At 62.7% G+C, this 92,720-nt stretch carries 95 protein-coding genes (1 of these 95 cut by a window edge); 51 read left to right on the top strand and 44 right to left on the bottom strand.

The genetic code is table 11. The annotated features are described in order from the left end of the window. Window positions 1-44 precede the first annotated feature (44 nt). Genes NKI63_RS18730 through NKI63_RS18720 form a run of 3 tightly spaced genes read right to left on the bottom strand, consistent with a single transcriptional unit; the run spans window position 45 to window position 3,828 of the window. Entirely contained in the window at window positions 45-2,366 is a 2,322-nt protein-coding gene (locus tag NKI63_RS18730) for a xanthine dehydrogenase family protein molybdopterin-binding subunit (RefSeq protein ID WP_352822757.1), read from the bottom strand. Beyond that, complete coding sequence (locus NKI63_RS18725; RefSeq protein WP_352822754.1) at window positions 2,363-3,346, bottom strand: FAD binding domain-containing protein; 984 nt, start codon at window positions 3,344-3,346, stop codon at window positions 2,363-2,365. Before NKI63_RS18725 ends, NKI63_RS18730 begins: the two co-directional genes overlap by 4 nt. Further along, on the bottom strand, window positions 3,343-3,828 hold the full coding sequence (locus NKI63_RS18720) for a (2Fe-2S)-binding protein (RefSeq protein WP_352472181.1): 486 nt from the start codon (window positions 3,826-3,828) through the stop codon (window positions 3,343-3,345). Before NKI63_RS18720 ends, NKI63_RS18725 begins: the two co-directional genes overlap by 4 nt. A gap of 720 nt (window positions 3,829-4,548) precedes the next feature. Between NKI63_RS18720 and NKI63_RS18715 the strand changes: the two genes are divergently transcribed. Beyond that, complete coding sequence (locus NKI63_RS18715) at window positions 4,549-5,181, top strand: TetR/AcrR family transcriptional regulator (protein ID WP_352822752.1); 633 nt, start codon at window positions 4,549-4,551, stop codon at window positions 5,179-5,181. 18 nt (window positions 5,182-5,199) lie between these two features. Here the strand turns inward: NKI63_RS18715 and NKI63_RS18710 are convergent, their stop codons facing one another. Further along, window positions 5,200-5,640 (bottom strand): lipid-binding SYLF domain-containing protein, encoded by a 441-nt coding sequence (locus tag NKI63_RS18710; RefSeq protein ID WP_352475599.1) that lies wholly within the window; start codon window positions 5,638-5,640, stop codon window positions 5,200-5,202. A gap of 265 nt (window positions 5,641-5,905) precedes the next feature. Between NKI63_RS18710 and NKI63_RS18705 the strand changes: the two genes are divergently transcribed. Further along, complete coding sequence (locus tag NKI63_RS18705; RefSeq protein WP_352475600.1) at window positions 5,906-6,841, top strand: hypothetical protein; 936 nt, start codon at window positions 5,906-5,908, stop codon at window positions 6,839-6,841. A 29-nt stretch (window positions 6,842-6,870) separates the two neighbouring features. On the opposite strand, the gene NKI63_RS18700 is transcribed toward NKI63_RS18705, so the two are convergent. Together NKI63_RS18700 and NKI63_RS18695 are read right to left on the bottom strand one after the other, a co-directional pair. Beyond that, window positions 6,871-8,394, bottom strand: coding sequence for a serine hydrolase (locus NKI63_RS18700; RefSeq protein ID WP_502900484.1), 1,524 nt, complete (start codon window positions 8,392-8,394; stop codon window positions 6,871-6,873). 171 nt (window positions 8,395-8,565) lie between these two features. Beyond that, the gene (locus tag NKI63_RS18695) at window positions 8,566-9,999 is read right to left on the bottom strand and encodes a coiled-coil domain-containing protein (protein ID WP_502900487.1); all 1,434 of its coding nucleotides are present in this window, start codon (window positions 9,997-9,999) and stop codon (window positions 8,566-8,568) included. A 452-nt stretch (window positions 10,000-10,451) separates the two neighbouring features. Here NKI63_RS18695 and NKI63_RS18690 point away from each other — a divergent pair, with 452 nt between their 5' ends. The 6 genes from NKI63_RS18690 (at window position 10,452) to NKI63_RS18665 (ending at window position 16,214) form a co-directional block, all read left to right on the top strand. Further along, entirely contained in the window at window positions 10,452-11,192 is a 741-nt protein-coding gene (locus NKI63_RS18690) for an ATP-binding cassette domain-containing protein (protein WP_254819718.1), read from the top strand. A 55-nt stretch (window positions 11,193-11,247) separates the two neighbouring features. Continuing rightward, complete coding sequence (locus NKI63_RS18685) at window positions 11,248-12,309, top strand: ABC transporter permease (protein WP_352507165.1); 1,062 nt, start codon at window positions 11,248-11,250, stop codon at window positions 12,307-12,309. Between the two features lie 53 nt (window positions 12,310-12,362). Continuing rightward, window positions 12,363-13,367 (top strand): sugar-binding protein, encoded by a 1,005-nt coding sequence (locus NKI63_RS18680; protein WP_352822743.1) that lies wholly within the window; start codon window positions 12,363-12,365, stop codon window positions 13,365-13,367. 48 nt (window positions 13,368-13,415) lie between these two features. Beyond that, window positions 13,416-14,165, top strand: a complete 750-nt coding sequence (locus tag NKI63_RS18675; RefSeq protein ID WP_352822741.1) for a glucose 1-dehydrogenase — start codon at window positions 13,416-13,418, stop codon at window positions 14,163-14,165. A gap of 184 nt (window positions 14,166-14,349) precedes the next feature. Next, entirely contained in the window at window positions 14,350-15,261 is a 912-nt protein-coding gene (locus tag NKI63_RS18670; RefSeq protein ID WP_352507162.1) for a DUF930 domain-containing protein, read from the top strand. 152 nt (window positions 15,262-15,413) lie between these two features. Then, window positions 15,414-16,214: a class I SAM-dependent methyltransferase gene (locus NKI63_RS18665; protein ID WP_352507161.1), complete on the top strand. Its 801-nt coding sequence runs from the start codon at window positions 15,414-15,416 to the stop codon at window positions 16,212-16,214. A gap of 122 nt (window positions 16,215-16,336) precedes the next feature. Here NKI63_RS18665 and NKI63_RS18660 read toward each other — a convergent pair whose 3' ends face one another. From NKI63_RS18660 to NKI63_RS18645, 4 genes are all read right to left on the bottom strand, one after another. After that, entirely contained in the window at window positions 16,337-16,912 is a 576-nt protein-coding gene (locus NKI63_RS18660; RefSeq protein WP_352507160.1) for a dihydrofolate reductase family protein, read from the bottom strand. A 93-nt stretch (window positions 16,913-17,005) separates the two neighbouring features. Then, window positions 17,006-17,539 carry an SRPBCC family protein gene (locus NKI63_RS18655; RefSeq protein ID WP_352507159.1) on the bottom strand — a complete coding sequence of 178 codons (534 nt, stop codon included), beginning with the start codon at window positions 17,537-17,539 and terminating at the stop codon, window positions 17,006-17,008. Then, window positions 17,536-17,925: an ArsR/SmtB family transcription factor gene (locus tag NKI63_RS18650; protein ID WP_254819404.1), complete on the bottom strand. Its 390-nt coding sequence runs from the start codon at window positions 17,923-17,925 to the stop codon at window positions 17,536-17,538. Before NKI63_RS18650 ends, NKI63_RS18655 begins: the two co-directional genes overlap by 4 nt. A gap of 143 nt (window positions 17,926-18,068) precedes the next feature. Then, window positions 18,069-18,704 carry an ankyrin repeat domain-containing protein gene (locus NKI63_RS18645; RefSeq protein ID WP_352475611.1) on the bottom strand — a complete coding sequence of 212 codons (636 nt, stop codon included), beginning with the start codon at window positions 18,702-18,704 and terminating at the stop codon, window positions 18,069-18,071. A 230-nt stretch (window positions 18,705-18,934) separates the two neighbouring features. Here NKI63_RS18645 and NKI63_RS18640 point away from each other — a divergent pair, with 230 nt between their 5' ends. Continuing rightward, window positions 18,935-19,789 (top strand): aldo/keto reductase, encoded by an 855-nt coding sequence (locus NKI63_RS18640; protein WP_352507158.1) that lies wholly within the window; start codon window positions 18,935-18,937, stop codon window positions 19,787-19,789. A gap of 536 nt (window positions 19,790-20,325) precedes the next feature. Here the strand turns inward: NKI63_RS18640 and NKI63_RS18635 are convergent. After that, window positions 20,326-20,631 carry a hypothetical protein gene (locus NKI63_RS18635; protein ID WP_352507157.1) on the bottom strand — a complete coding sequence of 102 codons (306 nt, stop codon included), beginning with the start codon at window positions 20,629-20,631 and terminating at the stop codon, window positions 20,326-20,328. Between the two features lie 165 nt (window positions 20,632-20,796). Between NKI63_RS18635 and NKI63_RS18630 the strand changes: the two genes are divergently transcribed. The 11 genes from NKI63_RS18630 to NKI63_RS18580 all read left to right on the top strand — a co-directional run bounded on the left by NKI63_RS18630 (window position 20,797) and on the right by NKI63_RS18580 (window position 31,618). Then, the gene (locus tag NKI63_RS18630; protein ID WP_352822733.1) at window positions 20,797-22,188 is read left to right on the top strand and encodes an Nramp family divalent metal transporter; all 1,392 of its coding nucleotides are present in this window, start codon (window positions 20,797-20,799) and stop codon (window positions 22,186-22,188) included. Window positions 22,189-22,736: 548 nt separating this feature from the next. Continuing rightward, window positions 22,737-23,294 (top strand): FMN reductase, encoded by a 558-nt coding sequence (gene msuE, locus NKI63_RS18625; protein WP_352799224.1) that lies wholly within the window; start codon window positions 22,737-22,739, stop codon window positions 23,292-23,294. Window positions 23,295-23,345: 51 nt separating this feature from the next. Further along, window positions 23,346-24,710 (top strand): LLM class flavin-dependent oxidoreductase, encoded by a 1,365-nt coding sequence (locus tag NKI63_RS18620; protein ID WP_352822730.1) that lies wholly within the window; start codon window positions 23,346-23,348, stop codon window positions 24,708-24,710. A gap of 40 nt (window positions 24,711-24,750) precedes the next feature. After that, the gene (locus NKI63_RS18615) at window positions 24,751-25,599 is read left to right on the top strand and encodes an ABC transporter permease (protein WP_352822728.1); all 849 of its coding nucleotides are present in this window, start codon (window positions 24,751-24,753) and stop codon (window positions 25,597-25,599) included. Between the two features lie 58 nt (window positions 25,600-25,657). Then, complete coding sequence (locus NKI63_RS18610; protein WP_352822725.1) at window positions 25,658-26,656, top strand: ABC transporter substrate-binding protein; 999 nt, start codon at window positions 25,658-25,660, stop codon at window positions 26,654-26,656. Window positions 26,657-26,688: 32 nt separating this feature from the next. Then, complete coding sequence (locus tag NKI63_RS18605; RefSeq protein ID WP_502900483.1) at window positions 26,689-27,459, top strand: ABC transporter ATP-binding protein; 771 nt, start codon at window positions 26,689-26,691, stop codon at window positions 27,457-27,459. A gap of 178 nt (window positions 27,460-27,637) precedes the next feature. Next, window positions 27,638-28,267, top strand: a complete 630-nt coding sequence (locus NKI63_RS18600; RefSeq protein WP_352705663.1) for a BA14K family protein — start codon at window positions 27,638-27,640, stop codon at window positions 28,265-28,267. 112 nt (window positions 28,268-28,379) lie between these two features. Continuing rightward, window positions 28,380-28,703 (top strand): DUF2934 domain-containing protein, encoded by a 324-nt coding sequence (locus NKI63_RS18595; protein WP_352705666.1) that lies wholly within the window; start codon window positions 28,380-28,382, stop codon window positions 28,701-28,703. Window positions 28,704-28,717: 14 nt separating this feature from the next. Further along, entirely contained in the window at window positions 28,718-28,867 is a 150-nt protein-coding gene (locus tag NKI63_RS18590) for a hypothetical protein (RefSeq protein ID WP_023677295.1), read from the top strand. A 161-nt stretch (window positions 28,868-29,028) separates the two neighbouring features. Next, on the top strand, window positions 29,029-29,235 hold the full coding sequence (locus NKI63_RS30760) for a BA14K family protein (protein ID WP_502899839.1): 207 nt from the start codon (window positions 29,029-29,031) through the stop codon (window positions 29,233-29,235). 181 nt (window positions 29,236-29,416) lie between these two features. Next, window positions 29,417-31,618 (top strand): KAP family P-loop NTPase fold protein, encoded by a 2,202-nt coding sequence (locus NKI63_RS18580; protein ID WP_352705668.1) that lies wholly within the window; start codon window positions 29,417-29,419, stop codon window positions 31,616-31,618. Between the two features lie 56 nt (window positions 31,619-31,674). Here NKI63_RS18580 and NKI63_RS18575 read toward each other — a convergent pair whose 3' ends face one another. After that, entirely contained in the window at window positions 31,675-31,851 is a 177-nt protein-coding gene (locus tag NKI63_RS18575; RefSeq protein ID WP_352705670.1) for a hypothetical protein, read from the bottom strand. Between the two features lie 135 nt (window positions 31,852-31,986). Here NKI63_RS18575 and NKI63_RS18570 point away from each other — a divergent pair, with 135 nt between their 5' ends. Beyond that, window positions 31,987-32,247, top strand: coding sequence for a hypothetical protein (locus NKI63_RS18570; RefSeq protein WP_254819421.1), 261 nt, complete (start codon window positions 31,987-31,989; stop codon window positions 32,245-32,247). Between the two features lie 3 nt (window positions 32,248-32,250). Then, on the top strand, window positions 32,251-32,511 hold the full coding sequence (locus NKI63_RS18565; protein WP_023677293.1) for a hypothetical protein: 261 nt from the start codon (window positions 32,251-32,253) through the stop codon (window positions 32,509-32,511). Here the strand turns inward: NKI63_RS18565 and NKI63_RS18560 are convergent. Together NKI63_RS18560 and NKI63_RS18555 are read right to left on the bottom strand one after the other, a co-directional pair. Continuing rightward, window positions 32,508-33,212, bottom strand: a complete 705-nt coding sequence (locus NKI63_RS18560) for an SOS response-associated peptidase (protein ID WP_352822716.1) — start codon at window positions 33,210-33,212, stop codon at window positions 32,508-32,510. The genes NKI63_RS18565 and NKI63_RS18560 overlap by 4 nt on opposite strands. A gap of 112 nt (window positions 33,213-33,324) precedes the next feature. Then, the gene (locus NKI63_RS18555; protein WP_352822714.1) at window positions 33,325-33,543 is read right to left on the bottom strand and encodes a hypothetical protein; all 219 of its coding nucleotides are present in this window, start codon (window positions 33,541-33,543) and stop codon (window positions 33,325-33,327) included. Window positions 33,544-33,874: 331 nt separating this feature from the next. Here NKI63_RS18555 and NKI63_RS18550 point away from each other — a divergent pair, with 331 nt between their 5' ends. After that, window positions 33,875-36,043, top strand: coding sequence for a diguanylate cyclase (locus NKI63_RS18550; protein WP_352822711.1), 2,169 nt, complete (start codon window positions 33,875-33,877; stop codon window positions 36,041-36,043). A gap of 850 nt (window positions 36,044-36,893) precedes the next feature. Here the strand turns inward: NKI63_RS18550 and NKI63_RS18545 are convergent. The 5 genes from NKI63_RS18545 to NKI63_RS18525 form a co-directional block, all read right to left on the bottom strand. Further along, complete coding sequence (locus NKI63_RS18545) at window positions 36,894-38,681, bottom strand: ABC transporter ATP-binding protein (RefSeq protein WP_502896217.1); 1,788 nt, start codon at window positions 38,679-38,681, stop codon at window positions 36,894-36,896. Window positions 38,682-38,690: 9 nt separating this feature from the next. Then, on the bottom strand, window positions 38,691-39,662 hold the full coding sequence (locus NKI63_RS18540; protein ID WP_352649671.1) for a glycosyltransferase family 2 protein: 972 nt from the start codon (window positions 39,660-39,662) through the stop codon (window positions 38,691-38,693). A gap of 63 nt (window positions 39,663-39,725) precedes the next feature. Next, on the bottom strand, window positions 39,726-40,829 hold the full coding sequence (locus NKI63_RS18535; protein ID WP_352507141.1) for a glycosyltransferase family 2 protein: 1,104 nt from the start codon (window positions 40,827-40,829) through the stop codon (window positions 39,726-39,728). Between the two features lie 2 nt (window positions 40,830-40,831). Continuing rightward, a complete protein-coding gene (locus NKI63_RS18530; protein ID WP_352507140.1) occupies window positions 40,832-42,025 on the bottom strand; it encodes an acyltransferase family protein in 1,194 nt (397 codons plus the stop codon). Then, entirely contained in the window at window positions 42,025-42,303 is a 279-nt protein-coding gene (locus tag NKI63_RS18525; protein ID WP_352507139.1) for a hypothetical protein, read from the bottom strand. The genes NKI63_RS18530 and NKI63_RS18525 overlap by 1 nt, the downstream gene beginning before the upstream one ends. On the opposite strand from NKI63_RS18525, the gene NKI63_RS18520 reads away from it, so the two are divergent. After that, window positions 42,302-42,460, top strand: coding sequence for a hypothetical protein (locus NKI63_RS18520; protein WP_352507138.1), 159 nt, complete (start codon window positions 42,302-42,304; stop codon window positions 42,458-42,460). The genes NKI63_RS18525 and NKI63_RS18520 overlap by 2 nt on opposite strands. Window positions 42,461-42,585: 125 nt before the next feature. Here NKI63_RS18520 and NKI63_RS18515 read toward each other — a convergent pair whose 3' ends face one another. Beyond that, window positions 42,586-43,992: a DHA2 family efflux MFS transporter permease subunit gene (locus NKI63_RS18515; protein WP_352507137.1), complete on the bottom strand. Its 1,407-nt coding sequence runs from the start codon at window positions 43,990-43,992 to the stop codon at window positions 42,586-42,588. A 204-nt stretch (window positions 43,993-44,196) separates the two neighbouring features. Here NKI63_RS18515 and NKI63_RS18510 point away from each other — a divergent pair, with 204 nt between their 5' ends. Then, window positions 44,197-45,099, top strand: coding sequence for a sigma-70 family RNA polymerase sigma factor (locus tag NKI63_RS18510; protein ID WP_352507136.1), 903 nt, complete (start codon window positions 44,197-44,199; stop codon window positions 45,097-45,099). 121 nt (window positions 45,100-45,220) lie between these two features. Here NKI63_RS18510 and NKI63_RS18505 read toward each other — a convergent pair whose 3' ends face one another. Next, window positions 45,221-46,423, bottom strand: a complete 1,203-nt coding sequence (locus NKI63_RS18505; RefSeq protein ID WP_352507135.1) for an MFS transporter — start codon at window positions 46,421-46,423, stop codon at window positions 45,221-45,223. Between the two features lie 217 nt (window positions 46,424-46,640). Here NKI63_RS18505 and NKI63_RS18500 point away from each other — a divergent pair, with 217 nt between their 5' ends. Further along, complete coding sequence (locus NKI63_RS18500) at window positions 46,641-47,060, top strand: VOC family protein (RefSeq protein WP_254819430.1); 420 nt, start codon at window positions 46,641-46,643, stop codon at window positions 47,058-47,060. Window positions 47,061-47,140: 80 nt separating this feature from the next. Here NKI63_RS18500 and NKI63_RS18495 read toward each other — a convergent pair whose 3' ends face one another. Continuing rightward, window positions 47,141-48,025: a LysR family transcriptional regulator gene (locus NKI63_RS18495; RefSeq protein ID WP_502900486.1), complete on the bottom strand. Its 885-nt coding sequence runs from the start codon at window positions 48,023-48,025 to the stop codon at window positions 47,141-47,143. 104 nt (window positions 48,026-48,129) lie between these two features. On the opposite strand from NKI63_RS18495, the gene NKI63_RS18490 reads away from it, so the two are divergent. Both NKI63_RS18490 and NKI63_RS18485 read left to right on the top strand, forming a co-directional pair. After that, the gene (locus NKI63_RS18490) at window positions 48,130-48,879 is read left to right on the top strand and encodes an SDR family NAD(P)-dependent oxidoreductase (protein WP_352507134.1); all 750 of its coding nucleotides are present in this window, start codon (window positions 48,130-48,132) and stop codon (window positions 48,877-48,879) included. A gap of 161 nt (window positions 48,880-49,040) precedes the next feature. Further along, window positions 49,041-49,424 (top strand): YybH family protein, encoded by a 384-nt coding sequence (locus NKI63_RS18485; protein ID WP_352507133.1) that lies wholly within the window; start codon window positions 49,041-49,043, stop codon window positions 49,422-49,424. 119 nt (window positions 49,425-49,543) lie between these two features. On the opposite strand, the gene NKI63_RS18480 is transcribed toward NKI63_RS18485, so the two are convergent. Next, the gene (locus tag NKI63_RS18480) at window positions 49,544-50,005 is read right to left on the bottom strand and encodes an Lrp/AsnC family transcriptional regulator (RefSeq protein WP_352690359.1); all 462 of its coding nucleotides are present in this window, start codon (window positions 50,003-50,005) and stop codon (window positions 49,544-49,546) included. A 160-nt stretch (window positions 50,006-50,165) separates the two neighbouring features. On the opposite strand from NKI63_RS18480, the gene NKI63_RS18475 reads away from it, so the two are divergent. Then, window positions 50,166-51,173 (top strand): ornithine cyclodeaminase family protein, encoded by a 1,008-nt coding sequence (locus NKI63_RS18475; RefSeq protein ID WP_352507132.1) that lies wholly within the window; start codon window positions 50,166-50,168, stop codon window positions 51,171-51,173. A 12-nt stretch (window positions 51,174-51,185) separates the two neighbouring features. Here the strand turns inward: NKI63_RS18475 and NKI63_RS18470 are convergent, their stop codons facing one another. Then, window positions 51,186-52,118, bottom strand: coding sequence for a dimethylarginine dimethylaminohydrolase family protein (locus tag NKI63_RS18470; RefSeq protein WP_352507131.1), 933 nt, complete (start codon window positions 52,116-52,118; stop codon window positions 51,186-51,188). Window positions 52,119-52,151: 33 nt separating this feature from the next. Continuing rightward, entirely contained in the window at window positions 52,152-53,744 is a 1,593-nt protein-coding gene (locus NKI63_RS18465) for a zinc-binding metallopeptidase family protein (RefSeq protein WP_352507178.1), read from the bottom strand. 75 nt (window positions 53,745-53,819) lie between these two features. Here NKI63_RS18465 and NKI63_RS18460 point away from each other — a divergent pair, with 75 nt between their 5' ends. The 6 genes from NKI63_RS18460 (at window position 53,820) to NKI63_RS18435 (ending at window position 59,281) form a co-directional block, all read left to right on the top strand. After that, entirely contained in the window at window positions 53,820-54,707 is an 888-nt protein-coding gene (locus NKI63_RS18460) for a LysR substrate-binding domain-containing protein (RefSeq protein WP_254819437.1), read from the top strand. A 251-nt stretch (window positions 54,708-54,958) separates the two neighbouring features. Continuing rightward, window positions 54,959-56,053, top strand: a complete 1,095-nt coding sequence (locus NKI63_RS18455; RefSeq protein WP_352507130.1) for an ABC transporter ATP-binding protein — start codon at window positions 54,959-54,961, stop codon at window positions 56,051-56,053. 67 nt (window positions 56,054-56,120) lie between these two features. Further along, window positions 56,121-57,236, top strand: a complete 1,116-nt coding sequence (locus NKI63_RS18450; protein ID WP_352507129.1) for an ABC transporter substrate-binding protein — start codon at window positions 56,121-56,123, stop codon at window positions 57,234-57,236. 24 nt (window positions 57,237-57,260) lie between these two features. Next, entirely contained in the window at window positions 57,261-58,094 is an 834-nt protein-coding gene (locus tag NKI63_RS18445; protein ID WP_352507128.1) for an ABC transporter permease, read from the top strand. A gap of 4 nt (window positions 58,095-58,098) precedes the next feature. Further along, complete coding sequence (locus NKI63_RS18440; RefSeq protein WP_352822698.1) at window positions 58,099-58,905, top strand: ABC transporter permease; 807 nt, start codon at window positions 58,099-58,101, stop codon at window positions 58,903-58,905. 88 nt (window positions 58,906-58,993) lie between these two features. Beyond that, a complete protein-coding gene (locus tag NKI63_RS18435) occupies window positions 58,994-59,281 on the top strand; it encodes a DUF982 domain-containing protein (protein WP_352475640.1) in 288 nt (95 codons plus the stop codon). Between the two features lie 43 nt (window positions 59,282-59,324). Here NKI63_RS18435 and NKI63_RS18430 read toward each other — a convergent pair whose 3' ends face one another. The 4 genes from NKI63_RS18430 to NKI63_RS18415 all read right to left on the bottom strand — a co-directional run bounded on the left by NKI63_RS18430 (window position 59,325) and on the right by NKI63_RS18415 (window position 62,960). Beyond that, entirely contained in the window at window positions 59,325-59,633 is a 309-nt protein-coding gene (locus NKI63_RS18430; RefSeq protein WP_352507126.1) for a HigA family addiction module antitoxin, read from the bottom strand. 26 nt (window positions 59,634-59,659) lie between these two features. After that, window positions 59,660-59,938, bottom strand: coding sequence for a type II toxin-antitoxin system RelE/ParE family toxin (locus tag NKI63_RS18425; RefSeq protein WP_352507177.1), 279 nt, complete (start codon window positions 59,936-59,938; stop codon window positions 59,660-59,662). Between the two features lie 152 nt (window positions 59,939-60,090). After that, window positions 60,091-61,158 (bottom strand): glycosyltransferase family 2 protein, encoded by a 1,068-nt coding sequence (locus NKI63_RS18420; RefSeq protein WP_352507125.1) that lies wholly within the window; start codon window positions 61,156-61,158, stop codon window positions 60,091-60,093. A gap of 470 nt (window positions 61,159-61,628) precedes the next feature. Continuing rightward, complete coding sequence (locus tag NKI63_RS18415; RefSeq protein ID WP_254819444.1) at window positions 61,629-62,960, bottom strand: dicarboxylate/amino acid:cation symporter; 1,332 nt, start codon at window positions 62,958-62,960, stop codon at window positions 61,629-61,631. A gap of 236 nt (window positions 62,961-63,196) precedes the next feature. On the opposite strand from NKI63_RS18415, the gene NKI63_RS18410 reads away from it, so the two are divergent. Both NKI63_RS18410 and NKI63_RS18405 read left to right on the top strand, forming a co-directional pair. Further along, window positions 63,197-65,056 (top strand): sensor histidine kinase, encoded by a 1,860-nt coding sequence (locus NKI63_RS18410; protein WP_352507124.1) that lies wholly within the window; start codon window positions 63,197-63,199, stop codon window positions 65,054-65,056. Window positions 65,057-65,062: 6 nt separating this feature from the next. Continuing rightward, window positions 65,063-66,418, top strand: a complete 1,356-nt coding sequence (locus NKI63_RS18405; RefSeq protein WP_352690371.1) for a sigma-54-dependent transcriptional regulator — start codon at window positions 65,063-65,065, stop codon at window positions 66,416-66,418. Between the two features lie 28 nt (window positions 66,419-66,446). On the opposite strand, the gene NKI63_RS18400 is transcribed toward NKI63_RS18405, so the two are convergent. Further along, a complete protein-coding gene (locus NKI63_RS18400) occupies window positions 66,447-67,190 on the bottom strand; it encodes a 2OG-Fe(II) oxygenase (protein ID WP_352507122.1) in 744 nt (247 codons plus the stop codon). Between the two features lie 162 nt (window positions 67,191-67,352). On the opposite strand from NKI63_RS18400, the gene NKI63_RS18395 reads away from it, so the two are divergent. The 10 genes from NKI63_RS18395 to NKI63_RS18350 all read left to right on the top strand — a co-directional run bounded on the left by NKI63_RS18395 (window position 67,353) and on the right by NKI63_RS18350 (window position 75,892). Next, window positions 67,353-68,078 carry a 3-keto-5-aminohexanoate cleavage protein gene (locus tag NKI63_RS18395; RefSeq protein ID WP_352822693.1) on the top strand — a complete coding sequence of 242 codons (726 nt, stop codon included), beginning with the start codon at window positions 67,353-67,355 and terminating at the stop codon, window positions 68,076-68,078. Between the two features lie 216 nt (window positions 68,079-68,294). Beyond that, window positions 68,295-69,338 carry an acyltransferase family protein gene (locus NKI63_RS18390; protein WP_352822691.1) on the top strand — a complete coding sequence of 348 codons (1,044 nt, stop codon included), beginning with the start codon at window positions 68,295-68,297 and terminating at the stop codon, window positions 69,336-69,338. Between the two features lie 296 nt (window positions 69,339-69,634). Beyond that, window positions 69,635-70,138, top strand: coding sequence for an Lrp/AsnC family transcriptional regulator (locus NKI63_RS18385; RefSeq protein ID WP_023677254.1), 504 nt, complete (start codon window positions 69,635-69,637; stop codon window positions 70,136-70,138). Beyond that, entirely contained in the window at window positions 70,135-71,298 is a 1,164-nt protein-coding gene (locus NKI63_RS18380) for a saccharopine dehydrogenase family protein (protein ID WP_352737365.1), read from the top strand. Before NKI63_RS18385 ends, NKI63_RS18380 begins: the two co-directional genes overlap by 4 nt. Window positions 71,299-71,407: 109 nt before the next feature. After that, window positions 71,408-72,196, top strand: a complete 789-nt coding sequence (locus NKI63_RS18375) for an ABC transporter substrate-binding protein (RefSeq protein WP_023677252.1) — start codon at window positions 71,408-71,410, stop codon at window positions 72,194-72,196. 124 nt (window positions 72,197-72,320) lie between these two features. After that, window positions 72,321-72,992, top strand: coding sequence for an amino acid ABC transporter permease (locus tag NKI63_RS18370; RefSeq protein ID WP_352822766.1), 672 nt, complete (start codon window positions 72,321-72,323; stop codon window positions 72,990-72,992). Further along, window positions 72,989-73,663, top strand: a complete 675-nt coding sequence (locus NKI63_RS18365; RefSeq protein WP_352822688.1) for an amino acid ABC transporter permease — start codon at window positions 72,989-72,991, stop codon at window positions 73,661-73,663. Before NKI63_RS18370 ends, NKI63_RS18365 begins: the two co-directional genes overlap by 4 nt. Window positions 73,664-73,692: 29 nt before the next feature. Beyond that, entirely contained in the window at window positions 73,693-74,421 is a 729-nt protein-coding gene (locus NKI63_RS18360; protein WP_352737364.1) for an amino acid ABC transporter ATP-binding protein, read from the top strand. 144 nt (window positions 74,422-74,565) lie between these two features. Then, on the top strand, window positions 74,566-75,216 hold the full coding sequence (locus NKI63_RS18355; protein ID WP_254819455.1) for a TrmH family RNA methyltransferase: 651 nt from the start codon (window positions 74,566-74,568) through the stop codon (window positions 75,214-75,216). 100 nt (window positions 75,217-75,316) lie between these two features. Beyond that, window positions 75,317-75,892: a hypothetical protein gene (locus NKI63_RS18350; RefSeq protein ID WP_352822685.1), complete on the top strand. Its 576-nt coding sequence runs from the start codon at window positions 75,317-75,319 to the stop codon at window positions 75,890-75,892. 210 nt (window positions 75,893-76,102) lie between these two features. Here the strand turns inward: NKI63_RS18350 and NKI63_RS18345 are convergent, their stop codons facing one another. The 4 genes from NKI63_RS18345 to NKI63_RS18330 all read right to left on the bottom strand — a co-directional run bounded on the left by NKI63_RS18345 (window position 76,103) and on the right by NKI63_RS18330 (window position 81,248). After that, complete coding sequence (locus NKI63_RS18345) at window positions 76,103-77,161, bottom strand: Gfo/Idh/MocA family protein (protein ID WP_352822682.1); 1,059 nt, start codon at window positions 77,159-77,161, stop codon at window positions 76,103-76,105. A gap of 55 nt (window positions 77,162-77,216) precedes the next feature. Then, entirely contained in the window at window positions 77,217-78,002 is a 786-nt protein-coding gene (locus NKI63_RS18340) for a ThuA domain-containing protein (protein ID WP_352822680.1), read from the bottom strand. 349 nt (window positions 78,003-78,351) lie between these two features. Continuing rightward, window positions 78,352-78,729, bottom strand: coding sequence for a DUF2778 domain-containing protein (locus tag NKI63_RS30755; RefSeq protein WP_502900485.1), 378 nt, complete (start codon window positions 78,727-78,729; stop codon window positions 78,352-78,354). 1,706 nt (window positions 78,730-80,435) lie between these two features. Then, a complete protein-coding gene (locus NKI63_RS18330; protein WP_352822677.1) occupies window positions 80,436-81,248 on the bottom strand; it encodes a class I SAM-dependent methyltransferase in 813 nt (270 codons plus the stop codon). Between the two features lie 192 nt (window positions 81,249-81,440). Between NKI63_RS18330 and NKI63_RS18325 the strand changes: the two genes are divergently transcribed. After that, complete coding sequence (locus NKI63_RS18325; RefSeq protein ID WP_352822675.1) at window positions 81,441-81,863, top strand: hypothetical protein; 423 nt, start codon at window positions 81,441-81,443, stop codon at window positions 81,861-81,863. Between the two features lie 285 nt (window positions 81,864-82,148). Here NKI63_RS18325 and NKI63_RS18320 read toward each other — a convergent pair whose 3' ends face one another. From NKI63_RS18320 to NKI63_RS18305, 4 genes are all read right to left on the bottom strand, one after another. Further along, entirely contained in the window at window positions 82,149-82,745 is a 597-nt protein-coding gene (locus NKI63_RS18320) for a cation efflux transmembrane domain-containing protein (protein WP_352645553.1), read from the bottom strand. Window positions 82,746-82,924: 179 nt separating this feature from the next. Beyond that, window positions 82,925-84,145, bottom strand: coding sequence for an NAD(P)/FAD-dependent oxidoreductase (locus NKI63_RS18315; protein ID WP_352752730.1), 1,221 nt, complete (start codon window positions 84,143-84,145; stop codon window positions 82,925-82,927). Further along, entirely contained in the window at window positions 84,142-84,855 is a 714-nt protein-coding gene (locus NKI63_RS18310) for a methyltransferase domain-containing protein (protein WP_352752732.1), read from the bottom strand. Before NKI63_RS18310 ends, NKI63_RS18315 begins: the two co-directional genes overlap by 4 nt. After that, on the bottom strand, window positions 84,852-85,919 hold the full coding sequence (locus NKI63_RS18305; RefSeq protein ID WP_352507106.1) for a type III polyketide synthase: 1,068 nt from the start codon (window positions 85,917-85,919) through the stop codon (window positions 84,852-84,854). The genes NKI63_RS18310 and NKI63_RS18305 overlap by 4 nt, the downstream gene beginning before the upstream one ends. Window positions 85,920-86,173: 254 nt before the next feature. Between NKI63_RS18305 and cueR the strand changes: the two genes are divergently transcribed. Further along, window positions 86,174-86,572 carry a Cu(I)-responsive transcriptional regulator gene (gene cueR / locus NKI63_RS18300; RefSeq protein WP_352452335.1) on the top strand — a complete coding sequence of 133 codons (399 nt, stop codon included), beginning with the start codon at window positions 86,174-86,176 and terminating at the stop codon, window positions 86,570-86,572. A gap of 42 nt (window positions 86,573-86,614) precedes the next feature. Here the strand turns inward: cueR and NKI63_RS18295 are convergent, their stop codons facing one another. Further along, window positions 86,615-87,097, bottom strand: a complete 483-nt coding sequence (locus NKI63_RS18295) for a DUF2127 domain-containing protein (RefSeq protein ID WP_352822670.1) — start codon at window positions 87,095-87,097, stop codon at window positions 86,615-86,617. Between the two features lie 41 nt (window positions 87,098-87,138). Here NKI63_RS18295 and NKI63_RS18290 point away from each other — a divergent pair, with 41 nt between their 5' ends. Next, window positions 87,139-87,681 (top strand): phosphatase PAP2 family protein, encoded by a 543-nt coding sequence (locus tag NKI63_RS18290; RefSeq protein WP_352507104.1) that lies wholly within the window; start codon window positions 87,139-87,141, stop codon window positions 87,679-87,681. Window positions 87,682-87,698: 17 nt separating this feature from the next. Beyond that, entirely contained in the window at window positions 87,699-88,256 is a 558-nt protein-coding gene (locus NKI63_RS18285; protein ID WP_352507103.1) for a cytochrome c, read from the top strand. 5 nt (window positions 88,257-88,261) lie between these two features. Here the strand turns inward: NKI63_RS18285 and atzF are convergent, their stop codons facing one another. The 5 genes in view from atzF to biuH are tightly spaced (at most 52 nt apart) and all read right to left on the bottom strand, a layout consistent with a single transcriptional unit that may run on beyond the window. Continuing rightward, window positions 88,262-90,070: an allophanate hydrolase gene (gene atzF / locus NKI63_RS18280; RefSeq protein ID WP_352507102.1), complete on the bottom strand. Its 1,809-nt coding sequence runs from the start codon at window positions 90,068-90,070 to the stop codon at window positions 88,262-88,264. After that, window positions 90,067-90,417, bottom strand: coding sequence for a cupin domain-containing protein (locus NKI63_RS18275; protein ID WP_352475666.1), 351 nt, complete (start codon window positions 90,415-90,417; stop codon window positions 90,067-90,069). Before NKI63_RS18275 ends, atzF begins: the two co-directional genes overlap by 4 nt. After that, a complete protein-coding gene (locus NKI63_RS18270; RefSeq protein ID WP_352507101.1) occupies window positions 90,410-91,078 on the bottom strand; it encodes a cysteine hydrolase family protein in 669 nt (222 codons plus the stop codon). The genes NKI63_RS18275 and NKI63_RS18270 overlap by 8 nt, the downstream gene beginning before the upstream one ends. Then, window positions 91,078-92,562 (bottom strand): ABC transporter ATP-binding protein, encoded by a 1,485-nt coding sequence (locus NKI63_RS18265; protein ID WP_352689630.1) that lies wholly within the window; start codon window positions 92,560-92,562, stop codon window positions 91,078-91,080. The genes NKI63_RS18270 and NKI63_RS18265 overlap by 1 nt, the downstream gene beginning before the upstream one ends. A 52-nt stretch (window positions 92,563-92,614) precedes the next feature. Further along, window positions 92,615-92,720 carry the end of a biuret amidohydrolase gene (gene biuH, locus NKI63_RS18260; RefSeq protein ID WP_254819471.1) on the bottom strand. Its footprint extends 596 nt past the window's final position, so 106 of the gene's 702 nt are visible here — the last part of the coding sequence; its start codon lies beyond the right edge, outside the window — the gene reads right to left on this strand; its stop codon occupies window positions 92,615-92,617.

Here is a 92,720-nt window from a genome sequence, read left to right as displayed (position 1 = left end):
ATCTCCCCCACAAGGGGGGAGATTGGCAGCTTCGCTGTCTGCTCTTAAATCAGCTTCTCCAGCGTGATCGGCAGGTCCCGCACCCTTTTCCCGGTGGCGTGGAACACCGCGTTGGCGATCGCCGGCGCCACGCCAACAATGCCCAGTTCGCCGACCCCCTTGCCGCCAAGCACCGAGGAGTGCGGATCGGGAATACCGACCGAGATCACCTCGATATCGGGAATGTCGGCATTCGTGGCGATGAGATAGTCGGCGAGATTGTTGTTGACGATGCGCCCATGCCGGCGGTCGACGATGCCTTCCTCGAGCAGCGCCTGGCCGATGCCCATGATGATACCGCCCTTCCACTGGCTTTCGGCGAGCTTGGGGTTGTAGAGCCGGCCCGAATCCAGCGCCGACACCACGCGGGAGACGCGAACCGTGCCAAAGTCCTCGTCGACGCGGACTTCGATGAAATGCGCGCACCAGCTGTGGCGGGAATAGTCGCCCTCGGTGTGCGGCAGCGCCATGGCTATGGTGGTGTAGTTCTTGTAGCGGTCCTCGACCGTTGAATTGGCCGGCATGGTGTCGCCCTTCGCCTCGATATGCTCGCGCCCGACGCTGCTGAGCAGTTCGGCGATGGAAACTTCAGGGCCGTTGCCGCGCGGTGAAGCGATGCGGCCATTGGCGACGACGAGCGTGTTGGCCTGCAGCGCATGGAACGGCGAAGCCGGATCGCTGATGGCGAGCCCGATCAGTTGGTCGAGCGCGGCACTCGCCGCCTTGTGGACGGCGCCGGTCATCACCCCGGCCAGCCGCGAACCGCCGGTGACGCCGGCACGGGCATAGCGGGAATCGCCAAGCTTGACGACGACGTTTTCCGCCGGCACGCCCACCACCTCGGCGGCGGTCTGCGCCAGGATCGTGTAGGTGCCCTGCCCCATGTCGATCGATGAGCTTTCGACCTCGACCGAGCCGTCGGCGAGAATGCGCACGACCGCCTCGCCATAGGCGCGCCGCACCGGGTAGGTGCCTGCCGCGACACCCCAGCCGATCAGCTGGTTGCCGTCGCGCATCGAACGCGGCCGGGGGTTCCGCTTCGACCAGCCAAAGGCTTCGGCGCCGGCCGCGAAGGCCTCACGCAGCTGCCGTGTCGACCACGGCTTCTTCGCATGCGGATCCTGCTCGGCATAGTTCCTGAGCCGGATTTCCAGCGGATCGATACCGACCTCATAGGCGAGTTCGTCGATGGCGCTTTCGATGCCGAAGGCGCTCGGGTTCTCGCCCGGCGCGCGCAATGCCCCCGGCACCACCGTGTTGACCCGCACGACGTTCTGCCGCGACGAGAAATTCGGCGTCGCGTACATGACCGAGGTGACCGAGCCGAGCGGCTCGACCCACATGCCGTCGACCGAGGTCTCGTTGACGCCGCGATGCACGATCGACTGGATCTGGCCCTCCGCGTTGGCGCCGAGCGCCACGGTCTGGCGCGTTGCCGCCCGTCCGCCATAGGCGGTGAAGGTCTGCGGCCTGGTGACCGCCAGCTTCACCGGCCGTCCCAGCATTTTCGCGGCGACTGCCGCTACAGCGCCGTAGCCATAGGCAAACGCCTTGGAGCCGAAGCCGCCACCAATATAGGGCGAGATCAGTCGTACATTCTCGAACGGCACGCCGAACCATTCGGCATAGGTCCGCGCCATGCCGTCGAGCCATTGGCTCGGCTCCCAGACCGTCAGCTGGTCGCCCTGCCACTTTGCGATCAGGCCATGCGGCTCCATCGGCGCCTGGTATTCGCGCGGCGTGTTGTAGGCGTTGCAGATCCTGACCGGAGCCGAGGCGAACGCTGTCTCCGCCTCGCCCCATTCCTTGGTCATCGCATCGACCGGGATGCCGTCGCCGGCCTTTGGATCGCTGAGGTCGACGATCGCCGGCGCCTCGTCATAGGCAATCTTGACCAGCGCTGCGGCCGCGACCGCCTGCTCGAAACTCTCGGCCACCACCGCCGCGACATGCTGGCCGCTGAAGGTGATGTCGCGCGCCAGCGGGCAATAGGCGACGTCCGGCGGCGGCGTACCCAGCCAGTCCGTTGCGGTTCTCAGCGGCAGGATATTGTCGGGCGTCAGCACCACCAGCACGCCGGGCGACGCCTTGGCCGCGCCCGTGTCGATCGAACGCACCCGGCCGGCGGCAATGGTGCTCTCGACCAGCACCGCATGGGTAAGCCCCTCGAGCTGCTGCTCGACGGCGTATTTGGCGGCACCGGTGATCTTGGCCGGGCCGTCGACGCGCGACAGCCGGCCGCCGACCTGATCGGCGAGGACGGTACCGTCCGAAGCGTCGCCGCGTTTGGCATCGCCGGGTCTTGTTCTCAACTCGTGAACGGTCATGCCGTTTCTCCCATCTTGAGGATGGCGCGGGCGACGACGCGCGGCGCCAGTTCGATCTTGTAGTGGTTGGCGCCATGGTCGACGGCGCCCTCGACGGCGAGCAGGCTGGCTTGCCTGACGACCTCCGGCTCGAGCATTTTGCCTTTCAGCGCCTCTTCGACGGCAAGGGCGCGCCATGGCTTGGTGGCGACGCCGCCAAGCGCGACGCGCAGATCGCGAATTGTCCTTCCGTCGGCCTCGAATTCAATGCCGACCGCAGCACTTGCCGCGGCGAATTCATAGGACTGGCGGTCGCGGACCTTGAGATAGGTCGAGCGGCGGGCGGCGGCCGAAGCGCGAATGCTGATCGCGGTGATCATCTCGCCGGGCTCGATCGCATGTTCCCTTTCGGGCGTGCTGCCCGGCAACAGGAAAAAATCATCGACGGCGACCTGACGGTCGCCGAGATGGACGATCGCGTCGAAGGCGACGAGTGCAACCGCCAGGTCGCCGGGATAGGTGGCGATGCAGGCCTCGCTGGTGCCGAGCACGGCATGGCCGCGGGTGACGCCGCCGATCGCCGAGCAGCCGCTGCCGGGCGAGCGCTTGTTGCAAGCGGGGAAATTCGCCGGATCGCGGAAATAGGGGCAGCGCGTACGCTGCATCAGATTGCCGCCGATCGTCGCCATGTTGCGCAGCTGAGCCGACGCCGCCTGCCACAATGCTTCCGAGACTGCGGGGAACCGACTCTTGATATCGGCATGGTCGGCGACGCGGCTCATCCTGGCCAGCGCGCCGATCGTGGCGCCCCGGTCATCAACGGCAATCGTGTCCAGTCCCTTGAGATGGGTGATGTCGACCACGGTCTCGGGTTCGGCAACGCCGCATTTCGCGAGATCGACAAGCGTCGTGCCGCCGGCCAAAAGCATGGCGCCGGGAAGTGCTGCTGCCTCACGGGCTGCATCGACGGAGCCGGCGCGGAGATACGAAAAGTCTCTCATGACGCGGCCTCCATGGCCGCCTGGCGCACGGCGGCGACGATATGCGGATAGGCGCCGCAGCGGCAGAGATTGCCGGCCATGTATTCGCGGATCTCCTCATTCGAGCCGGCATGGCCTTCGCGAATGCAGGCGACCGCCGACATGATCTGGCCCGGCGTGCAATAGCCGCACTGGAAGGCATCCTGTTCGAGGAAGGCGGCCTGCACCGCATGCAGCGTGCCATCCTCCCCGGCAAGCCCTTCGATGGTGGTGATGTCCCTGCTTTCAGCCTGAGTGGCAAGCGTCAGGCAGGCCAGCACGCGCTGGCCGTCGATATGAACGGTGCAGGCGCCGCACTGGCCCTGGTCGCAGCCCTTCTTGGTGCCGGTCAGCCCGAGATGGTCGCGCAAGGCGTCGAGCAGGGTAACGCGCGGTTCGACCTCCAGCTCATGTCGATGTCCGTTGATTCGAAGTTGGATTGGAGTTCGGGTTTTGCTTGTCATGGGGCGTCTGGCTCCAGTTGCTTGACGCGGGAGGGGATGATCTGGTGCCCGGCCGGCGAGCGGCAAGATCAGCTTATGGCTAGGTGAGCTAATCTCCCCCCTTGCGGGGGAGATGCCCGGCAGGGCAGGGGGGGTCGGTTCGACTTGGCGCGAGCTCCGGGAGGGCTGCGGCTTGGGAGGTCGAAAGATGTGACATACCCGATCCCGTGATTACATGAGAAAGGCGCTCCACAATCGGAGGCGCCTCCGCTTATTACCTAAGGGCCTGCCCTGCCCTGTTCAAGCCCCGGATCGAAATTGATCGAAACTGGAGAAAATTGGCAGGGCAGCCGGCCGTCATGCCTGGAGACAAAAAAAGCACCACCGGCCCAAGCCGGTGGTGCTCTCTGAACTGTCTGTAGGGGCAGGACAGTCCAATGATCCTGAGGGGATCGTGCTCAACGTGGGCTCATTTTTGCCCCACGGCATCGGCCGAACAGATGAGGAGTGCCAGCCGCGAGGAAATATCCTCCGTCGTCATCCACCGGACGTCATCCACCGGCCGTGCACCGGAGGGGGGCAAGATGCCTCGCCTGCCGGAACGCCGGCCCAGACTCGATCCTGTGATTATATTTACTTGCGATTATATTTGTCGGAGACGTAACGAAGGTGGAAGCGTCTGCGTTCTTGAAACGGGGCCTGCCTGTTCGGTTATGCTTCGGATCAACACTGGAGAAAAAATTGGCCGCGGAGCCGCCCGTCATTTCTGGAGACAAAGCCGAAGCCGCCGTTGCAAAACCGCTGCGCGCCGACGCGCAGCGCAACCGCGATGCGCTGGTCGAGGTCGCGGCAAAAGCCTTTGCCGCGCAAGGCGTCGATGCCTCGCTGGAGGAGATTGCGCGCCAAGCCGGCGTCGGCATCGGCACGCTCTACCGGCATTTCCCAACCCGCGAGCACCTGGTCGAGGTGGTTTATCGGCGCGAAGTGGAAGGACTGTGCCAGGCGGCCGACGAACTCGCCCGCGATCATGCGCCCGACTTGGCGCTCGAACAATGGATGCAGCGCTTCGTCGACTACATCGCCACCAAGCGCGGGCTGTCGACAAGCCTGCGCATCCTGCTCACGACCAACTCAACCCTGTTCTCCGACGTTTCGGGCAGGGTGACGCTCGCCTTGCGGCGGCTGATCGATGCCGCGGTCGCCGACGGCTCGATCCGCGGCGATGTCGATGCCTCCGACGTGCTGCATGCGCTGGGCGGCATCTATTCGGCCCCGGACACCAAGGACTGGCGCGACCGCTCGCGCCGATTGGTGTCGCTGCTGATGGATGGGCTGCGGTTTGGAGCGGCCAAATCCGGCCCATCCAAGGAATAGCGAATGCAGTGACTGTCCTTATTTCAGCGAGATGCTCATACCGCTGAGATCGGCATTGACTTGCAGGCCTACCTGCCTGCCTGTGAGTTCGAGTTGGGCACCCTTGTCATTGGTCATGACGATCACCTGAGCTCCTTTGCCGAGCGCGCCGCCACCGCCCGCTGCGCCGTAAACCCCCGTTACATCCCGGGCGCGCCGTATGTGGCGCACGGTACCTTTGAAATAGGTCTTGGAAGCACCGAAGGCGAGGCCGCCCGAGATGCCGCCGACCGAGATGGGATACCGGCGACCATGGAAGGTCAGTGTGCCCTCGCCTCCGGCGCCGCCGATGAAGAAGGCCGCCTTGTAGATGGCGAAGCGGATCGTACCGCTGTCGGCATGTGCGACACTGGTAAAGCTAACTGCCGCCGCAGTTATGACGGCAACCGCGACTGAACGAAATCTGGACGAAATCTTCATGATGAGAACTCCTCAAGATCGCCGCATGCCCAGCCGGCCGGGCACGTCGGCGCCGTATCAAAGTCATAGCTGAACAGTCTCGCCCGTCATTGGTTCCAAGCACGCGGCCTGAATCCGGCTGCGAGAAGACCGCTACGAAACGAGGCGGACGGCGAGCGCAGTCCTGGCTGTAAGAACAGTGGCCGAATGGTGGGGATGATCGTAGGTGTTGAGGCGGAATGGTATTAGTCTGCGCTGTCTGGGGTTTCGGGAGCGCGGCAAAGGAATGGACTTCAACTCACGGCACGGCTACCTCCTGATCGGCGGCCTGATCCTGGTCGGTGCCGGGCTCCTGGTCCTTTCGCTGATCGTCAATCTTCGCGTTGCGCACAGCGTGCGCGACGACGTACGCCATCGTGAAAAGCTGCTGGAATATTATCGAAACATCTTTTCGCAGCTGGGCGTGATCATGATCGGGATTGGCGTGTCCCTGTTCATCTTCTTTTTCCAGCAGAATTATCAGGACCAGCGCAAACGCGAAGCGGAGCTCCAGCAGGTTCTCGCCAAACTGGCGGCGCGTGTTGCCCGCGGCAGCGCTGTCGTGGAGGCCCTCGGCGAATTCGACGCGCTGCTGGATGATGGTGGTGCTTATGTCAGTCCGGAACACGGCGGTGACAACGCCGCTGTCAGCGCCCACGGAACGGCGCTCGCCAAGCAGGTTTCCCAGATCCTTCTGGTCGAGCGCGACGTCGATGTTCAGGGGTTCGACATCCTGAATCTGTCGCGCGATTTCGAAGCATCGTTCGTCGTCAACGAGCTCAACCCAACGCTATGGTTCAACATCGTCCGGGACGAGAGCGACGTCAAATATGCCACCACCCAGATCGCCCTTGATTACAAGGACCTGCAGGATGCGATCGGCGGCGAGCCTATCGAGGTTGCGATCGCCAATCCCGAAAAGGAGCGGAAGATCAAGCAGGAGGTGCTCGACGTGTTTTATGATGCCGACCTCCTGCGCCAGCGCAGCAGGCGGTTTCTCGGCCGTGCGTGCTGGCTTTTCAGCAATGGCAAAAGCTTCGTCAAACTTGCACCGGCCAATGAGATCGAAGCCGATGCCAAGTCGCACCAGGAATGGATCGATCGGTCGAAAGGCTTCCTGACGCAGTTGAAGTCGGGAAGCGGCGATTGCTTCAAATTGCTCCAGTTCGGTCCGGCATCCTGAACCGGCAAGCATCGCCCGCCCCGCGGCGGCTAATCCCCCACGCGTTGCAGCGTGCCGAGACGATTGTCGTCGAGAAATTCGACGGTCATTGCCGACGCCTTGCTGTCGGGGCCGAGGGCAAAGCTGACGGCCGAAGGCCTGTCCGGCATCTCGGCATCGGGGAAGGTCACAAAGAGGTCGCGGTTGAAATGCTTCAGTGGATAGGACCGCGCACCGGCAGGCCCGACCCTGAGGACAAGAGCGTCTCCTTCGCCTGACACAACAGCATCGCCGATGAAGTCGTTGAAGTAACGGCCCGCATAGGCGCTGGCCGGCGCCGCCGGACTTGCTGGAGAGGGCGGCGCGGCATAGGTAGCCTTGGCCGCCGCAATCACCGGGCCGAACATGCCTGCATAGATATCATTCCAAGCCTTTACCTTGTCCTTCCCCAGCGTTCCGTCGAAGACGAGATCGGCGAAGCTGTCGGACAGTCCCTCCGGCACGCCTGTCGGAAAGGCGTTGGCGATGACGACGATGCCAAGCTTCTCCTCGGGAAAAAGCATCACCAGACTGCGGGCGCCGGCGCTGAAGGCGCCCGCATGACCCCAGATCGGTCCGTGCCGGCCGAATTCGACATTCCAGCCGAGGCCGTAGAAGGCCTCGCCTCCGGAGACGGGGTTCTTGCCGCGAACCATCAAGGGAATATGTGTCTGGTCCAGCGCATCGGCGGCAATGAGTCTCTTGCCGGCGTAGTCCCCGTTGCCGAGCACAAGGCGCATCCATTGCGAGAGGTCGCGTGCGGTGGAACTGACGCCGCCTGCTGGCGCCTGCGCATCCGGATAGCGCTGGACCTTGGCGGTCCACGCGCCATCGATTTTGGCGTGGAGCTCGGCGCGGTTGGCGTGCTTGATGAAGTCCGAATGACGGGAACTGGTCGAGGCCATTCCAAGCGGACGGTAGAGCTTCTCTTCGGCGACCTCTTCCCATGATTTGCCTGTCGGCTTCGCGGCCGCGACGGCACCCTCGGTCAGTCCGAAATTGCTGTAGGAATAGCCCGCGCGAAAGCTGGATGACGGCGACACGAACCGCAGGCGGCGCAGGATCTCCGCGCGGTCATAGCCGATGTCCTCGAGGTCGTCGCCGGCGGTGCCGGGAAGCCCGCTGCGGTGTGCAAACAGATCGCGGACCGTGAGTTCGCTGGTCGGATAGGGCTGAGCGAGCCGGAAAGCCGGATCGAGGTCGGCGATCTTGGAATCCCACGAAGCGATCCCGTCGCTGACCAGCGCCGCCACGACGGTGGCGGAGACCGGCTTGGAGAGCGAGGCAATCTGGAAGACCGTGTCGGCATCGACGATCTCCGGTTTTCCGGCTTCGCGATGCCCGAACCCCTTGAGGAAGATCACCTCGTCGCCGTGCACGACGCCGATGGCCAGACCGGGCACGCTACCATCCGCGACGACGCCTTCGGCAAGCAATTCGAGCTTCGACATGGCTGCGGCGATCCTGTCGGGTGGGATGGTATCGGCCGACGCCGCCTTCGGCAAAAGCACCATGATTGCGATGAAGGCCAACATCCTCCACCGGAGGTGATTCCGGTTTGTGAACCGCCGCATGCTCAGCCCCTCCGCTTCACCGGCGTGCATTATTGCAGGCCGACGCAGGGAAGGCCAGCCTCACGGTCGACCCGCCATCCATTGACGGATGTCCGCTTCACACCAGTCGAAATTCAGACAGCCGCGCCTGAGCTAGGATGCAGCGCGCAGGCGGAGGCGCCGCCTGCCGGCGCGGGCCTTCTCCGCCGCCGCGGCGGTGATCTCGACCACGCCGTCTTCACGCGGTCTGGCGTTGGTGACCTTGTGGAGCCGCTCATAGGGCAACAGTTCCTTGACTCGGGCTTGAAGCGACGCGACTTCGGCTCGCAGATCCTCGCATTCCTGCCTCTGGACGTCGAACTGTATCTGTTCAGATGCCTGTTGCAGAGAAAGCTGCGAAAAATTTGCGCTGATTGCGGAAAGGTTCATCTTGTCGTTTTCGCTCTCTTTCATGAGAGCAGACAATTTTTGCTCGACAATTTGCCTTTCGGCCACCGCGTCGCTCGCCTGGGCCTTGAGCATGGCGATCTCGCTGGCGGCTTCGCTGTTCTGGTTGGAGGCGGCCTCCAGCCGCGATCGAAGGTCCTCGATTTCAGAACGCAGGCCGGTCATCTCCGCGACACTGCGTGCAAGCTCGGCTTCCCTGTCACCGTCCCTGAGGCGGGCTGCTTCCGTTATTTCCGATAGCTTCGCCTGCGCCATATCGAGCGATTTCTGCAGCCGCATCTCCTCTTTCTCGCTCTTGCCAAGCGCGGCCAGCAGTTCCGAAAGCTGCGCGGCATCATTGGCATGGACAGTCGAGAGTTCGTCCAGCCTGTGCCGGGCCTCGGCCTCCCGTTTCAGCGCCTTGTCGAGGTCGATCGACAGGCTGACATGTTTCTCCCGCAGCATTTCGTTCTCGCGCGAGCGTCTGTTGGCCTCGACGGCTCTGGCCGAGAGTGTTTTGACAAGCTCGCCGAACTCGGCCTCGCGTTTTGCGCTCGCATTGCCTGCCACGACGAGTTCCAGCCTTGCCGCAGCCAGCGCGCCGCGAAGTGCTTCCTTGTCCTCGACCAGGCTCGCCTCGTGCTGCTGCAGGGCCTCGATAGCGCTGTCGCGCTCGCGCTGCTTTCTGGTTGCATCGTGGAGCTGTTCGGACAGCACCCTTTGCTGCGCCATCAGGCCGGTATTTGCCAGCTCCAATTCGTTGGCGCGAAGAATGTCGCCGTGGAGCAGTTTTAGAAATTCGCCCGTCAGATGATGCGAGGTCGCGATCTCCGACAGTTTCGCATTGATCTCCCCCAGATACTCCTGCGCGTCGTGAAAGAGCCCATCGACCGCGCTTAAGGCAGCCAGCCGGGTTTGCGTATGGGGGGACAGCCTTCGTGCGGTCTCGAAGGCGTCCGCATTGGCCTCGATCTGCGAGCTGTCATCCGTTGCCGCGAGATTCTTATCCGATTCCGTCTCATCCGGCACGGTGACGTCGTTCAGCGGCGGCTGATCGTCCACGTTGAGACATTCGCTAAACGCATCCGCCAAATCGGTTTCGAGCTCCTTGAACGCTCTCTCCACAGTCTCGGCACGCTTGATCAAACCTTTGAAATTCATGACCGAATATCCCTCTCGTGCAGCGCCGTTAAGGAGCGGACTTTCAACACTTGACCTCGCCTCCCCGAATAGGGGTTCATCTCCTGACGTGCGCTCTGGCCGACGCAGGCTAGGGACAGGCTTGGCCACTGTCCTCGTGTGTTTGAATGACGCAAAGCCGTGTTCTGCGGCGCTCCATACCCGAAGCGTTGGCACCGCTCGCAAAATGCCACTCATTTCACCCGAAACGAATATCAAGCGGCGCAAGCCTGAGAATCGCCTGGTAATTGTCTTAAGGACCGGCCGAGCACCTCGGTGTTCTGCAGCAGCTACAAGGTCACGGCCTAAGACGACGCGTGTCACTGCCGAGAGGCCTGACCTAATAAATGATTGTGTTGAATACGTTTCGCTGATTAGCTGCTGTGAATAGACCAGGGACAAGACCGACAAAATGTTGTCCCGGGAGGACCGCGATGCCGGTGCTTGAGGTTCGCCACGTCTCCAAGAATTTCGGGGCTATCCAGGCCCTGACCGACGTCAGCTTCCAGGTGGAGCGAGGCGAAGTCGTTGGTCTCATGGGGGATAACGGCGCCGGCAAGTCGACGATAGTCAAGACGGTGGCCGGGAATTTTCCTCCGAGCGACGGCGAAATTGTAGTCGAGGGCGAGGTGTGCCACTTCCACCAGCCTGTGCAGGCCCGCGCCAAAGGGATCGAAGTTGTTTATCAGGACCTGGCGCTCGCCGATAACTTGACGGCCGCGCAGAACGTCTTTCTGGGGCGCGAGATCAAGAAAGGCTTCTGGCCGATCAGGATTCTTGACAAGCAGGCGATGATCGATCGCTCGGCAGCGCTGTTCAAGGAACTCAAATCGGAAACCCGGCCGCGCGACCTCGTCAGGAAGATGTCGGGTGGGCAGCGCCAGGCGGTCGCCATCGCGCGGACCCGGCTTTCAAATGCCAAGCTGGTGCTGATGGACGAACCAACGGCCGCCATCTCGGTGCGCCAGGTGGCGGAAGTACTCGAACTGATCCGACGCCTCAAAGCACAAGGAGTCGGCGTCATGCTGATCAGTCACCGAATGCCTGACGTGTTCGCCGTGGCAGATCGTATTATCGTCCTCAGGCGGGGCTCGAAAGTTGCCGACAAGCCAGCCGACAAAACGTCGCCCGAGGAAATCACTGGACTGATAACGGGGGCCATCCGTGGCGAATAGTGTTCAGGAGTCAGTTGGCGTTCAGGGCTCAGTCGAAGAACATGGCCGGCCGGTCATGTCGGATTTCGTTCCGACCAAGGAAAAAACAGTTCTCCAACGTGTGATTTCAAGTCAGCCCTTCTGGGTGACGATCGCGCTCATCGCGCTCGTCATGTTGATGACTGCGATGGAGCCGAGCTTCGGCACCTCTGAAAACGTCGCCAATGTGACGCGCAATTTCGCACCTTTCGGCATCATGGCACTTGGCATGACGATCGTCATCATCACCGGCGGTATAGATCTGTCGGTCGGCTCCGTCATGGGTCTCGTGGTCATCGTCGCCGGCCTGTTCCTCACCTGGCACTATCCCTGGTACGTCGCCTTCGCCATGGGCCTTTTCTCCGGTCTGGCCTGTGGCGCGGTCAATGGATTCTTTGTCGCCTATGTCGGGATGCCGTCCTTTGTGGTCACCCTCGGCATGCTGTCCGTCGCGCGCTCGCTGGCGGTCGTATTCTCGGCCAACCAGATGCTCTACCAGTTCGGGCCCGATGCCCCGATCGTAAAGGCAATCGGTCAGTGGAAATGGCCGCGGCATGGTCTGGAGGACTGGGCACCGCATTGGATACCAGAACTGTCGTCACAATTCTGGACCATGGTGATCCTGGCCCTGATTGTCGGCTTCGTGTTCAACTTCACTGCCTGGGCCCGGCATCTCTTCGCCATCGGCGGCAATGAGGAGGCGGCACGGCTCACCGGCGTTCCGGTCAACTGGATCAAATTCCAGGCCTATGTCTTCTCGGCTTTCACCGCCGCGCTCGCCTCGCTCCTGCTCCTCGGCTATAACGGCTCGGCCATCAATGCCATGGGCCAAGGCTATGAGCTGCGCGTTATCGCCGCGACAGTCATTGGCGGCGCCAGCCTCATGGGCGGCGCCGGCACGGCCTTCGGTGCGATCATCGGTTCCGCCTTCCTCGAGGTGATCAGGAACGCGCTGCTGATGGCCGGCATCGATTCAAACTGGCAGGGTGCCTTCGTCGGCGCCTTCATCGTTCTTGCGGTTCTCTTGGGCATGCAAACCGGCGGCAAATCGATTCTCGCCGCGTCGCTGGCAGTCTTGATGCCCAAAAAACGCCGCTAGAAACCCGCCGGCGGGAGGCTTGCGGGACATCACACCAAGGAGGAGAACGTCACATGAAAAAACATCTGCTCACGGCCGCCGTCGCGCTTGGCGCAATGGTGCTCGCCGTTTCCGGCGCCCAGGCGAAATACACCTTCGCCCTGGTGCCGAAGAACATGAACAATCCTTTCTTCGACCAGGCACGCGACGGCTACAAGAAGGCCGAGGCCGAATCCAATGGCGCTGTGGAGTGCATGTATATCGGTCCCGGCGAACATGGCGGCGGCGACGAGCAGGTGCAGATCGTGCAGGATCTCGTGGCCAAGAAGGTGGACGGCATCGCCGTGTCGCCATCGAACGCCGCGGCGATGGCGGTTGCGCTGCAGGCCGCCAAGGAGGCCGGTATCCCGGTTCTCACCTGGGACTCCGATCTCCTGCCCGAAAACAAGGATCTGCGCGTTGCCTACATAGGCACCCACAATTACGAGATCGGCGTGAACCTCGCCAAGCTTGTCATGCAGATCAAGCCCAAAGGCGGCACGATCTGCATCCAGTCCGGCGGCGCCGCGGCGGCCAACCACAACGAGCGCATGCAGGGCATTCGCGATACGCTTTCGGGCACCAAATCGGCGGCCTCGCCCGGAGATCGGCTGACAGGCCAGAACGGCTGGACCGAAATCGAAGGCTGTCCGCTCTACACCAACGATGATTTCCCGCTTTCGGTGCAACAGTTCGAGGATATCATGGCGAAAAACCCGAACCTCGACGCGTTTGTCCCAACCGGTGGCTTCCCGCAGTTCATCCCTGATGCCAACCGCGCCGCCGTCGCACCGTACAAGGACAAGATCGCCTCGAAGGCCCTGGCCCTTGTCGTCGCCGACACGCTTCCGGTACAGATCGACCAGATGAAGGAAGGTTTCTCGCTTGGCCAGGTCGGCCAGCGGCCGTTCGAGATGGGCTACAAGACGATGATGGCGCTGAAGGACATGAAGGACGGCAAGGCTCCGCCGGCCGACCCGACCTACACGGGCCTCGATGTCTGCACTCCGGAGACAGCCGACACCTGCGTCGCCAAATAGTGCTTTTGGGCGGGAGGAAACTCCCGCCCTTTTCCATAGGGGATCTCAATGCCGGAATTGTTCTCGCTCAAGGGCCGTGTCGCATTGGTCACGGGTGCCTCGCGTGGTCTTGGTTTCGCCATGGCCAAGGCACTTGCGGAAAACGGCGCGACGGTGGTCGTCAATGCCCGCGACGTGGCCGCCCTTTCCGCCGCGGCGGACAGGATAGGTGCAGAAGCCCTGCCGTTCGATGTCACCGATGCGGCGATCTCAAGGGTGTCGCTCGAAGGAATCGTCGAACGCCACGGCCGCCTCGACATTCTGGTCAACAACGCCGGCATCCAGCATCGTAAACCGCTGGTCGAATGGCAGGACGAGGATTTCAACCACGTGGTTGCCGTCAATCTTTCGGCTTGCTTCCGCATGATGCGCGACGCGGTGCGCCTGATGCTGCCAAACAAGTTCGGGCGCATAATAAACACCGGATCGGTCGCAGCGATCCTTGGCCGTCCCACCATTCACGCCTATGTGGCGGCAAAGGCGGGGCTACATGGGCTGACACGCTCAACTGCCGCTGAGCTGGGCCGCCACGGCATCACCGTCAACGCGATCGCCCCAGGCTATTTCGCCACCGAGCTCAACACCGCACTTATGCACGACGAGGCCTTCACCAAATGGGTCGAGGCACGAACCCCCGCGGGCCGCTGGGCCCAGCCTGAGGAACTCGGCGGAGCCGTAGTGTTTCTCGCCTCCGACGCTGCCGCTTACGTCAACGGGCACGTGCTGGCCATTGACGGCGGGCTATCGGTTTCCCTGTGATTTCAACCGGCGACACCGTGCCGACAGGGCGTGCCTGCTAGCCGCCTGAAATGACGACTTGCTGCATACGCTGCTAGCCCGGTCCCCCTGCGCGGACGCAGACGCCACACGATTGGATGACGCGCCGTATTGCAGCCGCCGACTTTCGATTCGCAGCGGGTTATTTCGACGTCTGGCGGCATCGATGCTTGATGCCGCCAATATTTCATTCCACACACCGGCCACGATGAGAAACGACATACGGGATCAGCGCCGGGTATTCGGGTGGGCCTTGCCCACTTCGATTGCCCTGCATCTGCTGATCGTCGCGTTTTTGTTGTTCGGACTGCCGGCAACGCTCTCGCAGCCAGGGAAGGAGCAGGCCATTGCGGTGGATATCGTGCCGCCGCCCAAACCGCCGGAAAAAACCAAACCTCCGTCCCCCGCTGAACCGCCCAAGACGGAAAAGCCGCCGGAAGCAAAGGTCGAGCCGACGGCGAGCCGTGAGGTCGCCGCGCAGAGACCTGTCTTCCAATTCGGTGAGAAGGACGCCGGTCCGCGCAAGTCTCTGGACGGCAACAGTGCGGAGGATGGTTCGGAACAACCGCCAGCGCCGCAAGATCCCAATAACCAGGATCTTGCACAGCCACCTGCCGTGACTGCGGTCGACGGGAACGACCAGGCTCCGCCGCCTGGCGCATCACAGCCGCCGAAGCCCAAGCCAGCGGATGTCGCTAACGTGCAAAAGCCGTTGAAGCTTGAAGAAGCGAAAAGATTGTTCTCGCAAGCAGCAACCGATGATCCGATCGCGACAACCGCCATGAAAAACGTGCCGCGCGCCGTACGAATCGGTCAGCTCTGCAACACGGAGCTCGCACAGCAATTGGTGCACGCGTCGCCCCCCTATTTCCCAGACAGCTTGCTTGAGTATCGGCTGAAGGCCGGCACGGTCATGAACGTCGCCAGTGCGCCGTTCCCCGCAAACGGGCAGTGGTACGATCTGAGCTTTCGTTGTGAGGTCGATCCGGACGCAACGAAAGTCGTGTCGTTCGCCTTCCGTGTTGGAAATCCGGTGCCGCGCAGTGAATGGAAGCGCCGCGGGTTGCCCGCCAATTAGGTGGTCAAGGCCACGGAGGCTGGCTGTCCGGCGCCATCAAATCCGGCTGGCGATGTCTTCGCGCGGCCCGGGTGACCGAACCAACACGCGCCAAAAATGGCTTTCGTCAGTGGCCGCCGAAGTCTAGCATACGGCTTTGGGAGGAGGCTTCGATGACTTCAAGTTTCAATGTTCACCATGCTGCCGGCTATGAGCAGCTCATGGGCCGCTGGAGCCAAAGGCTCGCGCCGCTGTTCATCGACTTTGCGGGCCTTAAAGACGGCGAAAAGATCCTCGACGTCGGTTGCGGCACCGGCAGCCTGACCTTCGCGCTCGTCAAGGCCGCTGACCTCCGTGAGGTCGCCGCGATCGACTTTTCAGGCGTTTTTGTCGAGGAGGCAATCCGGCGCAACTCCGATCCGCGGATAAAAATCCGTCAGGCGGATGCCTGCGCCCTGCCCTTTGAGGACGGCGCGTTCGACCGTGCCCTGGCCCTGCTCGTGCTCCATTTCGTGCCCGAAGCCGGCAAGGCAGTCGCCGAGATGCGCCGCGTCGTGCGGCCGGGCGGCGTGGTCGCGGCGACGGTATGGGACCATCTCGGCGGCATGCCGGGGATGCGCATGATGATCGACACGGTGGCGGTGCTCAGCGAAGGCGGACGCCAGCTGCGCGCCCGCTATTGCACGCAGCCGATGATGCAGCCGGGTGAAATGAAACGGACCTTTGTCGAGCAGGGTCTCCGCGACGTTACGGAGACCGAGCTGATGATCCGCATGGACTATCAAAACTTCGACGATTACTGGGCGCCGATAGCCGCCGGCGAAGGGCCGCTCGGCAAGTATGTGGCCACGCTCGATCCAGAAGAGCGGGCGCGCGTCGACGCCGCCATGCGCGACGCCTATGAGGCCGGCCGGCCCGACGGCCCGAGATCCTTTGCGAATGTCGCCTGGGCCTGCCGCGGTATCGTTGCCTGACCGGCCGGCAGCCGGGATGCATTCTTCGCATAGGAAGCATCGCTCTCCTCGCGCCGGCTTGTCCCGCTGTTGACGGGACGGCCTCCGCTTCGGCCCCGCTAGATCCGCCAAGGGTGGCTGCATTAGCCGATCCCGTAGACCAGCCTGACGCGGCCGTCCGAAAGCTGCTCCACTTTGCGCAGTTCGAGCCCACGACGATTTTTCGCCGTCCCAAACAGCGCCTTTCCTTCACCGGCGAGCAGCGGATAGACGATCAGCCTGAGCTCATCGACCAGCCCGGCATCGATAAGGCTCGCGGTAATTCGGGCGCCGCCCATAAGGTAGATGTCTTTGCCGGGCTTCTGTTTAAGCGCAGCGATATCCTCGAAATTCCGCACGAAGCGCGTCTTTGGCCAGGCGGCCGAAGTCATTGTGTTCGACAGCACATAATGCGGGGTCTGCGCGGCGAATCGGGCCCATTCGAGCTCGGCCGGCTTCGGCAATTTGCCGGTCATCGGCAGCGGCTTGTCGGGCTCGTTCTGGATGGCGCTCCAGTAGCGCTCGTAGCCGGCATACATGACGCTGCCAAGCAGGCAGGCGTCGATTTGCGGCGTCAGGCCATATTCGTCCGACCACGCGTCGACCCAATCGGCGTAACCCTCGGGCCCCTCCATCTTGCCGTCGACGGAGATTTTCATCCCAGCGATCAATTTGCGCATGACTTCCTCCATCAGGCTTGCGGGATGCAAGCACGTTTCATCGTTGCTTCGTGTTGCTGGCGGCGACCTCAGGGATGGACGCCGCGAGTTACATCAGGCCGGCAGGCGGCGATCGTATTCTTCCCGCAGGCGGCTCCAGCCGTCCCAGAACGAGGTCGGCGGCTTGCCAGCCAGGCGGGCGGCCAGCAGGTCGAGGTGCATGTGCCAGCCGGCCGTGATGTTGAGCTGGATTGCACGTTCCGGCAGGCGGCGATGGACGACGGTGAGCAGCACATCGCTACCCTTCGCCTCCAGCAAGAAGGAGACGCCGCCGGTATTTCCCCAGGTGATGGAAAGCTGGCGCGGCGGATCGAGTTCGGTGATCCGGCCCTCCATCCGATGCTCTTCGGGAAAGCCCGCGGGGCGCTGGCCAGGCGGGTCCGTCAGCTCGTCGTTACGCCAGACCAATTCGAACGAGCTGCCCGCCTTCATTTCCATCTGGCCCGCTGCCATCCACTGTCGGCGCAGGTCACTCTCAGTGAGATAGGCCCAGACGCGCTCGATGGGTCCGGGCAAAAGGCGCTGGATAGTGAACGTGGCGGGCTCGCTTAGCGCGCCATAGGCGTCGATGCTTCTCATCTGGTTCATTGCTCGTCTCCTTCTTTCGGATTGGGCGATTTCCTGGGCTCATCCTGGGCTTTGCGTGCGTCCTCTTCGCGAAGAAGGCGTTCGAGGACATCGAGACGACCTGTCCAGAAGCGCTCGTAGAAGCTGAGCCACTGATGGGCGCTGGCCAGCGGTCCGGGGGCTAGTCGGCACAGATGCGTGCGGCCCCTCACCTCTCGACGAATAAGCCCTGCGTTCTCCAGCGTCTTGATGTGCTTGGAGGCCGCCGCGAGCGACATCGCGAAGGGTTCCGCCAGCTGGCTTACCGTTTTCTCGCCATCGGCGAGATCGCGAAGCATGTGCCGGCGCGTGGCGTCGCCAAGGGCGTGAAAGACCGCATCCATCTGAGGTGTTTGTAATTCAACCATGTAGTTGAATATAGATGCACGCTTTGAGATAGTCAACCGTTTGGTTGAATAAATTATGTGAAGCGCCGCAGGGCGGTTTGCGCCATCGAGCGCATCGACGTGACGGGAGATACGGACGGCCCGCGACAGTAAGGGCGAGGCCCTTATTTGCCGTTGAAGAAACTGTGGATCGCGGCTTCCAGCTTTTCGATAAGCTGAGGGTTGTGGCAGCTGCCAGCCCAGATCAGGGCGTTTAGCCTTATTTCTTTGTTGATAAAGCTCACTTTCCCGGAATCCAGCAGGTATTCCGCGATCTCGTAGTGCCGCCCTTTGATAGCCTCGATGAGCGCGTTGTTTCTCCCCGTCTTGTCGGTCAGATTTACTTCCGCGCCATTCTCCACGAGCAACTTGACGACTTCGAGATGCCCGTTCTTCGCCGCCTCGATAAGAGCCGTTCTGCCGTAGTAGTCAGCTCGCGCGTTGATCTCTATTTGGGGGTGTCTCACGAGGCCTGAGATACACGAGTAATGTCCCTTGGCCGACGCAAGGCTCAAGGGCGTGCTCTTCCACTTGTTTCTGGCATTCACATCGATTTCCGGGTCTTCGATCAGCACCTCGACCACCGCTGTGCGGTCATTGAGGGCTGAAAGGTGAAGTGCAGACCAGCCGCCGTCGTCCGACTGATTGATGTCGGCGCCAGCCGCCAATTCCGATCGAACCGCATCCGCATCGCCTTGTTCTGCCGCGACCAGCAGGGGCGACCAGTCTCTTGCTCCTTCGGCTTCCAAGCTGTTGGTCAACGCAGTCGCCTCCTCGAATAATCCACAGAATACCACAGAAATCCGCGACAGCGGGATCGTCCTGAATGGAGTTCCCTGGAGTCCGTGGGTCACAGAGAGCTGTCGGCCCGAAGCGGAAGATCAGCGCTTCACGTCCGTCTCCTCACATTCTCCTGATATCGACTGGCTTTGGCGGCCATTCAGACTAGATAGAGCCTGCGCCGGGCGGAACGATGCAGAAGGACCTGAACATGCCTGAACAGATTACCCTGAAAAGACCTGAACAAATCAGATTGAACGACGGCTCCGCCATTCCGCAAATCGGCCTCGGCGTGTGGCAGGTCGATCCAGCCATCACCGCCAAGGTAGTGCGCTGGGGAATCGAGGCCGGCTACAGGCTGATCGACACCGCCGAAGGCTATCAGAACGAAGAAGGTGTCGGGCAGGCGATCCGCTCGGCCGGCGTGCCGAGAAGCGAGTTGTTCATCACCTCGAAACTGCGCAACGGCGCCCATCAGCGCGACGCCGCCTTGCGCGCCTTCGACGGGACGATGAGCAAGCTCGGCATCGAACAGATCGACCTGTTCCTGATCCATTGGCCGGTACCCAGCCAGGACAGATATGTCGAGGCCTGGAAGACGCTGATCGAACTCAGGCAATCAGGCCGCATCAAGTCGATCGGCGTTTCGAACTTCAACCAGGACCATCTCGAACGGATCATCGGCGAGACCGGCGTCACGCCGACCGTCAACCAGATCGAGCTCCACCCCCGCTTCCAGCAGCGTGACAAACGTGAATTCCACGACAGGCACAACATCCGCATCGAGAGCTGGAGCCCGCTGGGCAGCGGCCGGCTGTTGAGCGATCCGACGCTCGAAAGCATCGCCAGGAAACACGGCAAGTCGGTGGCGCAGGTGATTATCAGGTGGCACCTTCAGGAAGGGCTGATCGTCATCCCGAAATCGATCCACCAGGACCGGATCGCCGCCAATTTCGATGTCTTCGATTTCGAGCTGGAAGCGAAGGACCTCGAGCTCATCCGGGGCATGGATTCGCCCGACGGCCGCACCGGCCCGAACCCCGCCACCGCCGCGTTCCTGTTCTGACGAAGGCGGGCATCACCGCGGCGTTGGCATTCCTTTGCGACCCCTGTGTCCTGCCCTCTTTGGCACCACTTGGCATCTCCCCCCGGGGGAGATTGGCAGCTTCAACGGGAGCGCCGTTCTTGCAACGTTGGAGACTAGCGAAAAGCCGAGATGAGAGCCAATCTCCCCCCTCGTGGGGGAGATGTCCGGCAGGACAGAGAAGTGGTCGTTTCCAAGTTACAAGGGGGGCGCTGTCCCGCCGGTCTTGCCAGGGTTCTGCTGCCCATCCGTCGCTCACGGAACTCGCGCTTTGGCCACCCATTCAGGATGCAGCGGCGAGCCCAGTCACAATGCCAATGTGCTGGCCTTGGGCATCGATTTGGCATTTGCGCGGTGTCGTGGAGGCAATGGCGTGTGAGGCATTGTCAACGCTCTTTGGCGATCGAGGTCGGCGTTCTACGGCGCCCCCCTCTGTCCTGCCGGACATCTCCCCCACGAGGGGGGAGATCGGCAGCTTCGGCCCCAACGCGGTCCTGTAGCGACCGCGACAGCTCACCTCAGATCCCCGAGCCATCCAGCAGCGGGACATCATCCTCCTCCCAGGGGCTCGGCATCGAACCCTTGCTCAGATTGGCCGACGGCAGCGGCATCCAGCACTTCAGCTCCGGTTCGGCATATTCGACGATGCGTCCCGGAGAAGAGTCGGAAGCCCTCCAGCCTTCGCTGCCGAACTGATCGGCCCGGGCCCAGAAAGCCATGTCGACTTCGGCCGGCCCCTGTTCGGATGGCCGAACCGTGACAAGGATTCTGCTGCCGTCCCTTGGCGCACTCGACATGTGGCGCCACCGATCGGGCTCGTCCATCGTATTTCCTCCTGCGGAATTCACCTCGCACGGATAGTCGCTTCGCCTTCAGAAGCGGTCAACCCGAACTTTCAGGCTTACCCCCCGGAGGGAAGGATCTGGGGCAAGCCTCTGCTCCGCCAGGCCACGGAACAAGTCATGGCGCGCCGGGTTTGGGCAAAGTTGTTGAGGAAGCAAAATGAGATCAGCGGCGCGACCGATCCTTACGATCGTGGCATGGAAGGCCGTGCCCACGCCCTTCCATCCCAACCCGGTCCGATCGCAATGAGGCAGGCCGGTTCTGACCGTTCCAACTCACCGGAGGAGAGGAATGGCGGCATAGGCCGAGCGCTCGGCCTCGGCCTGATAACCGGGGCAGCCGACGACGATTGTTCTGCGATAGGCACCTATGCCAGCGCCGGCGCCCGCTTCGGACCCGACCTGCTTTGGACGGCTCCGGTGACGTTGCCGATGATGTATGCGGTCGTCTACCTGTCGTCGAAGCTTGGTCAGGTATCCGGGCGCGGATTGTTCCACGTCATCAAGGACTTCTATCCGCGGTGGCTGCTCTGGTCGGTGCTGTTGGGTGTGCTCGTCGGCAACACCATCGAGGCAGCGGCGGATCTTGGTGGAATGGCGGCCGCGATCAACATGTTCGTGCCATTTCCCATCCCGCTGATCGTGCTGTTCGTCGCCGCCATCATCTTCGCCCTCCAGGTCTTCGGCTCCTATACTTTGATCCGCAACATCTTTCGGTGGCTGGCGTTGGCGCTGCTCGCCTATGTCGGTGCCGCCATTCTGGCCAAGCCGGACGCCGCGGCCGTACTGCGCGGAACGCTGCTTCCGCGCATCGAATTCAACCGTGAGTTCCTGTCGATCCTGGTCGCCATCATCGGGACGACGCTGTCCGCCTATCTCTACACGTGGCAGTCCAATGAGGAGGTCGAGGAGGAGATTGCACAGGGGCGAACGACGCTCAGGCAAAGGAAGGGCGCTACCGACAGCGAACTCCGTCGCTCTCGCCGGGACATCCTCATCGGCATGATGTTTTCAAATCTCATCATGTATTTCATCATCCTGTCGACGGGTGCTACGCTCTACAAGGCGGGCCACCACGATATCGACACGGCAGCGCAAGCGGCGGAGGCGCTGCGCCCGCTAGCCGGCCAGGCCGCAAGCGTCCTGTTCGCCGCAGGCGTGATCGGCGTCGGTTTCCTAGCGGTTCCTGTCATGACTACCGGCGCTGCCTATGACGTGGCACAAGCCATCGGCTGGAAAAACAGCCTGCACGCCCGGGCTCGAGAGGCGCCCAAATTTTATCTCGCCATCGGATTTTTTACGGTGATCGCCGCCGGCCTCAACTTCCTCGGCTTCAATCCGATGAAGGCGCTGGTCTGGTCCGGCATAGTTCAGGGCTTCTCGACGCCGCCCTTGCTGCTGCTCATCATGCTGATGACGAACAGCCGCAGGATCATGGGCGACCAGGTGAACAGCCGCAGCACCAACATACTCGGTTGGGCAACGACCGCCGCCATCTTCTCGGCGACGATCGGCCTGGTGGCAACCTGGTTCATGTGATCAGGCAGGACAAAAGGACGCCGCCAGTTGAGTTAACCCGTCCCGCTTACGGATTGTCCCAGCTTTGCCGGTCCTGGAAATTCCACTACGTCGCCCATCGGCCGTCTGTATTGCACTGCGACAATTGCATCGATCAGAAGATCCACAGCCGCACGAGCCGTGCGGCTCGTCTCGTCCTCGCCGCTCAAATAATGGCTGGCTCGTTCAAGATGGAGGTGTGCGGCGGCAAAGTCGCTTGTCATCGGCTTCTCCCTGTTGCCCGCCGGCCGGCAGGATGGCCGCCTCGATTTACCCAAAAGCAAATATCCACAGCCGGATTTGAATCAAATTGGCTTGATTCACCGCAGCCCGAGGACAAGGCGCTGGCAGGCCTTTGCGTCGCTGCTCGATGCGCTGCGCCGGCGCAGTACGCCGCATTGAATGAACCAACTACGGCTGGTGTTCCGCAAACTCCGTTCGCTCAATGCGCTACCTTTGAAATTTTCTCGCTCTTTTAATTCTACAAACTCTCTAGACTTAACATAGATCATTTGGACAGGGAGCCAGGAATGTCGAAAAAGCTCGTGGTGGGGCTGTCGGGCAATTTGACCCGGCCATCGAAGACCAAGGCGTTCATCAGCCACATTGTCGGGCAGGCCGCAGAAAGCATCAGTGCGGCCTCCGCCGTCTTCGACATCGAGGATCTCGGCGCGTCCCTGCCGCAGGCAAGGCGCCTCGGCGACCTCGACCCAGCGGCGCGCAACATAGTCGAACGGCTGCTGGGCGCCGACATCCTGGTGGCCGGCTCGCCGACCTTCAAAGGCAGCTATACCGGGCTTTTCAAGCACTTCTTCGACCTGCTCGACCCGTCATCGCTGAGGGGCAAGCCGGTCATCCTTGCCGCGACCGGCGGCGGCGAACGCCATTCGCTGATCGTCGAGCACCAGCTGCGGCCATTGTTCGGCTTCTTCGAGGCGCTGACCGTGCCGACCGCGATCTACGCCTCCGAGAAGGATTTTGCCAATGGCGTGCTGGTGTCGGAAGCCATCCACGCCCGCGCCCGGCAAGCGGTCGCCGAGGCATGCCGGGTGACCGGGGTGCCCTACGGCGTCGGCCTTGCCGCCTGAGCGCACCACTGACCCGAGATCCACTCCCCATCCACCCAGGAGCACGCGGCGATGACCAGATCCACCAAATCCAGGCAAATCAAACTCGGCGCTTTCCTTCCCGGCGGCGGACAGCATATCGCCGCCTGGCGTCACCCCGAGGCGCCGGCCGATGGCGCCACCAGTTTCGAGTTCCACAAGCAGCTCGCCCTGACCGCCGAGCGCGGCCTGTTCGATGCCTATTTCCTCGCCGACAATCTGACGGTCGGCCTCGGCGCCCGCGAAGGCGGCAACGCCAAGATCGCCGGCTTCGAGCCGGTGACGCTGTTTGCAGCGCTGGCGCCGCTCACCACGCATCTCGGCTTCATCGCCACCGCCTCGACCACCTATGAGGAGCCCTACACGCTCGCCCGCAAATTCGCCTCGCTCGATCATCTGTCGAATGGCCGCGCCGGCTGGAACGTCGTCACTTCGGCCGGCGACGAAACCGCGCGCAATTTCAATCGTGAGACGCAGCCTGCCCACGCCGAGCGCTATGCCCGCGCCCATGAGCATGTCGAGACGGTCAAGGCGCTGTGGGACAGCTGGGAGGACGATGCCTTCATCCGGGACAAGAAATCGGGGCGCTTCTACGACAAGGACAAGCTCCACGACATCGACCACAAGGGCGCGCATTTCAGCGTCAAGGGGCCGCTCAACGTCCCACGCCCCGTGCAGGGACACCCGGTGGTGGTGCAGGCGGGGCAATCGGAAGACGGCCGCAAGCTCGCCGCCCACTCGGCGGAAGTCATCTTCACCGCCCATCAGAACCTGGCGTCGGCGCAGGAATTCTATCGCGATATCAAGGCGCGCGTGGCAGCGGTCGGCCGCGATCCCGACCAGGTGCTGATCATGCCGGGTGTAGCGCCCTTCGTCGGCCGCACAGAAGAAGAAGCGCGCGCCAAATACCAGCAGCTGAACGATCTCATCCTGCCCGAAGACGGCGTCGCCCTGCTCAACGGGCTGGCCGGCCAGACGCTCGACATCAGGGGCTATCCGCTCGACGGCCCGCTGCCGCCAAGCAAGGAAACCGAAGGCATGAAGAGCCGCCAGGCGCTGATCCGCCAGATTGCCGACGAGCACAACTTCACCATCCGCCAGCTCTATCAATGGGTGGCGACGGCCCGCGGCCATTATACCGTCATCGGCAGCGCCACGCAGGTCGCCGATCAGCTGGAGGAATGGTTCGGCAACGAAGCCGCCGACGGCTTCAACATCCTGCCGCCCTGGCTGCCCGGCGGGCTCGACGACTTCGTCGAGCTGGTGATCCCCGAACTGCAGCGCCGCGGCCTGTTCCGCACCGCCTATGAAGGCAGGACCCTGCGCGACAACCTCGGCCTCAGGCGGCCGGAAAACCCGTGGACCGCCGCCCGCTCGGCCGTGCTGGCCGCCGAATAATCCCGAGAAGCCCAATACTTTCCAGGCAAGAGGCAAGACGATGACTTTGCAGCACATCGAACAGGCCGTCAGCTTCGGCACGCGTGACAGCACGACAAGACTCGGCTCGGATTTCCTGCGCCTCGGCGGCCGGGCGGGAATTCGCTTCCTGTCGCGCTACGGCGTCCTCATCGCTTTCCTCGCAATGTGGCAAGTGTCGAGCAGCGCCGGCTGGGTCAACGCGGCCGTGCTGCCGCCGATCGACATGATTGTCGCGGCACTTTGGAAGGGACTGGCCGGCGGCACTCTGCTCGGCGACATCGCCATCAGCCTGCAGCGCGCCGGTCTCGCCTTCGCGGCCGCCGTGCTGGTCGCCATCCCGCTTGGCCTGTTCATGGGCCAGGTGCGCGCGGTCGAGACCGCGCTCGATCCCATCCTGCAGGTCTTCCGCCAGACCTCGGCGCTGGCGCTCTATCCGGTGTTCATCCTGCTGCTTGGGCTCGGCGAAGCCTCCAAGGTGTTCGTCATCTTCTGGGCGACGCTGTTTCCGCTGCTGCTCAACACCATCGGCGGCGTCAAGCAAGTCGATCCGAAACTGCTGGAGATGGCGCGCGTCTATGGTGCCAGGCAGCTCACCGTCTTCCGTCGCGTCGTGCTGCCCGGCGCCGTGCCCTCGATCTTCGTTGGGCTGAGGCTCAGCGCCACCACGGCGCTGCTGCTGTTGATCGCGTCCGAAATGATCGGCGCCAACAAGGGCATCGGCTTCCAGGTGATGAACGCGCAGTACAACTTCCAGATCCCGCTGATGTTTGCGGCAATCATCATCCTCGCCAGCCTCGGCCTGATCGCCAACCAGGCGTTGGTCAGCCTGCAGCGGCGGCTCTGCCGCTGGAGCAATGCCGTCGACTGACCACCCGCCTTTACCAGTCTCAACCAGGCCAGAACTCAAATCAGGAAAGACCCGGACCATGAAAATCACCCGTCGTTCCCTGCTTGCCGGCGCGCCCTTCGCCGCCGGCCTTCTCGCCGCCGGCCTGCCGCGCTTCGCCTTTGCCGAAGCCGCACCCGTCAAGTTCCGCTCCCTCGCCAGCCGCGGCAGCATCTCTCCGCATGAGCTGGCCGGCGAGCTCGGCTATTTCAAAGGCCTCGGTATCGAGATCGAGAATGTCGGCTATTCCGGCGGCGGCCCGGAATCATTGTTTGCGCTCGCCTCCGGCAGCGTCGATATCGGCTCGGCCGCAACCGCCGCCGTGATCAATTCGATCTCCGGCGGCAACGACTTCGTCGCCGTCTATCCGAGCAACGGCATCAACAGCAAGGTGCGCAGCGTCTTCTACGTGCTCGACGACAGCCCGATCAAATCGATCGCCGACATTGCCGGCAAGACCATCGCCGTCAACACGCTCGGCGCCCATCTCGACTACACCGTGCGCGAGGCGCTGCACAGCGTCGGCCTGTCTCCGGACGCCGCCAATCTCGTTGTCGTACCCGGACCGCAGCTCGAGCAGACCTTGCGCTCCCGCCAGGTCGACATCGCGGCGCTCGGCTACTGGCAGGCGACGTTTGCCGGGGCGCTGGTCGACAATGGCGGCGTGCGCGGCGTGTTCAACGACACCGACGTGCTGGGCGAGCTGGCCGGCGGCTTCGTCGTGCTCAGGCGCGACTTCATCGCCGCGCATCCCGACGCCGCCCGCAATTTCGTCGAGCAATCGGCGCGCGCCTCCGACTGGTCGCTGCAGAACCCCGACGAGGCGCGCAAGGTGCTGGCAAACATCCTCGATAAGCGCGGCGAGAACGGCGAGCTGGCGCGCTACTGGACCGGCTTCGGGCTGCGCCAGGGGGCCAAGGCGACGGACCGCGACATCGACTTCTGGGTCAGCGTGCTCGAGCGCGACGGCCGCCTGCCAAAGGGTAAGCTGAAGGCAGCAGATATCCTCTACCGGCCCGGCGAAACCAAGACCAACTGAGAAGGCCAACCGGCAAGACAATCAGCTGGGAGATGAGCGCGATGAGCGGCACAAGCGGCGGTGAGGTCAGCATACGCGACCTGTCCAAATCGTTCAGCATCGGCGGGCGTTCGCTTGCCGTGCTGAGGACCCTCAATCTCGACATCCGCTCGGGTGAATGCCTGGTCATCGTCGGCGCCAGCGGATCGGGCAAGACCACGCTGCTGCGCATCCTGGCCGGACTGGAGGCGGCCGACAGCGGCGGCGTTGCCATCGACGGCAAGCCGGTGCACGGCGTCGGCGCCGAGCGCGCGGTGATTTTCCAGGAGCCGCGCCTGCTGCCCTGGCTGACGGTGCTCGGCAACGTCGCCTTCGGCCTCGAAGTGCGCGGCGTGCCGAAGGCTGAGGCCGAGGAACGGGCGCGCTTCTACATCGCACTCGTCGGCCTCGCCGAATTCAGCGATGCGTTTCCAAGGCAGCTGTCGGGCGGCATGGCGCAGCGCGTCGGCATTGCCCGCGCGCTGACCGTGCAGCCCGAAATCCTGCTGCTTGACGAGCCGCTAGGCGCGCTCGACGCGATGACCAAGATCGGCATGCAGGAGGAACTGGCGCGCATCTGGAGCGAGGAGAACGTCACCATGGTGATGGTGACGCACGACCTCGAGGAAGCGATCTACCTCGCCGACAGGGTGCTGATCCTGCCCAAGGAGAAAGGCGGCGCGGCGCGGCTGATCGACATCGACCTGCCCCGCCCGCGCGAGCGCAGCGAAAGCCGCTTCGTACGCTACCGCGAAGAACTGCTGCGCGAATTCGGGCTGCACTGAAAGCCGCCTAAGAGGCTTGGATCCCGCGTCCCGCGAAGCGGGAGCGAAGCGGGGAGAGGTGTCTCGGCGAAGCCGAGACGGAGATGGGCCTTCCTTCGAGTGCCCTGCACTACGCTCTTTCCTGGAACCGGATTCCCCGCCTCGGCATTTCCTTAACCGGGAGGCAAAGGAGCGCGGCATGAAAGCTTTGTTCGCAATCTTTGGCGGCTTCGTCCTGACGCTCGCCGTATTCGCCAGCGGTCTCGCCTTCGCCACCTGGTTATTGATAGCCAAGCCGGTACCGCCGGCCGCCCCGGTCTCCAGCGTCGCCGAACTGTGGGCCAAGGATCCGCGCCCGGTAAACCCGGCCTCGCAGCGCCTCGAGCGCCTCCCGGCCCGCCCGGTTCCCGTTCGCACCTCGGAAGTTGATCGCACCTCCAAACCCGCCGACACCGCCGCAGCTTCGACACCCGACACCACCGGCTCCATCAAGCCGGCGGTGGAAGAGCAGCAGACGCTACCCGCCGCTCATGTCGAATGGTGCGCCAGCCGCTACCGCTCCTACCGGCCGGACGACAACCGCTACACCTCCTACAGCGGCCAACAGCGCCCCTGCATCTCGCCCTATCTCGACATCACCGATGACGGCAGCTACGTCGAGGCGAGCGATACATCGTCGGTGGAGGGCTACGCCCCATCGGATGAACCCGGCGACGCCGAGCTCTCATCCGATCACGTGCAATACTGCTTCAGCCGCTACCGGTCATATCGACCGGAAGACAACACCTACCAGCCATATTCCGGGGGGCCGCGCCGGCAGTGCGAGTAGCGCGGGCCGCGGTGGCTGGCGGCCGCAGTGCATGGCGCCTTGTGCGACCAACGATCACGCAGATTTCTCGGGTTGGCACGGCGTTCATCCGATACCCAAAGGAGAAATCAACATGGGCGACGACCGGGAAGACAAGATTCGTGAGCGCGCATACCAGATCTGGGAACGTGAAGGCGGGATCCATGGCGATCCCGAGCGGCATTGGCACCGGGCCGAGGCCCAGATCGACAGGGAGGCAGCCCTGCCGCTGACGGCAGGCGATGCCCTGCCGGAAACCCGCGAGGTCGCGAGCTCCGACGTCTTGACGGTGGAGGCCCTGGCGGTGCGCACCGGCATATCGGGCGAACAGGCGCAGGAGCTGATCGACAGGCTGGGCAACGACCGGGCGGCGATCGAGCAAGCCGCGCGCAACCTCAAGGGGAAGCGCCGGCCCTAGCCAGGGAGAGACAGATGATCAGAAAACTCAAAGACGGAAAATACCGCCTCTATTCGCGCAAGAAGGACGAAAAGACCGGCAAGCGCCGCAATCTCGGCACGTTCGATACCCGCGAGGCCGCCGAGAAGCACGAACGGGAGGTGCAGTACTTCAAGCGCCATTGAGGGCGGCGTGCCGTCGCTTGCCAGGCAGCCGCGCCGGAATGCCTGGCGGAACCTGAATTCCAGCCCGTAACAAGGCGTCGCGAAGCCGCTACCGCTCCTACAGGGCAAGGGACGGTCCTACAGCGGAGCGGCGCCCCTGCATCTCGCCCTATCTCGATGCGGTGCTGCCGACCGCGCAACTCCCCGCCGATGGCAGCGACTACGTCGAGGCGAACGACGCTTCGATGGAGGTCCCGCCGGATGAAACCGGCGCCGCCTGGCTTCCGCCCTACCACGTGCAATATTGCTTCAGCCACTATCGTTCCTATCGGCCGGAAGACAACAGCTACCAGCCCTATTCCGGCGGCCCGCGCAGGCAGTGCCAATAGGTGGGCGCTGAGGGCGCCTGGCGCGCGTCGGTCGGCATCTATGTGCTGCACCTTCCGGAAGTAGGCGATCTGTTACATGTGTCGTCGGAATATCGCGCGACGGGCGATAGTCTCCCAGTGAAGAATTGCTTGTACCGGCTGGTTGCAGATAGATGGTCTGCAATATTGGGGGGTGTTCGCAGTGGCTGAGGAAAAAGGCTATAAGCTGGGCGACGATCTGCCGAAATCCAACCCTTGGCGGGATGACCGTCTAGGGTATGCTCCGTTTGCAAAGCGGATAGCGACAGTCATCATCAAAATGACAGCACCAAACGGCTACGTGATCGGCGTTCACGGCCAGTGGGGGAGTGGGAAGTCGACCGCGCTCAACTTCATCTTAGAATATTTGAAGAAACACAACGCCGAGCACGAAAATGACCAGATAACCCATATCGATTTTCGGCCTTGGATTGTGTCCGGTCATCAGGATCTGATTCTCGCTTTCTTCAAGATACTGTCGGAGAGACTAGGACCGAAAGGCACCCGTTGGACGCGGTTTCAGAATTGGATTGCCGGGTTGATTAGCGGAACAACGGATAATCTGGTGGACGCTGCGGCGACTGTGGCCTTGACTGTCGACCCGAGCGGCGGTGCAGCTTCCGGATTTGCAGGCAACTTGGCAAAGAAGTCGGTCAACGCACTATTAGGTCGGTACCTCGAAAATCCGTCTTTGCAAACGGCATATGAGGACTTGAAAAGTCAACTTGGCCGTAGCGGCAGACGCTTTGTAGTCACGATCGACGATATGGATCGGCTAGAAAACAAAGACGTGAAATCGATCATGCAGATGGTAAAAAGCATCGGCCAACTGCCCAACGTCGTTTATCTTTTGGCCTACGATCGCGATATAGTCTGGGAAGCTTTGGATCACGGGACGGATCGTGGAAGACCGCGCTTCGCGGAGAAAATCGTTCAGCAAGAAATTGAACTTCCGCGGCCCGCCAAGAACGCACTTCTTACCATCCTTGATCAGGAGATCTCCTTTCTAACCGGCACGACTGAGGACACCTCGCGCTGGCACTACATCGTCCGCGACGGGATTCGGCGGTGGATACGGTCGCCACGCGATGTGGTGAAACTCTCCAACGCTGTGAAATTCTCTTGGCAAGCGTTGGAGGGAGAAATTGACGCTCAAGACCTCCTCGCTATTGAAGGGGTGAGACTGTTTGACCAAGGCTCGTTCAACTGGATTCGAGACAGCAGAGATTTTCTCTTCACGGAAGGGCGCTTTGTTATGGCGCAAGACGACGTGAGGAAGACCGCAGTGGAGGGCCTCAAACGGCGAATCCCCGACGAAGTCCAGCCGCAGGTCCTTCGGGTGCTATCAGTGCTGTTCCCGCAGGCGGCCAAATGGTTAGAAGGTCAGCAAGCCTCTGGTGATGAAGCCTTCATAGACGTGACCAAACGACGTGGTATTGGGAGCGAAGCCGGCTATGACGCTTACTTTGGTCTTCACCCGTCTTCCGATGCAATTCCTAAGGCGGTCATCAACGATCTTATGTCGAATCTGGAAGATGCCGACGCGATCGAGACCATCATTCGAAGCTACAGCGGAAAGAGAAATAGCCGTGGCGAACTGATGATCGCCAAGCTCCTTGACGAATTGCGCGTGCAGTACCGTGCAAGCCGTCCTGCGCAGCCGACCCAAGCCCTTCTGGATGCCTTGTTTCGGATCGGTGAAGACGTCATCGGTATTGATTGGGACGGTAATATGTTTGGGCTATCGCCGCGGGCACAGCTCGGGTTTCTTATTTGGAATATGCTGGAGCAGTGGGGGGTGGAGGAGGCAGGTAGCCACCTGATTGCAGCATTCGAAAAAGCTGCCTCACCAGCATTTGCAGCCGACATATATGTCGATCGTGGCCGTGAACTAGGCGTATTTCGCTCCGACTCCGGCGAACGGCCAGTAGTCAGTCAGGAGCATTTCGAGAAGCTCGGTGCCATTCTCATCACGAAAATCCAAGCCGCGGCTCACGACGGCACTTTGGAAGCCGCACCATTCTATTTTGACCTCACTAGGGCGTGGGCGCATATCGCTGGTGCGGCGGCTCCTAAGGCGTGGCTTGCTGCTGGTATATCCGAGAGCGCCGAGTTCATGGCGAAAGCCGGCAGAGGCTTGGTCAGTTATAGCGTTGGAACGAAAGAGCGCCGATATACAATGCGAGACGCTCCTGAGCCGCAGTTCTACGATTTGTCGTTGCTCGTCGAAGCAGGGAAGAAGCACCTAAAGTCCGACCTGAGTAAGGACCAGCGAAATCTGCTGACAGAGATTGTGCGCGGGTCCGAGCAACTGCTAAAGGGCCAGTCGCCGGAAGAGACGCGAGATGAACAACATGAAGGATGACGGCGCGTCAACCGCATCGCCCAACTGGATGTCCGGGTCTCGCCACCTCTGCACCCCTACCGCGCTGCCCGCCGGCTCTCCACCGCGTCAAGTCGCTCCTGCAGATGCCCATTCAAAACAATCATCTCCTTGAGCGCCTTCACCGCATCGCCCTTATGCCGGGCGATGAACCTGTCGGCGATGGCCTGCAGCGCAGCCTCCTGGCGGCTGTCTAGTGTCACGATGTGGTCCATGGCGGTGCCTCCAGCATTCCTGTTGAAATTGAACAAAACGGGAACAAAAATGTCAAGGGCGAATTGACTCCGCGAGGAATGCCTTCCTATTTGTCAGTAGGTGGGGCGGTTGCTCACAAATCGAGGAGAGCCGCGATGGGCAGACGAAAAAGCCGGTTCGACAGGTTGTCGGCGAGGGATGCGGAGGCGATCATCAGGGACGCTTTGAGCCTGCGCCGGACGGTGCTGTCGTCGCAGCTGCATCTGAAGGCGCATGGCGAGCTGTTCTGGCAGCTTTGCGGGCTTGTCGAGAAATTGCACGAGGTGCTGGCCAGCGTAGCGGAGAAGGAGCCCGATTATCGGATGGCGGAGCTTGGCCTGCTTCCCCTCCCCGAGGATTACTCGACCCGGAAATGAGCCATGGCCGGGCCGATGGACAGCGTTGGGCGTGCCGCCAAGGCCAACATGCTGCTTATCGTGGAGTGCGGCCACTGCTACCACGTCGGGCGCTTCAGGGCGAATGACGTGGCCCAGGTGGTGGGCTGGAACAAACCGCTGGAAGCGATCAGGTTCAGGTGCAAGCGATGCAGCCGCAAGGACACGACGGTGAAGACGCAGTTCATCGACCAGGATCATCCGCCCAAGGGCTACATCTGGGTGCTGCAGAAATTCAAGCGCTAAAACAATGAGCCTTGCGCCGGCGCCTGCTGCGGAAACTTGATCTGCGTCGCCGGCTTGTCGACGATCGCCAGCGCGTCATCGGGCGCCGTGCGCTGCAGGTGTCTTGCCTCCGACCATGGCGCGCTGAGCCAAGCCTCGGATTCTTCCGGCGTGGTCAGGATCACCGGCATTGCCTTGTCGTGGATCGGCGCGACCAGCGCGTTGGGCCTGGTCGTCATGAAGCCATAGACCTGGTGCTCGGCGGGGCCGTCCTTGACCTTGCGAATGCCCTGCCAGCGCGTCCACAGGCCGGCAAAGAAGAACAGCGGGCGGTCCTCGCCGAGTGCAAACCAGAAGTTGCGCTGAATGCCGGTCTCGGGGTCCTTGTCGCCGAGCGTCGGGCTGGGCTCGGCGAAGCTGGTGACGGGCACCACGCAGCGGTTCTCGATGCCGAGATATTGCTGCCAGTGGCCGTATTGCGGATTGCGGATGTTGGTGGTGCCGTAGTCGGCCTTGCCCTTGACCCGCTCCAGTGGCGCCGGCATGCCCCACAGCAGATTGGCTAATTCGCGTTCGCCGTCCGGCGCATTGCGCACCACCGGGCCTGGCTGGTTGGGATAGATGTCGATGGAGGGTTCGAGATTGCCGAGGATATCGCGCAAGGCGCGGGTCCACTGGCGAATGGCCTCCTGGCTGGTCGTGATATTGTAAAGATTGCACATTTCAGGCCGTTCCCGGATGCTCAGGCATCTTGTTGGAAACGGCCCGGAATTTCCAGCGCTGTCCGTCGGGTTGCTGACACGGCAGGCCGTGTCAGCAATGGTTTTGTGAGACCTACCGCGCCGATTGTCTCATAGCTTGTGCGGCGACTGCCGCGAGAAAAGCCCTGGCCGCGGCATCGCAGGCCGCTCGGGATGGACCCTTGGCGAAAAGGAGAAGCTCGGCGGCTCGCATGTTGAGCCCGTGCTTTCTCGCGAATGTGACCAGATCGTAGGGTTTGTTGTCGTAAGGCTCGTCGTCGTAGTCGATCGTCAGATCGTAGTTTTCTTTCATTTTCTTCCTCCCTTTAGCGATCTCCCCCCTCCTGTCGCTAACGCAAAATTAACGTCGATGGCGTCGGGCGAGTCCACCAATCAGAGATTGTGTAAGAAACGTACCGGGGCTGTGCGAGGTCAGATGTGCAGCCTCGCACCGGGTCCGGTGGGCAAGCGCCGCGTACCGACCCGATCGAAACCCGGCCTTCGGGCAGGCTAATTGTTAGGACGTTGATAAGCATTTGGTAATAAAAGGCGGGAAATGAAATGCTGGCTTGATCGGGCATCTATGATGCTGTCGTTCTCAGTGGGCCTGTGACGTGCGCATCAAAAGCCAGATCCTTCTCAGTATGATGGCCGCCGCGGCTTTGATCGGGGTGGTCGGCGGCGTTGCGATTTTCACGCAGATGGCGGCGATCAGGGCGTTGGGGTTGACCGAAGCGACCAATGTCGCGCGCGAACTGGCCAACACGATCGTGTTCAGGTCATCCGATGGGGCGCCGTCGCTGTTCGACCGACCCGACGCGCTCCGGGAGTTTTTGGAGCATCAGCACCATGGTTCGCGCAGGGATTTCCTGGTCGTCGATCGCAACAAGGTCCTTCTGGCCCACGCTTCCGACGAGGACCACAAGGTCGGCGACAAGTTCGATCACGACGCCGGCGATGAAGTCGGCCAGACTCTGAAAGATGGCATCTCCCGCAGGTTTGAGGATGCTCATGAGGCCAACGACATGTTGGTCGTTCCGATCGAACATCCCGAGGACACGATCATCGGTGCCGTGCTCCTGGAATACGACCCGTTGCTAGGCGATGCCGAACGGCGCACCAGCAACATGCTTTGGTTGGTTGGCCTCAGCGCGACAGCCGCCATGCTGGTTGCGGCGGGATTCGCCGCTGTACTGCTGCGTCGTTTCGGTACCGGCCTTTCTGGCATGATGGGAGGCATGGAATCGCTGGCCAAAGGCAATGCCATGACGCGTGTAAGCTACACCGGCAAAGATGAGTTCGGGCAGCTGGCGCACGGCTTCAACATGATGGCCGCCGAATTGGAATCGGCGCGGGCCCACATCGAGGATATCGTCGAGACGGCGGCTGAAGGCATTGCCGTCCTCGACGGTGATGGCCGGATTGCCAGCGTCAATCCCGCGGCGGTCTCGATGATCGGGCGGCGCGCCAACAAGATCGTCGGCCAGGAGTGGCGCTCGGTCATGACGATACGTGATCCGAAAGGCGACGAATTCGCCGCCGGGACGTCTCCCATCGAGCTGGCCTTGACCTCGGGCCGCCAACACCAGGGCGAAGTGCGCTTGACCAAATTGGACGGCTCGCATTTGCCGGTGATCGCGAGCTGCAGTCCGCTCAGCAAGTCGGACGGAAGCCTCGTCCTCACGCTCAACGACATCAGCGAACTGCGCCGCGCGGAGAGCGTTGTGAACGAGCGTGCCGATCAGCTGGCGGGGCTGAACCGCGAATTGCACGAGAAGTCGGAAACAACGTCCCGTCTGGTGAAGCTGGGGGAGCTGCTGCAGGCCTGCGTTACGTTTCCTGAAGCGTTTTCAGTGGTCGGCACCGCCATGGCCGAGTTCCTCGGCGGCTTAAGCGGAACCGTCCACCTGACCAGCGCCTCGCGTAACCTGGTGGAAGAGGTAGCGCATTGGGGCGCCGTCCGGTCGAGCGCTGGCCAATTTGCGCCGGAAGACTGCTGGGCGTTGCGGCGCGGCCAGGAGCATGTCGCCGGCCCGGGCATGTTGTCGCCGCGTTGCGCCCATATCACCGAGAATGGCGGCAAGGGTTACGTCTGCATGCCGCTGGCGGCGCAAGGCGAAACACTGGGCATCTTGCATTTGTGTGAACCGAATGCGGCGGACAAACCGCAATGGCTGGCTGAAAGGCAGCAGATCCTGCGCGGCGTCGTCGACACGCTGGCATTGGCGCTGGCCAATCTGCGCCTGCGCGAGACGCTGCGGCAGCAATCGATCCGCGATCCGAATACCGGTCTGTTCAACAGACGGTATCTCGAGGAGACCAGCAGCCGTGAACTGCGCCGAATGGAGCGCTCGGGTCAGCCATTGGTCGTCATGATGCTTGACGTCGATCATTTCAAACAGTTCAACGATACGTTCGGCCACGAGGCCGGTGACCTGGTGTTGAAGCAAGTTGCCGCCACCTTGATCGAGCATGCCAGGGATAGCGATGTCGTATCGCGCTATGGCGGCGAGGAATTCGCCCTTGTGATGCCGGGGTGCTCGCTTGAAGAGGGTGCTGAGCGGGCGGAGGCGCTGCGCCAGGCAATCAGACAGCTTCACCTGGCGCATCGAGGCAGGACGCTGGGCACTGTTACCGTTTCGTTCGGGGTGGCCGCTTACCCCGACCACGGAGCGGGCTGGGCCGAACTCACAAATGCCGCGGATCATGCGCTCTACGAGGCCAAGGGTGAGGGTCGCGATCGGGTCGTGGTTGCGCGCAACAGCGCCCCCGGCGAGCGACAAATCCAGTTGGTAACGGCTCCCAAAAAATAGCCGGACGCCATCTTGCCGCTGATTGCCAAGCGACGCTCGCACGAAGGCCAAGCCGGCCTCGTTGGGTTCGACTAAAGAATAAATCCGGCTAATAACACCGTAAGGAGCAGTGACAGCGGAACGGCTGCAAGACACCAGATCTCCAACGTGTTGTTTTGCCGCGGGTCCATCGTCAGCCTCACTTTTTTATTTTGTCATTGTGACACCAACGGTTGGCCGGAGGTAGCGGTTCCAAGCGACGCTGTTCATAGAGCACTGCCTGTGCTGCATATTAGCAACAGCTTGACGACCGCTGAGCCCTGTACCGCCTGGACAAGTTCAGTTGGCGCCGGATTGGATGCGCATTCCGCAGGAATGCAAGCGCCCTCCGCATCAGCCGTGCGGGGATCGATCGACGCCCATGATCAGCGCCGAGCCGCATGCCCCGGAACCCGATGGCTGCATCTATCTCCGGACGAAGTTTCGCTACCACCGAGCCGATCCGATCTTCACTCACAGCCAGCGATGCCCGTTCGCAGGGACCTAAGTCTGACCTGCCTGCGCAATGGTCCCGTGCACAGGCAACTTCGGGAACAACTGCGCCCGTCTTCAGTTGATGGCGTCACCTCCTCGAGGAGACATCGGCGCAGAATCAGTCCCTTCATGCGCTGATTGGGGTCCGCTCGCCATTGCTGGATTTGGCAGGCGGACCCTTGGTTCTGTATGGTCCAGATCGAAAGCGGGGTAAGCTCGGGATCACTCATCATCCCAGAAATCCTGCAGAGAGGCATGGCGGAGGGCTCCTCGCCCCTGAGATGCTTGGCTTTGCACCCGGCACGACGGCCAGAATGCGCGCAGCAGGATCGAGGCCTCAGCCCTCCAGCGCCTCGTGCTGGTAAAGCTCGTCCATACTGAGCGTCGCCAGCGCGGCGAACGGCGCCTGCTTTTTCACGCGGCCGTGGCTCAGGATCACCACGTCGTCGCAGAACGAGATGGTGCTGCGATGATGGCTGATGACGATGGTGGTGCGGCGGCCGGCGCGCGACTTCAGCGTCTCGACGATCGCCGCCTCCGACAGTCCGTCTACCGCATTGGTGGCTTCGTCGAGGATCAGGATATCGGGATCGCGCACCAGGGCCCTGGCCAGTGCGATCCGCTGCCGCTGTCCCGCCGAGAGATTGACGCCGCGGTAGCCGACGACGGTCCTGTAGCCTTGCGGCAGTTGCTCGATGAAGCCATGCGCCTCGGCCAGTTTTGCCGCGCGCTCGGCATCGTCGGATGAGGCCGCGTCCTGGCCGTAGACAATGTTTTCGAAAATCGTGCCGTCGACCAGTTCCAGTTCCTGGCTGGCAAGCGCAATGTGCTTTCGCCACTGGCTGGGGTCGATGCGGTCCAGCGGCGATCCATCGACGAGGATCCTACCGCTATCCGGTTCGACGAAGCGGCACAAAAGGTTGACGATCGTCGTCTTGCCGGCGCCCGACCGGCCGATCAGCGCGGTCGAGCGGCCGCTGCGGATATCGAAACTCGCCGCATGCAGCACCACCGCGCGCTGCTCCGAGCCGGAATAGGTAAAGGTGACGTCCTCGAACTTGATGCCTTGGCTGAGCCCGGGGAACGCTGCGCTGCCTTGCGGCGGCGCGGGCTTGTCGGATGGGTCCAGCATCCACGTCACCTCTTCCAGCGATCCGCTCAGGCCCTGCAGCTGTGTCCAGGCCATTTGCAAAGACCGCATATAGGGCTGCAGCCTGTAGAGCAGGATGACGAAGGCGACGATCAGCGGGAAGGAAACATTGGCGAACCAGGCGCCGATCACCACCGCCAGGAACAGCATGGCGTGCAGAACCTCGGTCAGCGGCGGCAACGCTCCCTGACGCGTCAAAAGCACGAACGCCGCCCGGCGCACCGCATCCGATGCCTGGTCGAATGCCGCCTTCTCGCGTTGCTCCTGGCCGAAGATGCGGATCAGCCGCCCGGCATGCACCAGATGCAGCATCTGTGAGGCGAGCTGACTGTTGCGGGAGGCGACGCTGCGGCTCGGCGCCTTCAGATTGGCGGACAGCATGGCGTGCGCGACCTGCACCAGCGCCAGGCCCAGCGTGACCAGCAACGTCATCTGCCACGACAGGAGCAGCAGGAAGGTGAGGAGGATGATCGCGGCCGATGCGTTGACGATTGCACCCAGCGTGATCTGGATGGCATCCGAGGCCCGCCAGGATTCGTTGGAGATGATGTTGAGCAGCCGTCCAGGGCTTTGCTGCAGGAAGAACGGGTAGCCTACCCTAAGCAGCTGCTCCGACAGCGCGCTGCGGATCGAATGGCTGGCCTTGCCGTAGATGAAGGTGGTCAGCAGCGTGTTGGCGTAGGCGAACAGATTTTTCAGAACGATCGAGCCGAGGATGGCGACCGATATGGCGATCAGCCGGTCGCGCTCGCTCAGGCTCGCTCCGACATGCTGGAAGACGGCGGAAAAACCAGCCATGCCGGTCTGCCCCTGTTGCCCCATGATTATGTTCAGCAACGGGATGATCAGGCCGATGCCGAAGCCTTCGAGCGCGGCGCTGAGCAGCCCGAGCACCACGACGGCCGGAAGCAGGCGCAACTGCTTTTGCCCGAGCGCGCGGCGCAGCATCGGCAGGCAGGGCGGCATCAGTCGCATGATGACGGATCACCTCGCTTCGGCATTTGCCTGCTGCTCCTGTCGCATTTCCGTTGTCTTTGGCGATCTCGCCAGCAAAAGCACCGCGAACTTGGCCGCGCCGAGCAGATTCATGCCGATGATCGGCCAGTGCGACAGCTTGAGTTCACGATCGAACAGCGGGCCTTTCCTTAGTTCGCGCAAGGCTGCCCTCATCGACCAGTAGAAATGCCGAAGCAGCCACGGCGCGTGGCGGATATGCTTCAGGCAAAGCCCGCCATTGCCCATGCTGTAATCGCGATGCAGCTTTTCGATGGCCTTGCGGTCGCGCCGGCCGTGATGGTGATAGATGGTCATGTCGGGCACGTATTCGACCGGAATGCCGAGCAGCACGGCCCGGACGAGATAGTCCGTATCTTCCGCGGAGCGCAGCGGGCCGCCGGCGCCGAAGCGTTCGTCGAAACGCCCGATTCGGGCGGCAACATCGCGGTGCATCGTCATATTGCAGCCGAGCACGAAGCCACCAGGATGGACATCCGGCGTGAGCCGCGCGCGCACCGGTGACCGCTTGATGGTGAACGGCAGGTCGCGGGGATCGCCAAGCTCGACGCGGCCACCGCGGATGACCCGTTCGCCGGCCGCATAGTGCCGCTGCAGATCGCGCAGATAATCCTTGTGGACCGCGCAATCATCATCGACGAAGACCAGGACGCGGCCCCGCGCCCGCTCCAGCCCGGCGTTGCGCGCGGCCGCCAATCCGGGTCGCGGCTCGCAAATGGCAGTGAACGGGATGTCCGACAGTTCGGCGATGCTGGCCAGGCGTTTGGCCGTGCTGTCGGTCGAGCCGTTGTCGACAACCACCAGCTCGGCGGCAAAGTCGGCATGGGCACGACACGCGGCCTGGATCGAGCTGATGCAGGGCTCGAGTACGGCGACACGGTCGCGGGTGCAGACAATGAAGCTGACCGCCGGGACCGGTCCTTGCTGCGGCCGCGGCGACATGGCCGCCGGCATCATCGAGCGGCCGCGTTGCTGGAGCTGGTGCGATTTGACGAACATGGGTTGCTAGCTCAACTGGTTCGAAGGCAACACCGCCGCGGCCGGCACGGACTGCAGATACCGCGACAGGGCATCCACCTGCCTGGTGACCGACATCGAGGCGAGACTGAAGCGCGGCGCGAAAGCACCGGTGCGAAACACGTACTGCTCGCGGCGCCGGATGAGCTTCCATTTCGCCGTCCGTGTCAGGAATTCATGCATCAGCAGCGGCTGCCTTTCTCCCGCTATCAGCTGATAGAGGAAATAGAACAGGTTCAGCGTGCCGGCCTGGTAGCTCGGCCTCGTCTCGGCCGGAAGCGCGGCTATCCTTTCTTCCAGCGCGAGGATCCATTCGGCGGCACGGCGAATCGTCTCCATCGACAGGACCTCACCGATGGCGCGGAGGTCTTGCGTCTCTTGTGCGAGTCCTTCGCGCTCGAGGTTCTCGGCGACGATCTTCAAATGCGTCCTGCGCATTTCGCGCTTGTGCCGGTTGGTCACGCTGTCGTTATGGATTCGATAAGCGATCAGGCTTTCGGGGATCATGGCCGCCGGGTAGCGGTCGGTCAGTCGCCTGAACAGGTCGAAATCCTCGGCGTGCTTATAGCTCTCGTCATAATGTAGAACGCCGTCTTCGATGACCTTCCGGTTATAAACGACCGTTGAATGCATGAAGATCGTGAAGAACATCGACAATATGCGCAGGCTATTGTCGTGGAATATCGGATCGGGCGACCCCCTAACGATGCGGTTGCCGAGCAAGGTATCGAAGCTTGCGCCGCACAGAGCGAGGTCAGGCTGCTGGTCGAACAGTGCTACCTGCCGCGACAGGCGTTGGGGATAGGCGATGTCGTCGGCATCCATCCTGGCGACCAGATCGCCGCGGGCCATGGCCAAGCCTTCGTTCAGCGTTGCGATCAGGCCGCGGTTTTCGCGTGAGACGATCGAGATGCGGCTGTCGGCCTGGCGGTATTTCCGCAGGATCTGCAGCGAGTTGTCGGTCGAGCCGTCATCGATGGCGATGACCTCAAGATGCTTGTAATCCTGGCGCAGCATGCTGCCCAGCGCAGCTGCCAGATAAGGTCCCGCATTGTAGATCGGCAGCAGAACGGAGACTAAGGGAGCAGCCATGATCAGCCCCGATCGGTTCGTTGCAGCTTGCGTGGCAAGCGTGAGGGGCCATCAGGCGGTCCACCCAGATATGCTCCGGCCGTAAGCCATCCGGCATTGCCCACGTCGATGCCTGCCGGGGCGGCGCCTGGGACTCTTCGAGCAACATAGGGGAAGTGGCGCTTGAGGCTGTTGAGCGGCTTTTCGAAAAGCAGCCACGAAGCCGAGGCCAGCATGAGCGTTGCCGTTCCCGCCACCAGGAACCGCCCAGGCCCTTGCTCCGAGACGTTGAGCGGAATCCACGGCTGCGATTTGACGACCAGCGCCAGCACTATCGGATGGTAGAGATAGACGCCGTAGCTGATGCGGCCAAAACCGAGCAGCGGCGGCAGTTCGAGAAGTTTTCCGACGCGACCGCCAATGCCCGTTGAACAGTTTGCAACGATGACCACCAGCGGCGCGACAGGCAGGATCTGCAACAGCAGCCAGAGGCCCCATTCCTGCACCGGATTTGCCGGCGCCGGCGCAAACCACTGCAGAACGAAAAACGCCGCAGCGAGCCCCGGCCAGCCAACTCGAAGCCATTGCGGCAAGCCAGCAGCTCTTGACCTGTAGGCGGCGAGCAGCGCGCCTGACGCCAGTGCATCCATCGACGCCGGCGGCAGCAGGTCGCGCGCCAGGCTGGGCGTTCCCGCGATCGGCCAATAAAAGCGATAGGCCAGCGACAGCGCGATAACGCCGATGCAGATCGTTTCCAGGCGCCAGCGCGGCGCCAGCAGGACTATCAGCGGCCAGGCGATGTAGAACTGCTCCTCGATGCTCAGGCTCCAGAAATGGCAGAGCAGCCAGGGCGTCCATTCATTCTGCGATGCGTACCAGAAGTTCGACAGATAGAGCGCATGCCAGGCCAGCGACCCCCTGGACTGCTCCAGGTCCACCAGCCAGACGAAACCCAACACCGCAAAATAGGGCGGGAATATCCGCAGCGCCCGCCTGATATAGAAGGATTTCAGCGCCGGTCCGGTTTCGAATTCGGCGGCCACTCTGGCTTCCAGCAGCAGTCGCGTGATCAGAAAGCCGCTCAGCACGAAGAACAGACGCACGCCAATATGACCCCAGAACGAGGCCCCGCCGGCCGCGAAGAAGTGGGCGTACAGCACCATCGTCACGGCGATGGCCCTCAGCGCGTCCAATTGGGTGTCGCGCGCATTTCCCATTAGCGGCGTACGCCGGCGGGACGGCGAAACTGCCAATCGGTCAACATGGCGGCGTCGTTCACGGCGCATTTCCAATCGGTAGCGCCCCCCTCACCGAGAATAGGGCCACCATTGTGCAACGCAACACAAAAAGTTGACATATTTGAAACAGGAACGTGAGACGCGACTAATAAAGCACAAAAAACAGCGGGAACCAGCCCGAATTGTCCATTTTTGACGATTTTCACACGCTGCCTTGGCCGACCAATTTCGGCGGCAGGGGTGCTGCGATGCAACATGCTCGCCGCCGCCGCGAAGCTCGTCCGCTCGATCGCCGCCAGCAGCACCGGCGTCATCCTCGTCACGCATGATCTCTCCACGGTGCGGGCGCTGGCCGACAGGATCGTGGTCCTCAGCCTCGGACGCGTGGCCTATGATGGATCCGCAGGCACCTGAGCGCCGACCATCTGTGGGGTCTCATGGCGAGCGGCACCCTCGCATCCGCCGGGCAATAGGAGGGCGTGTTGAAGGAGGGGGCTGCTTCGCGGCACCCACTCACGCGCAAGCTTCCCGCCTCCGAGTTACGCCTCCTTGCTGGCATTCGCGACCACCACTGCGCGACGCTCCGGCAGCCCCATTCCGACGAGCGCACCTGCGAGTGAGAGCAGAGCGGAAACGTCGATTGCCGAGGTGAAGCCATCACTGAACGCGTCGGTGGACGCGAAGCTTCCGGTCCCGGCGAACACTGCACCGGCGATCGCGATCCCAGATACGCCACCGAGGAAGCGGAATGTATTGAACGTGCCGGCAGCCTTGCCGACCTCCGGCCGGGCGACCGCATTGAGGACCGCATTCTGCGCGGCAGGCATGGCCATCGATACGCCTGCGCCGGTAATGATCAGCGGCGCGACGAGCTGGATGTAGGGCAGATCAGGTGCTGCGATCTGCGCCAGCCAGGCCATTCCAGCCGCTTGCAGGATCAATCCGGCCACCACAAGCCACCGCTCGCCGACGCGGTTGATCAGGCTGCCGGCGATCGGTGCGACCACAAAAAGCGTGGCGGTCCAGGGCAGCAATCCCATGCCGGCGCCGAGCGGCCCGCGGCTCTGGGAAAACTGCAGAAACTGCGGCAACAGGAATACGAGGCCGTACATGGCGGCGCAGAGCAGGAAGTTCGCCCCTACGCCCGAGGAGAATGCGCGCGCCCGAAAAAACCGCAAAGGCAGCATGGGCTCACGGGTACGCAACTGCCAAAGGACGAATGCGATGGCGAGAACCAGCCCGGCCGTCAGCGCCGACAGCACTTCAGAGCTGCTCCAGCCCACGATGTTGCCGCGCATCAGACCCCAGACCACTCCAAATGCCGCCGCAGTTACCAGGACGACGCCGAGGACATCGATTGCCGTGCCCGGCCCGTGACTCTCCGGAATCCGACGCAGCACCAGCGGGATGAGAACGATGCCGACCGGAACATTGAGCCAGAAGATCCAGTGCCAGGAGAGGCCTTCGGAGATCGCACCGCCCGCCATCGGGCCGATGATCAGGGCCAGGCCGGTGATGCTGCTGAAGATACCCAGCGCCTTGCCTCGTTCCTCCGGAGGAAAAGCGACGCTCAGCAGCGCCATGGCCAGCGGCATGACCATTGCGGCACCCGCGCCCTGAACCGCGCGGGCCGCAATCAGCAATCCGGCATTTCCAGCGAGCGCGCAGGCAACGGACGCTGCGACGAACAGCGCCAATCCGGCGATGAAGATGCGGCGGCGGCCGAACCTGTCACCGAGCGCCGCCCCGGTCATGAGCAGGACGGCAAAACTCAAATTGTACGCGTTCATCGTCCATTGCAGCGTCTCCAGCGAGGCATCGAGTTCGACCCGCATCGTACTTAATGCGGTCGCCACGACCATCGCATCGAGAACGACCATCAAGGAGCCTATCGACGTGAGGGCGAGAACCCAGATCTTCGTTGATCCCGCACTTTGCTTGCTCATGATTATGACGCCTCCGGCTTGAACAGATGGCCCGCCAGTCTCGCGGGCCCGTGATCCAGTGACGCGGAGGCACCACCAAAGGATTCCAGCTAAAGAAAGTTTTTTCGACCGAATCCTTTTGCCATCGTCGAGCGTCTATAGGACGCTGCCCGCAATGGCGGGCGCCTCTGCCTGGGAGATACGCATGAAATCGACGCTTGTGCGATGACCGGATCCGCAATCGGCACGCCAGAAGGACGGGAGCCATTTGACCGGCTGCTCGGCGAATTGCGGCCGAAACTGCACCGTTATTGCGCCCGCATGACCGGTTCGGTGATCGATGCCGAGGATGTCGTCCAGGAAGCTACGGTCAAGGCGCTCGAGGCGTTCCCCGGGAGCGGGCCGATAGCCAATGTCGAGGGCTGGCTGTTCCGCATCGCGCACAATGCAGCGCTCGACCACCTGCGCCGTCGCGCCAGGGCGGATGCCGCGCATGCCGTCGAGGATATCGATATGATACCTGACCCCGGCATGTCGGCCGAGGGCCGACACACTGCAGCCGCAAGCCTGCAGACCTTCATGCGGCTGCCCGCGGCGCAGCGTAGCAGCGTCATCCTGATGGATGTGCTCGGCTATACGATCGAAGAGATCGGCAACATTATCGACAGCAGCGTTCCAGCGGTAAAAGCCGCACTGCATCGCGGCCGTCTGCGCCTGCGCGAGGTCGCCGGCGAGCCTGACGACCGGCCTGTGCCGGTGTTGGCCGAGCCCGAACGAGTGCGTCTGGCAGCCTATGTAGAGCGGTTCAACGCCCGCGACTTCGATACGATCCGCGACATGCTGGCCGAGGACGTGCGGCTTGACCTCGTCAACCGGCTCCGGGCGAGCGGCCGCGCGAAAGTGGGCCGATACTTCCACAATTACGCGGGTATCCACGATTGGCAACTGCTTCCAGGCCTGGTCGATCGGCACCCAGCCATTCTTGTGATCGATCCGGATGACCCGGCCGGAGGGGCAAAATACTTTATCCTGCTGGAATGGGCGGGCGACAGATTGGCGAGAATTCGCGATTTCCGCTATGCGCGCTACACGCTTGATGGCGCCGAGGTGGTGGCCCTGCAAGCATAGCAATTCTCTTTCAGAATATCGAACCGAGCACGAGCCAGCCCGCTTCCTTGGAAACGCACCAGCTATTTTGGATCGCGGCCGCTTGCCATCCAAGCGGCCGCCCTTTTCCGCCGATCCTGCTTTAAGCCGGTTGCAACTCCCTGCGCGGCAGCGGCGGGAAGGCGATCGCAATCGCCATCGCGCCAAGCCCGACAAGGGCCGAGCCGATGAACAGCCAGGAATAGCTGGCATAGGCATCGAACACCATGCCGCCGGCGAGCGGGCCGAAAGCCATGCCGAGGCTGGACAGCATGGTTACGGCACCGAACACCGTGCCGAGGATGCGCTGGCCAAAATATTCGCGCGCCAGCACCGCATAGAGCGGCATGACGCCGCCATAGGTGGCGCCGAAGATGATGGCCAGCGTGTAGAATTGACCAAGCTCGCTGACCGCCAGATAGGCGGCGATAACCACGGCCTGTATGGCCAGCCCGGTGATCAGCACCGGCTTAACGCCAAGCCGGTCGGCGAGCACGCCGTAAAGCAGCCGGCCACCCAGCCCTGCCAGGCCCTCGATGCTGTAGATGCTGACCGCTGCCATCGGCGCGATGCCGCACAGCATCGCATAGCTCACCATATGGAAGATCGGCCCGGAATGGGCCGCGCAGCAGGCAAAGAAGGTCAGTCCCAACACGATGAATTGCGGCGAGCGCAGCGCCTGCGGAACGGCCATGCCGGCACCCTCGGCGGCAACGCTTGGGGCAGCGTCGTCGGCCGCGGGTTTGGGCGGCTGGCGCACCAGAAGCGCGGCCGGCAGTAGCAGCACCCACGCGGTTATGCCGATGTCGAACATCGCGGTGCGCCAGTCGTAGGCCGAAATCAGCCAGCGCGCGAAGGGCGAGATGGTCATTGGCGCCACGCCCATGCCGGCCGAGACCAGCGAGACGGCGAGGCTGCGGTTCGTTTCGAACCAGGCGGAGGTCAGCGCGATCATCGGCGCGAAGAAGGCGCTTGCCGCGAGGCCGACGAGCACGCCGTAGGCCAACTGGAAAACGAGCAGCGAACCGGTGCGGCTGGCCAGCACCAGCGCCAGGCCGAGCAGCACGGCGCCGGTCATGACGACGATGCGGGCGCCGAAGCGGTCGTAAATGGCGCCCCAGGCGAAGCCGCCGAGGCCCATTACCAGGAAGTTCAGCGTCATCGCGCTCGATATGCCGGCGCGCGACCATTGTGTGTCGAGCGCCATCGGTTCGAGGAAGATCGCCAGTGAGAACATCGCCCCGAGAGCGACACAGGTCATCAGCGCGCCAGCCGCGACGATAACCCAACGATAGGGAAGGCTCATTTCAATTTTCTCCCATGCCGGAAGCGTTGATACGGCACGACTTTTTCGAGCTTCGCCGAGCCGCTTGCGTCCGAAGGACGTTGGAGATGTTTTGAATCCGACAATCCGGTTGCATTTTTTATCCAGTCAGAAAATTGCGCCGCTCAACTGCTCCAATGCATTGACCGTGCATCGTCCCGAGCTAGATTTCCAGCCTGGCCATCAGGAGCTATCGGGTATGGAACTTCATCGCGGCCGTCTCATCGACCACCTCCACCTGGTGGTCAGGGATCTCAAGGCCAGCCGCCGCTTCTACGAGGCTGTTCTCAACGTGCTCGACATACCGATCGGTGGCGCCGGCGATGATTATTTTTGGGCCGACGAACTGTTCATTTCCAGCCCCGACAGCCCGGCGGCCCTGGGAAAGCTGACCGGGCGCCATCACCTTGCCTTCCAGGCAAAGGACCGTGCGATGGTCGAAGCCTTCTACAAGGCCGGGCTTGAGGCCGGCGGCACCGACAATGGTGCGCCGGGCGAGCGATCCTACCATCCCGGCTATTACGCCGCCTTCCTGCTCGATCCCGACGGCAACAATATCGAGGCCGTCCACCACGGCCCGGCCAAACGCAGCGCCGATTCAGTGAAGATCACCTTCTAGCTTCCGGTAAAGGTGGTTCGCACCGGCCGGCACGGTTGGTCTCTGCCAAACCTGGGTGCTTGCGTCAGACCGCGTCTGCCCTATCGCGTCAGCGCCGCCATCTGGCTCGCCAGGAAGTCGACGAAGAGCCGTGCCCGGACCGGTAGCTGCCGCCCGTAGGCATGGACGATATGCACCGGCATGGTCGGCATTGCCACCTCGGGCAGGATACGGACCAAGCGGCCCGCGTCGAGATCGCCCTGCACCGCAAACCGCATCAGATGCGCTATTCCAGCACCGGCAAGTGCTGCATTGCGGATGGCGCCGCCATCATCGGTATCGAGCCGCCCATCCGGCACGATCATCGTACCGTCGGCAAAGGTGACCGGATAAGGCCGGCCGGCCATCTGGTAGCGGATGAAGTCATGGTTCGCCAGATCCTCGACTGATGCCGGACGGCCGCGCCGCTCGACATACGCCGGCGAGGCCACCAGCACGATCGGCAGATTGGCGATCTTGCGGGCAACCAGCCCCGTGTCCGACAGCGCCCCAATGCGCACGGCAACGTCATAGCCTTCGCGGATCAGATCGGCGTGCCGATCGGTGACGCTGAGCTCGACTTTCACTTCGCCATGCTGCGCAAGGAACGCCTGCGCCCATGTCGCGATCAGGCCGCGCCCGAGCTCGACCGGCGCTGTGACGCGCAGCAGGCCGCGCGCCGTATCGGCCACCTGGACGATGTCTTCGGCATCGTCCAGCGCCCTGAGCAGCGGCGCCACCCGCTCGTAGTAGGCGAGGCCTTCGCTGGTGAGCCCGAGCCGACGCGTCGAGCGCTGGATCAGCCTGACCCCGAGCCGCCGCTCGAGCCGTGCCACGCTTTTCGACACCGCCGATGGGCTCGAGCCAACCAACCGGCTGGCGGCATGGAATGAGCCGGCATCGACGGTTCGGACGAAGGCGACGAGACCGGCGGTCTTTTCGAGAATGGTGGTCTTCCAGAATTCTAGGCACGAAAGAATGGATCATTATGATCCTAATACGCTTTTTGATCATCATTAAATACCGCTCATCGTCGACAAAGGAGAGATTGATGAGCAAGCTGAACGGCAAGGTCGCCATCGTCACCGGCGCGTCCAAGGGTATCGGCGCCGCCATTGCCAAGGGTCTTGCCACGGCCGGTGCCGCGGTGGTCGTCAACTACGCCTCGTCACGGGAAGGCGCCGACCGTGTCGTCGCGGAGGTCGAGGACCGTGGCGGCCGCGCCGTCGCCGTCCAGGGCGACGTATCGCAATCGGCCGACGTGCGCCGCCTGTTTGAGGCGGCGAAGTCGGAGTTCGGCGGGCTCGACATATTGGTCAACAATGCCGGCGTCTTCGCATTCGAGCCGCTGGAAGCGGTGACGGAGGCCGAGTTCCACCGTGAGTTCGACACCAATGTGCTGGGCATCATTCTGACCACGCAAGCAGCAGTGAGCCATTTTGGCCCGAGCGGCGGCAGCATCATCAACATAAGCTCGGTCGCCAGCCGCAATCCGCAGCCGAACTCGCTCGTCTATGCCGCCACCAAGGGCGCGGTGGACACGATCACGCTGTCGATGTCGCGGGAACTCGGCGCCCGCAATATCCGCGTCAACGCCATTGCGCCCGGCGGCGTCGACACCGAAGGCCTCGAGCGTATCGGCATCGTCGGCAGCGACTTCGAAAAACAGATCGTCACCATGACCCCGCTCGGCCGTTTCGGTCGGCCCGACGACGTCGCTCGCGTCGCGGTGTTCCTCGCCTCCGACGAAGCGTCATGGCTGACCGGCGAGCGCATCACCGCCTCGGGCGGCTGGCGATAGATATGCAGGGCGCGGACCTGCCGTTTTACGGACCATGCCCCCGCAGCGTGACATCGAGGAACACCGCAATCGATGACGACGGGGATCCAAGCCCTATGTTTCTCAGCAAGGGAGGAGCGCCGTGCGCTATCGATGACCGCTAGATGCCAAGGAGGTAACGGATGACGGGCGACGAAAAAGCAATCCGAAGGCTGGTCGAGACGTGGATGGATGCGAGCAAGCGTGGTGACATTGCGACCGTGCTCAGCTTGATGACGGACGACGCGATCTTCATGGTTCCCGGCCGGGAACCCTTCGACAAGGAGATCTTCGCGGCAGCCGCGCGGGAGACGGCCGGCGTTCGTATCGACGGCACCAGCGATATCGTGGAATTACAGCTTCTCGGCAATTGGGCCTTCATCCGCAGCCGCATCGACATGACGGCGACTCCGCCGAATGGCGAGCCGGTCCATCGATCGGGATATGCACTGACGCTGCTGCGCAAGGAGGCAGACGGTGAGTGGCGGCTCGCGCGCGACGCGAACCTGCTGACTGCGCAAGGCTAGCGCCGGTCTCCGACATCCTGCACCGGAAGGCGGGCAAAGGGAGAGCGGCCAAGGGGGACCGATAAGATGGCGAGGATGCGATGCAAGCCGCCCTGAACAAGTGTTCCTCCTCTACCTGATCACACGGGCAAGAGGGCGTTCTGCTTGACATCGGCGATGGAGGCGAAAGTGTGCGTTTCGCGCACACCCGGCAGCGGCAGGATGACCCGCTGCAGGAAGTCCTGGAACACCGCCATATCGGCGATCCGCGCCTTGACCAGATAGTCGAAGCCGCCAACCACCATATGGCACTCCAGAACCTCCGGGGCTTTCGCCACGGCTTCGGCAAAACGGTCAAAGACATGCGGCGCCGTGTGGTCAAGCCGGACCTCTATGAACACCAGCGTTCCCCGGCCGACCTTGCGCGGATCGAGCACGGCTCTGACCGCGGTGATGAACCCGTCGCGGAACAGGCGCTTCACCCGCTGGCTGGTTCCGGTCGGCGACAGCCCGATACGCCCGGCCAGATCAAGCGTCGTTCGGCGCCCGTCCTCCTGCAGCAGCCGGAGCAAGCTGCGGTCTATCTGGTCGAGGTCGTCCATTTCACAATCCACTCTATCTCAGGGATTTATGTGTTGATTTCACGCAGAGATGCCAAAATCAACGTATTTCATCACATGAAACCTCGCAATAGCTTGCACTTCCCTCACCCACGCGAAGCAAACGGGGTGAGCCGATTTCGACGAACAAAGGGAGTGCAGGATGACCAAGGAAGCGTTCAGTCCAGCCGGCAAGAGTGCGGCGGAAATCAGCAAGGGAGCGACCGAGATCCTGGTGCTGAGCGAAGCCGACGTGATGGCGTGCATCGACCTCAGCCAGCTTCTCGATGTTCTGGAAGACGGCTTCAAGGCGCTGTCACAAGGTAAGGTTGTCAATCCACCCCGGCCACAGCTCGACATCCCCGGAGCCGGCTACAGCCTCGCCATGCCGGCCTGGATGGAAGGCATGAACCTGACCGTCAAGATCGTCAATGTCTTCGAAGGCAACTTGGCCAAGAACCTGCCCAGCCACCTCGCCACCATCAGCCTGTTCGATCCGCTGTCCGGCCTGCCGGTCTGCATCATGGACGGCACTTTCATAACGGCGGTGCGAACCTCCGGCTCCGCTGTGCTGTCGGTGCGCGCGCTTGCCCGCCGGGATGCCAGGATAGCGACAGTGGTCGGCGCCGGCGTGCAGGCCAACCAGCATCTCCATTTGTTGCCGCTGGTGCGGGACTTTACCGAAATCCGCGTCGCTTCGAAGAGCTTCGACGATGCGGCAGCGCTTGCCCGGCTGCACCCGTCGGTGGTGGCGGTCGCCGACCTCGAGGCGGCAGTGCGCAGTTCCGACGTGGTGTGCCTGGCGACCCACTCCTATCAGCCGGTGATCGACGCAGGCTGGGTCCAGCCGGGCACGCATGTCTCGTCGGTCGGGGTGGCGCCGCCCCGCGGTGAAATGCCGATCGAGCTCATCGCCAAATCCAGTCTTTTTGTCGAAACCAAGGATGCATTCAAACCGACCCCGGTCGGTTCCTGCGAGCTTGCCGGCTTCGACCCGGATTTCGGCACCGAGCTTGGCGCCATGCTACTCGACCGCGCGCCGGGCCGCGTTTCGGATCAGCAGATCACCACCTACAAGGCGATGGGCATTGCGATGGAAGACATGGTCGCCGCCGACCTGGCCTATTGCTGCGCCCGGCGTCTGCGCAAGGGAAAGCTCGTCGTGCTGTAGGCGCGTGCCGCCTCACGCAGGCTCGCGCTTCAATGCCTGTGCCATGCAGTGGATGCCGCCGCCGGTCTTCGAGATTTCGCTCATGTCGATGGCGGCCACCTCGAAGCCGCGCGCTTTGAGCTGGCCGATCAGCGTCTGGCTCGAAGTCGGCGCGATCACCCTGTCCTTGCCCAGCGACATGAAGTTGCAGCCGAGCGCCATCGTGTCCTGGAACGGCACGTCGATAATCTCGTGGCCCTTGCCCTTCAGCCAGTCGACGATGCCGGGCTCCGTACAGGCAAGGCAGACGGCCGTCAGCTTTTCCGCAATCGGCACCACCATCAGGTCGATATGGACGTAATATTCGTCGATGAAGGCGATGCGGGTCTCCCAGCCCTCCTTGTCGAACCAGGCCTGCACCTGGCGCGCGCCCTCCTCCTGCGTGCGGGCGCCGCCGCAGCCGATCAGCACCACGCCATCCTCGATGACATTGAAGTCGCCGCCTTCGAAGGTGCCGGCGGTGACCATGTCGTAGATCGGGATGCCGAGCTTCTCATAGGTGCGGATCGCCGCGTAGTTCTCGCCGCGCCGCCACCACTGGGCCATCGCGGTGATGATGGCGCCGTAGGGCGTCATGACGCTGGAATCGCGCGAATAGACCTGCATCGGCAGCTCCGGCGTCGGCTCGTGCCAGTGGATGTTGACGCCGAAATGCTCATAGGCGGCGGCCAGGTCCTTGTGCTGTGCCTGCGCGATCTGGAGGTTGCAAGGCGCCTCGCGCAGATGTTTTCGCGACAGCGAGCTGGTCGAGAGATGACGCAGGAAATTCGGCGAGCCGAGCAGCACGTCGGTCAGCACGTCGGTCTCGTTGGCGAAGCCCCAGGCGGTCAACGGCTTGGTGCCGCCCACCGGGTTGCGGCGCTGCAGCGAAAACGGCTCGGCGACGATGCGGTCATGGACGGTCATGAGTTTCTCCTCGTGATGGGGGCGGCTGGTTGATCATGCGGCTTGGTTGCTTGGTATCCACCAATCCCGTCCGCGCGGGGTGGTGATGTATTCCGGCCAGCGAAATCCGATCGGCGGATCGTAGTCGCAGAGCGGGGCGATCCAGTTCGAGCCGCCGATGCCACCGCCGGTTCGGGCGACGAATTCGTCCATCGCCGCGTCGCGCGCAGCCTCGTCTTCCAACAAGCGAAGTGCCGCGAGCGCAATGGTCTTTGCTGCGCAGATGACCATCGGGTCGATGGTGGCAGAAATGCCGCCCAGCGCATTCATCGCCCAGCCCGGATAGGCGTGACCATTCTCCGAGCGCAGTGCCGGGCGGGCGACATAGAACCGCGCCGTTGGCGTATGCCACGACATGTCCGTGTAGTCGTCGGAGGTCGAATTGAGCTGCGATGGCGGCAGGTCGCGACGCAGCAGCGCCTCTGCATCCTGCGGCGCAATCAGCCGCTCCAGCTCGGCGATGAACGGTTCGTCGCTCGCCTCGCCGCCGGCATTGACCTGGATTTCGCGGGCGATCGCCTTGGCCGTCTCGTCCCAGCGCGGCGGCCCGACCGCCGCCAGCGCGTCGAAGGCAATGCCGGCCATGACGTGATTGGCCAGCCCCGGCCGCGACTTCGACACCCAGTGCCGCTCATGGCGGCAGCCGCTTATCCTGGCTGCGGCTTCCGCATTGCGGTCGAGCATGGCGGTGACCTGCTCGGCCATAGCAAGCGTCGGCACGCGGATCATGTACTGGATCTCGGCCAGCCCGGCCGGCAGATTGTCGGCGGTCGCCTGGCCCGCCGTCAGGATCGCCTCGCTGATCGACCAGCCGCCCTGATGCGGCAGCATGGAATCGCGCAGCGCCTTGGACGCCATGTACATCATCATGAGCGCGTCGTTGGCGCCGGGCGCCCTGACCGCCGAATGCGCCTGCGGGATGGGTGCTGCGGTGCCCGCCGCCCTCGCCCAATGTTCCGGCTCGTCACAGATGAAGCGGTGGATCATCGCATAGGCCGCACCGCAATGCGTGTCCCAGCGCGCCGTGTTGCAGAGCGGCAGCATGTAGAAAGGATGGAAGGAGATCATACCCGCCAGCCCATCGTAATAGCCCTTCGCGGCATGGATCGGCTTTGACCCGCGCACCTTCTCCGCCGGCTCGCCGGTGAAGCGCAGCGTGCCTGATATGCCGTGGCGCTGCATTGCTGCCTTGGTCGCCAAAAGGCCGCCGAGGCTGGCAATGCCGAGGCCGGAATGCGGATCGGTGTGGCCGCCCGCCTGTTCGCCGAGGCCGGGACGCGGTCGCTTCACCGTTGCCGCGTCCTGGCAATTGCCCGGCACCGCGTCGTATTCGGCGTACATGCCGATCGTCGGGCCGGTCCCGTTGATCCAATGGGCGCAGAAGGCCGTTGGCATACCGCCGGAGCCTTCCTCGACCGAAAAGCCTTCGTGCTTCAACTGCTCCACATACCAGGCGGCCGACTGGTATTCGCGCCAGGCGGTCTCGCCGAAGTCGAAGATGGTCCGCGTCCACGCCGACAGGGACGGCTGGATGTCGTCCAGACAGGCAAGCGCGGTCGCTTGTGCCGAGGTCACCGGTTTCTCCATGGCGGAAAGAAAGCAGTGAAGCGCCCCACCAAAAAGTGATATGTTTTCCCGGCTCATGCAAATTCGGTTCACCTCTTGAGAATTCCCTCGACGCAGGCGCTGCGCGCCCTCGACAGTTTTGCCCGCCACGGCAGCGTCTGGCGCGCCGCCGACGAACTGCATCTGACCCGCAGTGCGGTGAGCCATCAATTGCGCCTGCTCGAACGCGATCTCGGCTTCGATCTGCTCGAACGCATCGGCAAGGGCGTGGCGCTCACGCCGCGTGGCCAGCGCTATGCCAGCGACGTGCGCAAGGCGCTGACGGTGTTGGGTGACGCGGTGACGCGCCATGCCGGCACCGGCGTCGGCGGTTCGTTCAGCGTCAGTTGCACCCCTGGCTTCGCCTCGCTTTTCCTGTGCACTCACATTGGCGAATTCCGGCAGATGTATCCAGATGTCGCGCTCCGCATCCTGACGCCGCGCCGCCTCGATGACGTCAGCAATGCCGAGGCCGACGCCTTCATCGCCTTTGGCGTCGGCAACTGGCCGAACCGCGCGGTCGAGCTGTTGTGCGAAATCTCGTTCACGCCGCTGTGCAGCCCGACGCTGCTCAACAAGATCGGCGGCTTCTCCAAGCCGGCAGACGTGCTGCGCGCCAATCTCCTGCATCTCGGTGACACCGAGGACTGGGCGCGTTGGCTGGCGCTGTCCAAGGTCGAGAACCCCGACCCGGAAGGCGGCATCTTCTTTTCCGACATGAACCTGGTCTTTTCGGCGGCGATCGCCGGCCAGGGCATCGCCATGGGCGACGAACTGACCAGCGGCCGGGCACTGAGCGAAGGCCGGCTGGTGCGCCCCTTCGACATAGCGATCAATTCCCCGCGCTCGTATTTTCTGGTCTCGGAACATGCCAAGGCGGCGCATCCGGTGCTGGAGGCGTTTGGGCGGTGGCTGAGGTCGAAGCTGTCGGAGAACCAGCGTTAATCTCCCCCCTTGAGGGGGAGATGGCCGCGAAGCGGCCAGAGGGGGTCGCTTGGCTGGGCTCGGCCCGGTCTGATTTTCGAAGAAAGAGGAAGTTGGCGCTTCACGCGAGACGCCCCCCTCCGTCGCCTTCGGCGAAATCTCCCCAAGATTGGCGCATAGATGAATCAAATTTGCCGATCAGGCGAAAACTATTCGGTTGCGGTAAGCCGCCGCCCTGCCTACGATTTCGCCTACGCTAAGGAAAGGGCAGGATGCAGCAACCCGGCCGGGCCGCAGAGATCAAGGCAATCGGGATCGGCAAGAGCTTCGGCTCGTTCCGTGCGCTGGACGATCTGACGCTCGATATCGGCCGTGGTGAGTTCCTTACCCTGCTCGGCCCCTCCGGTTCCGGCAAGACCACCTTCCTGATGATCCTTGCCGGCTTCATTCAGCCGACCGACGGTCGCCTTTACAGCGACGGCGTCGATATCACCGAGCGGCCGGCCGAGCAGCGCGCCGCCGGCATGGTTTTCCAAGGCTACGCACTGTTCCCGCATATGTCGGTCGAGGCCAATATCGCCTTCCCACTCAAGGTACGCAAGAAATCGGCGGCCGAGATCAAGCGCCGCGTCGGCGAAATGATCGAGCGCGTCGGGCTCAAGGGCCACGAAAAGAAACTGCCGTCGCAATTGTCCGGTGGGCAGCAGCAGCGGGTGGCGCTGGCGCGGGCGCTGGTCTTCGAGCCGGGCGTGCTTTTGCTTGACGAGCCGTTTTCGGCGCTCGACAAGGGCCTGCGCGGCCAGATGCAGGCCGAGATGAAGCGGCTGCACCAGGAGACCGGCACCACCTTCGTCTTCGTCACCCATGACCAGAGCGAGGCGCTGGCTTTGTCGTCTCGCGTCGCCATCTTCAACCATGGCAAATTGCTGCAGGTCGGCGCGCCCGACGAGGTCTACGACCGGCCCGACAACCGCTTCGTCGCCGAGTTCCTGGGTGAGATCAACATGCTGCCGTTGAAGGGCGTGCGCCCGGCCGACAATGGCTCGACCGGCCTCTGCGAAGACCGCGCGATCAGCATGCGCTGCAAGGCCGAGAAGGTCCGTGGCGACGCCATCCTGGCGATCCGGCCCGAATACATGTCGATCGCACGCGAGGCGGCAGCGGGCGAGAACGGTATTGCCGCGACTGCCGTCGCCTCGACCTATCTCGGCGCTGCGACGCGGCTCGATCTGACGACGCACCAAGGCGCCAAGGTCACGGTCTCGGTGCCGAACGAGGTTGCCGCTTCCGCGCTCAGCAAGGGCAATTCCGTGTGGCTGACTTGGCCGGCGGAGAAAGGCTTCCTCCTTCCGGACGGAGGACAATGACGATCGGCGTGGCGAATTCGCCAAGCTGACTTTCAGGAAACACCAACAACAAAAAAGGGGAACTGACATGACAAATCAAACCAAGAAAAATTCCATCGAGGCGCTGTCCGCCAGGGCAGTGCGCGGCGAGATTTCGCGCCGGCAGTTCACGCAACTGGCCGCACTGGTGCTGGCCGGCACGCCGATGCTGCTACGCTCGACCGGCGCCTTTGCCGCGGCTAAGGAACTGGTGCTGGTCAACTGGGGCGGCGACGCCATCACCGCCTACGACGCAGCTTATGGCCAAGCCTTCACCAAGGAGACCGGCATCACCGTCAAGATGGACGGCTCCGGCCCGACCGAAGGCGCGATCGCGGCGCAGTTCAAGAGCGGCGCGCCGACCTGGGACCTGGTCGACGTCGATCCGTTCTCGGCCATCACGCTCGGCGCGCAAGGCATGCTCGAGCCGATCGATTATTCGATCGTCGACAAGAAGAAGATGCGGCCGGGATTCGGCTGGGAATACGCGGCCTCGACCTATTTCTTCTCCTATGTCATCGCCTACGATGCCGAGAAATACGGCAGTCAGGCACCGACCGGCATGGCCGACTTCTTCGACGTGGCAAAATTCCCCGGCAAGCGCTCGCTCTACAAATGGGGCGTGTCGAGCTGGGAAGCGGCACTGCTTGCCGACGGCATCGCGCCGGCCTCGCTCTATCCGCTCGACCTCAAGCGCGCGCATGACAAGATCGCTGCCTTCAAGGAGAACGTCGTAGCCTATTGGGGTGGCGGCGCCGAAAGCCAGAGCGTGCTGCTCAATGGCGAGGCCTCGATGGCGATCGTCTGGTCGACCCGGGCTTCGCTCATCGAGCAGGATTCCGGCGGCAAGATCAAGTTCATCTGGGACCAGGGCCTGATCTCGCCCGGCGCGCTCGCCGTGCTCAAGGGCAATCCCGGCGGCAAGGACGCGGCGATGAAGTTCATCGCCAGCACCCAGGACCCGGAGAAGGAACTCATCATGTTCGACAAGCTCGGCCAAGGTCCGGCCAACCCGGCCGCCGACGCGCTGATCCCCGCCGACAAGAAGCGAATCAACCCCGTCGATCCCGAGAACATGAAAAAGCAGATCCCGCTCGACATGGATTGGTACGCCAAGAACTACGGGGCAGCACTCGACGAATACACGAAGATCATCTCCGCCTGACAAGCCGGGATAGCCAGGGGCGAGATGAGAGCACACCTCTCCGACAGGATGGGCGCGGCGCTGCTGATGGCGCCGCTGCTCCTCTTTCTTGTGCTGGCTTACGCCTGGCCATTCCTCGGCGTGGTCAAATGGAGCTTCACCCTGCCTACGCCGGGGCTGGGGCAGTACAATGCGCTGCTCACGGATCAGCTGGTGCAGTCGGTCTTCATCCGCACACTGCGCATCGCCGCGATCGTCACCATCGTTTCGGTTGCCGCCGCCTACGCCATTACCGTTGTCTGGGTGCGCGGCACGCCGGTGCAGCGCGTCGTGGCCGAGTTCTGCATCCTGGTGCCGTTCTGGATCTCGGTGCTGACGCGCGCCTTCGGCTGGGTGGCGCTTTTGTCCAATCGCGGCCTGATCAACACTTGGCTGCAGGCGGTCGGCTTCATCTCGGAGCCGCTGGCTCTGGTGCGCAACGAGTTCGGCGTTATCGTCGGCATGACGCATTTCCTCATCCCCTTCGCGGTGTTTCCACTGGCCTCTTCGATGCGAAGCCTCGACGACCGTGTGCTGCTGGCGGCGCGCGGCCTCGGCTCCAGCCGCATGCGCACCTTCTGGTCGGTGTTCGTGCCGATGACCCGCTCCGGCATCATCGGCTCGGCGCTGATCGTCTTCGTCTTTTCGCTCGGCTTCTTCGTCACGCCGGCGATTCTCGGCGGCGGCCGCAGCGTGATGATCGCCGAGCTGATCTATCTCCGCATCTTCCAGAGCCCGGACTGGGGCCTGGGTGCGGCGATCAGCGTGGTGCTGGTGCTGTTCGTCGGCGCGCTGATGGCGCTGCTTTTCCGCTATATCAGGCCGAAGCAGTTGGTGTAGCGCGATGCCGACCTACCGCCCCGGTCCCGTCTCGCTGATCCTCGCCGCCCTGGTCGCGCTATTCCTGCTGTTGCCGTTGCTCGCCGTGATCCCGGTGTCGCTGACGCCGAGCCGCATGCTGGCGATGCCGTCGGGCGAACTGTCGCTGCGCCATTACCAGGCGCTGATCGAGGATCCGCGCTGGATCAATGCGATCCTGCTCTCGATCAGGATCGGCATAGTCAGCAGCGCCTTTTCCACGGTGCTGGCGCTGGGCTTCAGCCTCGGCGTCTGGATGTTCCAGCCGCGCTTCACCGCCGCTCTCGTCGGCTTCGTGCTGGTGCCGATGGTAGTGCCGCCGGTGGTGTCGGCAATCACGCTCTATTTCCTGCTGACCTCGATCTCGGGGTTCTCGTCGTTCTTCGGCTATGACACCTGGCTGGGTGTCGCGATGGCGCATGCGGTGATGACGGTGCCCTTCGCCACGGTGCTGATCCTGGTGTCGCTCAGCCAGCTCGACCGCCGCATCGACCTCGCCGCCCGCGGCCTCGGCGCGACCGTATGGGAGCGCGCCACCCGCATCATCATGCCCAATATCAAGTTCGGCATCGTCACCGCAGCACTGCTCTCCTTCGTGCTGTCCTGGGAAGAGATCGGCGTCACCCTGTTCATCACCTCGGTCAACGCCATCACGCTGCCGCGGCTAATGTGGATGGGCCTGCGCGACAACATCGACCCGGCGATCGCAGCGCTCTCGGTGATCCTGATCGTCATCACCGTGCTGGTGCTTGTGGCGCGCAGCGTCGTGGTCAGGCTGCGCGCGGCGCAGTAGACGCGCCTCACGCCGTGGTGACTGGCGCAAATGAAACCTTGCGCTACGATTTTCGTTATAGGTAGTTCAACACGTCGAAGGCTTCGCCATGAACCAAGGATGGTTTTCCAAGCCGGTTGCGGTTGCGGTCGGCATCGTGGGAGATATCCGCAACATTTCCAATGCACGGCAGGCTGTCGAATTGCTGGAAGCCCACTGGCGCGACGCCGGCAGCGCCAAACACGGCTTGGCACTGCGCACATGCCGCCGCGCCATGAGCGACGATCGCTGGACCGAAGCCGCCAGGGACGCGTTCATCGAGGCCGCGCGGGAGGCGCATGTCCTGGTCGAGCGAGCCGTCGAACCGCAGGACCGGTCCAGGCAGGCGGGACCGTGATCGATTTATGAGAGCCTCGGTGGTTCGGCCGATCTATTGCATCTCAGGCAGCATGCAGCCTTGGAATGGCGCTGACGTCGACCTCGCGCTCCGCGTGCCACGCATCGTAAGCGGCCTGCATCCTGAGCCAGATCGCGGCGCCGTCGCCGAACATCTTTCCAAGGCGCGCCGCAACAGCCGGCGACACCGGCTTCTTTTCGCGGATGATGTCGTAAAGCTGCTGGCGCGAGATTCCGAGCAGATTGGCGATTTCCACCTTGGTCTTGCCGGTTGCCGGGATAATGTCGTCGAGCAACGCCCCGGGGTGGGATGGGCAGCGCTCCATCGGATGCATCGGCTCATACACGCTCATAATCGATTTCTCCAATCTAAGCCGTCTCAATGGTACTGTTCGAAATCGACGCGGACAGCATCATTGGCGTCGAATTCAAATGTGATGCACCACGGCCCGTTGACATGCACCGTGTAGCGGGTCGGGCTGAAGCCCTTTAATGCGTGGAAGTCGAAGCCGGGCAGGTCCATGTCGTCAGGTCTTGCCGTGACTTCCAAACGGTCAAGCCGGACAAGGATGCGCTTATGCATCTTGGCGTCGATCTTTCCGGTCTTTCCGGTTTGAAAGAGGTCCGCCAGCGCCTTGTGCTCGAACGACTTGATCATGCAGCATGTAAGCATATCGCTTACACGGGTCAAGCAGGTGTAAGCAAATGATTTACGGAATGGTCCGAGCCCATCGAAGGCAATAATACGCCCGCTGGACGCTGGGCCGGGCCAGCCGAATACCTGGCGGACCGATGTCACGGCATTATCCGCTAACCCATCGCCTGGCGGATTCTCTTGGACAGGCGGCTCAAAAATGCCGGTCTCGACGACGCATCAAGCTTCCACGACAGGACTGCGGTCGCCATTTTCCGCGGCAGCACCCCGACCGACAGGAACCAGGCGGCAAGGATGGCGCGCCGCCGCAGCGATGCGGTCATTTCAAGGCTGGCGACGGCGCCGGCCGCCCCGAGCGCCAGCCGGGAATCGTCGGCCACGGGGTGTCGGTCTCGGTCCGCGCAAAGCGACGCCAGCCGCTCTTCCAGGTGGACCGGATCGTGGCGGACAGCATCCGACGGCACGATGGTCAGGCCGATCCCGGAGGCCTGGTCCGACAGCGCCTGCATGCGGCGGAAATCGTGGGTCACCCGCCAGCGTGCCCGCTCGGCGAGCTTTTCACCGAAGACCGAATGATTGGCGCCGTGGATCCGGTAGGCGCCGAGGCATTCGTCGATGGACTGGACGTGCCCGTACATCGGCGCCAGCGTTGCCAGATAGCCGTCGGCGCCCTGGCGGAACTCCGGCTCCGGTATCGGCATGATCGATTCGAGCGTTGCGCGGTCAAAGGCGAGCCCGCTGGTCACGGTGGTCTGGTAGCGACCCTTGTGCAGGAGTTTCGGCATGACGTCGCCGCTGTCGAAAGGCAGTTCGGGCGGCGGAAAGACATCCTTGATGCGTTGCCCCTCGTCGACGATATGCAGTCTGGACTGGACCTGAGCGGTTGCCTCGTCCCAGGTGTCGACAATGGTGGAGACGGCGGTTGGATAAAGATAATCGTCGGCGTCGAGGAACAGGACGATCTTGCCCGAGCTCGCAGCGAAGCCGGTGTTGAATGCCGCCGCGTGTCCGCCATTTTGCGCTCGCGGGCATGCGAGGATCTCGTCGTGATACGATTCCATGATCGTCGTGGAATTGTCCTGCGATGCATCGTCGACGACGATGACCTCGACATCCGCGTAGTCCTGCTCGAGAGCGCTGTCGATGCTGCGTTTGAGGAACCGCGCATAGTTGTAGTTCGGGATGATGATGGATACCGGAAGCCGGTTTTGGACAGACTGCATCGCGTTTGACCTCGCATCTTGCTTTGGTTCGGCAAAAGCCCTCATGGGCTCGCCCTTCTTCAAGCGCCCCTCTTGACGCGCGACGAGTTCCCCGGAGGAGAAAGCTTGCGCTTTCCACGAGGAGACGGTCACGTTTCGCTTTGCGACTTCGTATTGAGGCCGCCATTGCCTTCAAGGGCTGCTGCCATGCGCAGAGGGTCGGCGGCAGCAAAAGCTCCGACGTTCGGCCAAGGTGATGTCGCAGCCGAGCCCGACGGAAATGTCTCGCCTCGCGATCAGGTCGGGAGCGAAGCGGACGGGTGCCCTGAAGACATGGCGGATAGTGGCCTGCAAATGCGGCTGGAACAAGCCCCGCGTCGAAAACAGGGCCACTTCAGGTTGCGTTTCAGGCGGCATGCCGCGACCGCCGGCGCTTTTGCCCCGGAGCCGGCGAACCGCCTCCGGGGCTTATGGTCATGTGGCCTAAACAGTCAGGCGGCCTGCAAACCCGGCAGCGACAGGTCGACTTCCTCCGGTAAGTCGCCGGCCATGGCGGCGGCGAACTTCGTCTGATCGAGTTCTCCTTCCCAGCGTGCCACCACGACCGTCGCCACCGCATTGCCGATGAAGTTGGTCAGCGCCCGGCATTCCGACATGAAGCGGTCGACGCCGAGGATCAGCGCCATGCCGGCGACCGGCACGGTGGGGACGACCGAAAGCGTCGCCGCCAGGGTGATGAAGCCGGCGCCGGTGATGCCGGCGGCACCCTTGGAGCTCAGCATGGCGACGGCGAGCAGCAGGATCTGGTCGCCGTAGGTGAGTGGCGTGTCGGTCGCCTGTGCGATGAACAGCGCGGCCAGCGTCATATAGATGTTGGTGCCGTCCAGATTGAAGGAATAGCCGGTCGGGATGACCAGGCCGACCACCGAGCGGTTGCAGCCGGCGCGCTCCATCTTGGCCATGAGGCCCGGCAATGCCGCTTCCGAGGACGAGGTGCCGAGCACCAGCAGCAGCTCCTCTTTGATGTAGCGGATCAGCGCCAGGATCGAGAAGCCGTTGTAGCGGGCAACCGCGCCGAGCACCACCAGCACGAACAGCAACGCGGTCAGGTAGAATGTGCCGATCAGCATGGCCAGGTTGGCGATCGAGCCGATGCCGTATTTGCCGATGGTGAAGGCCATGGCGCCAAACGCGCCGATCGGCGCGGCCTTCATCAGGATGGCGACGAGGCGGAAGATCGGCGTGGTCAGCGCCTGCAGGAAATCGACGACCGGACGGCCGCGATCGCCGACCAGCGCCAGGGCGACACCGAACAGCACCGAGAAGAACAGCACCTGCAAAATGTCGCCTTGCGCGAAGGCGCCGGTGATGGTGTCGGGGATGATGTTCATGAGGAAGCCGACGATGGTCGTGTCGTGCGCCTTCTCGGCATAGGCCGTCACCTTGGCGGTATCGAGCGTGGCCGGATTGATGTGCATGCCGGCGCCGGGCTGGACGACATTGGAGACGACCAGGCCGACGACCAGCGCCAGCGTCGAGAACACCAGGAAATAGATCATCGCCTTGCCGGCGACGCGGCCGACCTTCTGCAGGTCGGAAACACCGGCGATACCGGTCGCCACGGTCAGGAAGATCACCGGCGCGATCACCATCTTCACCAGCTTGATGAAGGCGTCGCCGAACGGCTTCATCGCCTCGCCGGTTTCGGGATAGAAATGGCCGAGCAGCACGCCGGCGGCGATCGCCGCGAGCACCTGCACATAAAGATGCCGGTATAAGGGAAGTTTGCCGCGCGGCTCGGCGGCAGCGATTGCTGTCTGCATGACGTCCTCCATGGCGCCCCGATCGAAAGCTCGACTCCCCGGGGCAGTTGTTTTGACCAGCAGCCTCGCGACTGCCGAATTCGTGTTTGCAACAGCCGTGCCAGATACGCAGAAGAGTTATTCATCATTGATTTTGTTGAGCATTCACAAACGGCCGCACTGCCGGACGCATGGTCAAGTGCGACTCTCCGCATAGGTCGAATTGTGTTTTGTGCGAGTTCATGCACAAATGGGCGATGCTGCAACGCCCCGCCGGTGCCTTGTCTTCGACGCCCGAGCAACTCGCCAGGCGGGCGCGCCGAGCCTGGCTGCTGTTTGCGGCCGTCGCGCTTTTGATCGTCACGGCAGCGCTCTACGGCGCCGGCCTTTACGGCCGTACCGCCGAGATCGGGACCCTGGCGGCGCAGGGGCGTACCGACGCCAATCTGAAGGTCGCGCTGCTGCGCGCCGTGCTCGAAAGCCCGCGCGCCCTGCCCCTGCTGTTGTCCGCGGACCAGCAAGTGCGTGATGCGCTGACGCAGAAAAACGCCGCGGCAATAGATGTGCTGAACCGCAAGCTCGAGGGGCTGGTCTCCGGCACCAAGGCGTCGGTGCTCTATGTGATCGGCGCCGACGGACTGGCGATCGCCTCCAGCAACTGGCGCGAGCCGATCAGCTTCGTCGGCAACGACTACCGTTTTCGCGATTATTTCTCCGGCGCGATGCAGGCCGGAACCGCCGAATATTTTGCGCTCGGCAATGTCAGCAAGCGTCCCGGCCTCTACATTTCGCGGCGCGTCGGCGATGCCGCCGCACCGCTCGGCGTCGTCGTCGTCAAGATGGAGTTCGACCAGCTCGAAGCCGACTGGCGCGAGGCCAACCGCCCGGCCTATGTCAGCGACGAGAACGGCGTCGTGCTGATCACCAGCGTGCCGTCCTGGCGCTTCATGACAACCGCGCCGCTGGCCGCACCCAAGCAAGCCGCAATTCGCGACAGCCAACAGTTCGGCGACGCGCCGCTTGTGCCGTTGCCGATCATGCACGCGCAGGCGCTCAGCCCGGATGTGTCGATCGTCCACGCGGTGACGCCCGGCGGCAGCGACGCGCAGTATCTCAGCCTTTCGACGCCGGTTCCTTCGACCCCCTGGCGGCTCGAATATCTGATCCCGGCTGAAGCGCCGATCGCCGCCGCCGTCCGCGAAATGCGGCTTCTGGCACTGGGTGTCGTCGTGCCGCTGCTCGGCCTGGCCGCGTATCTGTTGTGGCGCCGGCAGTCGGCGCAGATGCGGATTGCCGCCGAACAGGCGGCGCGCACCGAACTCGAACGCCGCGTTGTCGAACGCACCGAGGATCTGAGCCGAGCCCGCGACCGGTTGCAGGCCGAGATCACCGGCCACCGCAACACGGAGGCAAAGCTCCAGGTGGTGCAGCAGGACCTGGTCCAGGCCAACCGCCTCGCCATCCTCGGCCAGGTCGCCGCCGGCGTCGCCCACGAGATCAACCAGCCGGTCGCCACCATCCGTGCCTATGCCGACAACGCCCGCACCTTCCTCGACCGCAAGCAGACCGGGCCGGCTGAGGAAAATCTCGGCGCCATTGCAGCCCTTACCGAACGCATCGGCTCAATCACCGAGGAGTTGAAGGCATTTGCCCGCAAGGGCCGCACCGCCGCCGAGCCCGTCGAATTGCGCGGCGTCATCGAAGGCGCCGTCATGCTGTTGAGAAGCCGCTTTGCCGGCCGGCTCGACGCATTGGTCGTCGACCTGCCGCTGCCGAGCCTCAAGGTCATGGGCAATCGGGTGCGGCTCGAACAGGTGCTGATCAATCTCTTCCAGAACGCGCTGGAGGCGCTCGACGGCCGCGACGACGCTCATGTGCAGGTCTCGGTCGAAGAGACCGCGGACGGCGTGACGATCAGCGTATCCGACAACGGGCCCGGCATTCCGCCGGCGATCCTCAAATCGCTGTTCACGCCGTTCAACACCTCCAAGGAAAAAGGCCTTGGCCTCGGCCTCGTCATCTCCAAGGACATCGTCGCCGACTATGGCGGACGCATCGAGGTTTCGAGCGGCGACAGCGGCACCCGCTTCACCATTCATCTCCAGAAAGCAGCGTAAGCCATCATGACGAACGACAATTCCGCACCGGTGGTCCTGATCGATGACGATCGCGATCTCCTCAAGGCCACCGCGCAGACGCTGGAGCTTGCCGGCTTCTCGGTCTCGGCCTTTGCGGTGGCGGCCGAGGCGCTGGCCACGCTCGACGCCGGTTTTGCCGGCGTCGTGGTGTCGGATATCCGCATGCCTCAGATCGACGGCTTGCAGCTTTTCAATCGCATCCTGCGGCTGGATGCCGACATTCCCGTCATCCTCGTCACCGGCCATGGCGACATCGCCATGGCCGTCAAGGCGATCAAGGACGGCGCCTACGACTTCATCACCAAGCCCTTCGCCGCCGACCGGCTGGTGCAGAGCGTGCGCCGCGCAGCGGAAAAGCGCCGCCTGGTAATGGAGAACCGGGCCTTGCGCGAGGCGGCCGGAGAGGCGCAGGACAGCCTGCCGCTGATCGGCCAGACGCCGGCGATGGACAGGCTGCGCCGTACGCTGCGCCAGATCGCCGATACCGACGTCGACGTGCTGGTGACCGGCGAGACCGGCTCCGGCAAGGAGGTGGTGGCAAGTCTTCTGCATCGCTGGAGCCGCCGCGCCAAGGGCAATTTCGTCGCGCTGAATTGCGGCACGCTGCCGGAGACCGTCATCGAGAGCGAGTTGTTCGGCCATGAGGCCGGCGCCTTCACCGGCGCGCAGAAGAAACGGATCGGCCGCATCGAGCACGCCAGCGGCGGCACGCTGTTCCTCGACGAGATCGAAAGCATGCCGGTCTCGACACAGGTGCAGATGCTGCGCGTGCTGGAGATGCGCGAGGTCACGCCGCTCGGCACCAACGAGGTGCGGCCGGTGGATCTGCGCGTCGTCGCCGCCGCCAAGGTCGACCTCGGCGATCCGCGCCAGCGCGGCGCTTTCCGCGAGGATCTCTATTACCGGCTCAACGTGGTGACGATCTCGATCCCGCCGCTGCGCGAGCGCCGCGACGATGTCGCCCTGCTGTTTTTCTATTTTGCGGAGCGCGCCGCCGCCCGCTTCCACCGCCCTGTGCCGGCAGTTCCAGCGACGGTGCATCGCCATCTGAGCGACCATGACTGGCCGGGAAATGTGCGCGAGCTGGCGCATTTCGCCGAGCGGTTCGTGCTTGGATTGGAGGAAGGCGCCGAGACGCAACCCCCTGCCCCGACCCAATCGAACGCCGCCATGAAGCTGCCGGAGCGGCTGGAGCGCTACGAGGCCGACATCATCCGCGAGACGCTTGGCCGCAACGACGGCGATGTCAGGCGCACGATCGAAGCGCTGGGGATTCCGCGCAAGACTTTCTACGACAAGCTCCAGCGCCACGGCATCGTGCGCAGCGATTTTTCCCGGTAATCGCCGGCGGCCTGGACCGGCGGCTCGGTTACTTGGCGTCGTGGAAGATGATGCCCACAGTGTGGCGCATGCCGGAGCGTAGCCGGCTGACGCCATGCCTGAGGTTGACGCGGTAATTGCCCTTGCTGCCCTGGACCGGACGATTGTGGACCGCGAAGGCGACCGCATCGCCCTGGCGCAGCGGCACCACCTCGACGCGGCTCTGCATGCGCGGACGCTGCTCGGTCAGCACGAACTCGCCGCCGGTGAAATCCTTGCCTGGTTCCGACAATAGGATCGCCACCTGCAGCGGGAAGGCAAGATCGCCGTAGAGATCCTGGTGCAGGCAGTTGAAGTCGCCGGGGACATATTGCAGCAGGAGCGGCGTCGGCCGCGTCTGGCCCTGCTCGTGGCATTGCTCGAGGAACGCCGCGTGTTCGTCGGGATAGCGCTGCGCGATACCCATGCGCGCGTTCCAGTCGTTGGCAACCGCGGCCAGGCGCGGATAGAGCGCGGTGCGCAAGCCGCCGATCAAGTCGGGCAAGGGATAGCGGAAATAGCGGTACTCGCCCTTGCCGAAACCATGCCGCGCCATGTGCACATGGCTGCGGAAATGGCTCTCGTCCGGATAGAGCCCGGCGATATGCCGGCACTCCTGCGGCGTCAGCAGCTTTTCCATCACCGCGCAGCCATAGCCGCTCAGCTCATCGGCCAGCGTCCGCCAATCATATCCGGCAACGCGCACCTCCGCCGATTTCACCGCCGCTTTCGCGCCTATCGAATGGATGGTCATGGCTTCGCCTCCTGTGGCTTCTCTGTCAATTGAAATGGGTGAAGCGGCCCGCGCAGACCACCCGTTTCTTGCCGGGTGAGCCTTGCGGGACGGGACGTCATTCAATTTCCGATTTCGTGGTCATGGGCTAAACTTGTTCCACTCAACGGGACCGCCACCTCCATGATCGTCCAGACCTGCATCAATGGCGCGCGCAGCGCCGATTTCCACCCCCGACTGCCGCTTGATCCCGAAGCCATTGCGCGAGACGGCGCGGCCTGCGTGGCCGCAGGTGCGGCCGAGTTGCATGTCCATGCACGCGGGCTCGATGGCCGCGAAAGCCTTGCCCCTGACGCGATGGACCCGACCGTGCTGGCGCTGCGTCGCGCCTGCCCGGGAACGCTGATCGGCGTCTCCACCGGCGCCTGGATCGAGAATGACGACGAGCGGACGCTGGCTGCGATCGCCGCTTGGAGCGAGCTGCCCGACTATGCCTCGGTCAATCTCAGCGAGAATGCAGCACCGGCAGTCATGGAGCGTCTGCGCCAGCGCGGCATTGGCATCGAGGCCGGGCTTGCCTCCGTCGCCGACGCCGAACGCCTGGTGAGCCTCGACCATGGCAACCGCGTGCTGCGCATCCTGATTGAAATCTCCGAGCAGGAGCCGGACGCTGCGCTTGAGATCAGCGACGATATCGCCGCCGTGCTCGACGGCGCCGGAATGCGCCGGGCAATCCTGCTGCACGGTGCCGACGCCACGGTCTGGCCTTTCGTGCACCGGGCGGCGGAACGCCGTTGGTCGACGCGCGTCGGACTGGAAGACGGCAAGGAGCTTCCTGATGGAACAATAGCACCCGGTAACGCTGCGCTGACAGCGGCAGCCGTCGCTATCTTCGAGACCAGTCGTTAGCATGGGGAAAGCGTCGATGGCCGCCGATCCCTCTTCAGGGGGGAGATAACAAGTTTTGGCAAATAGGCAGGTCTAAGTCGGCGAACTCAAGCGTGGCAGCACGCTAATTTCAGTAAAATCTATATAAAACTTTGCATATTAATTAAACCAGCAATTAATCAGCACATCGACGACCCCGCATGTTAGTGCTCTCCTGCACCGGGGACCATTTTTTTTATGAACATCATTCCACAGAATGATCACGCTTCGCCGCGCCGGATTCAACAGTATACATCGGTACAGATCCTGCGGGGGCTAGCAGCCCTCATGGTTGTCATTTTTCATCTTCCGGCCGCACTGGGCATGCTCGATCTGGATATTCCCGTTCTAAACAGTGGCGTCGACCTGTTTTTCGTCATCAGTGGTTTTGTCATGGTTCTCTCGACGGAGAACAGACGCTCAGACCACCGTGCTTTTTTGATGCAGCGGTTCACGCGCGTCGTTCCGTTCTATTGGGTTATGACCTTCCTCATGGTCGCCGCACTTTGGTTGTTTGCCGGTCGTGCAGTGTCTCTTGAGCAGATCACCAACAGCCTGCTTTTCATACCCTATCTCGATACGGTCACAGGCTATGTCCAACCAGTGCTTGGCGTGGGTTGGACGCTCAATCTGGAAATCCTGTTTTATATTCTGTTCGCGGCGACCATGGGTTTTGGCAGGTGGACGCAAATGGCCGCGGTCGGCGTTGTCTTTGCAATCGCCGTAGCGGCGCGCATCATCTTCAAACCCGCCGCCGACACTGTGCTGTTTTTCTACACCACGCCAATCCTGTTTGAGTTCCTCGCGGGCATGGCGCTCGGCCACCTGGTCGGCAGGCTGGCGCGTTTGCCTGCTTTCCTGGGTGCCTCGGCAATCGTGTTCGCCATCGTGTCCATGCTGGTGATGGTACTTGGCTTCAACTTGCCGCGAACCCTTGCTCAGGGAATCCCGGCCTTGATCCTTGTCGCCGGTTGCATCAGCCTGGAAAGCTACTTCCGGCTTTTTGCTCCTCGCCTGCTGGCAAGGTTGGGCGATGCTTCCTACTCTCTGTATCTGACGCATCCTGTCGTGCTGCTTGCGACCGCTCCTGTCGTTGCAAGCGCCAATGTATCACCATGGCTTGCTGGCATGGTTATTGTCACCGCCTGCATTGCCGTCTCCCTGGCCAGCTACAGTTTTGTTGAAAAGCCGATTTTGGCCATTTCGCGGATGAGCCTTTCCGCCCGTCACGTGAAGGCATGAGTTGCGGCTGCGCTCCGCGGAACCACGCTGTCGCCAACCTTAGACCGGCGGCGCTGAACGTTCAAAAGATCCGGAAACAAAAACCCGCCTCGGGAGGACGGGTCGTTGGAGCCAAATTGGCATAGCTGCCGGCACAAAGCAAGAACAAAATGTGGCGCACTCGACGAAAATTGCCGACAGGCACAGAGCCATGGCGGATGACATGCCTCTTGCCATTGTTAAAAATCTCTCATAACGTATTTTCATATCCGAAAGAAAATCCGACCGTTTATTTCCATTTATGAAAGCCTGAGCGTTTGCGGGAACATCTCGATCAGACCGACCGGCGACTGGTCAAGCTGCTGTCGCAGGACGCGCAGCTTGGCGTCAACCGCCTCGCCGAGAAGATGGCGATCTCGGTGCCGACGGTGCGCATGCGGCTGCGCAACCTGCTCGACCGCAACCTGCTCAAGATCGTCGGGCTGCTCAACCTGACCGAACGCCCCGAACTGATCTCGGCCATCGTCGGCATCAACGCGCAAGGGCGCGGCCGGGCACGGGAACTGGCGCAACGCATCTCCGAACTGCCTTTCGTGAACTCGGCCGCCGTCGTCACCGGACGCTTCGACATCATCGTCGACGTGACCGTGGCCGGTGATGTCGCCGATCTCTACCGCGTCACCAGCGAGCTGATCCCCGGCGCCGGCGAGCCGGGCGAGGTCGTGCGCAGCGAGACTTTCGTCGTCATGGCGTCCTGCAACAAATGGGTCAGCCTGCCGGAAGGTTGCTGGTCGGACGAGACGCGGAAGGAAATGGCATGAAGATCGCGGTTCTCGGCGGGCTCGGCCTGCAAGGCCGGGCGGCGATCGCCGATCTCGTTGCCAGCGACGGCGTCGAGCAAGTGGTCTGTGTCGACACCGCAACCGACGGCGCTGCGCGGCTTGGCGGCCTGACCGACCTTGCCCGGGTGCGTTTCGTCGTGCCGGAGGGCGCGATCGGTCCAGCATTGGCCGATGTGATGAAGGACGTCGACGCGGTCATCGACCTGTTGCCGCAACCGCTGATGCGCGAGGCGGTGCAGGCGGCGATCGCGACGCGCACGCCGCTGGTCACCACCAATTACGGCAAGGCCATCGCGGATCTAGCGCCCGAGGCCGAAAAGGCCGGCGTCTCGATCGTCACCGAATGCGGGCTCGACCCCGGCATCGACCTTGTGCTCTACGCGCGCGCCGCAAGCCAGTTCGACACCATCACCGCGATCGATTCCTACTGTGGCGGCATTCCCGAGCCGAAAGCGGTGGTCGAGCCGCTGCGCTACAAGGTGAGCTGGAATTTCGACATGGTTCTGGTCAGCCAGAACCGCGACAGTGTGCTGGTCGAGAACGGCGAACAGGTCGATGTGCCGGCCGCCCGCCAGCACGACAATCGTTTCATCCACGAGATCGAGGTGGCGGGGCTGGGCAGGCTGGAAGCCTTCCCCAATGGCGACGCCCCGCATTATGCCGGCATGCTTGCCGCCGCAAAGGGGCTGCAGCGCTCCGGCCGATATTCGCTGCGCTGGCCTGGCTGGTCGGCGTTCTGGGCGCCGCTGAAGCAGCTCGGCTTCCTGTCCGAGGAAAAGGTATCCGGCACCGGTGTCAGCCCACGCGAATTCCTCGGCCGGCTGCTTGGCCCGCAACTGCAATACGGCGCGGACGAAAAGGACCTTTGCGTCATGCGGAACGTGTTTGTCGGCAGCGAAGGCGGCCGCCGCAAGACGGTGACCTCGGAGCTGGTCATCGAACGCGACCTCGCCTCTGGCCTGTTCGGCATGAGCCTTGGCGTCGGCTATCCCGCCAGCATCGTGGCGCAGATGCTGGCACGGCGCGAGATCGCCACGCCCGGCCTGCTCAACCCACTGCTGCATGTGCCCGATGGCCGCTTCCTCGACGAGCTGGCCAGGCGCGGCATCAAGGTCGCCGAAACGGTGAGCTGGGATTGAAGATTTTCGAACGGTGGTTGCCGCCGGCAACGGCGCTGCCGCTCAAAAAGCACCCGATGGGGTGAAACAACAAGTGGAACAACAAACGACAACAAGGAGGAATGCCCAAATGAAGATTGCCAAGCTTTTCATCGCCGGACTTGCGCTCGCCGGCCTCACCGCTGCCGCCAGTGCCGGAACCCTCGACGAGATTACCAAGCGCGGTGAGTTGCGCGTTGCGGTGCAGACGCAAGGCCCGCCCTTTTCGCTGGTGGGTGCCGCCGGCGAACGCACCGGCAGTTCGGTCGAACTCGCCGAATTGATGGCCAAGGAAATGGGCGTCAAGATCACCTTCCTCGACTTCGACTGGGACGGCCTGATCCCGGCGCTGCTGTCGGGCAAGGCCGATCTTCTGGTCGCCGACATGACGCCGACGCTGGCGCGCGGCATGAAGGTCGCCTTTACCAAGCCCTACATGTACACGGGCAGCACCGTCTTCACCAAGGCTGGGACCGCCTTCAAATCCACCGAGGACTGCAAGGCCAAAGGCACCAAGATCGCGGTGCTGCTCGGCGCCACCGGCGAGAAGGAAGCCAAGGCCGCCTTCCCCGATGCCGACATCAAGAGCTACAAGGGCGGCGGCCCGCTGCTGCTCGACGCCGTCAATAACGGCCAGGCCGATTGCGGCGTCAACGACGTCTCGGCGGTCAAGGGGCAGTCGACCGCTTACCCAGCCGGCAGCTTCACCATCATGCCGGATATGCTGTCGAAGGAGCCGCTGGCCTTCGCCACGCGCTATGACGAGCAGGATCTGCTGGTCTGGATGAACCTGTTCCTCGACCAGGTCAGCCTCGACGGCCGCCTGCAAAAGAACCTCGATTACTGGGTGAATTCCGACGCCTGGAAGAAAGACCACTAACGGATAGGGAGTAGGGAGTAGGGAGTAGGAAGTAGGGATGGCCATTCCGGACACCTTCACTACTCACTACTCACTACTCACTACTCACTACTCACTACTGCCTACTCACTACTGCCCACTCACCATGCTCGAAAACTTCAGCTTCCGCACCATCGTCGAATATCTGCCCCTGTTCGGGCAGGGCCTCGTCACGACCGTGTGGCTGTCTGGGCTCTCCTTTGCCGGCGCGCTCGCCGTCGGCATCGTGCTCGCCGCGATGAATTTGCAGCGCAGCCGGCTGTTCCGCGTCCCGGCCAAGGCCTATATCGACGCGGTGCGCACCACGCCCTTACTGGCGCAGCTCTATTTCCTCTATTTCGGCCTGCCGCGGCTCGGCTTTATCCTGCCCGAGTTCGTCGTCGGCATCCTCGCTTTATCGCTGAACAGCGGCGCCTATGTCGCCGAGATCATCCGTGCCGGCATCCTGTCGATCCCGCGCGGCCAGGTCGAGGCCGGCGTCGCTTCGGGCATGACCTATGTCCAGCGTATGCGTCTCGTCATCCTGCCGCAGGCGTTCAAGGTGACGATCCCGCCGCTGCTCGGCCAGGCAATCGTGCTGGTCAAGGATTCCGCCCTGCTGTCGCTGATCTCGGTTGCCGAACTGACGCGTGCCGGACAATTGCTCGCCTCCGACCGCTTCATGCCGGCGGAAGGTTTCATCACCATCGCCGCCTTCTACCTCCTGCTCTATTACGGGCTGAAGGGGCTGGCGGCGCTCTCCGGGCGCTGGCTCGGCCTCGCGGGGGCACGGACATGATCTGGCAGCAGCTGCAAAGCATCGCCGGCAGCTATCCCCTCGCCTTGCGCGGCCTCGGCATGACCGTGGTGCTGTCGCTGATCAGCCTGGTGCTGGGCACGCTGCTCGGCTTCGGCCTCGGCATCCTGCGCACCGGCGGCAACCGGCTGATCAGCGGCGCGATCGGCGCCTGGGTCGACCTGATCCGCGGCACACCGTTCCTGGTGCAGATCTTCCTGATCTTCTTCATCCTGCCGGAACTCGGCATCGAGCTCGACGCCTTCACCGCCGGCATCATCGCGCTGACCAATCTGGCCGCCTGCTTCATCTGCGAGATCGTCGTCGCCGGCATCCGCTCGGTGCCATCAGGCCAGGTCGAGGCGGCGCTGGCGTCCGGCCTGTCGCGCTCGCAGCGCATGCGCCAGGTGGTGCTGCCGCAGGCGATGCGCATCGTGCTGCCGCCACTGGTCGGGCAATATGTGCTGCTGATCAAGGATTCCTCGGTTGTTTCGGCCATCGGCCTCACCGACCTCACCCGCGTCGGCTGGCTGGTAGTGCAGCGTGTACCCAATGGGCTGCTGGTCTTCTTCCTCGTCGGGCTCGGTTACTTCATCGTCTGCTACCCCCTGATCATGCTGGCCCGCCGGCTGGAGCAACGCATGGGCGCGGCGCATGGCGAGGTGCAGTTGTGATGTCGAACCTTAGCAAAAATGGCACTGGCATGATCGAATTTCGCGGCGTCAACAAATGGTTCGGCCAGCTCAACGTGCTCAGGGATATCACGCTGAGCGTCGAGCCGCGCGAAGTGGTCGTCGTCTGCGGCCCGAGCGGCTCGGGCAAGAGCACCTTGATCCGCTGCATCAACGGGCTGGAGACGATCCGCGACGGCGACCTGACGGTCGACGGCCAGCGTCTCGGCGACGCCGCCACCAACATGACGCGGCTGCGCACCGAGATCGGCTTCGTCTTCCAGTCGTTCAATCTCTACCCGCACAAGACCGCGCTTGAAAACGTCACGCTGGCGCCGATCCATGTCCGCAAGATCCCGCGCGCCGAGGCCGAAAAGGCAGGGCGCGAGCTGCTCGCCAAGGTCGGCCTCGCCGACAAGGTGAATGCCTATCCCGCGCAGCTCTCAGGCGGCCAGCAGCAGCGCGTGGCGATCGCCCGCTGCCTCGGCATGCGCCCCAAGATCATGCTGTTCGACGAGCCGACCTCGGCCCTCGATCCCGAGATGATCTCCGAAGTGCTCGACGTCATGGTCGCGGTGGCCGAGGAAGGCATGACCATGATGGTGGTGACGCACGAGATGGGCTTTGCCCGCAAGGTCGCGCAGCGGGTGGTGTTCATGGACGCCGGCGCCATCGTCGAGAGCGGCACGCCGGACGAGTTCTTCTCGCATCCGAAGACCGACCGCAGCCGCGCTTTTCTGAGCAAGATCCTGCGGCATTAGGGTCAACTCAGTCAGTTCGCTGCCGCCGCTGGCCGGGACGGGTGGGAAGCGGACGGTGCTGCGCGTTCCGCGAACAAGGGTTGGCGTCTCCGGGGTTGCATCGGTTTAGGAAGTTAGGCATTCATCGTGAGAGAAACGTCCGGGATGGCCATGCAAGAAAGAGCCGAATCAAAGAAATCAGTCCGCAGGCGGGCCGACGAAATCAAACAGTTTCGCTGCAAGAACCTGATTGCCGTGCTTGAGAATCCGACTGATGTGAAGAATATTGGAACGGTGATCCGGAATGTGAACGCCTTGGGTGTCGAGAAGGTTTATGTCGTCGATCCTCGCCGATCTCTGCCCGACGATTGGCAGGATTTGCGCAATCGGAAATCGGTTTCGAAGACCTCTGTCTCTGCCGTGAAATGGACGTTCGTAAGACGCTTCGACAGCACCGATGAGTGCTTCGGCCATCTCGAAAGAAAGGGATTCAAATCGATCGTCACGTCGCCGCACGTGAAAGGCAAGGCCAGCATTTTCCTTCACGAAGGCGACTACACCACTCACAGCAAACTCGCGGTCTGGTTCGGCAGCGAAGCGATGGGTATCAGCGATCTTGCCGTCGAAAGAAGCGACATGTGCGTCTGCGTTCCGATGTTCGGAATGATCGAAAGCCTTAACCTCGGGACAAGCTCGGGGATCGTCTTGTACGAAGTCGCGAAGCAAAGACGTGAATATCAAAGCAAGTTCAGGAAGCGTGATCAAAGGGGGGAGCGATCAACCCCGTTGCCGACCGTAATCACTCCAAAGACCTAGCTAGGCTCCAACTCATCAGCTGGCTGCCGCCAGTGGCCGAGATGGATGGGAAGCGGACGGTGCGATTTCTAAGACATCTAGTGTGCTATTACGCTTCGCCATGGACATCGACGATATTCGAAATCGAGCGCAAGGCGTCGCCAAAGGTGGGGTCACGGCAGAAGAGCTGGAGTTCGCGCGCGCCATCCTGCTGAAGCGTCGAGGCGACGTGGGGTCAGCTCTGTACATTGTGGGCTTATGTGGAAGCGTGTCCGATGCTGCGCTAATCGAGAGCTATCTCCACGGGCCGGAACGAGACGTGCAAGGCGAAACTGCATTGACAGCGCTGTGCCGTTATCTCCGCCTTATTGATCGCTTTCGATCGCTTATACGCGAACTGATCATGTCGCCGACCGATATCGGATGGAGCAACAGTCGGATGGCTGCTATCCATCTCGCGCCCATCTATTTGAACGGCTTCAGAGACGATGAACTGGGCTGCCAATTGGTTGCGATATTCTGTGATCCAGACGATCCGGAGCAGCTGTCGGCTCGCGCTGCGCTGATCGAAATTTTAGCTTTAAGGAGCGAACTTAGAGATCCTTTTGGGCTGCATGTGGAAAACGGCGACATGGATGCTGGCTACATCATAAAACTGGTCCGTCAGCGCTTCGGCTGCGGACGCAAAGTGCAGTAGCCGCATAGGGCGGAAAGCCCCTTAGTTCTCGATGACAGAGGTGCCGTCTGTGTCTTGGTAGACGAACAACTCATGCGCAGCGACACCTCTGTTCCGTCGGAGAAAAGAACGGAGATCCCAAACCCGGTTCTCTCCTTTCATTGGAGCGGACCGGCTTGCCAATCATTCGGTCTTCGAAGGTTTGCACAGCACTCTTCTCGATCTTTGACATCAATGGGTTTCGGCATGGGCCCTGAGCTCTGCCTTCTTCTCATCCGAGATAACGGCGACGTCGAGCACCTTCTGCAATTCAGCAGCATGGCGGAACGACGGCTCGGCCTGAACGCCGTTGCGCACCGCATCGACAAAGCGCTGGTAGTTGGTCGCCACCGTTCCGGCGTCCAGAACCTGCCATTTGGCGTTCTCGATGTCCTCGCCGATGCAGGCTTTCAGCTCCGAGCCGGTCAGATTGTGCACGACTTCGATGCCGCCCTTGTCGCCGTAGATGCGCAGGCGGAGTTCGTTCAAATGGCCCGTCGCCCAGCGGCTGGCATGGACGACGCCGAACGCGCCATTGCTGAAATCCAGCGCCATGGTGAAGCTGTCGTTGGCGTCGAGCTCGTACTCGCCAATGCGGTTGCCGGGCGCCTTGTCGAAGGACCTCAGCCGGCAGAATACATGGTCGATGTCGAGTGCGGCGCCATAGCTGGCGAAATCGAGGATGTGGATGCCGACGTCACCCAGCACACCGTTGGAGCCATGGCCGCGCGACAGGCGCCACAGCCATTTCGAATCGGTGCGCCAGTCGCCCCAGAATTTGGACACCAGCCAGCTCTGCAGATAGGAGGCCTCGACATGCCTGACCGTGCCGATGTCGCCGGCCAGCACCATGGCGCGCGCTCTCTGCAGCGGCGCGACATTGCGATAGGTCAGGTTGACCATGTTGATGATGCCGGCTCGCTCGGCGGCATCGGCCATCTCACTGGCCTTCTCGAAGTTTTCGGCCAGCGGCTTTTCGCAAAGCACCGGCTTGCCCGCCGCGATCAGCATCATGGTGGTCGGATGGTGGATGCGATCGGGCGTCACGTTCGCCACCGCGTCGAACTTACCCCAGGCCAGCGCCTCGTCCAGCGACGCGAAGCGGTTGGGGATGCCATAGATGTCCGAAAACTTGTCGACACGCGTACGGTCGAGATCGACAGCGCCGATCAGTTCGACGCCCTCGATCTTGCCGAACTGCCTGGCATGCTCCTCCGCCATCCAGCCGGTACCGAGTATCAACAGACGCATGATTCTTATCCTTAGGACAGGGCTTTATCTTCTTGTTCGATCATGGATTTGTCATCTAGCGGAAGCCGGCTTCGCCGGCGGAATGAAGCTTTCCGCCGCGCTCGACGATCGGCTCGAGCGCCTTTTCCACCGGCACGTTCGGCGCATCGAGGATGGCCGGATTGGAGCTTTGCGGGTTGTGCGCCCATCTCACCGCATTGCGCAGCACCTTGTGGACGTTGGCGTCGTGATAGGTCGGATAGGTCTCGTGGCCGGGCCTGAAATAGAAGATGTTGCCGGCGCCGCGGCGATAGGTCAGCCCCGACCGGAACACTTCGCCGCCTTGGAACCAGGAGATGAACACGGTCTCGAGCGGCTCCGGCACGGCGAACTGCTCGCCATACATCTCCTCGTTCTCGAGCTCGAAATACTCGCCGATCCCGGCAGCGATCGGGTGGCTTGCGCTGGTCACCCAGAGCCGTTCGCGCTCGCCCGCCTCGCGCCATTTCAGCGTGCAGGGAGTGCCCATCAGCTTCTTGAAGATCTTCGAGAAATGGCCGGAATGGAGAACGATCAGCCCCATGCCTTCCCAGACGCGGCGCGCCACGCGCTCGACCACTTCGTCGGCGACCGCACCATGGTCCTTGTGTCCCCACCACAGCAAGACGTCGGTCTCGGCCAGACGGTCGGTCGGCAGCCCATGCTCCTTCTGCTCCAGCGTTGCCCAGGACACTGATATCTTCGGGTCGAGCTTCAGTGCATTGGCGATCGTCGCATGCATGCCCTCGGGATAGATGCCCGCGACCACCTCGTTGGTCCGCTCATGAATATTCTCGCCCCAGACGACAGCGCGTATTGTCATGATGTCCTCGTGATTGTTTGAAGCTGGAGCCGCCCCGGCCGGTCAGTCATAATATCCTCGGCCGGGAATGAAAACCTCGACATTGGCCCGACGTCCCCCAGCGTCGTCATCCCAGGGCGAAGCAGGAGCGAAGCGACGTCGCGAAGACCCTGGGATCCATGCCGTGACTTCTATGCGCTGCGACGGTGCAGAACCTCGATGCAAGAGGGATAAGAGGTGAAAGGGATTGCGACAGAACGGCGTCAAATCTGCATCGTTGCATTCTTCGGCTGATGCAACGGCATGGATCCCAGGGTATGCGCTTCCGCTTCGCCCTGGGATGACGAAGCCGTAAAGGACCGCCGCGAACCTAAGCGCCGCGGCCCTCCTGGGCGACTCGTGTCAGCGGCTTCGACAGGCGCGGCACCACGACGAGCCGCTTGATCTTTCCCTTCTTGTAGGCGGCGAGAAAGCGGGCATAGTCCTTGAAGACGACGCAGCCATTGGATTCGGCGCGGCCGCCGCGCAGCATGTAGGTGTGGGCGAGCAAGCCATCGCGGCCATATTTGTTGCTGCCGCTGGTGGGGGTGAGACGCAGGGCCTCGACGCCATGGAAGCGCGATTCCCGCAGTGTCAGATTGTAGGTGTCGGGCGGCGTCGGACCGACATTCTTCTTGTGAACGTAGCGCGGCTGGTCGACCATCGCGCCCAGTCCCGAATGTGCCTCCAGCCGTGAGCCGTCGGGCATATAGACGGTCTTGGCCGAGATGTCGTAGACGGCGACGCCGCTGCCCATGTTGGGCGTGGTGAACAGGTTCCTGAAGGCTCCGCCGAGTCCGCCGGAAGGCATGTCGGGCTTGGCATAGGCCAGCATGTCGCCGCCCTGCGTCTTCGACCGCTTGCCCGACACGGCCGGCACTGCCGCTTGTGACGAATTGCGAGGCGACAGGCTGCCGGGTAGCGTCTCGACCGGCGGAGCGTCGGCCGTCTGGACCTTGCTCGCCCTGGATGCCTGGGCCCTGGATTTCTGGGGCGGCTCCGTTTTTGCTACCTGGGCCTTTGATGCCTGGGCCTTTGATGCCTGATCCTTTGGCGCCCGGTCTTTCGAGGCTTGAGCCTGGGGCGCCGGCTCATCGATGTCCGCCTGCGGACGCAGGGTCGGCAGCGGAACGCTGTCGGGCATGTCGTCCTGCGGCGGCAGCGAGGCCAGTTGGACCTCAGGCTCTTGCGGCCCTTGCGAAGCTGCCGGCTCGCTTGCCACGACGGCTGCCGGAAGCACGTCGATCATCTGCTCGGGCAATGTATTCGCCAGCGCCAGCGCCAGGCGCGACGAACGTTCAATCTCCGCCACCGCCGGCCCGAAGCGCACGGATGCCGGGCCGTTCGGGTCGGGTATGCGTACCGGCTCGGCGAACCGGGCGTCGGCCGGCAGGCTTGCGAGCATGACGGGTGAGCCGGCACGGGCAAAGGCGGCGGCAAGCTTTTGCGGCGACAGCCCTGCTTTGGCCACCACGTCGTCGAAGCTCGATCGCCGCGATGCATCGGCGACAAGCGGCACCGTATTGCGCTTGAGACGCGCCGATTTTCCCTGGTGAACGAAGTTCGAAGCTGACAGCAGGCAGTTGGCATCGCACCCGTGCTGCAGCAGCTTGGCCGACAGCGCCGCGTTTGCTGCGGCCCACGTCGGGGCCTGCGCCTTTGCAAGGCTGCGGCGAGGATCGGCGAGCGCGATGGTGCGCGGCGCGAGCAGGCTTTGCGGGAGACCGTTGGAAGCGGCGCTGAGCGAGGTTCCCACTGAATAAAGGCCGGCCAAGGTCGCCACCGACCATAAAGCAATGGCTGCGCCGACGGCCGGAACCGCGACCCAGCGCAGGCCGGGCCTCATCGAAGTCAATCCAGTTGCAGGACTGTCACCCCGGGTTTTCGCACTTACAAACGCCATTCAACCACTCTCAATCGGCCGATGCCGGCTAGCGGATTTCGCAGCCGTGACATTCACAGTTCGCCTGGTGCCCCCAGCACGCTTTGCGTCTGTTGCCGATTGATTCAAAAGATGGACAAAGTTGGTTAACCAATCCCTCTACCGACCGCCGATTGGGCGACGGTCACACCGAAAAACGCCCTCCAAAACCTGCATAGTTGGCAAAACTGCCCTCCAATGATGACTTTGCTGCCCGTTTTTGTCGGCCGAGTCAAGAAAGCGAAATGACTAGACCTTGCTGGGCGGAGTCGGCCATGGCCGCCAAAGTGAAGCCGGGCCGACCAGAATCTTGCGGCCGGCAGCCGCCGCTATCAAGCCCCGGCAATCGGTCAAACCGGCGATTATCGACCTGGCACTTGTCGACCTGCCACTCGGGCGAATGAACGTTAACATCTGAGAATTCGGGATAGCGGCAAGATGTTTGCCGCACAGCAGCTGAATGTCGCCAAGTGCCGGAGCGGGATATCCAACACCTAGACCACAGCCACCACTATGTGAGCCTGGATTTTGGCAGCAACCTCGCCGCTGCCATGCCTGTCAGCAATCGCGGCTGCGGCGTAGTCGGTTGCAGCGTCCAGTTTTCCCGCCTCTCTGGCCTCGATTTCATTGCGAAGGAGAGTGCCCTGGCAATAAGCAACGGCCGGAAGGCGCGGCGAGGAGGCACGGCTTTGTTCGGCTCTCGTCTCGATCACCACACCGGAAAAACCTGCGTCCTCCAGCTCGCCACGGATCAGTGCCGTATCGTGGTAGCCATGCGGCGTGCGTGCCAGAAAGCGCGGCGGATCGTTCGGAAAAATCCTTGCGAGAGCATTCGTCACATCGTCGGCAAACACGTTCTCCTCGATGCGATCCCATACGCTGAATAGAAAATGTCCTCCGGGCTTCAGGACTCGCCGGGCTTCGCGGTAGGCAGATGAGCGGTTGGGAAAGAACATCGCGCCGAATTGACAACAAACGAGATCGAAGGCCGCATTTTCAAACGGTAGCGCCAGAGCATCCGCCTGACGCCATTTGATGCGATCGTCGGGAGCTTGCCGCGAAGCGGCGTAGTCGAGCATCGGCTGGTTGAGGTCGGTTACGACATAGCTTGCACCGGGCGACAGTTTTGGCGCCAATGCGCGGGTGACAACCCCGGTGCCCGCGGCGGTTTCCAAAACGGCGCTTGGCGACAAGGACGCTGCCCGTCGTGCAAGATCTGCGGCGAACGGCTCGAAAATTAACGGCACCATATAGCGGTCGTAGTTTTCCGGAATTGAGCCGGCGAATACCTTGTCCGTTTCCAACATTGCTATCCCCCGCCGTCCGTTTGATGGCTCGTCAGCATAGCATGGAATTGTTTGCTATTCGGTCGCATTCGACCGGGAGGCGGTTCGCTCCCGGAAGCTCCGAAACGCCGTGCTGCAATTATCTGCATATGTGTTAATATATTGTGGTCATGCGCATTGGTGCGTGGCCAAACTATAAAATGGGAGGATGCGATGAAAACCATAAATCGCAGGTCTGCAATCGCGCTTGGCGTGACGGCGGCAGCGGTAACGCCTTTGTTCACGCTGGCGGCTGCTGCAAAGGTCAAGAAATACGGCCCGAAGGAAGGCAAGGAGATAGCCCCCGGCGTCAGATTGGTCGAGGTCGGCACCGGCAATTCCGATATCCCCGCTTACAAGAGCATCTCAATTGTCGATATAGTCTTTCAGCCCGGAGCAGCCGCCCCTCAAATGGTGATGGACAACGACATGGTCTGCACCATTGCTGCCGGTGAATTCACGATCAAGAAGGCGGACAAGGAATTCAAGCTTAGGGAAGGTGACGTGTACACCTGCTCCAAGGGCAAGACCGACGAGGCAGCCAACACCAGCAAGGTGGTCGGCATCCACCGCATCGCCGTCTTGATACCTGCCTAGGGCATGCCGCCGAAAATCGGGCCCGCGTCCTCCATCAGGGACGCGGGCCTTTTGATGACGTGCGTGGTCTTGAGCGGTTCATCGTTTCACCGCTTCGACCCGGTCGACTTCGTCCAAGTGTGGTGAGGCTCATGCTGTTCATGGTTTTCCTCCGATTTTTACTTATGAGCGGTTCTCCCTCCGCCCGCTTTGAAAGGGTGCGATTATATTAGAGATCGCGCAGGTTTCCGGCTGACTGCTGCATTGGCGGAGTGGCAATCGGCAGCGCGCTGAGCGTTTTGGAGTTCACGAAATGGCCCGGTGCTCTTCCCGAGCTGCCTCCCAGACCTCGCGCGCCGCGTCTGCATTCAGTGCCGCGATTCCCAGGCCGACGATCAGATCCGGCCACGCCGAGCGCCACAGGAAGGCCGTCACCAATCCGGCCAGTATGATCGCAACATTGGCGACCGCATCGTTGCGGGCCGAGAGGAATGCCGCCCTGGTAAGACTGCCGCTGTGATGGCGGTAGCGCGCCAACATGTAGGCGCATGACAGATTGACCGCGAGAGCGCCCAACCCCGCCAGCGTCAGAGCCGTTGGCTGCGGCGGCACCGGCATGTTGAACTTTTCCCACGCGGTCCACAGCGTCGCCAGGCCCGGCACCAGCAGGATAAGCGCCAGCGCCATGCCGACCCGCGAGCGGGCACGCAGCGACCATCCCATGGCGAGCAGTATGAGGAGATTGACCGAGGCATCTTCCAGAAAATCGACGCTGTCGGCGAACAGCGACACCGAGCCGATCGCCAGCGCGACGGCGAATTCAATGCCGAAATAACCCAGGTTCAGCAGTGCGACGACAAGCACCACCCGGCGAAGGCCGTCCGACGTAATGGCTTGCTGCATGGTCTGCCCCGATGTGATGGCGTTAATGTTATTGCTGGGCGTCCCGTTCCTCGACCGTCTCGATCTCGCAGGCTTTGAGGCCAGCCTAGGCCGAACATGGCACGTCTGTCACCAAAACACCTGCGAGCCAAAACAGGATGGTCACCCTGTTTTGGGCGTGCCCTCATGCGCGCCGCTCGTCAGGCAAAGCCGGGAACCGGCTTGGTCTTGCCGCTCAGTTGCGCGCCCAATGTCAGCGCCTGCGGGAAATTCCGGACGATCGCCGCCATCGCGGTGGCGCTGCCGGGGCGAAGGGCAATTCCGGCAATAGCAGCGGCAGCGTAGACCCGGGTCGAAAACAGTCTTTTCCAGGCCGCCTCGTAGCGTCTGGCGGCGGCCTCGCGCCCCGCTTGGCCACTTGGCGCGGATGCGAGTTCGCTAGCCAGCAGCCAGCCGGACTGAAGCGCCATCGAGATGCCCTCGGCGATAACGGGATGAGACTCTCCGGCTGCATTGCCGACCCGGAAGATGTCCTGTTCGTAGCAGGAGCGAATTCCCGGCCGGATCGGACCCGCGGCAAGCCACGGGCCGTCGAGGTGCGCCGGTTCCAGGGCGCCTCGCACGCCCCGGCATGAATTCATGACATGGCGTGAGACGACATCGGCGGCCGACACATGGCCCAGGTATTCGGGATCATGTTGTTTACGCAGCCGCGCGAGCACATCGCGGCGAATGCAGCACGAGATCGACAACCGTCCATGATCCGCCGAGACCATGCCGCCATAGCCGCCGGGAAAAGCCAGCAGAGGCATCAAATCCGGTGCGAGCGACGACCCGGTGAAATGCGCCTTGAAGCCGAGCAAGTCCGACGGCCGATTGGTCTTTGCGAGCTGGCTGGGTAATGGTCCCGGCTCCCAGGAGCCGTGTGCGGCGACAATCACCGGCGCACGCAACATCACCGCTTCATCCCCGGCCTGAACTCGTACACGTTGCATCTCACCATCCCGGTCGATGGCGACGGCGCGGCAGGGCTGGAAGATTTCGACGCCCGCCGATCGCGCCGCCTGTAGAAGCAGAGAGTCGAGAATGTCCCGGCCGAGCGCCCGGCCGAAGCCGTGTTTCGCACGAGACCCAGCTCCTGCACCAGGCATTGCCGCCTCGACGCAGGTCTCGCCGGAAAACAAACCGACGCGGCGGATTTCGGGGCCGGCATTGGCACGCCAGGCATCGCCGATCTCCAGCTGGTCGAGAAGCGCAAGATTGCTTGCCGAGATGTATTCGCCGCAGACCTTGCGGCGCGGAAATGCGGCCTTTTCCACAATGGCCGCGGCCCATCCGCGCCGGGCCAGCGTGAGCGCGACAGATGTGCCCGCCGGGCCGGCGCCTATGATGATCGCATCATGGGTCGACAATTTCGTCATGGCTCGTCACTGGCGCTGGCGCCGACGAAGATGTGGGAAAACGGGCCAGCGCGCCGTTCCTCGACCGGTCTGCCGTTGGCCGCAAGCCAGAGGCCGGAAAGCTCGCTGCCGCGAAAGCCGGCACGCACGCTCTGCGCCGCGTCGTTTCGTGTGACGTTGTTGGCGCCGATTGCCGGGAGAAGACGGGTCGCGGCCAGCGCCAGTTTCGCCCGCAGCGGCTCTGTCGCGATGAGCAACGGGGCTTTCGGCCTGATCAGCGAAAACAGACGCACGAGCTGCGCATCGTCGAGATGATGCAGAAACAGATTGACGGTCATGGCGTCGAACCGCACGCCCTCGATCTTTCCTGCCCAATCGAAGATATCGGCGGTGACGCCTTCGGCCTTCCATCCCAGCCTGTCGAAATCACCGCGCAGTTGCGCCGTGACAAGGTCGACGCGGTCGAGCATTACCAGTTCGACCCCGGGCCAATGCCTGGCCATGCGCCGCGCCACCGCCAGCATGAAGGAGCCATCGCCGGCGCCGATCTCCAGGATGCGGCGTGGCGGTTTTGGCACGAACCTCCTGAGCAACGACGTCATGATCGGCGCCTGAAACATCAGCATATTGATGCGACGAAGGTCGCGGCGCGCGACAAGCGCTCGCGGATCGTCGGCAGCAAGTCCGTCGAGGATTTCCGGCGCAAGCTGCCGACGCTCCAGGCCGCTCATGACACCGTTCGAAAGAGCATGGTTTCCGCCGTCAATCCTGGTCCGAACGACATGCCGCAGCCGAGCAGGCCGGGTGGCGCCTTCAACATCTCCTTCATCACGAACATGACGGTCGCGGACGACATGTTCCCATACCGGCGCAACACCTCGCGCGATGGGTCCAGCGCGGTGGACACCAGTTTCAGGGCCCTTTCGACGGCGTCGAGAACCGAACGTCCACCCGGGTGCACGGCCCAAAGGTCGATGTCTTCCGCCGATCGACCGCCGAGGATGGCGGCCTGGTTGCTCCGCAACGCTTCATGAATGGCTGCCGGAACCTGGCCGGAAAGAACCATTTCGAAGCCGTGGTCGCGAATGTTCCAGCGCATCAGCTCCCGCCGCTCCCTCGCCACCAGACAGTGAAAGCTATCGAGCTCGATGCCGGCCGGCTCGGCGGTCACGAGCGCGGCCGCGCAGCCGTCACCCCAAAGGCAGAACGACAGCAGTTTTTCGAGTTCAGTGGTTTCGCGCAGATGCATCGTGCAGAGCTCGATATTGACCAGCAGGACCTTGGCCTGTGGGTCGGAGCGGACGATGTGGTGGGCCAGCTTGAGGCCGTTGATTGCCGCGTAGCAACCCATGAACCCGATCATCGTGCGTTCGACACTATCCGGCAGCCCACACCGGGCAACCAGTTCGAGATCGATGCCCGGCGCCGAAAAACCGGTGCAGGTGGTGACGATCAAATGGGTGATGCGGGAGGCGTCGTCGCCAAGCTGCAATCCGTCGATGCCCTTTTGCGCCAGAACAGGTGCTGCATCGTCGAACATTGCCATTCTCATCGCCGTTCCGGGAAACGCACCGCGGATGAACGTCCCCGCTAGGTCGGCGGACGGTCCCTCGGGGTCGGACGCCGGCGCAAAGCAGGAATAGCGGTGCTCGATGCCGGCAAGATCGGCCATGCGTTCGAAGATCCTCCGGCGATCGGCCGCGAGCATCGAGGCCGCAAAACGCAGGTAGAATTGATGAACCTCGTGCTCCGGCACCGCTGTCGCGATCCGGTTGATATAGGCTTTGACGGACATATTCTGTCTCCTCGGCGTATGCACGGTGTGCCGCCGGAGGGTCTTTGGTTATTGACACCGATGTCGAACACCGGATTGAGCTGTTCGATAAACGTTTCCGAAAACTGATTTCTTCCCGAAGGTTCAGCACGTGCTGTTGGCAGGCAAACGGTTGGAGCCGGTGGGCGGTTGCGTCGGGCATCCAAAATCGCCACATCATGTTGACCTTCCATCTACTGGAAGGTCTATTTCCTCTGACAAAGGAGATTTCCGCCATGAACATCGGTATCGCATCCGAAAAATCCGGCCTGCCGTCCAAGACGATCCGTTATTACGAGGACATCGGGCTCTTGCATCCGGCCCGGACAGACAATGGCTATCGCGATTACTCGACGGCCGATATTCACCGGCTGCGCTTCCTGCAGCGCTCGCGAAGCCTGGGGTTTTCGGTCGACGAATGCCGCCAGTTGCTCTCGCTGTACCAGGACAGGGAACGTGACAGCGCCGACGTGAAGGCGATCGCGAAAGCCAAGCTGGTGGAGATCGACAGGAAGATCGCCGAACTGGTCGGATTGCGCGGCTTGCTCCACCATCTGGTCAGTCACTGCCACGGCGACGAGCGGCCGGATTGCCCGATCATCGACGAGCTGGCAGGACAAGGCGTCGCCCAGTGAGGTGGATTGAAAATCGGAGCGGCTGACGTGCGAACTTCGCTGTCATGCCGGCTTGTGCTGCCGCACGACCTTCCATTCATGCCAGATCAGCACCATGACGACAGCATCGAATACGGTCAGGACAAGCAGGCCGAACGAATGGGTGTAGGAGTAGCGGTAGACTTGATAGAACATAAATGCGCCCAGCGCCGCAAGCGATGCCAGATACGACCACAGCTTGCCTCTCAAAAGCCCGACAACGAGCAGCAGTTTTATCAGGCCGTGGCTAAGCAGGTAGAAGGCATAAAACTCCTTGCTGGCGACGGAAAAGTGGCTTGCCATCTGCGACAGATAGCCAGCTATGAAATCGTTCGGATCTTCGATCAATTCCTCTTGGGTGAATGTATTGACCCAGGAGGCAATGGCGTCGGTGGTGACGACATAAAGCAGGATCCCGCCCACGCATTCGATCAGGGCATGCGCCCCTTTAAGCCAGATGCTGAGCTCGAAAATCTGATGGATGCGGCGTTCGTCTACTGCTTTCACAAAATTCACCTTGCGATCGACAACAGCGGAAACGAGAAACGATGGATGCAGCCCTAACCCACTGGATCAACGCGGCAGCCGGGATCAGCCCTTTTCTTGATAAGGCAATGATCGCCGTCTCACAAATCGGCGTTCCGCTGATGGTGCTGGCTGTTGCCCTGCAATGGTGGGCAAAGGCCGACCGCTACCATGTGCGCCATGCTGCCTTGTCCGCCGGCTTGGCGTTCCTGCTCGGTCTGGCGATCAATCAGTTCATTTTGCTATTCGTCCACCGGCTGCGGCCCTACGATGCCGGCGTGACGCATCTGCTGATTGCGCCCAGCGCCGACTGGTCGTTTCCCTCCGACCACGCGACAGCCAGCTTTGCGGTTGTTGCGGCTCTTGCAATGCAAGGTCTGCCGCGCCGGACGCTGGCCCTCTCCATCATGGCATTGCTGATCTGCTGGTCGAGAATTTATATCGGCACCCACTATCTCACCGACGTGATAGGCGGTGCCATCACTGGCGTCTTAGGTGCCGTTGTGGTCCGATTGGCCTATCGCGAGAACTCCCGACTGGACAGTCTGGTCACAAGAATTCTCTAGCTCCTTATGTGCCAACGATGAGACGAGCAGCTATCATAGCGGTCCTGTCGCTTGCCTGCGTCTCTGTCGTGCTCGCCGCCGCCCATTCGGGTCGTGATGCGGTCATCGAGGCTCGCCAGGCCTCGATGAAGGAAATGGCCGCGGCGGCAAAGGCGATCGCTGGGATGTTCGACGGCAAGCAGGCGTACGACGCCGCAGCCTTCAAGGCGGCGGCCGAGACCATCCGCGCCCGCACCGGCCGTGCCCTGATTGCCGAATTCCCCAGCGCGACATTGGGCGCGCCTTCAGGCGCCAAGCCGGATATCGACCCCGCCCGCGCGGAGTTCGAAGAGCTGGCTCGCCACATCGGGACGCTGGCCAGCGCCTTGGCCTCCGACGCCGAGCGGGCGCCGCCGCGCATCACCGACGACATGAGAATGGGTTCCGGCCTGGCGATGGGCGGTGGCAGCCTGCTTGGCAAGCGACCATCACTCGCGGAAGCCGATCCCACTAAATTGCCGGCGGAGCACCTCCTGCATCTCATCTTGCAGGATTGCTCGAGCTGCCATTCGAAATTCCGGCAAAAGGTCGAGTGATAGCGTCAGCTCCGCTGCAGCTGACCCGCCATGAAATTGCGCCAGCCGCCGAAATGCGAAATCTCCTTTGCATCGGTGAGGCCGGCACTTTCGACGAGGAAGCCTTTCGGCGAAGTTCCGTCATCAAGCAGAAGCGTCCCGATGCCGAGCGGCGGCGGGATCGCGGCGACGAAGCGCCCGAACGCTTGTGGCGAGAGCCGCCAGACTTCGACCTCGATCGCTGCCCCCTTGCCATTGCAGATCCGTTCGAGCCCCGGTCGCGGCACCGACTGGCCGGCAAGCGCGTAAAGCCGGTAGAGCGGCGCCGTTCTTGCCCCCCGGGCGAAAATCGCGCCGAGCTGCTGCAACTGGCCGTTCAGCGCCATCCCCGATAGATGCGCGCCGACCACGGCCAGCTCGATCGTGCCCTCGTCCACGTCGACGCGAACATCGCCACGCGGCGGCAGCGGCCAGCCTGTAGCGCCCAGCGCAAGGCCGCTTGCCGCATGGACATCCTGCGCAAGCGACGCCGTCAGATGGTCCTTGCCCGCCGCGGCAAGCAAGGTGACGCTCATCGGCAAACCGTCGCTGCGTGTTCCGGTCGGCACGGCGATGCCGCACATGTCGAGCAGATTGACGAAGTTGGTGTAGGTGCCGAGCCGGCTGTTGGTGACGATCGGATCGGCGAGAACCGCCTCGACTGTGTAGTGGGTCGGCGCGGTCGGCACACAGAATAGGTCGACCGAGGCGATGACCGGCGCAAGCCTGGCCTTGTAGCCTTGCAAGGCATAGAGCCCGTTGAAGGCGTCCGCGGCGGAAAGTTTTCGCGCACCGCCGATGATCTGCCGCGTCACCGGATGCATGGCCGCCTCGTTGGCTTCCATGAAGTCCTTGATCGCGGCGTAACGCTCCGCCACCCAGGCGCCCTCGTAAAGCAGATTGGCGGTGGCGTAGAAATCGCCGAACGGGATTTCGACCAGCCTGCAGCCCAGCTCTTCCAGCGCGGCAAGAGCGGCCTCGAAGCCCGCCTGCATCGCCTGGTCGCCGAAGAACGTCCAGTCGGCCCCGGCCGGCACGCCGACCGTCAGCACCGGCGGGCGCGCGGCAAGGGCCTGAATGGCGAAGTCGCGCGAATAGGGATCGGCGTTGTCCTTTGCCGCCGCGATCTCGAACACCCTGTAGGCGTCGTCGACGGTGAGCGCGAACACCGAGACGCAGTCTAGTGTCCGGCAGGCCGGCACGACGCCGGCGGCCGACAGCGCGCCGACGCTCGGCTTCAGCCCGATAATGTTGTTGAGGCCGGCGGGTATGCGCCCCGAGCCGGCGGTGTCGGTGCCGAGCGCGAACGAGACGATGCCGCGTGCCGTCGCCACGGCCGAGCCGCAAGACGAGCCGCCTGGCACCAGTTTTGGATCAATCGCGTTCCTCGGGATCGGATAGGGCGTGCGCACGCCGACGAGGCCGGTGGCGAACTGGTCGAGATTGCTCTTGCCGACGACCAGCGCGCCGGCGGCCTTGAGGCGTGCGACGACGTTGGCGTCTCTTACCGGCAAGTAGGCATATTCCGCACATGCTGCCGTCGTCGGCATGCCGGCGACATCGATGTTGTCCTTGACCGCGAATGGTACGCCCCACAGCGGCTTTGACACGGGGTCGAACGGGCCGAGCTTTTCTGCTTCGGCAAGCATCTCCGCCCTGCTCGCCAGATGAATGAAGATGCCCGGATCGTCGGCTGTCGCGAGCCGCGCATGGATCGTATCGATCACCTCGCCGACGGCGGCGCCGGCCTGATAGGCGGCGTGCAAGCTCGCTATATCGAAGCGGATGTCGCTCATTTGGCCTCGTCCAGAATGACTACCGGCAGGTTCCACTGGATGAGTACGACGCAGCCGTCTTTTGTCCACACCGAATGCTCGGTTCCGACCGGGTTCAGGATCACGCTGCCCGCGGCATAATCGCCGTTCTCGTCGCTCTGTGTGCCTTCCAGCACGATGATCGTTTCCAGCCCGGCATGGCGATGACGCGGCACGCCGGCGCCCGCCCGGTAGTTCAGGATCGCCACCGACGGTTCCGTCGGTCCGCCCTTGAGCAGCCAATGCACCGTAATGCCATCGCGGAAATGCTCGAACGGCAGGTCGCGCCAGCCCCCTTGAATGAGAGCCCGGTATGCAATGTTAGGCATTGGAAATTCCCTCGAGCACCTGATCGGTCGTTGCGGTCCAGCCGACGATGGCGCCCTGCGCCCTGATCATGGCCAGCGCTGCCGCCTTGAACTCGGGAAAATAGCTCTCCGTCGCATCGTCGGCGAGCAGGCAATCATAGCCGCGGTCGTTGGCCTCGCGCATCGTCGTCTGCACGCAGACCTCCGTCGTCACTCCGGCAAAGACCAATTGCTGTGCGCCGAGCCGCTTTAGGTCGTCGCCGAAGGTGGTGGCATAGAATGCGCCCTTGCCGGGTTTTTCGATGACGATCTCGCCAGGCAGTGGCGCAAGTTCATCGAGGATCGCCGTTCCCGGCTCGCCCACGATCAGCAGGCGACCCATCGGCCCGACGTCGCCGATCCGTATCGATGGGTTGCCGCGGTTGCGCTTGGCCGGCGGCAGATCCGAAAGGTCTGCCTTGTGGCACTCCATCGTGTGGATCACCGGCAGGCCGGCGGTGCGGAACCCCTCGATCAGCCTCTTCACCGTCGGCACAATCGCCGTGACCCGGCTGACGTCGTTGCCGAGGCTGGCGCCGAAGCCGCCCGGCTCGGCGAAATCGCGCTGCATGTCGATGACGACCAGCGCCATCGTCTCAGGCTTGAAGGCAAACGGAAACGGCAGCGCCTCGATCTCCGCCATCAATGATGTCCCGCCATGTGCTCGCCAATCGTCTGCACGCTCGCCTGCGCGATCGGCGTCTCGTAGACCAGCGCACCGTCGGACATGACGAAGATGCGGTCCGAAAGTTCAAGCAGTTCGTCGAGGTCCTCCGACATCAGAAGCACCGCGGCGCCGGCATTGCGCGCCTTCATGATACGGGCGCGGATTTCGGCCACGGCGGAGAAGTCGAGGCCGAAACACGGGTTGGAGACGATCAGAAGATCGACTTCGCCGGTCAGCTCGCGCGCCAGCACCGCGCGCTGCACATTGCCGCCCGACAGCGACGAAATCGGCGAAGCGAGCGAGGCGGTCTTGACCTTGAACTGTTCAACCAGACGCGCCGCGTAGTCCCTGATCGCGCTCATCCTGATCCAGCTGACCGGCTTGCCGGCCTCGTCGAGGTCGAAGGTCCGGAAGGCCATGTTTTCCGCGACCGTCATCTTCGGTGCGCAGGCATTGCGCAACGGTTCCTCCGGAATGAAGCGGACATTGAGCGTGCGCGCCTCGCTGCGGCTGGCGCCATAGGGCGAGCCCTTCACCAGAATGTCGCCGGCATTGCGCGCCCGCTGTCCGGCAAGGACTTCGAGAAACTCCTTCTGGCCGTTGCCGGAAATGCCGGCAACGCCGACGATCTCGCCGGACTTAACATCGAGTTCGCCGATGTCGATGGTTTTCAAGCCGGTGCGGTCGGGCGCCTTTAGCGACTTCACCGTAAGCACCTGCCGGGCTCCAGCCGGCACCGGAGCACGACTGTCGAGCGCTGAAATCGGCTGGTCGCCGATCATCATCGCCGCCATCTGCTTGTGGGAAAGGTCGGAGACCTTCCCGGTTCCGGTCAGTCTGCCCTTGCGCAGCACTGTGATGTCGTCGGCAAACGCCGTCACCTCGTGGAATTTATGCGAGATCATCAGCACCGTAAGGTCGCCGCTCCTTGTCATGTCGCGCACCAGCCCAAGCACCTCCTGCGCTTCGCCGGGAGTGAGCACCGAGGTCGGCTCGTCGAGCACCAGGAAACTGCGGCCGAGATAGAGCTGCTTGATGATTTCGAGCTTCTGCTTCTCGCCGGCCGCGAGTTCGGCCACCTTGACGTCGAGCGGCAGCTTGAACGGCATACGCTGCATGAATTGCGCAAGTGCGGCGCGCTCTTTGCGCCAGTCGATGACCCCGGGCACCTTCTCGCGCGAAATAACCAGATTCTCCGCGCCGGTCAGCGACGGGACGAGCGTGAAATGCTGATAGACCATGCCGAGCCCTAGCGCCGAAGCGTCCTTGGGACTGGCGATCGCGACCTCGCGGCCTTCGACCAGCATGTCGCCGGCGGTCGGGTGATAAAAACCCATCATGCATTTGACCAGCGTCGACTTGCCGGCGCCGTTTTCGCCGAGCAGCGCATGGAACGATCCCGCCGGCACCTTTATCGAGACGTCGTCCAGCGCGGTGAAGGCGCCGAAGCGCATGGTCATGCCGATGGTCTCGACGCCGACGGCTTTCTTGGCTCCGCTCAAGATCGTGTCCTCACGGCAGCTGCGCGACGAAGGATGCCGAGTTCGACACCGCGCCGAACACGCCGCCCTGCATCTTGATCATCTTGATCGCGGCAAGATGGTTGCCGTAATCGGTC

The sequence above is a fragment of the Mesorhizobium sp. M0410 genome, from assembly GCF_040321435.1.
GTDB lineage: Bacteria > Pseudomonadota > Alphaproteobacteria > Rhizobiales > Rhizobiaceae > Mesorhizobium.
The sequence above is the reverse complement of the archived record's forward strand: the minus strand, read 5'-3'. Positions and strand labels throughout refer to the sequence as shown.

Bases quoted from the DNA above. Each gene is read 5' to 3' on its own strand.
- NKI63_RS18505 (WP_352507135.1), bottom strand. From the start codon at position 46,423: ATGAGCCTTCCCTATCGTTGGGTTATCGTCGCGGCTGGCGCGCTGATG.
- NKI63_RS18535 (WP_352507141.1), bottom strand. From the start codon at position 40,829: ATGGCTGCTCCCTTAGTCTCCGTTCTGCTGCCGATCTACAATGCGGGA.
- NKI63_RS18615 (WP_352822728.1), top strand. From the start codon at position 24,751: ATGACTTTGCAGCACATCGAACAGGCCGTCAGCTTCGGCACGCGTGAC.
- NKI63_RS18575 (WP_352705670.1), bottom strand. From the start codon at position 31,851: ATGGACCACATCGTGACACTAGACAGCCGCCAGGAGGCTGCGCTGCAG.
- NKI63_RS18730 (WP_352822757.1), bottom strand. From the start codon at position 2,366: ATGACCGTTCACGAGTTGAGAACAAGACCCGGCGATGCCAAACGCGGC.
- NKI63_RS18480 (WP_352690359.1), bottom strand. From the start codon at position 50,005: ATGGACGACCTCGACCAGATAGACCGCAGCTTGCTCCGGCTGCTGCAG.
- NKI63_RS18325 (WP_352822675.1), top strand. From the start codon at position 81,441: ATGAAAACCATAAATCGCAGGTCTGCAATCGCGCTTGGCGTGACGGCG.
- NKI63_RS18620 (WP_352822730.1), top strand. From the start codon at position 23,346: ATGACCAGATCCACCAAATCCAGGCAAATCAAACTCGGCGCTTTCCTT.
- NKI63_RS18410 (WP_352507124.1), top strand. From the start codon at position 63,197: ATGCTGCAACGCCCCGCCGGTGCCTTGTCTTCGACGCCCGAGCAACTC.
- NKI63_RS18330 (WP_352822677.1), bottom strand. From the start codon at position 81,248: ATGTTGGAAACGGACAAGGTATTCGCCGGCTCAATTCCGGAAAACTAC.
- NKI63_RS18450 (WP_352507129.1), top strand. From the start codon at position 56,121: ATGACAAATCAAACCAAGAAAAATTCCATCGAGGCGCTGTCCGCCAGG.
- NKI63_RS18690 (WP_254819718.1), top strand. From the start codon at position 10,452: ATGCCGGTGCTTGAGGTTCGCCACGTCTCCAAGAATTTCGGGGCTATC.
- NKI63_RS18365 (WP_352822688.1), top strand. From the start codon at position 72,989: ATGATCTGGCAGCAGCTGCAAAGCATCGCCGGCAGCTATCCCCTCGCC.
- NKI63_RS18435 (WP_352475640.1), top strand. From the start codon at position 58,994: ATGAACCAAGGATGGTTTTCCAAGCCGGTTGCGGTTGCGGTCGGCATC.
- NKI63_RS18590 (WP_023677295.1), top strand. From the start codon at position 28,718: ATGATCAGAAAACTCAAAGACGGAAAATACCGCCTCTATTCGCGCAAG.
- NKI63_RS18290 (WP_352507104.1), top strand. From the start codon at position 87,139: ATGGATGCAGCCCTAACCCACTGGATCAACGCGGCAGCCGGGATCAGC.
- NKI63_RS18445 (WP_352507128.1), top strand. From the start codon at position 57,261: ATGAGAGCACACCTCTCCGACAGGATGGGCGCGGCGCTGCTGATGGCG.
- NKI63_RS18675 (WP_352822741.1), top strand. From the start codon at position 13,416: ATGCCGGAATTGTTCTCGCTCAAGGGCCGTGTCGCATTGGTCACGGGT.
- NKI63_RS18425 (WP_352507177.1), bottom strand. From the start codon at position 59,938: ATGATCAAGTCGTTCGAGCACAAGGCGCTGGCGGACCTCTTTCAAACC.
- NKI63_RS18515 (WP_352507137.1), bottom strand. From the start codon at position 43,992: ATGAGCAAGCAAAGTGCGGGATCAACGAAGATCTGGGTTCTCGCCCTC.
- NKI63_RS18405 (WP_352690371.1), top strand. From the start codon at position 65,063: ATGACGAACGACAATTCCGCACCGGTGGTCCTGATCGATGACGATCGC.
- NKI63_RS18570 (WP_254819421.1), top strand. From the start codon at position 31,987: ATGGGCAGACGAAAAAGCCGGTTCGACAGGTTGTCGGCGAGGGATGCG.
- NKI63_RS18685 (WP_352507165.1), top strand. From the start codon at position 11,248: ATGTCGGATTTCGTTCCGACCAAGGAAAAAACAGTTCTCCAACGTGTG.
- NKI63_RS18700 (WP_502900484.1), bottom strand. From the start codon at position 8,394: ATGTTGGCCTTCATCGCAATCATGGTGCTTTTGCCGAAGGCGGCGTCG.
- NKI63_RS18440 (WP_352822698.1), top strand. From the start codon at position 58,099: ATGCCGACCTACCGCCCCGGTCCCGTCTCGCTGATCCTCGCCGCCCTG.
- NKI63_RS18600 (WP_352705663.1), top strand. From the start codon at position 27,638: ATGAAAGCTTTGTTCGCAATCTTTGGCGGCTTCGTCCTGACGCTCGCC.
- NKI63_RS18470 (WP_352507131.1), bottom strand. From the start codon at position 52,118: ATGACCGTCCATGACCGCATCGTCGCCGAGCCGTTTTCGCTGCAGCGC.
- msuE (WP_352799224.1), top strand. From the start codon at position 22,737: ATGTCGAAAAAGCTCGTGGTGGGGCTGTCGGGCAATTTGACCCGGCCA.
- NKI63_RS18315 (WP_352752730.1), bottom strand. From the start codon at position 84,145: ATGACGAAATTGTCGACCCATGATGCGATCATCATAGGCGCCGGCCCG.
- NKI63_RS18400 (WP_352507122.1), bottom strand. From the start codon at position 67,190: ATGACCATCCATTCGATAGGCGCGAAAGCGGCGGTGAAATCGGCGGAG.
- NKI63_RS18695 (WP_502900487.1), bottom strand. From the start codon at position 9,999: ATGAATTTCAAAGGTTTGATCAAGCGTGCCGAGACTGTGGAGAGAGCG.
- NKI63_RS18525 (WP_352507139.1), bottom strand. From the start codon at position 42,303: ATGTTGCATCGCAGCACCCCTGCCGCCGAAATTGGTCGGCCAAGGCAG.
- NKI63_RS18370 (WP_352822766.1), top strand. From the start codon at position 72,321: ATGCTCGAAAACTTCAGCTTCCGCACCATCGTCGAATATCTGCCCCTG.
- NKI63_RS18610 (WP_352822725.1), top strand. From the start codon at position 25,658: ATGAAAATCACCCGTCGTTCCCTGCTTGCCGGCGCGCCCTTCGCCGCC.
- atzF (WP_352507102.1), bottom strand. From the start codon at position 90,070: ATGAGCGACATCCGCTTCGATATAGCGAGCTTGCACGCCGCCTATCAG.
- NKI63_RS18465 (WP_352507178.1), bottom strand. From the start codon at position 53,744: ATGGAGAAACCGGTGACCTCGGCACAAGCGACCGCGCTTGCCTGTCTG.
- NKI63_RS18270 (WP_352507101.1), bottom strand. From the start codon at position 91,078: ATGGCGGAGATCGAGGCGCTGCCGTTTCCGTTTGCCTTCAAGCCTGAG.
- NKI63_RS18485 (WP_352507133.1), top strand. From the start codon at position 49,041: ATGACGGGCGACGAAAAAGCAATCCGAAGGCTGGTCGAGACGTGGATG.
- NKI63_RS18720 (WP_352472181.1), bottom strand. From the start codon at position 3,828: ATGACAAGCAAAACCCGAACTCCAATCCAACTTCGAATCAACGGACAT.
- NKI63_RS18395 (WP_352822693.1), top strand. From the start codon at position 67,353: ATGATCGTCCAGACCTGCATCAATGGCGCGCGCAGCGCCGATTTCCAC.
- NKI63_RS18275 (WP_352475666.1), bottom strand. From the start codon at position 90,417: ATGCCTAACATTGCATACCGGGCTCTCATTCAAGGGGGCTGGCGCGAC.
- NKI63_RS18565 (WP_023677293.1), top strand. From the start codon at position 32,251: ATGGCCGGGCCGATGGACAGCGTTGGGCGTGCCGCCAAGGCCAACATG.
- NKI63_RS18705 (WP_352475600.1), top strand. From the start codon at position 5,906: ATGGACTTCAACTCACGGCACGGCTACCTCCTGATCGGCGGCCTGATC.
- NKI63_RS18320 (WP_352645553.1), bottom strand. From the start codon at position 82,745: ATGCAGCAAGCCATTACGTCGGACGGCCTTCGCCGGGTGGTGCTTGTC.
- NKI63_RS18375 (WP_023677252.1), top strand. From the start codon at position 71,408: ATGAAGATTGCCAAGCTTTTCATCGCCGGACTTGCGCTCGCCGGCCTC.
- NKI63_RS18540 (WP_352649671.1), bottom strand. From the start codon at position 39,662: ATGTCGCCGCGGCCGCAGCAAGGACCGGTCCCGGCGGTCAGCTTCATT.
- NKI63_RS18500 (WP_254819430.1), top strand. From the start codon at position 46,641: ATGGAACTTCATCGCGGCCGTCTCATCGACCACCTCCACCTGGTGGTC.
- NKI63_RS18550 (WP_352822711.1), top strand. From the start codon at position 33,875: ATGATGGCCGCCGCGGCTTTGATCGGGGTGGTCGGCGGCGTTGCGATT.
- NKI63_RS18340 (WP_352822680.1), bottom strand. From the start codon at position 78,002: ATGACAATACGCGCTGTCGTCTGGGGCGAGAATATTCATGAGCGGACC.
- NKI63_RS18490 (WP_352507134.1), top strand. From the start codon at position 48,130: ATGAGCAAGCTGAACGGCAAGGTCGCCATCGTCACCGGCGCGTCCAAG.
- NKI63_RS18670 (WP_352507162.1), top strand. From the start codon at position 14,350: ATGCTTGATGCCGCCAATATTTCATTCCACACACCGGCCACGATGAGA.
- NKI63_RS18345 (WP_352822682.1), bottom strand. From the start codon at position 77,161: ATGCGTCTGTTGATACTCGGTACCGGCTGGATGGCGGAGGAGCATGCC.
- NKI63_RS18420 (WP_352507125.1), bottom strand. From the start codon at position 61,158: ATGCAGTCTGTCCAAAACCGGCTTCCGGTATCCATCATCATCCCGAAC.
- NKI63_RS18350 (WP_352822685.1), top strand. From the start codon at position 75,317: ATGGACATCGACGATATTCGAAATCGAGCGCAAGGCGTCGCCAAAGGT.
- NKI63_RS18665 (WP_352507161.1), top strand. From the start codon at position 15,414: ATGACTTCAAGTTTCAATGTTCACCATGCTGCCGGCTATGAGCAGCTC.
- NKI63_RS18605 (WP_502900483.1), top strand. From the start codon at position 26,689: ATGAGCGCGATGAGCGGCACAAGCGGCGGTGAGGTCAGCATACGCGAC.
- NKI63_RS18710 (WP_352475599.1), bottom strand. From the start codon at position 5,640: ATGAAGATTTCGTCCAGATTTCGTTCAGTCGCGGTTGCCGTCATAACT.
- NKI63_RS18310 (WP_352752732.1), bottom strand. From the start codon at position 84,855: ATGAGCGGCCTGGAGCGTCGGCAGCTTGCGCCGGAAATCCTCGACGGA.
- NKI63_RS30755 (WP_502900485.1), bottom strand. From the start codon at position 78,729: ATGCCCGACGGCTCACGGCTGGAGGCACATTCGGGACTGGGCGCGATG.
- NKI63_RS18380 (WP_352737365.1), top strand. From the start codon at position 70,135: ATGAAGATCGCGGTTCTCGGCGGGCTCGGCCTGCAAGGCCGGGCGGCG.
- NKI63_RS18305 (WP_352507106.1), bottom strand. From the start codon at position 85,919: ATGTCCGTCAAAGCCTATATCAACCGGATCGCGACAGCGGTGCCGGAG.
- cueR (WP_352452335.1), top strand. From the start codon at position 86,174: ATGAACATCGGTATCGCATCCGAAAAATCCGGCCTGCCGTCCAAGACG.
- NKI63_RS18635 (WP_352507157.1), bottom strand. From the start codon at position 20,631: ATGGACGAGCCCGATCGGTGGCGCCACATGTCGAGTGCGCCAAGGGAC.
- NKI63_RS18640 (WP_352507158.1), top strand. From the start codon at position 18,935: ATGCCTGAACAGATTACCCTGAAAAGACCTGAACAAATCAGATTGAAC.
- NKI63_RS18545 (WP_502896217.1), bottom strand. From the start codon at position 38,681: ATGCGACTGATGCCGCCCTGCCTGCCGATGCTGCGCCGCGCGCTCGGG.
- NKI63_RS18475 (WP_352507132.1), top strand. From the start codon at position 50,166: ATGACCAAGGAAGCGTTCAGTCCAGCCGGCAAGAGTGCGGCGGAAATC.
- NKI63_RS18360 (WP_352737364.1), top strand. From the start codon at position 73,693: ATGATCGAATTTCGCGGCGTCAACAAATGGTTCGGCCAGCTCAACGTG.
- NKI63_RS18650 (WP_254819404.1), bottom strand. From the start codon at position 17,925: ATGGTTGAATTACAAACACCTCAGATGGATGCGGTCTTTCACGCCCTT.
- NKI63_RS18455 (WP_352507130.1), top strand. From the start codon at position 54,959: ATGCAGCAACCCGGCCGGGCCGCAGAGATCAAGGCAATCGGGATCGGC.
- NKI63_RS18725 (WP_352822754.1), bottom strand. From the start codon at position 3,346: ATGAGAGACTTTTCGTATCTCCGCGCCGGCTCCGTCGATGCAGCCCGT.
- NKI63_RS18415 (WP_254819444.1), bottom strand. From the start codon at position 62,960: ATGCAGACAGCAATCGCTGCCGCCGAGCCGCGCGGCAAACTTCCCTTA.
- NKI63_RS18530 (WP_352507140.1), bottom strand. From the start codon at position 42,025: ATGGGAAATGCGCGCGACACCCAATTGGACGCGCTGAGGGCCATCGCC.
- NKI63_RS18560 (WP_352822716.1), bottom strand. From the start codon at position 33,212: ATGTGCAATCTTTACAATATCACGACCAGCCAGGAGGCCATTCGCCAG.
- NKI63_RS18285 (WP_352507103.1), top strand. From the start codon at position 87,699: ATGAGACGAGCAGCTATCATAGCGGTCCTGTCGCTTGCCTGCGTCTCT.
- NKI63_RS18655 (WP_352507159.1), bottom strand. From the start codon at position 17,539: ATGAACCAGATGAGAAGCATCGACGCCTATGGCGCGCTAAGCGAGCCC.
- NKI63_RS18390 (WP_352822691.1), top strand. From the start codon at position 68,295: ATGAACATCATTCCACAGAATGATCACGCTTCGCCGCGCCGGATTCAA.
- NKI63_RS18265 (WP_352689630.1), bottom strand. From the start codon at position 92,562: ATGACCATGCGCTTCGGCGCCTTCACCGCGCTGGACGACGTCTCGATA.
- NKI63_RS18510 (WP_352507136.1), top strand. From the start codon at position 44,197: ATGACCGGATCCGCAATCGGCACGCCAGAAGGACGGGAGCCATTTGAC.
- NKI63_RS18660 (WP_352507160.1), bottom strand. From the start codon at position 16,912: ATGCGCAAATTGATCGCTGGGATGAAAATCTCCGTCGACGGCAAGATG.
- NKI63_RS18595 (WP_352705666.1), top strand. From the start codon at position 28,380: ATGGGCGACGACCGGGAAGACAAGATTCGTGAGCGCGCATACCAGATC.
- NKI63_RS18680 (WP_352822743.1), top strand. From the start codon at position 12,363: ATGAAAAAACATCTGCTCACGGCCGCCGTCGCGCTTGGCGCAATGGTG.
- NKI63_RS18555 (WP_352822714.1), bottom strand. From the start codon at position 33,543: ATGAAAGAAAACTACGATCTGACGATCGACTACGACGACGAGCCTTAC.
- NKI63_RS18430 (WP_352507126.1), bottom strand. From the start codon at position 59,633: ATGAGCGTGTATGAGCCGATGCATCCGATGGAGCGCTGCCCATCCCAC.
- NKI63_RS18520 (WP_352507138.1), top strand. From the start codon at position 42,302: ATGCTCGCCGCCGCCGCGAAGCTCGTCCGCTCGATCGCCGCCAGCAGC.
- NKI63_RS18355 (WP_254819455.1), top strand. From the start codon at position 74,566: ATGGCCATGCAAGAAAGAGCCGAATCAAAGAAATCAGTCCGCAGGCGG.